The following is a 112,637-nucleotide window of genomic DNA, read 5'->3' on the forward strand; positions in this document are numbered from 1 at the left end:
GGACCACTGGCCGTTCATCGCCGTCGAGCGCAGCCAGGGCATCACGCTGAAGGAATGGCTGGCGCTGCACCCGAACCCGAAGCCGGCCGAGGTCGTTGGCTGGGTCACCGACCTGTTGCACGGCCTGGCGTTCGCGCACGACGCGGGCGTGGCGCACCTCGACCTGCAACTGCACAGCCTGTTGATCGACGAACGCGGCGGGGTCAGCCTGATGGGGCTGGGCGTGGCTGGCGACGCCGCCCGCATGGCGCAGGAGGCCGCGCGCGGCCGCTCGATCGAACGCACGATGGCGATGGACCCCGGCGAACTGCGCGCGCGGCGCGCCGCCGCCGCGCGCGACCTGCTCGCCGCCGGCATCCTGCTGCAGCACCTGCTCACCGGCCAGCCGGTGCTCGACCAGCCCGACACCGCGCTCGTGATCGGCCGGATCGCGCCGCTCGGGCGCGAGCTGGTGCGCCTGCCGTGGAGCACGCCGCTGCCGATCCCGGAGGCGCTGCGCGCGATCGCCAACCGCTGCACGTCCGGCCAGGAGCGGCTGCGCTACCAGAACACCCGCACCTTCCTCGGTGCGCTGACCGGCTGGCTGGACAGCCAGTCGGAAGAGGGCGGAGGGCCGATCGGCCTGCTGATCGACCGGCTCCACAGCGTCGGCCACCTGCCGGCGCTGCCCGGCCTGGCCGCGCGGGTCGCCCGCGTGACCAACCTCGAAAGCCAGCGCACCGACGAGATCGCCGACCAGGTGCTGGACGACATGGCGCTCAGCTTCGAATTGCTGCGCACGCTCAACTCCGCGCAGGTACAGGGGACGCAGGTGCAGGGCAACGGCCCGGTGCTGACGCTGCGGCGGATCATCTCGCTGATTGGCGTCAACGGCGTGCGCCTGGCCGCGAACACGCTGCGCCCCTGGCCCGGCCCGCTGAACGAGACCCAGGCCGCCGCGCTGCAGGTCACGCTCGACCACGTGCGCCTGGCCGGCCAGACCGCGCAGGCGCTGCGACCCAAGGGTTACGACGCGCAGGTCGTCTACCTGATCGCGCTGCTGCAGAACCTGGGCCGGCTGATGCTGCGCTACCACTTCGCCGACGAGGCCGAGCAGATCGAGCAGCTGATGAAACCCGCGCTCGCGAACCGCGATGCACACGTTGCCGAGCAGCCCGGCCTGAGCGAGGAAGCCGCGTCCTGCGCGGTGATCGGGGTCGAGATCGAGGCGCTCGGCACCGCCGTGGGCCGCCACTGGGGTCTCGGCGACGACGTGATGCACATGGTGCGGCGCCTGCCGCGCGAGGCGCCGGTGCGTCGGCCGGATTCCGATGCCGAGGTGCTGCGCCTGACCGCCAGCGCCGCCAACGACGTGGTCGATGCCGTCGCGGCCGCCGGGAGCCCGACCGGGCCGCGCGCGCTCGCGGCGATCGGCCAGGTGGCGCAACGTTACGGGCGTGCGCTCGGCATCAACGCCCGCGATGTCGGCGACGCCTTGCAGGCCGCGCGCGAGGCGCTGCGCAAGGGCGTTCCGCTTCCCACGCCGCGCCGCGGCGACCTCGCCGCGGTGAAGGCCGACGCTGACGCGCCGGGCGCGACGGCCGGCGCTGCCGAGCCGGGCGCCGCGGCATGATCGTCGGGCGGTTCGAACTCAAGCGTGTCCTCGGCGAGGGCGCGCAGGCGAGCGTGTGGCTCGGCTTCGACCGCCGCCTCGAGCGCGAGGTCGCCGTCAAGCTGATGCATCCGGAGGCCGCCGCCGATGCGCTGGCTGTCGGCGAGTGGCTGCGCGAAGCGCGCAGCGTCAGCCGGCTGACGCACCCGAACATCGTGCCGGTGTTCGAGGCGGACCTGCACGGCACCCAACCGTACCTCGTGTTCGAGTACGTGCCGGGCCCGACGCTGGCGCAGCACCTGAAGGCGCGAGGTGCGCTGCCGGCCACCGAGGCCTGCTCGATGATGATGGGCGTGCTCGACGCGCTGCAGGCCGCGCACCTCGCCGGCATCGTGCACCGCGACCTGAAGCCCTCGAACATCCTGGTCGATGCGAGCGGCCGGGCGCGCGTGATGGACTTCGGCATCGCGGCCCGGCTCGACGATCCCGGCGCGCTCGACCAGATCGTCGGCACGCCGGGCTACATGTCGCCCGAGGCCACGCGCGGCGGCGCGCCGACCGCGGCGATGGACGTGTTCTCGGCCGGGCTGGTGCTGGTCGAGATGCTCAGCGGCGCCAAGCTCGTCGACGAGCGCGACCCGTACCGCGCGATGCGCCGCATCGCGAACGAAGACCTTCGCCTGCCGGGCGACTTGTCGGAAGCCGACGACGCGCTGCGTGCGCTGCTGCGCCGCGCGCTCGAGCGCGATCCGGCGCGACGCTGGCCCAGCGCACAGGCGCTGCGCGACGCGCTGCAGGGCTGGCTCGCGCCGGCGCCGGCCTCGCCCGACGCCGTCCAGCCGGCGCCGGGACAGAACGGCACGCTCGACTTCCTGTTGCGTCGCATGCGCCACAAGAGCGACTTTCCGGCGCTGTCGGATTCGGTGACGCGCATCCAGCGGGTCGCGAATTCCGAGAACGAAAGCCTGGCGAGCCTGTCGAGCGAGATCCTGAAGGACGTGGCGCTGACCAACAAGCTGCTGCGCCTGGTCAACACCGCCACCTACTCGAACGCCGGCGGCAGCATCAGCACCGTGTCGCGCGCGGTCGCGCTGGTCGGCTTCGCCGGCATCCGCAATCTGGCGATGAGCCTGGTGCTGCTCGAGCACATGCACGACAAGGGCCACGCCAACCTGCTGAAGGAGGAGTTCCTGCGTTCGCTGATGGCCGGCATGCTGGCGAGCGAACTCGGCGGGCTGACGCGCTCCGGCGAGGAGGCCTTCATCGGCGCGATGTTCCAGAACCTCGGCCGGCTGCTGACCGAGTACTACTTTCCGGACGAGGCGCGCCAGGTGCGCGGCATCGTCGCCGCCGGCGGGCAGGGCACGGCGCCGGTCGTCGGCGAGGAGTCGGCCGCGGTCAGCGTGCTGGGCCTGAGCTTCGAGGCGCTCGGGCTGGGCGTGGCGCAGGCCTGGGGCCTGCCGGCCGCGCTGCAGGGCTGCATGCGCAAGCCGACCGGCGAGCCCCCGACGCGCGCGCCGCAGGATGCGATCGAGCGGCTGCGCTGGCTGACCTTCACCGCGAACCAGATCACCGACGCGATCCTGCGCTGCGAGCCCGAACAGGCCAAGGCCAAGGTGGCCGACGTCGCGAAGCGCTATGCGCGCTCGCTCGGCATCGGCGCCGACGCCATCCAGGCGGCGGCCGAGACCGCACAGCAGCGCCTGGTCAGCATGGCGCAGGCGATGAATCTGCATGTCGGCGCCAAATCGCCCGCGCGGCGCCTGTTCGCGACGCCCGACGGCCACGAGGCCACCCTCGCGGTGCCGCGGGACGATTCGCTGGTGCCCCACGCGCTGCAGGCCACCGTCACGCTCGAGCAGCAGCCGCCGCGCACGCCGCTGGACAACGCCGCCGAGGTGCTGGCCGCGGGCATCCAGGACATCACCAACACGATGGTCGAGAACTTCCAGCTCAACGATGTGCTGCGGATGATCCTCGAGACGATGTACCGGGCGCTCGGGTTCCGCCGCGTGGTGTTCTGTCTTCGCGACCCGCGCACCGAATCGCTGACCGGCCGGTTCGGCCTGGGCGAAGGCGCCGAGGCGGTCGCCAAGGGCTTCAAGGTGCCGCTGAAGGCGGGCGGCGACCTGTTCGCGGCCGTCTGCATCAAGGGCGCGGACACCTTGATCGCCGACGCGACCGTAGCCCACATCGGCGCGAGGCTGCCGGCGTGGTACCGGTCCAGTGTCAACGCGCCGGCCTTCCTGCTGCTGCCGATGCAGATCAAGGGGGCGCCCTTCGCGCTGATCTATGCCGACAAGGCACAGCCCGGCGGCATCGCGCTCGGCGAGAAGGAGCTGTCGCTGCTGCGCACGCTGCGCAACCAGGCGGTGATGGCGTTCAAGCAGATCAGCTGAGCGTCGCGAAACCGCAAACCTCCATTCGCAGGGGTTCCAATCGGGCAACAATTGGTTAAATTTCCGCCTGACCGCTCGCCCCCTGCCGGCAGCGGCACCGAGGAGCCCCGATGCTGACTGCCGTTCTGTTGCTCGCCGCCGTGTTCGCCGCCTGGATCGGCGTCGACTGGTGGTTGACCCGCCGCGACGAACGACTCGAACGCGGCCGCGCCCAGTGGTCCGCCGCCGGCCCGAACCGCAGCTTCCACTCGACGGCGTGGGAAGACACCGTGCCGCCGCTGGAGGTGCAGGAGCCGCCGCGCGCCGGAGCCGCGGCACCGCACGACCGCCGCCGCGCGACGGTCTGACGCAGGCACCCGGCGGGGCGACGCGCTGCGAGAATCGGGCCGATGTGCACCCGCTATGTCTCGCCCGATGCCGCCGCGATCGAACGGCACTGGCGCATCGACCGCCGCAACCCCTGGCGCGGCGGCGAGATCTTCCCGCAGCGGCCCGGTGCGTTCCTGCGCGCCGCGCGCGATTCGACCGAGTTCCAGCGCGAACTCGTCGTCGGGCAGTGGGGCCTGATCCCGTGGTTCGCGAAGACGCCGAGGCTGACCTATTCGACCTGCAACGCGCGCTCGGAAGAGCTGGCGTCGAAGGCCACCTTCAAGCAGCCCTGGGCGCGCGCGCAGCGCTGCATCATCCCGGCCGCCTCGTTCGACGAGCCGAACTGGGAGAGCGGCAAGAACGTCTGGTGGCGCTTTCGTCGCTCCGACGGCGCGCTGTGGGGCCTGGCCGGGCTGTGGAACGTCTGGACCGACCTCGCGACCGGCGAGATCCACGAGAGCTACACGATGCTCACCCTCAACGCCGACGCGCACCCGCTGATGCGCCGAATGCACAAGCCCGACCCGAAGCTCGCGTCCGACCGGCAGGACAAGCGCAGCGTGATCCCGATCGCGCCCGAGGACACCGACCTCTGGCTCGCCGGCCCGCCCGAGCAGGCGGCCGGGCTGATCACGCTGACCGATGCGAGTGAATTCGACGCCGGGCCGGTCCATCCCATGGGGGTGCCGGCGCAGGGCGAACTGGGAGCGTCCTAGCCAGAGGCTTGCGCGCGGCCTGGGTCAGGCGGTGCGCCGTTGTGGCCGCTCCTAACTGACAGGCACTTGTTCGCAGAACAGGTCACAGGTACGCGTCAGGTCGGCGGCTTCGAGCTCGAAGCATCGCATCCGAGACGCGGTTCGCAGAGCGACATCTAGACCCTGATCAGGGTGGGCCAGCGCGTTCAGCGTCGCTGTGTACAGACGTGCACCCGCCTCTGCCGAACTCAGCCTTCGCAACGTCGGCGACGCGCGCAGACGGTCGTGGCGGACGAACACGAGGGAATCGATAGGGCAGAGCAGCATTCCTGATACGGGGATGGCTTCCGCGCCGATGCGCACTGTGTCTTTCAAATGGCGTACACCCGCGGCAGGTAGCGGATGCGAGGTCGGAGGCAAGCTCTTCAGACTCAATGCACGCGGATAGGGATGCACGCACAACGTGTCCACATCAATGGGGCTCAATTCATCGCTGAGATAATTGAAACCGCGATGCAAGAGACCCCAGGCAGTTGTTGACTTGCCGTCTCCCGACGCTCCCGCGAGCAAGTGGGCCCGCCCGGAACGTTCAAGGGCGGCCGCATGAATGAACAAGAGTTCGGGTCGCTTGAGTTGCAGTGATACGGTCAGGTCGTGCTCAAGTGCGTAGAGGACGTCGTCCCAGCCTTCGCATTCGACGCTGCGTTGCACCGGGCAAATCAGCTCTATCCGCCCGAAAGGATTCCGTCGCACCAGATAGGTTAGAGGCGGCGTGGAACCAGTTTCACCGCCCCCACCACTGTCCCGAATGGCGGAGAAACAGAAGGCCAGCAATTCTGCTGCTTCGGCGTCGTCACATCGAATCGAAACATGCTGTCCGAGCGTCCTGAACGACAGCTCGCGAGCCACAGAAACGGAAGCCGCAACCAACCGCACCAAACGCTAAGCGCTCGGAAGTTGTGACGACAGCGGTGCGTCAGTGATCGAACTCGTGTTGTCCATTGCTGACTTCCCGTGGCCCTTGCCGTCCTTGGGTCTTTTGTCCGGCTTCTCCGACCCTGACTTGGCGTACGAAGGAGCAGCCTGAAGCGTCAAGATGGCCGGCGCGACATAAGCTGCCTTCTTGAAGAAATCCCGGCGGTTTTTTGAGGTTCGATCCATGGAGGCCTCCCGTGATCGCACAACGATGAACACCTTGGTTCTAGCACTCGGCGCTTGGTTCCGGGAGCAGCCCAATGGCCCGGAGCTGTGTAACAGTCGTTACTACATCTCTCACTGCGGCTTCGAGGTCGACCTCATAAGCAGTCGTCAGACATTCCGCAATCTCCGGCTCGGACAGGCCGCTATTTTTGAACTTCCAAATCAGGCTCGCGGTTGCGTTCAGTTGGTGCACCTGGCATTCAAGGGTGTCTAGTGCGACAACCTCACGGCCAAGCTCGCGGATCATGATTCCCTCCCGGTTGCCGAGGGGGGGTGGCTTTGCCATGTACTTCTCCGGCTCGCTGATCCGGCATTATTTCAGGAGGGCAAAGCCCACTGTGCAGACCCCGCGTATACAGATGAAAGAGCGGAAAGAACCATTTCCTCTGGTTTCGCAGTTGCTCAGCCACGCGGCCGGCGTGTGGCCGATGCTCCGGTTCGATCTGCTGACCGACGCTGAGCGTCAGCTTCGGTGGGTGCTCGCGGGTGGACTGGGTCCGCTGCTGTGGCACGCTTCGCAGACCACGGGCGCTTCGGTTCCGGCCGATTGGCAATCTGGTTTGCTGGCGGCCGACTTGACCGCGCAGGTGAATCATCAATGCTTGGTCGAAACGGCCCTGGATGTGCTGCGCGCGGGCCGCGCTACAGGCGTACCCGTCACGCTTCTGAAGGGCATCTCGGTCGCGGAGCAGTTGTACCCAAAACCCCACCTGCGCCCCATGGGCGATGTTGATGTGCTCGTGCCGCGCGCTGACTATGCGCGCATCGAAGCGGCACTCCTGTCCAGCGCTTACCGGCGGTTGGACTTTCCGGAAGTTCAGGGCCTGCAGCATGGTCCACCGTTGCGGAACGATGCATTGCGTACGCTGGTCGAACTACATACGGAGTTATTTAGCGCGGATTCCCCACTGCGACTCCATGGCGATGCATTGATCGCCGCAACAGTTCAGCAGGTGGGGGTTGTGCCGAGCCTCTTTCGCGGTCGGCCAGTGAATCGTCTGTCTGCCGAGTTTCAGTTGCTCTACATCGCTGCGTCATGGTTCAACGATCTGACGCACTATCCTCCGCATCCCAGCTTTCTTGCGTCGTTGTTCGACGCTGTCTACCTGACAAGGCGTTATCCGGAGTTGCTGGACGACGACAGAACGTTGGCCGAAGTTGACAATCCGTTCGCTCGTGCCTCGCTCTACGCGTTGCTGACCTATCTGCCGCGCTTTGGCGTCCAAAGCGCGTCGCCGAGACGACTGGCGGCGATGCGCCGGGGCCTTTCATTGGTTGGCCCGTTGGAATTGCGGATGATCCACGGCATGCTGGATCGCTGCATGGTGGGTGCCCGATATTGGACTTCGTTCCTGCCGATTCCCGTGCCGGGGCGATACAGCGTTCGGCATCAACTGATCAAACGGTCCAAGTCGCTTTTCAGCTGGTGAATGCCGATCAACCATCCGAGCAGCGCCTCGGGTCGTCGACCGTTCAAGCGTGAGCCTTGGGAATTGAAGGTGACGAGCCTGACCCCGGCACTGGTCGCAACGGTTGGGGCTGCTTCGTTCCCGACCTGACCCGGTTGGCCGCGCTTCCATGCGGGGAGGCCCGTCGCTTCGTATTCTAGGCGACGCGCACGAAGTCCCTCGGTCTACAGCTGGCTTTCGGGCACCAGAAGGGACAGCAACATCAGACGCACGCGCTGCCACAGGCTCGTGTCGGGATCGACGTCGAGCTCCTCGGGCCGGTCGGCATCGATCGCGACCCAGCGCACGCCCATGCCGTGCGGGCGCAGCTTGACCTGGTAGACGCCGGCCAACTGGTCGACCTTGAAGGCGGCCAGCACCATCTCGGCCAGCTTCGGGTTGTCGACGCGTACGCCGATCTCGGTGTTGATGCTGGACGAGCGCGGGTCGAGGTTCATCGAGCCGACCAGCATCATGCGGCGGTCGATGAAGCCGAGCTTCGCGTGCAGCCGCCCGGTCGAGGTGCCGAGCAGGCCCTTCATCGTGCGGTCGAGCTTGAGGCGGTTGGAACTGAGCTCGTACAGGTCGACGCCCATCTTCAGCAGCGCCAGCTGATGGCGCTCGAGCCCGACGCTGACCAGCGGTTCGTCGCTGACCGCCAGCGAGTTGGTGACCACGCGCACCGGCACGTCGCGTGCGCGCAGACGACCGATGCGCGCCAGCGCCTCGCGGCCGGGAATGAAATACGGCGAGAACAGCATGACCTCGTTCTGCGCCTCGTCCAGCTGCAGCAGGAAGCGGTGGGTCAGCGTGTCGTCGACCGCGATGCTGAAGTTCGCCGGGTCGATCTTGTCGGGCGAATCGGCGAAGGCGTCGGCGCGGGCCGGCAGGAACGACAGGCTGCGCTGAGCGAGCCCGGTGCTGAAGGCCGGGCCGCCGAAGAAGTCGGGTGCCATCGGCACGTCGGGGCGCGGATCGTCCCGGGTGGCCTCGTCGAACACGGCGCGGGCGACCGCGGGCTCGTCGGGCGCCACGCCGGCCGCGCGCGTCACGTCCTGCACCGGATAGACCCGGGTGCTGTTCCAGTACAGGTCGAACCAGCGGCCGAGCTGGGGCACCGCGGCGCCGGTCAGCGTGAGGTCGAAGTCGATGAAGTTGCCCTGCGTGCCGCGCAGGAAGTACTCGTCGGCGAGGTTGCGCCCGCCGACCACCGCGATCACGCCGTCGGCGATGAACAGCTTGTTGTGCATCCGGTGGTTCAGGCGCTTGAAATCGAGTGCCAGTGCCAGCAGCCGGCGCGACGACGAACGCCGCTCGGTGATGAACGGGTTGAACAGCCGGACCTCGATGTTCGGCGTGGCGGCCAGCCCGAGCAGCAGGCGGTCCATGTCGGCGGTGTAGAGGTCGTCGACCAGCAGGCGCACTCGCACGCCGCGCGCGGCGGCGTCGCGCAGCGCGCGCAGGATCGGGCGGCCGGTCGAGTCGTCGCCAATCAGGTAGTACTGCAGGTCGAGCGAGGTGGTCGCGTTCTCGATCATCGCCAGCCGCGCATCCAGTGCGTAGCTGGCCTGGAGCAACGGCCAGACGCCCGATTCGCCGGGCGGGGTGCCGGCGTCCTGCGCCACCTGCGCCAGCGGCGCGTCGGCCGGTGCGGTCAGCATCGTCGACGGTGTGCGCTCGACCCGCGGCAGCACGCCGGCGCAGCCGCTCAGCAGCGCCGCGAGCAACGCGACCCACACCAACCGCATCGGCCTAGCGCAGTTGCAGGTCGTCGGTGCCGAAGCGGATGCCGAGCGGTTCGATCAGCAGTTCCTTCGGTCCCGCCTCGACCTGGCCGGCGACGAGCGCCTCGATGCCCTGCGCGCGCGCCACGTCGACGGTGCGCTGCGCGTCGGCCGCGGCCACGAAGATCGCGAAGCCCGCGCCCATGTTGAGCGTGCTGTAGGCCTCGCGGTCGTCCTGACCCGCGTGCCGCTGGATGAACTTCAGCACCGGCGTGACCGCCGGCACGCTGTGGATGCGGTAGCGGTGCTCGGCGGGGTGGCGCAGCAGCTTGCGCCAGCCGTGGCCGGTGATGTTCGCGCAGTAGTGCGGCGTGATGCCGGCGGCGTAGAGCGCCTCGGTGACGGGCGAGTAGAGCACCGTCGGCGCGAGCAGCGCGTCGCCATACGTCAGGCCCGGCGCCACCTCGGTGAGGTAGCCCTGCGGCAGGCGCTCGACCAGCTTGCGCGCCAGGCTCAGGCCGTTGGCGTGGATGCCGCTGGACGCGAGCAGCACGATCGCGTCGCCGGGTGCCAGCTGGTCACCGACCGACAGTCGCGTCTTCGGGTTGATCAGCCCGGTGCAGGAGGCCGCCAGGTCGATGCGCCCCGCCTCGACGATGCCGGCCAGCGCCGGCGTCTCGCCGCCGCCCCACGCGACACGGCAGACATCGCAGGCGCGCTTCCAGCCGGCCACCAGCGCCTGCGAACGCTGGGCGTCCGCGAACCACTCTGAGCCCCCGGCGGCCCAGTAGGCCTGCACGACCAGCGGCGTGGCGCCGACGGTGATCAGATCGTTGATCGCCATCGCGATCGTGTCCTGCGCGATGCCGTCGTAGTAGCTCTTGCCGGTCAGCGCGTGCATCTCGTCGGCGACCAGCGCCTTCGAGCCCAGGCACTCGACGATGCTGGCCAGGTAGAACGGGCCCACGTCGACCACGTAGGCCGATTCGCCGCGCGACGCCGCCACCTCGGTGAAGCCGTGCGCCGCGAGGTGCCCGGCCGTGGCCGCGGCGGCGCGCTGCGCCGTGACCTTCAGCGGGTCGATCAGGTCGTAGTTGACGCCGGCTTGTTCGTAGCTGAGCGTGGCGGGCGTGGAGGTCGGGTTCATCGGGGCAGGGCGTGAAGCGAAGCGAGGATTATCGGCCACGGTCAGTGCTGCGCGGGCCCGGCGCCGGGCCGCTCCCAAGCGGGACCGCATCCCCCGGGGGATCGGCCGGCGTACCCGTCGGCCGAGGGGCATCATTCATCCGGCCTCGTAGAATGCCTCGATGTCCTATGTCGTCCTCGCCCGCAAGTACCGGCCGCCCAATTTCGATGCGCTGGTGGGGCAGGAACACGTCGTCCAGGCGCTCGCCAACGCGCTGACCCAGCAGCGGCTGCACCACGCCTACCTGTTCACCGGCACGCGCGGCGTCGGCAAGACGACGATCTCGCGCATCCTCGCCAAGTCGCTCAACTGCACCGGCGCCGACGGCCAGGGCGGCATCACCGCGCGACCGTGCGGCGTGTGCGACGCCTGCCGCGACATCGACTCGGGGCGCTTCATCGACTACGTCGAGCTCGACGCCGCCTCGAACCGCGGCGTCGACGAGATCTCGCAGCTGCTCGACCAGGCGGTCTACAAGCCGGTCGTCGGCCGCTTCAAGGTCTACATGATCGACGAAGTGCACATGCTGTCGACCACCGCGTTCAACGCGATGTTGAAGACGTTGGAGGAGCCGCCCGAGTACCTGAAGTTCGTGCTGGCGACGACCGATCCGCAGAAGGTGCCGCCGACCGTGCTGTCGCGCTGCCTGCAGTTCAACCTGCGGCCGATGGCGCCGCAGACCGTGCAGGCGCACCTGGCCGACGTGCTCGCGAGGGAGCGGATCGAGGCCGACGCTGGTGCACTGCGCCTGCTCTCGCGCGCGGCCCGCGGGTCGATGCGCGACGCGCTCTCGCTGACCGACCAGGCGATCGCGTTCGGGGCGGGCGCGTTGAACGAGGCGGGCGTGCGCCAGATGCTCGGTGCGGTCGACCGCGGGCATGCGGTGCGCATCGTCGAGGCCGTCGCCGCCTCCGACGGTGCGGCGCTGGTGGCCGCCGCCGACGCGCTGCGCGGGCTCGGCCTGTCCGCCGCCGGCACGCTCGAGGAACTGGCCACGCTGCTGCAGCAGATGGCCGTGTTGCAGGCGGTGCCCGATGCGCTCGACGCGACCGACCCCGACGCGCCCGAGGCGCAGCGCCTGGCCGCATCGATCGCGGCCGACGAGACCCAGCTGCTCTACAGCATCGCGCTGCACGGCCGCGCCGAGCTCGGCCTCGCGCCCGACGAATACAGCGGCCTGGTGATGGTCTTGCTGCGCATGCTGGCGTTCCGCCCGAAGGGGCAGGGCGCGGTGCCGCGGGCGCCCGCTGCGTCGACTCCGGCCTCGGCCGCAGCGGCGCGGCCGACCGCGACCGCGACCGCCGCCCGGCCGCCGGTCGCGCCCGTGGCCACCGTCGCCTCGGCGCCGGCCCGGGTCGCACCCGCGCCTGCGCCCGCCGCGGCGCAGCCGGCCGTGGTCGCACCGGCGCCTGCGTTGCGGGTGGTCGCGCGCGAGAGCGAGCCGCCGCCCTGGATGGACGAGGCCCCGTTCGAGGGCGAGGAGCTCGCCGTGGCGCGTGCGCCTGCGCCGCCGCCTGTCGCGCGGCCCCCGACGGTCGAATTCACCCCGACCGCGCTCGGTGCGCGCTGGGCCGAGGTGGTCCGCGGCCTGATCGACGCCGGCAGCATCAGCGCCTTCACACGCGAGCTGGCGATGCAGGCCCAGTGCATCGCGCTCGACGAACGGGCCACGCCGATCGTGTGCCGCCTGCGGGTCGAGCGCGAGACGCTGCGCGCGGCGGCGCCGTGCGAGAAGCTGCAGGCCGCGCTGGCGGAGTCGCTGCAGCGCGCGGTGCGCCTCGAGGTCGAGCCCGGCCCGGCCGAGGATTCACCGGCCAAGCGCGACGCCGCCGAGCGCGCGCGCCGTCAGGCGCACGCCGAACAGATCATCCACGACGACCCGCTGGTGCAGGCGCTGATGGCGCAGTACAAGACCGCGCGCATCGTGCCCGGGTCGGTCAAACCGCACTGAACTTTTTGGAGCACACACCATGATGAAGAACCAGTTGGCCGGGCTGATGAAGCAGGCCCAGGCGATGCAGGACAACCTCAAGAAGGCGCAGGAAGAGCTCGCGCACATCGAGGTCGAGGGGCAATCCGGCGCGGGCCTCGTGAAGGTCGTGATGACCTGCAAGCACGACGTCAAGCGCATCACGATCGACCCGAGCCTGCTCGCCGACGACAAGGACATGCTCGAGGACCTGGTCGCCGCCGCGTTCAACGACGGCGTGCGCCGCGCCGAGGAAGTCAGCCAGGAAAAGATGGGCAAGCTGACCGCGGGCATGCCGATGCCCCCGGGCATGAAGTTCCCGTTCTAGGCCCGGGCCGAGCTGCATGGCCGAACCGTCGGTAGACGCGCTGGTCGAGGCGCTGCGGCGCCTGCCCGGCGTCGGTGTGAAATCGGCGCAGCGGATGGCGTTCCACTTGCTGCAGCATGACCGCGAGGGCGCGCGCCGGATCGCGTTCGCGCTCGAATCGGCGGTCGTCAACGTGCGGCACTGCGAGCGCTGCCACACCTTCACCGAGGCGGCGGTCTGCAGCGTGTGCCTGGACGGCACGCGCGATGCGCGCCAGCTCTGCGTCGTCGAGACCCCGGCCGACCAGGCCGCGCTCGAGCGCACCGGCAGCTACCGGGGGCTGTATTTCGTGCTGATGGGGCGGTTGAGCCCGCTCGACGGCGTCGGCACCGACGACATCGGCGCGCGCGAGCTGATCGAGCGCGCGACCGACGGCCACACCGAAGAAGTGATCATCGCGACCAACTTCACCGCCGAAGGCGAGGCCACCGCGCACGTGCTGGCCGAGGCCTTGAAGGCGCGTGGCCTGCGCGTGACGCGGCTGGCGCGCGGCGTGCCGATCGGCAGCGAACTCGAATACGTGGATCTGGGCACGATCGCCCACGCGTTGAGCGACCGCCGCTGACGCAGCGCTTCAGTTGCCGCCGGCGGTGCGCGATGCGCCCTTGCGCCGCGCCTCGGCGACGCGGGTCGACGGGGGGCCGGACGGCTTGCGCGTCGTCGCCGCGGTGCGAGTCGACTTGCCGTGGGCCGCCGTGCGGGTCGCCTTGCCGTTCGACGCGGTGCGCGTCGGGTTCGCGTGGGCCGGTTTGCCGCTCTTGGCGGCCACGAACACGACGATGGTCTGGCCGGGCTTGAAGCTCGCGCCGGCGCCGACACTGTTCCACTGCGCGACCTGCGTCGGGCTGACCCGGTAGCGCTTCGCGACGCTGGCGACGCTGTCGCGGCGGCCGGCCTTCAGCGACATCTTGCGCAGCGGCGGCACGTCGGGGGCGAGCGCCATCATCGCGTTGTCGGCGATCGCGCTCGACACGTCGGCCTGGCGCTGCTCGCCGCGCGGCACCAGCAGCGTCGAGCCGGCCTTGACCAGCATGCGCGGCGGAATGCGGTTGATCTCGCGCAGCTGCGCCTCGCTCATGCCGACCTGCTTGGCCGCCTCGGCCGGCCGCAGCGTCTTCGGTGCGACCCAGGCCGTCCAGCTGGCCAGCGGGCCGCGGTGCTGCGGCAGCCGGCGCACGAACTGGTTGGCGTTGTCGTACGGCAGCAGCACCTGCGGCGTGCCGGCCGCCAGGATCACCGGCTTGTTCATCTGCGGGTTGAGGAACTGGAACTCCTCGAGCGGCATGCCGGCCAGCTTGACCGCGACGGCCACGTCCATGTCGCGCTCGATCGGCACGCTCAGGAAGTACGGGTGGTTCTTCAGCGGCGGCAGCGTCAGGTTGAAGTCCGACGGGCGCGCGATGATGTTCTTCACCGCCTGCAGCTTGGGCACGTAGTACTGCGTCTCGTTCGGCATCTTCAGCGACAGGTAGTCGGTGGGCAGGCCGAGCTTCTGGTTCTTCGCGATCGCGCGCTGCACGCTGCCTTCGCCCCAGTTGTAGGCGGCCAGCGCGAGGTGCCAGTCGCCGAACATCGCGTAGAGCTTCTGCATGTAGTCGAGCGCGGCGCGGGTCGACTGCAGCACGTCGCGGCGGTCGTCGCGGAAGATGTTCTGCTTGAGCGCGTAGTCCTTGCCGGTGCCGGGGATGAACTGCCACATGCCCGAGGCCCGCGCGGTCGACATCGCCTGCGGGTTGTACGCGCTCTCGATGAACGGCAGCAGCGCGAGCTCGGTCGGCATGCCGCGCTTGTCGAGCTCCTCGACGATGTAGAACATGTAGCGGCCGCCGCGCTCGGTCATGCGCTGCACGTAATCGGGCCGGGTCGCGTACCACTGCTCGCGGTTGCGCACCAGGTCGGTGTCGAGGTCCGGCATCGTGAAGCCGCGGCGCACGCGCTCCCACAGGTCGGTCTGTGCGGCGCGGTCGTCCATGTCGAGACGGACTTCCGGCCGCAGCGGGTCGACCGGCACCGGCGCGGCGGCCGCGGTCTCGACCGGCGCCGGCGCGCTGGCCGCTGACGCGGCGGGTGCGGCCGCGGCGACGGCGGGAGTCTCGGGTTGTGCCGCGACGGGCGGCGGCGCGGGTTTGTCGGTCGGGGAACCGCCGGGCGTGGCGCAGGCGGCGAGCAGCAGGGGCAGCATCAGCAGCGCGAACCGGCGGTACAGGGAGGGGGCCGACGGGCCGTGCGTGATGGGGTGCGTCATCGGAAATCGTTCTTCCATTGTCGAAGCGCGGCCAGGACCGCGACAGGTTCGTCGGATTCGCCGCCATGGGCGATGGCGCTGCGGGCGACGGTGGGGTCGTTGCAGCGCAGGAAGGGGTTGATGCGGGTCTCGCGTGCGATCGAGGACGGCAGGGTGGGCCGGCCTCGCGCGCGTTCGGCAAGACACCAATCGGTGTGCGCGGCGATGTCGGCGTTGGCCGGCTCGACCGCATGCGCGAACTTCAGGTTCGACAGCGTGTACTCGTGCGCGCAGCAGACGCGCGTCTCGCCCGGCAGCGCGGCGAGCCGCGACAGCGAGCGATGCATCTGTGCCGGCGTGCCTTCGAACAGGCGCCCGCAACCGGCAGAGAACAGCGTGTCGCCGCAGAACAGGACCGGCGCGCCGTCGTTGCCGCCGCCGGCCGGCAGGTAGTAGGCGATGTGGCCGCTGGTGTGGCCCGGCACGTCGATCACCTCGAACTGCAGACCCAGCGTCTCGATGCGGTCGCCGTCGACCAGCGGGCGATACGGTTCGGGAATGCGTTCGCGCTTCGGCCCGAACACCGGTCCCTGCAGGCGCGAGCGCAACGCATCGACGCCGCCGACATGATCGCCATGGTGGTGGGTCACTAGAATCGCCGCCAGGGCCAGCTGCCGTGACTCGAGGGCGTCGATCACTGGTGCAGACTCACCCGGATCGACCACGATGGCGCGCTGGCCATCGTCGAGCATCCAGATGTAGTTGTCGGTGAAGGCGGGCAGGGCAATCAGGTTCATGGCGGAACGCGCGATTATAGGTTTGACCGATTGGCTCAAGACCCCGGCAGGCGCTTACGTTCTGCATTGGGAACAAGCCCATCTGGACGTCGCGGTGGCCGATCTGTTCGGCTTCCATGCCCTGCAGCTCGGCCTGCCTGAACTGGAGGCCCTGCGGGCCAACCGCATGCCGCATCGATGGACCGCCACGGAGCATGCCGAAGCCGGCGCACCACCGCAAGCGCACGACGGCGCGACCGCGGAAACTTTACAAGGCGAAGCGACCGTGCCGGTTCGCGCTGCCGTCGCGCTCCATTGCGATTTCGATGCCTTGCCCTTCGACAGCAACAGCCTCGATCTGGTGGTGCTGCCGCACGCGCTCGAACTCGCCCGCGACCCGCATCTGGCATTGCGCGAGGTCGAGCGCGTGCTCGTGCCCGAGGGCCGCGTGGTGATCGTCGGGTTCAATCCGACCAGCCTGTGGGGGCTGCGTCAGCACCTCGGTCGCTGGCGCCGCCAGCTGTGGCCACGCAGTGCGCGCGGCCTGTTCCTGCCGAGCGCCGGGGAATTCCTGCGCTACCGTCGCCTGCGCGACTGGCTGCGGCTGCTCAGCTTTGAGGTCGAGGACGGTCGCTTCGGCTGCTACCGCCTGCCTGTCGCATCGCTGAAGTGGCTGGAGCGCTCGTCCTGGATGGAACGGGTCGGCGAGCGCTGGTGGCCGGTGTTCGGCGCGGTCTATTTCGTCGTCGCGGTCAAGCGCGTGCGCGGCATGCGGCTGGTGGGCATGGTGCGCGCGCAGCGTGCCGTGCCCAACTCCGCGCCGGCTCCGGTGGTCGCGACCCATCATCATCATCAGAATTCGAACGATCCTCCGCCATGACGACCAGCACAGAGACTCTCCCCGACGCCGCCGCCATCCAGCGCCCGCATGTCGTGATCTACACCGACGGCGCCTGCAAGGGCAACCCGGGCCGCGGCGGCTGGGGCGCCTGGCTGCGCACCGGCGAGCATCAGAAGGAGTTGTTCGGCGGCGAGATGCTGACGACCAACAACCGCATGGAGCTGACGGCCGTGATCGAGGCGCTCAATTCGCTCAAGCGCACCTGCGATGTCACCGTGCACACCGACAGCGAGTACGTGCGCAAGGGCATCACCGAGTGGATCCACGGCTGGAAGCTGCGCGGCTGGAAGACGGCCGACAAGAAGCCGGTGAAGAACGCCGAGCTCTGGCAGCGCCTGGACGCGCTGCGCAACCTGCACCATGTCGAGTGGCGCTGGGTCAAGGGCCACTCGGGCGACCCTGGCAACGAGCGCGCCGACGCGTTGGCGAACAAGGGGGTCGAGGCCGCGCGCTGAGCGCGCAGGCTTCGCAAGCACCGGCTCAGGCGAGCTGACGCTCGACTTCCATCATCTGGAAGCGCGCGAGCGCCAGGTTGGTATGGCGCTTGTTGAACAGCGCAAGCAGGAACAGCTCGGGGTGATGCGCGAGGCCGCGAATCACTTGCTGGCGCGCACCGGCGCTGGTGATGACCTCGTCGACCGGCTCGACCAGCCCCATGCTCCGCGCCGCCTGCCGATGCGCGCGCAGGACTTGCGCCGCGCACGCCGCGGCCAGGTCGAGGTCGAGCGGCGGCTTGTCGCGGGATTCGCGCGCCAGCACCAGGCCGCTGCCGGCATCCACCGCGGCGCAACCGAGCAGCCCGTCGAGCGCGAGCATGCCGGCGAGCGCGTGCCGCGCCCGGTTCGCATCGAGTGATACTGGCGTCACCGGTGTCACCGGCGTCGACGGCCGCGCCACGCCTGGCGCCTCGGCCGCCGGCGCGCTCACCAGTCGACCGGCGTGAAGCGCGTCGCCGGCGCCGCCAGAAGGCGCTTCCCAGCCGGGCTGCGCGCGGACCTGGTTCCAAATGCCGAGCATCGCGTTCCAGACCGACGACGCGCCGGTCAGGGTTTCGCTCAGCACGTGCACATGCAGCCGGGTCGGCCAGGCGATCGCGTCGATCTTGTTGGCGATCCAGACCGCGGCGGGCGGCAGCATGAACAGCAGGTGGGGGCAGCGCCAGGTCGGCAGCAACGCGGCGTTGTGAAGCGCGGCCAGCAGTGCGTCGATCGCGTGGGGCTGCAGCGGGCCGATGATCACGGTGGTCATCTGGCTGCGCTCCATCAGCGCGACCGGGATCTCGGCGTTCTCGCTGCCAGGCGCGCGTACATCGGCGTGGTAGATGCGCAGCGTGTCGTCCTGGCGCCGCACGAGCGTGGTGCGCTCGATGGTGGCGAGGGTGCGCAGCGTCGTGTGTTCGCGCAGGTGCAGCCGCTCGATCGGCCGTCCGCCGGCGTCGGACAGCGCCTTGATCACCGCCGCAGCCCACACGCCGGTCGGGTCGAGCAGCGTGATCAGCGAGGTGGCAGTGTCCAGGTCGGCGCGGGTATCGGCGAAATGCTCGCGGATGGCCTGGGCCGGGGAGCCGGTGACGACCAGGTCGTGCGAATGGCGGTCGACGATCTGGCCACGCGCGTTGACCTCGGTCGCGACCGATTCCATGATCGACGTGGCCGCGAAACCGGGTGCGGGCTCGATCGTCTTGCCGAGGGGGTCGCGCGCCGCGCCCAGGTCGCCGAACAGTGAGGTGAGCAAGGGATCTCCCGGGGGTTGCGGTCGGTGCATCGGGCGGTCACGAGCCCACGCATCAGGGAAGTCTAGGGGCGAGCCCGCAGCGCGCCAATCCCCACAGGCGTCGGATGCCGCGCGCAGGCTGTAGCAAGTCGTGACCGGCCCTGATCAGGACGCCAGGAACCGGCTCGGCGGGGCGCCGACCGAGCGCCGCACCATGGCGCTGAACGCGCTCGGGCTCGCGTAGCCCAGTTCGGTCGCGATGCGCGCCATCGGCCACTTGCGTGCTGCCAGTGTCACGGCACGGGCCAGCAGCACCTGCTGGCGCCATTGCAGGAACGAGGTGCCCAGTTCGCTGCGGAACAGCCGCGCGACCGTGCGCGAACTGGCGCCGCAGGCGCGCGCCCAGTCGTCGAGCGTGGCGTGGCGGGCCGGGTCGTCCAGCACCGCTTCGCACAGCGAGCGCAGGCGCTTGTCGGCCGGCAGGTCGACGCCCAGCGGCACCGGACGGGCGCGGCGCAATTCGTCCAGCACCAGCGCGCTGAGGCGGGCCTCGCGCCGCAACGCGTCGGCCTCCGGGGCGGCGGCGCCGCCGTCGGGGGTCGCGTCCAGTTCGAGCACCAGCGCACGCAGCAGGTCGGAGACTTCGAGCACTCGGCACTGACGCCACGCCGCTTCCTCCGCCCGGGCGACCTGCGGCCCGCAGCGCCCGCGCGGCTGGTGCATGTACAGCGTCAACAGGTCGGCGTCCTCGACCACCGACACCGCATGCTCGACGCCCGGCGGGATCCACAGCGCGCGCGATGGCGGCACGATGTAGGTGCCGTGCGCGACGGTGAGGCGCACCACGCCCGTGGCCGAGACCGCGAGCTGGGCCCACGGATGGCTGTGCGGCACCACGCGGGTGTCGGTGTTCAGGCGCTGGCGCTTGGCGCGCACCGGACGGGCCGCGTCGGGCATGTACAGGTGCGGCGTCAGCGGTCCGACGGGAGGCGGGATGCGGGTGGCGGCCATTGGCGGGATCTCGACAGAACTTGACGAGCTATCGTAAACCAGCCGCCCTGTCACTGCTTAAGATCGGTGCATGAGTTCTCTTGCCGCCCCCACTCCGCCGCTGCGCCCGGCCCGCCAGGACGCCCAACTGATCGGCTTGGTCGGCATGGCCCACCTGATCAGCCATTTCAGCCAGCTCCTGCTGGCGCCGCTGTTCCCATGGCTGAAGGACGCGTTCACGGTCAGCTATGCCGAGCTCGGGCTGCTGATGACCATCTTCTTCGTCGTCTCGTGCATCGTGCAGGCCGCGTCGGGTTTCGTCGTCGATCGGTTCGGGCCGCGGCCGGTGCTGTTCGCGGGCCTGGCGCTGCTGGGCCTGGCGGCGTGGGGCTTCGCGGCCAGCCACAGCTACTGGACGCTGGCGCTGTTCGCGGTCGTCGCCGGCGTCGGCAACGGCGTGTTCCACCCGGTCGACTACACGCTGCTGAACCGCAAGGTGCATCCATCGCGCCTCGGCCATGCATTCAGCGTCCACGGGATCACCGGCAGCCTCGGCTGGGCGCTCGCCCCGGCGATGCTGGTGCCGCTGACGCTGGCCTACGGCTGGCGAGTCGCACTGTTCTGCGCCGGGGCGCTCGCGTTCGTCGTGCTGGCGGTGCTGTGGCTGAACCGGGCGCAGCTCGCGCTCGACCTGGCCCCGGCCCCCAAGACCAGCGCGACCGGGCCGGCCGAGCACAGCTTCGCGTTCATGAAGCTGCCGGCGGTGTGGATGTGTTTCGGCTTCTTCTTCTTCTATGCCGCGGCGCTGAGTGGCGTGCAGCTGTTCGCCCCCGAGGCCGCGCGGCTGCTGCACGCGGTGCCGGTCGACTGGGCCGCGATGTGCCTGACGATCTACATGGTCTGCAGCGCGGGCGGCATGGTCGCCGGCGGCTTCCTCGCGTCCGACCCGGCCCGCTGCGAGCGGATCATCGGCGCCGGCTTCGGCGCGGCGGCGACGATCGCGATCGTGATCGGCTTTGCCGACATCCCGGCCGCCGCGGTGCCGGTGCTGTTCGGCCTGATGGGCTTCGGCGCCGGCATCGCGGGGCCATCGCGCGACCTGATCGTCAAGCGTGCCTCGCCGCCGAACGCGACCGGCCGGGTCTATGGCGTCGTCTACTCCGGGCTGGACATCGGCCAGGCAATCGCGCCGCTGGTGTTCGGCACGCTGATGGACCTGCACCATCCGAGCCTGGTCTGGCTCGGCATCGCGATCGTGCAGGGCGTGCTGATCGTCAACGCGTTCAACGTGCGCGGTGCGCGCCGCACGCCGCGCTCCGCGCCGCAGTCGGCGGCGGCCGCGTAAGCTCAGACCGCGCTGCGGTGGCGCGCGACGCAGGTGTCCAGCACCTCGCCGCCGTCGCGCGTCCACCAGTCCTCGGCCGAGAAGATCTCGACCTCACTGTAGCCCGCGAACCCGGCCGCCTCGACCCAGCCGCGGATGCGCGGGATGTCGATCACGCCGTCGCCCATCATCCCGCGGTCGTTCAGCAGGTCGCGGGTCGGCAGCAGCCAGTCGCAAACGTGGAACGCGAGCAGCCGTTCGCGGCCGGCGCGCTCGATCTGCGCCTGCAGCTTCGGGTCCCACCAGACGTGGTAGACATCGACGGCCACGCCGAGCGCGCCCGATCGATCCGGATCGAGCGCATCGCACAGGTCGAGTGCCTGTTCCAGCGTGTTGACGCAGGCACGGTCCGCCGCGTACATCGGGTGCAGCGGCTCGATCGCGAGCGGCATGCCGACGCTGCGGGCGTACTCGAGCGTCGCGGCGATGCCGTCGTGCACCTGCGCGCGCGAACGCGTCAGGTCCTTGTGCACGGCGCGACCCGCCAGCGCGCCGGGCAGGGCGCCGACAACCAGCACCAGGCACGCGGCGTTCAGCGTCTTCGCCTCGTCTACCGCGCGGCGGTTGTCGTCGAGCGCAACCTGCAACCCCGCGGCATCGGCCGCCGGGAACATGCCGCCACGGCAGTAGCCCGAGAGTTCGAGGCCGTGCTCGCGCACCGCCTTCGCGATCTTGTCGAGGCCGACGGCCGCGACCTGGTCGCGCCACGGCGAGATCGCGCGGATGCCGCGACGCGCGCACTCGTCGACGATGCGGTCGAGTGGCCATTGCGCGCGCACCGTCGCGGTGTTGACCGAGAGCCAGCGGTGGTCGGTGGAGAAATCACGCATGCGATGTCGTCGTCCGTTCAGGCCTCGACGCCGTGCAGCGCCAACAGGTGCGCCATGCGCCTGACCGCCAGTTCGGGCTGCTCGACCAGCCCGGCCGCATCGGCGAGGCGGAACAACTCGGCCAAATGCACCAGCGAGCGCGTGCTTTGCTGCCCGCCGACCATCGTGAAGTGGCTCTGGTGCCCGTTCAGCCAGGCCATGAACACGACCCCGGTTTTGTAGAAGCGGGTCGGCGCCGCAAAGATGTGGCGGGACAGCGGGACGGTCGGCGCCAGGATCGCGTGGAGGCGTGCGGTGTCGCCCGCGGCGAGTGCGGCCAGCGCCGCGTTCGCGGCCGGCGCGATCGCGTCGAAGATGCCCAGCAGCGCGTCGCTCCGGCCGTGCGTCGGCAGCGTGCCGGCGCCGTCGCCGGCGATCAGCTCGGCGTAGTTGAAGTCGTCGCCGGTGTACATCCGCACGCCGGCCGGCAGGCGGCGGCGCATCGCGATCTCCTTGTCCTTGTCGAGCAGCGAGATCTTGATGCCGTCGACCTTCGCGGCGTTGGCGTCGATCACCGCCAGCGCGGTGTTCATCGCCGCGTCCGCGTCGGCATGACCCCAGTAGCCCTTCAGCGCCGGATCGAACATGTCGCCGAGCCAGTGCAGGATCACCGGCTGCTTCGCCTGCCGCAGAACACGGTCGTAGACGCGCTCGTAGTCGGCGGGGCTGGTCGCGACCTTGGCGAGCGCACGGCTGGCCATCACGATCAGCGTGCCGCCGAGCTTCTCGATCGCCTCCATCTGTTCTTCGTAGGCGCGGATCACGTCGTCGACGGTGGTCACCGCCGCCGGATCGAGGTGGTCGGTGCCGCAGCCGGAGGCGATCAGCGCGCCCGGCACGTCGCGCGCGGCGTCGAGCGAGCGGCGGATCAGCTCGAGCGAAGTCGGCCAATCGAGCCCCATGCCGCGCTGCGCGGTGTCCATCGCCTCGGCGACGCCGAGGCCGAGCGACCACAGACGGCGCCGGTACGCGATCGTGGCGTCCCAGTCGACGGCGCATTGCAGCCACGGGTCGATCGCGGCGCGCGGGTCGGCGACGACATGCGCGGCCGAGTAGGCGATCCGGTTGAAGCGCGTGCCCGGCGGCGCGGTCGCGATCGGCGCGGCGTCGCGCAGCGTGTGGCGTTGCACGCGACCATCGGCGGTCGGCAGGTTCAGGGTCAAGCTCATCGCGCGCCCCGTCAGACCTGCAGCGCCGGCACGTCGATCCAGCGCCGTTCCTTCCAGCTCTGCAGCGCGGCCTCGACCAGCTGCACGCCCTTCGCGCCCTCGGGCAGCGTCCACTTGTACGGCTCGTTCTCGACGACGTGGCGGATGAAGTGCTCCCACTGGATCTTGAAGCCGTTGTCGTAGACCATCGAATCGGGCACCTCCTGCCACTGGTCGAAGAAGTTCATCGTCTGCTTGACGTCGGGGTTCCAGACCGGCCGCGGCGTCGTGACCCGCGACTGCGCACGACACGACGACAGGCCCGCGACCGCCGAGCCGTGCGTGCCGTCGACATGGAAGGTCACCAGGTCGTCGCGCCGCACCCGTGTGACCCAGCTCATGTTGATCTGCGCGACGACCGGCTCGCCGTTGTGGCCCTTCAATTGCACGGTCGCGTAAGCGGCGTCGTCGGCGGTGGCGTCGTAAGGCCGGCCGGCCTCGTCCCAGCGGGTCGGGATGTGCGTGGCGCCGAGGCACGAGACCGACTGCACCTCGCCGAACAGGTTGTCCAGCACGTAGCGCCAGTGGCACATCATGTCGAGGATCATGCCGCCGCCGTCTTCCTTGCGGTAGTTCCAGCTCGGCCGCTGGATCGGTTGCAGGTCGCCCTCGAACACCCAGTAGCCGAACTCGAGTCGCACGCTCAGCATGCGGCCGAAGAAGCCGGCACGGCGCAGCATGTCGAGCTTGCGCAGGCCGGGCAGGAACAGTTTGTCCTGCACCGCGCCGTGCTTGAGGCCCGATGCCTGCGCGAGCCGAGCGATCTCGACCGCTTCGTTCAGGTTGGTGGCGATCGGCTTCTCGCAGTAGACGTGCTTGCCGGCGCGGATCGCGTTGGCCAGCAGGGTGGGGCGCATCTGCGTGGTGCCGGCGTCGAAGAAGACGGCGTCGTCCGGGTTGGCCAGCGCCTCGTCGAGGTTGGTGCCCCAGCGTTCGATGCCATGCGCCCTGGCGAGCGCCTCGATCTTCTCGGCGTTGCGGCCGATCAGGATCGGGTCCGGCATCACGCGGTCGCCGTTCGAGAAGAGCACGCCGCCTTCCTTGCGGATCGCGACGATGGAGCGAATCAGGTGCTGGTTCATTCCCATGCGGCCGGTGACGCCGTGCATGATGAGTCCGAGTCGTTGGGTGGCCATGGTGGGGGTTCCTGTGGTCAGAGAGGTTCGGTCGCGGCCCAGTCGGGCGTCGCGCCGTGGGCGAAGCCGGGGCGGAACAGCGAGTCGATCGCGAGTTCGCCGCGGTCGATTCGCAGCCGGGCCGCGTCGTCGTGGCGTTCGTAGAGGTCCGGGTGCGCTTGCGCGAAGGCCTGCTGCTCGGCGGCAGGCGCGGCGCCGAAGCCGAGGCCGTAGTGATGCCCGTTGCGCTCGCTGTGCGTGATGCCGAGCAGCGCGACCAGCGCCAGGTCCTGCTGCACCGCGAGGCCGGCCTGGCAGGTCAGGTCCTCGGCAGACATGAAGTAGCGCGCCGTGCCGCCACCGTCCTCGAGGTTCCAGCGGTCGCAGCGCGCGCGGTTGATCAGCGATTTGTACAGGCCCTTGCAGGTCTTGCTCGACACGCCGGTCCAGCCCAGCGCGCGGCCCTGCGGAAAGGCGTCGAGCGTGCCGTCGGCCTCGTCGAGCAGCAGCGGGACGGGCCCGTCCGCCGGCAGCGCGGTCGACAGGCTGAGTTCGCGCGGCAGCGGCTGCTCGATGTACAGCGGTGCCGGCAGGCCACGCAGCCCCGCGAGCAGTTCCTTCAAGGCATCGAGGCTCGCGTACTGTTCGTTGCCGTCGACGGTGTAGCGGTAGTCGCCGACGGTCCGGTCGAGCACGCCCAGCACGGCGCGCAGTCGCTGCAGGTCGCTGGCCGGCTCGCCGCCGAGCTTGATCTTGAAGCTGCGGTGACCGTAGCGTTCGATCACGGCGCGCAGGCTGATCGGCAGGCCATCGTCACCGAAGCGCACGGCCTCGAGTTCGTCGAGGAGGCCGACGGTGTGGCGCGCCTCGATGCGGCGCAGCGGCTGCAGCGTGGGCAGCCAGGCGGACCAGTCCCAGCCGGTCATGTCGGCCGCGACGGGGACGTCGACCAGGCCGAGCGCGTTGCGATGCGCGGCCTCGAAGAAGGACACATCGAGCGCACGGCACAACGCGTCGAGCACGGCCTTGTCGATCACCGCCTGGCCGAACGCGGACGACAGCGCCGTGCGGCCCGCCGCGTGGCCTTGCGCCATCAGCGCGTCGTAGTGGCGCGCGAACAGCCCGAACGAGGTCGCGGGCGTGTCGTTGGTGTACGCCGCTGCGGCATCGCGGGTCGCCTGCGCGAGGTCGGCGATGTTGGCGTCGGCGCTGAGGCCGGCACGCTTGTCGAACCACTTCGGCACCATCATCTCGGCCGCGACACCGTGCCCGCTGCAGTGGCCCGGCACGTCCACCTCGACCCGCACGAACAGCTGCGGGCACGCCGTCAGGGTGCTGGCGCCGAAGCGGAAAGGCAGGCGCAGCTGGACCGGCCGGACCCGCAGGTCGACCGCGCGCACGACGACGTTGACGCCGGTGGTCATGAGGCGGCGCGGCGCATCAATGCGCGTCGAGATGGCCTTGCGCGTAGAAGTGCGCGCGCAGCAGGCGCGCGTAATGCGCGAAAGCCTCGGTGCCCATCACGTCGAGCGGGCGCGGGCGCGGCAGGTCGATGTCGTAGACCTCGACGATGCGCCCGGGCCGCTCGCTCATCACGAACACGCGGTCGGACAGGAAGATCGCCTCGGGGATGCTGTGAGTGATCAGCAGCACCGTCTTCATCGACGTCATCCAGATGCGCTGCAGCTCGAGGTTCATGCGCTCGCGGGTCATCGCGTCGAGCGCGCCGAACGGCTCGTCCATCAGCAGCACCGACGGGTCGTGCAGCAGCGCGCGCAGGATCGCCACCCGCTGCTGCATGCCGCCCGAGAGCTGCCAGGGGTACTTCTGCTCGAAGCCCTTCAGGCCGGCCATCTCGATCAGCGCCGCGGCGCGCTCGCGCGCGGCGGCCATCGGCAGGTTGCGGATCTCCGCCTGCAGGAGGATGTTGTCGATCACGCGCCGCCACGGCAGCAGCAACGCGCTCTGGAACACGATGCCCACGTCCGTCTGCGGCCCGCGCACCGGCTTGCCGGCCAGCGCGAGCTCGCCGCCGCTGATCGGCAGCAGCCCGGCGACCATCTTCATCAGCGTGCTCTTGCCGCAGCCCGACGGCCCGACCACCGACACGAACTCGCCGGCGCGGATGCTGAAGTCCAGCGGCTTCAGCGTCTCGGTGTCGCCCTCGCGGGTGCGGTAGGTCTTGCGGACGCCGCGGCCCTCGATCAGCACCGGCGCGGTCGAAGCGGCCGTGGCCGCACCGCGCGCGAGCGGGTCGAGCGCGACGACGTTGCTCGCGCCTGCGGTCATTTCGGCAGGAAGTCGTTGGTGACCCAGTCCTCGGCCTTGCCGCGCGCGGCGGGGTCGAGGCCGCCGTACTGCACCAGCAGGTCGAGCGAGTCGTTGATGTCCTTCATCGACGCGCGCAGCGGGCGCTGGCCCTTGGTCTCGGCCGAGTGGTAGAGCGGCGTGGTCAGCTTGATGCCGACGATCAGCGTGTCGCGCTGGCCGGCCTTGGCATTGGCCTTCAGCATCGCGTCGATCGACGCTTCGGGGTTCTTCTCGGTCTCCTCGAACGCGCGGGTTGTCGCGCGCATGAAGCGGCGCACCATGTCGGCCTTGTTCGCGAGCGTGTCCTTGTGGGCGATCACGCCGGAGCTGACCATCGTGATGCCGTAGTCGGCGAAGCGGATCACCTCGACCGGCTTCTTGGTCGCGTCCTGGATCTTGATGTTCTGGTCCATCACGTAGCCGAGCAGCAGGTCGGCCTGGCCGTTGATCACCGCGTTCAGCTTGGTCTGGCCGTCGCCGGAGACGACCTTGTACTGGCCCTCCTGCAGGCCGGTCTTCTTCAGGAACAGCGGCCAGATCTGGCTCATCGAATCCCCCGGCGTCATCGCGACGGTCTTGCCGACGATGTCCTTCGGCGACTTGATGTTCTTCTCGGCCAGGCCCATTACCGCCATCGGGCTGAGCTGCAGCGCGACGCCGACCGCCTTGACCGGCGCGCCCTTGGTCGCGGCGCGGATCATCGTCGGCACGTCGACGTAGCCGAAGGTTGCCGAGTTGGCGGACACGGCCTGGATCGAGACCGCGGAGCCGCGGCCCTCCTGGATGTCGAGGTCGATGCCCTCGGCTTCATAGAAGCCCTTCTCCTTGCCGAGGAAGAACGGCGCGTGCTCGCTGTAGACGTACCAGTTGAGCAGCAGCGTGACCTTCTCGCGTGTCTGCGCGACCGCGCCCGACACCAGCGCGCCGGCCAGCGCCCCCGCGCATGCGACCCGGATCAGATGGCGACGTTTCATGGTTTGTCTCCTGTTGACGTTGTGGATGAACGGGGAAGCGAACGAATCTCAGGCGGTGGCGTTCATGTCGTGGCGCTGCGAGGCGTGCCACGGCATCAGCCAGCGCTCGACCAGCTCGACGACGAGGAACAGCAGCACCCCCAGCGTCGACAGCACGACCAGCGCCGCGAACATCAGCGGCAGGTCGAAGGTGCCGGTCGCGCGCTGCAGCACGAAGCCGATGCCCGAGTTGGAACCGACGAACTCGCCGACGACCGCGCCGACCACGGCCAGCGTGACCGAGACCTTCAGCCCGCTGAAGATCGACGGCAGCGCCTGCGGCAGGCGGAACTTCAGGAAGATCTTCAGCGGGTTGGCGCCCATCGAGCGCGCCAGGTCGATCACGTCGGGCTCGACCGACTTGAAGCCCTGCACCGTCGACACGACGACCGGGAAGAAGCCGAGCAGGAACGCCGCGATCACCTTCGGCACGATGCCGAAGCCGAACCACACGACGAACAACGGCGCGATCGCGACCTTGGGCACCGACTGCGAGAACACCAGCAGCGGGTAGACGAAGCTCTCGACCGTGCGCGAGTACGAGATCCACATCGCGATCGGCACGCCGATCAGCGCCGAGGCCGCGAAGCCGCCGAGCGTCGCGTACAGCGTCGGCAGGCTTTGCGACAGCAGCATCGGCCACTCGGCGATCAGCTGCTTGACGACGGCCAGCGGCGGCGGCACCAGGTACGGCGGGATCTTGAAGAGCCGCACGACCAGGTCCCACAGCACGAGCAGCATCACGATCAGCCAGAACGGCCGCGTGGCGGGGTGCAGCAGCCAACGCATTTCAGGACACCCGGAACTTCAGCGAGTGGTCGTACGGCAGCGCCGGCGACGCGAACTCGTTGTCGTTCGAGACGAAGTGCAGCGCGCAGGCGCGGCGCCATTGGTCGCTGTGGTTGGGGCCCGATGCGTGGAAGGTGTTGCCGTGGTGGAAGCTCACGCCGCCCTTGCGCACCGGCGCCGGTGACATGGGCTGCTTGTCGAGGATCGCCGGTGGCAGCTGCAGGTTGTAGGGCTCGGCCTCGGGTGCGAAGTGCTTGTAGACCGGGCCGAGGTTGGTGCCGTCGCCGAAGTAGAGGCAGCCGTTCTCGAGCGTCGCGTCGTCGAGCGCGATCCACGCAGTGACCATCCCCTCCGGGTCGGTCGGGCCGAAGTAGAAGTTGTCCTGGTGCGCCGGCTTCGGGCCACCGCCCTCGGGCGGCTTGAAGAAGATCTGGCTGAAGTACACCGACACGCCGGGACCGATCAACGCTTCCACGTGGTCGAGCAAGCGGCGGTCGCGGGCCAGCGCCTGCACCGCGTCGCGCTGCGCGTGCGGGTTGTCGAGCTTTCGCAGCACCGTGCGTGCGCTGACGCCGCCGTCCACGTACCAGGCGCGCTGCGACTCCGGCAGCGCGGCGAGGAAGCTCGTGCCCCACTGCTCGATGTCGCGGACGACCGCGTCCATCTCGGCGGAGGTGAACACGCCGTTGACGGTGAGGTGGCCCTGGCGGCGGTAGAAGGCGATGTCGAACGGGTCCATCGTGTCGTCCTCAATTAACCGTTTGGTGACTAGTGACGCGTGGCGCTACTTTCGCAGTACATAGCCGAGGATCACTTCGGTCATGTGCGACAGGCGCTCCGCCAGCGCGGCCGGCGCGCGCAGGTCGCGACCGAAGATCGTCGACAGCGTGGCGTTGTTGGAGAGGTAGAAGTAGCAGAGGCTGGCGATCGAGATGTAGAGCTGCACGGGATCGACGCCGCCGCGGAACAGGTTGGCGCGCTGGCCGCGCTGCAGCACGTCGTCGAGCAATTGCACGAGCGGTGAATTGAGTTCGCGGATGCGCGAAGAGCGGTTCAGGTGCACCGCCTTGTGCAGGTTCTCGCTGTTCAGCAGCGTCAGGAAATGCGGGTTGGCGAGGTAGTAATCCCAGGTGAACTCGACCAGCCGGCGGATCGCGGTGACGGGCTCGAGGTTCTCGAGGCGCAGCGCCTTCTCGGCCTCCCGGATGTCGGCGTAGGTCTGCTCGAGCACGGCGAGGAACAGGTCGTCCTTGCTGCCGAAGTAGTAGTACAGCAGGCGCTTGTTGACGCCGGCGCGCTCGGCGATGCGCTCGACCCGCGCGCCGCCCAGGCCGGCGTCGGAGAACTCCGCGACGGCGGCGCTCAGGATCGCTTGCTGCGTGCGGTCGGCATCGCGGGTGCGGATTTCGGGCAGCGCCACGCTCTCGGTCGTCATGGACGAATAATTCACCATTCAGTGAATTGCGCAAATCGGTGTGAACCCGCATCGCCGCGGTGCACACTGGCGGCTTCGCGATTGCTGCCCACGATTTCCATGACCGATTCCATCCCCGCCCGCCCCGCCGGGCATGTCCTCGTCGAAGCGCTGATCGAGCAGGGTGTCGACACCGTGTTCGGGGTCCCCGGCGAGAGCTACCTCGCGGTGCTGGACGGCCTGTACGAGCACCGCGAGCGCATCCGCTTCATCGCGTGCCGGCAGGAGGGCGGGGCGGCGTTCATGGCCGAGGCGCAGGGCAAGCTGAGCGGTCGGCCGGGCATCTGCTTCGTGACGCGCGGGCCCGGTGCCACCAACGCCAGCATCGGGCTGCACACCGCGTTCCAGGACAGCACGCCGATGATCCTGTTCATCGGCCAGGTCGCGAGCGACCAGCGTGATCGCGAGGCCTTCCAAGAGGTCGACTACCGCCAGATGTTCGGCCCCGGCACGCTCGGGTTCGCCAAGTGGGTCGCCGAGATCCACGATCCCGCGCGCTTGCCGGAGTACGTGGCGCGCGCCTTCCATGTCGCGATGCAGGGCCGGCCCGGCCCGGTCGTGCTGGTGCTGCCGGAGGACATGCTGACGGGTCTGACCGATGTGCCGGTGCTGCCGCGCGTCGAGCCCGCGCTGGCGTGGCCGGCGCCGGGCGCGCTGCGCGAGGTTCGCACGATGCTGCTGGCGGCGCAGCGGCCGCTGGTGATCGTCGGCGGCAGCGGCTGGGACGCCGCGGCCTGCGATGCGATGCAGCGCTTCGCCGAAGGCTGGAACCTGCCGGTGGGTTGCGCATTCCGCTTCCAGGACCTGTTCGACAACCGGCATCGGAACTACGCCGGCGACGTCGGCATCGGCATCAATCCGAAGCTCGCGAAGCGGGTCGCGGAGGCCGACCTGATCCTGGCCGTCGGCGCGCGCCTGGGCGAGATGACGACCGGTGGCTACACGCTGCTGAAGGCCCCGCGGCCGAAGCAGAAGCTGATCCACATCCACGCCGGACCGGAGGAACTGGGCAAGGTCTACGCCGCCGACCTGATGCTGCAGGCGGCGATGGCCTGCGCCGCCAAGGCACTCGAGACCCTGGCGCCGCCGCCCGAGCTGCCGTGGGCCGAGTGGACCGCCGCCGCCCACGCCGACTACGAAGCCAACCTGGTGCCGGCGCCGGTCGAGCCGCTCGACATGGCCGAGGTCGTCAAGACGATCCAGCGCCTTGCACCGGCCGACAGCGTGCTGACCAACGGCGCGGGCAATTACAGCGGCTGGCTGCACCGCTACTACCGCTATCCGGCGCTGCAGCAGGGCGGTCGCACGCAACTGGCGCCGACCTCGGGCGCGATGGGCTACGGCGTACCGGCCGCGGTGGCCGCGGCGCTGCTGTACCCGGACCGCACGGCCATCAACATCGCCGGCGACGGCGACTTCCTGATGACCGGCCAGGAACTGGCGACCGCCACCGGCTATGGCGCCGGCCGGGGTGCCGGCAAGCTGATCGTCATCGTGGTCGACAACGGCACCTACGGCACGATCCGGATGCACCAGGAGCGCGAGTACCCGGGGCGGGTCAGCGGCAGCGATCTGTTCAACCCCGACTTCGCCGCCCTGGCGCGCGCGCACGGCTGGGCGGCGGGCCGCGTGACGACGACGGCGGAGTTCGAACCCGCGTTCGCCGCTGCGCTGGCCGCGGGCCAGCCGACCTTGCTCCACCTGAAGCTCGATGCCGACGTGAGCACCTCGCGCACCACCCTGACCGCGATCCGGCGACAGGCCGACGCGCGGCGCTGATCGAGCAGCCCGAAAGCGACGCGACGATGGACAGCTCCCCGAACGCCGGACACCCGGCTGCCACCAGCCCGGCCACGGCGGAACAGGAACTCGAGCACGCGTTGAACTTCCTGGGCCATGACGCGCGTTCCGGCCACTCGTCGACCCTGGCATTGCTCGACCTGCACCGCATCCAGCCCGACCCGATGAGCTTGTCGCATTTGCTCGAGCGGATCGAGGCGAACGCGCGCCGCTCGCTCGACGCGATCGATGACTTCGCGGACCTGATCCGCGCGCGTCGGCAGGGCCTGCATGACGACGAGTTCGACTGCACCGACCTGCTGGTCGAGGTCGTTGCCGATGCCTGGACGGCGGCCCATCAGAACGGCGTGCGGATCCAGGTGGCCCCCGGCTCCGCGTCGATCGTCGTGCGCGGCGATCGGGCCCTGCTGGCCGCGGCGCTGGCCAAGCTGCTGCGCGACGCGGTCGTCGCGGCCGCGCCCGGATCGGAGGTGCACTGCAACGTGGCCGCCGAAGGTACCGCCGGCGTATTCGAGATCGCCGAACCCGTTGCACCGCCCGCGCGCCCGGCGTCGGCGCCGACGCCGCGGGCGTCCCGAAAGGTGGCCTCCAGCTTGCTATTTGCGCGGGGCGTGGCCGAGCGTCATGGCGGGCAGGCCGTGCAGTCCACCGGCGAAAACGGACGCCGCACCCGCCTCGTCCTGCCGAATACAGGCGTGCCGGATTTGTCGGCGGCGTAGCCCCCTCCCCACAGCCCACACGGTGTTGGCGCCGCTGTTGACAGTGGTTAACGCTACAACGACAGTGCGGTGTCATTTCGGCCGTCAATCTGCCTACAGTCCCCCAATGACGTGCCGACAAAAATCCGTGCGCGAGTGACGTCACGTCAGGAAACACAAAACCGGGGAGAGATGGAATGCGTGTAGCGGCTCTGGATGACGAATCCGATCAGTTGGACCTGATCCGGCAAACCCTGGCCTCGATGGGTCACGATTGCCACGGCTTCACCGACAGCAAGACCTACTTGCGCGCGCTGCGGCGCGAGACCTTCGACCTGCTGATCCTCGACTGGCAGGTGCCCGACATCAGCGGCCTCGAGGTGCTGCGCTGGGCGCGCGAGAACCTGCAGGAGCGGGTGCCGGTGCTGTTCGTCACCAACCGCAACACCGAGGCGGACGTGATCGAAGGCCTCAACGCCGGCGCCGACGATTTCATGATCAAGCCGATGCGCGTCGGCGAACTGATGGCGCGCGTCAAGGCGCTGCTGCGCCGCGCGTACCACCAGCAGCCGCCGAACGAAGTGTCGTTCGGACGCTATCGCTTCGACGTGGCCGGCGCACAGATCACCGTCGACGGCGTGCCGGTCACGTTGAAACAGAAGGAATTCGACCTGGCGCTGTTCCTGTTCCAGAACATGGGCCGGTTGCTGTCACGCAAGCACCTCCTCGAGGCGGTGTGGGCGATCGAGGCCGAGGTCTCTTCGCGCTCGCTCGACACCCATGTGTCGCGGTTGCGGACGAAGCTGGGCCTGCACCCGGAGAACGGCTACCGCCTCGCGGCCATCTACAGCGTCGGTTACCGCCTCGAAGCGATTGCGCCGCCGGCTTCCGGACACGCCGGCGCCGATGCGACCGAGACCGCGCACCACGAAGTCGCGCAAGCCACCGAGGCACCGACCGGGGGCTGATCTCCGCGGGACGTTCCCGGCGCGCGTCGCCGAGGACGCCGCACGATTGTTTGCATTTGCCTGTCGGAAGAGTGCCCGCTGCGGCCGGACTTGAAGGCAAGCTTGCGCCATGGACTCGGCGGTTCTGACCTGGCAAGCCCCCACCGGATGGTCAGCACCGCTGCCGGCCGCGCTGGACTCGACGGCCACCCTGGTGCTCGTGTTCGGCCCGCCCGCGCTGGACGAGCTGAGCGTGCTGGTCGACGAGATCCGCCGCGCATTTCCGCGGGCACTGCTGGCCGGCGCCTCGAGCGACACCGTGATCGAGGACGGCCGGATCGGCGATGCGCGGGTGGCCGTGTCGATCACCCGCTTCGACCACTCGCAATTGGCGCTCGTGAGCGCCTTCAACGACGGGCACGACTTCGACGGAGGTCGGCGCATGGCGCACGACCTGGCAACGCGCCGCGGGCTGGTGGCGGTTCTGGCGCTGGCGGACGGCTTGCTCGTGGACGGGTCGGAGCTGGTGCGCGGGCTGCTCGACGGCTTGCCCGCGGGCGTGCTGCTCACCGGCGGCATGGCTGCCGACGGCACGCGCTTCGACCGCACCTGGGTGATCGCCGAGGGTGTGCCGTCTCGCGGCGCCGCGGTCGCCATCGGCTTCTACGGTGAACGCTTGCAGGTCCACAGTGTCAGCCGCGGCGGCAGCGTCGGCTTCGGGCCGCGGCGCCGGGTCACGCATGCGCAGGGCAACGTGGTGTACGAGCTCGACGGTCGGCCGGCCCTCGAACTCTACGAACAGTACCTCGGCCGGTACGCGAGCGCCCTGCCGGCATCGGCCGCGCATTTTCCGCTGTGCGTGTACCGCGGCGCACAGGGCGAGCCGCCGCTGATCCGCTACGTGCTGGGCATCGACCGGGTCAGGCAGTCGATCACGTTCGCGGGCGACGTGCCGCGCGGCAGTCTGGTGCAGCTGTCGCGCGCGGCGCGTGGCGAGTTGTTGCGCGCGGCCGATCAGGCGGCGCACGAACTCGGCGCGTGGTGCACGCCGGCGACGGCGGACCGGCCGCTGCTGAACATCGTCGTCAGCTGCATCGGTCGCCGTGTCGTGCTCGGCGAACAGACCGACGCCGAGGTGGAACTGGTCGCGCAGTTGCTCCCGTCGGGCGCCAGCCAGATCGGCTTCTACTCGTACGGCGAGATCGCCAGCGGACAACGCGCGACGTGCGACATGCACAACATGACCTTGACGCTCACCACCATCGGCGAAGCATGAACGCGCCGCTGGCATCGCCGCTCCACGCCACGTTGCAGCGGCAGCTGCGGCGTCTGCGCCTGGACCCGACGCAGCCGCCGGCCAGTGCGGCGCAGTGGCGGGAGTTGTTGTCCGGTATCGACCGCGCCTACCGCGAGGCCGATGAGCTGGTCTACCTGGTCACGCATTCGGAACGGATCGTCACCGACGAGCTGGAACGCAGCCGACAGGCCCTGTCCTTGGCGCAACGGCTCGCCGGCCTGGGCAGCTGGAGCCATGACGTCGGCAGCGGCGCGACGATGATCTCCGACGAGCTGGCCGACCTGCTCGAGCTCGAGGTCGGTCGGCGACAAATGCCGTTCGAGGCCCTGATCGAGTTCGTCGCGCCGGACGACCGCGCCGGCGTGCGCGCGATGCTCGCGAAGGTCGTCGCGGCGCCGACGCAGCGCGCGGGCGAGGTGCGCTTCGTCGCGCGCGGCGGCCGCGAACGCTGGTGCCTGTGCCGGATGGGTTCCCACGCCGACGAGACCGGACGCGTCCATCGGGTCGACGGCACGGTGCTCGACATCTCCGACCGTCACGCGATCGAGGAACGCACCCGCGAGCTGGCGCGCACCGATCCGTTGACGGGGCTGGCGAACCGCTCCCACTTCATCCACCTGCTGCGCGACGCGATCGAGGTCGCGCGCGCCGGCGGTTCCGGCGTGGCGGTCGTGTTCATCGACCTCGACGGGTTCAAGACCGTCAACGACACCTGCGGGCATCACGTCGGCGACGCGCTGCTCGAAAGTGTCGCCCGGCGCCTGTGCGCCTGCCTGCGCAGCAGCGACGTCGTCGGCCGCTTCGGCGGAGACGAGTTCGTCGTGCTGCTGCCGGGGCTGAGCATGCCGGGCGAAGTGTCCGCGGTGACCGACAAGGTGCTCCGCGCCTGTGCCGCCGCGGTGCCGCACGGCACCGACAGGGTCGAGGTGTCGGCGAGCGTCGGTGTCGCGATCTTTCCGGAAGACGGCGGCGGCGCCGAGCAGCTGCTCAAGCATGCCGACGCCGCGATGTACGTCGCCAAGGAGAGCGGTCGCAACACCACCCGGTTCTTCGGCGCCGAACTGCGCGCGCGGCGTCAGGCCGATCGCTCGCTGGTGACCGCGCTGCGCACGGCGATCTCGCGCGACCAGATCCAGGTCGCCTACCAGCCGATCGTCGACGGCGGGACCCGTCGCATCCTCGGCATGGAGGCGCTGGCGCGCTGGACGCACCCGCACTACGGGCCGGTCGCGCCGTGCGACTTCGTCGCGCTGGCCGAGGAGAGCGGACTCATCGGACCGCTGTGCCAGCGCGTCTCGGTGGCCGCGTGCCGCGAGCTGATGGCGTTGCCCGAAGGCCTGCGCAACACGCGCTATGTGTCGATCAACGTCTCGCCGGTCCAGTTGCGCACGCCGGAGTTCGTGCGCTACGCCGAGCGCATGCTCGCCCGGACCGGCATCGATCCCCATCTGCTCGCGATCGAGATCACCGAGACCGCGGTGATGCACGACGTGGAACTCGCGATCCGGATGCTGAAGCAGATCAAGGCGCTCGGCGTGTCGATCTGGCTCGACGACTTCGGCACCGGGCATTCGTCGCTGACCTACCTGCGCCAGCTGCCGGTCGACTGCATCAAGATCGATCGCTCGTTCGTGGCCGAGATCGAAGGCGCCCGCGTCGGGCCACTGCTGCACGGCATCGTCTCGATGGCCCGCTCGGTCGGCTGCGAAGTGCTGGCCGAAGGCGTCGAAACCGAGTCGCAACGCGAGGCCTTGCTGAACGCCGGCTGTCCGCTGATGCAAGGGCTGCTGTTCGGCGCGCCCGATTCGTTCGCGCGCTGGGCACCGGTCGAGGCGGCCACGACGCCTACGCCCTGCGCCGCCACATCAGCAGCAATACGCCCGCCAGTACCACGCTGACGGCGGCCCACTCGAAGCCGGTCACGTGTTCGCCGGCAAACGCCACCCCGAGCAGCATCGCGATCACCGGATTGACGAAGGTGTAGCTCGACGCCAACCCGGCCGAGGCCCGGGCGAGCAGCAGCATGTAGGCGTTGAACGCGATCAGCGAGCCGAACACGACGAGGTAGAGCCACGCTGCGACGGCGAGCGGCTGCGGCGGCCACGCCAGCGTCTCGCCGTGCAGTGCCGACAGCAACATCAGAACCGCGCCGCCGCACAGCATCTCGCTGGCGAAGCCGGTGGCGCCCGGCGCGAGCGGCAGGGCACGCTGGCTGAGCACGCTGCCGAGCGACCAGGTGGCGCAGGCGATCGCGATGGCCGCGAGGCCGGCCGGCGACGCCTGGAAGCCCGCGCCCTGCGTGAGCATCAGCACGCCGACCAGTCCGAGCGCGATGCCGGCGACTTCGACACGCCCCGGCCGCACGCCCCAGCACAGGTTCAAAGCCGCGATGAGCAGCGGCACGACGGCGATGAACGCGACCACCAGCCCGGAGCCCACCGAGACTTCCGCGAACGCCGTCCCGCCCATGCCGCCGCCGAGCATCAGCGTGCCGACGATCAGCGCGTTGCGCCACTGTCGGCGGTTCGGCCACGCCGCACCGCGCCAGCGCATCCACGCCATCAGCAGCCCGCCGGCGAGGAGGAAGCGCGTGCCCATCTGCAGGAATGGCGGGAACATGGGCAGCGCCAGCTTGATGGCAAGGTAGGTCGAGCCCCAGATCAGCCAGGTCGCGGCGAGACAAAGGAGCAGGAGGGGCGGCAGGCCGAGGAATCCAGGCGGCGAAGAGCGCGACGTCGAGGCCGAGACAAGCGTGTTCATGCGGACGATGATACGAAGGCTGGCGTCTCGTCTCCATGGTCCGATGCAGGTTGATCGATCACAATGCCGTCGATTCAAAGGAGTTTGATGACTTCGACCTTGAACGTGGATCTGGACGCGCACGACACCCGCATCCTCGCCGAGCTTCAGGCCGATGCGCGGCTGACGATGGCCGAGCTCGGCCGGCGTGTGCACCTGAGCCAGCCGGCGGTGACCGAACGGGTGCGCAAGCTGGAGGCGGCGGGCGTGATCAGCGGCTACCGGGCGACCGTGAACCTGGCGAAGCTGGGCTATGGCATCCGGGCGATCATTCGCGTCGGCCGGGCGGACTACGCGCGCGTGGTCAAGCTGATCCAGAGCACGCCTGAATGCATCAATGCCTACAACGTCACCGGCGACGACAGCTGGGTGCTCGAGATCGCGGTGATCGACGTCAGCCATCTCGACGCGGTCGTCACCAAGTTCTGCCTGTTGACCGAGACCGCCACCTCGATCATCCTCAACCCGGCCCGCGAGCACCAGCCGATGCTGCCGCCGCTCGCCGGCGACGTGAAACCGCCGATTCGGAAAGTGACCAACGCATGAGCAAGTCCTCCAACCTCGTGACCGGCGACCTGTGTGACGCGCACAAGGCCAACGCGGACGGCAGCTTCCGAGTGCTGCCGCCGCTCTACCGTGACTTCGGCCGGCGCAAGCGCTTCGCCGGCACCATCGCGACCGTCAAGTGCTACGAGGACAACTCGTTCGTCAAGGCCGCGCTCGAGGAGCCGGGCCACGGCCGCGTGCTCGTCGTCGACGGCGGCGGCTCGCTGCGGCGTGCGCTGGTCGGCGGCAACATCGCCGCGGCGGCCGCGAAGAACGGCTGGGCCGGGGTCGTCGTCGACGGCTGCGTGCGCGACAGCGCCGAGCTGATCGAATGCGACATGGGCATTCGCGCGTTGGCGCTGATCCCGATGCCGACCGAGCGTCGCCAGCAGGGCGAGCGCGACGTGGCGCTGCATATCCACGGCGTCTGGGTGCTCCCCGGCGAGTGGCTGGTGGCCGACGAGGATGGCATCGTCGTGATGCCGGCGGCGGACTGACCGCGCCTCGCCACGCCGTCGGCGCGGCGGAGCGCTGCGCCGATCACGCGCCGAAGACCTCGAGCGCGCGGTCCATGCCGCCGCTCGTGATCGACAGCATCGCCTGTTGCAGCACCGCCGGCTTCGGGTGGTAGGCGATGCTCAGGCCGACGGCGCCCATCATCGGCAGGTCGTTCGCGCCGTCGCCGACCGCGATCGCCTGCGCCGGCGCGATGCCCATCAGTTCGCAGACCTCGAGCACGACGCGCTTCTTCTCGGCGCCGTCGACGATGTCGCCCCAGGGCCGGTCGATCAGGCGGCCGGTCAACGCGCCGTCCTCGACCTCCAGCATGTTGGCGCGCGCGAAGTCCAGGCCGAGCCGGCCGCGCACCCGCTCGCTGAAGAAGGTGAAGCCGCCGGAGACCAGCAGCGTCTTCAGCCCGGCCGCCTGGCAGGCTCGAACGAAGTGCTCGACGCCGGGGTTCAGTTGCAGGTGGTTGGCGTAGACCTCGTGCAGCGCCGCCTCGGGCACACCGCGCAGCAGCGCGAGGCGGCGGCGCAGGCTCTCCTTGTAGTCGGCGATCTCGCCACGCATCGCGGCCTCGGTGATCGCGGCGACCTCGGCCTTGCGGCCGGCCGCGGCGGCGATCTCGTCGACGCATTCGATGTTGATCAGCGTCGAATCCATGTCGAACGCGACCAGCTTGTAGTCGGCCAGGCGCAGCGGCGGCGCGAAGCCGCGAACGAACAGGCCGGGGGCGAACTCGTGAGCCATCGTCGATGTCATGCGGGTTGAGGTTGCTTCGGCGTGCCGAGCGCGCGCAGCACGTCGCGGATCAATTGCGCGCGGTCCTTGGGTTCGGGCGTGTCGCGCTCGATGCGCAGCTTGTCGTTGCCGGCCAGCTTGATGTGGCGGTTCTTCTGCACCAGCTCGATGATCTTCAGCGCGTCGACCGGCGGGTTGGGGCGGAAGCTGATCACCATCAGCTTGGTGCCGGCATCGATCTTGGTCACGCCGAAGGGCTTGGCGAGCACGCGCAGGCGGTGGACGTCGAACAGCGTCTGGCCTTGCGGCGGCAGCTTGCCGAAGCGGTCGGTGACCTCCTCAAGCAGCGCGTCGATCTGCGCTGCCGCGTTCGCCGACGCGAGCCGCTTGTACAACGACAGCCGGGTGTGCACGTCGCCGCAATACGAATCAGGCAGCAGCGCGGGGGCGTGCAGGTTGATCTCGGTGGTCGCGGACAGCGGCGAGAGCAGGTCGGGCTCGACGCCGGCCTTCAGCGAGCGCACCGCCTCGGCCAGCATCTCGTTGTAGAGCTGGAAGCCGACTTCCATCATGTTGCCGCTCTGGTTGTCGCCCAGCACCTCGCCGGCGCCGCGGATCTCGAGGTCGTGCATCGCGAGGTAGAAGCCGGAGCCGAGCTCCTCCATGCTCTGGATCGCTTCCAGCCGCATCGACGCGGCCTTGGTCAGGCCCTCGACGTCCGGCACCATCAGGTACGCATAAGCCTGGTGGTGCGATCGGCCGACGCGGCCCCGCAACTGGTGCAGTTGCGCGAGGCCGAACTTGTCGGCGCGCGACATCACGATCGTGTTCGCGCTCGGCACGTCGATGCCGGTCTCGATGATGGTCGAGCACAGCAGCACGTTGTGGCGCTGGGCGACGAAGTCGCGCATCACGCGCTCCAGCTCGCGCTCGGGCATCTGGCCGTGCGCGATCGCGATGCGCGCCTCGGGCACGAGCTCGGCCAGCTTGTCGTGGCGCGCCTGGATGGTCTCGACCTCGTTGTGCAGGAAGTAGACCTGCCCGCCGCGCTTCAGCTCGCGCAGGATCGCCTCGCGGATCGTGCCACTGGTCTCGGTGCGGACGAAGGTCTTGATCGCCAGGCGCCGCTGCGGTGCGGTCGCGATCACGCTCAGGTCGCGCAGGCCTTCCAATGCCATGCCCAATGTTCTCGGGATCGGCGTGGCCGTGAGCGTCAGCACGTCGACCTCGGCGCGCATCGCCTTGATCGCCTCCTTGTGGCGCACGCCGAAACGATGCTCCTCGTCGATCACCAGCAGCCCGAGCCGCTTGAACTTGACCTTGTCGCCGATCAGCGCGTGGGTGCCGACGACGATGTCGACCGTGCCGTCGGCCAGGCCTTCGAGCGTCGCCTTCACTTCCTTGCTGGAGCGGAAGCGCGAGATCTCGGCCACCTTGACCGGCCACTTGCCGAACCGGTCGGCGATGTTCTGGTAGTGCTGCTCGGCCAGCAGCGTGGTCGGCGCGAGGATCGCGACCTGCTTGCCGCCGGTCACCGCGATGAACGCGGCGCGCAGCGCGACCTCCGTCTTGCCGAAGCCGACGTCGCCGCACACGAGGCGGTCCATCGGCTGCGGCGAGACCATGTCCTGGATGACGGCGTGGATCGCGGCCTGCTGGTCGGGCGTCTCCTCGAAACCGAAGCTCGCGGCGAAGGCCTCGTAGTCGTGCGGCTGGAAGCGGAATGCGAAGCCCTCGCGCGCGGCCCGGCGGGCGTAGAGGTTCAGCAGCTCGGCCGCGGTGTCACGCACCTGCTCGGCGGCCTTGCGCTTGGCCTTGTCCCATTGCGGCGAGCCGAGGCGGTGCAGCGGCGCCTCGTCGGCGGCCACGCCGGTGTAGCGCGCGATCAGGTGCAGCTGCGCGACCGGCACGTACAGCGTCGCCTTGTCGGCGTATTCGAGGTGCAGGAACTCGCTGCTGCCATCGCCCAGGTCGATGTTGCGCAGACCGACGTAGCGGCCGATGCCGTGGTTGGCGTGCACGACGGGATCGCCGACCTTCAGCTCCGACAGGTCCTTGATCAGCGAGTTGACGTCGCTGACCTGCTCCTGCTTGCGGCGCCGCCGCGCGGTTGGCGAGGTCGCAAACAGCTCGGTCTCGGTGACGAACTGGATCGTGACTTCGTCGTCGGGCTCGAACCAGAAGAAGCCCTGCGCCAGCGGTGCCACCGCGATCGCGAAGTGCTGCTCGCCGGCGCGGAAGTCCGCCAGCGTCGCCACGCTAGGCGGCTCGATCTGGCTGTCGCGCAGCAGCTCGAGCAGGCTCTCGCGCCGGCCCTCGGTCTCGGCGACGATCAGCACGCGGTGGCTCGTGCCGGCGACGTGATGCTTCAGGCGCGTCAGCGGCTCGGGCGCACCGCGGTCGACGCTCAGGTCGGGCAGCGGGCGCGCCCACGCCACCTCGTCGCGGCCGCGCAGCGCGAGCTGGGCGTGCCGGTTGCACAGCGCGAAGAAATCCTCGGCCTTCAGGAAGAGGTCCTCGGGCGGCAGGATCGGCCGTTCGCGGTCGGCGGCGAGGAAGCGATGGCGCTCGCGGGTGTCGGTCCAGAACTTCGCCAGCGCGTTGTCGATCTCGCCGTGCAGCACCAGCGTGGCCGGGGATTCGTCACCGCGGCCGAGGTAATCGAAGATCGTCGCGGTCTCGTCGAAGAACAGCGGCAGGTAGTACTCGATGCCGCCACTCGCCAGGCCGGTGCCGATGTCCTTGTACAACCGCACCTTGGTCGGGTCGCCCTCGAGCTTCTCGCGCCAGCGGGCGCGGAAGCGGGCGCGCGCGTCCTCGTCCATCGGGAACTCGCGGCCCGGCAGCAGCCGCACCTCGGGCACCGGGAACAGGCTGCGCTGGGTGTCCGGGTCGAAGGTGCGGATCGAGTCGACCTCGTCGCCGAACAGGTCGACGCGATAGGGCACCAGCGAGCCCATCGGGAACAGGTCGATCAGCCCGCCGCGCACCGCGTATTCGCCGGGCGAGACGACCTGGCTGACGTGCGTGTAGCCGGCCAGCGTCAGCTGCGCCTTCAGGGCCGCCTCGTTCAGCTTCTCCTTCTGCTTGAAGTGGAACGTGTAGCCGGCCATGAAGCTCGGCGGTGCCAGGCGGACGAGCGCGGTCGAGGCGGGCAGCAGCACGACGTCGACCTCGCCCTGGCGGATGCGCCACAGCGTGGCCAGGCGCTCGGAGATCAGGTCCTGGTGCGGCGAGAAGGTGTCGTAGGGCAACGTTTCCCAGTCCGGGAACACGGCGATCCGCAGCCCGGGCGCGAAGAACGGCAGCTCGGCTTCCAGCCGCTGGGTGTCCGCGGGTTCGGCGGTGATGATCGCGGTGATCTGCTGTTGCGCCGCCCGGGCCTGCGCGAAGCGCGCCAGCAACAGGGCATCGGCCGAACCGGTGGGGCGGGGCAGCGTGAAGCGTTTTCCGGATGCGATCTCGGGGAGTTGCATGAAACCTTGGGCGCAAAAAGCAAAGCGCCCCGGCGGGGCCTTCAGACGTGGCATTCCCCGGGGCGAGCGATGGGGTCGATTATAGAATTCGCGCGCCGATGACGCCGACCTCCATCCCGGAAGCCCCGCCCCGCCTGTACGCCCTCGTTCCCAGCGCCGGTGTGGGCGAGCGCGCCGCGGCGGGCGGTCCCAAGCAGTACGCGACGCTGGCCGGCCGCAGCCTGCTCGGCCACACGCTCGCGGCGCTTCAGCAGGTCGAACGGCTGGCGGCGGTGCTGGTGGTCGTGAACCCCGTTGATGCGCAGCACGCCGCACACCTGGCCGGCACCGGCGCGACCGCCGCGGCGGTCGGCGGCGCGACCCGCGCGCAGACCGTGCGCAACGGCCTGGACGCGCTGCTGGCCCGCGGCGCACGCGCGACCGACTGGGTGCTGGTGCACGACGCCGCGCGCTGCCTCGTCCGCCCCGAGTGGATCGATGCGCTGATCGACGCCTGCATCGACGACCCGGTCGGCGGCCTGCTCGCGCTGCCGATCGCCGACACGTTGAAGTCGGAGCAGGAGGGCCGCGTCAGCGCGACGATCGACCGCCGCGGCAAATGGCAGGCGCAGACCCCGCAGATGTTCCGCATCGGCCTGCTGCGCGACGCGCTCGACCACGCCGGCGCCAACGTCACCGACGAGGCCAGCGCGATCGAGGCGCTGGGCCACGCGCCGAAGCTGGTCGCGTGCTCGGTCGAGAACTTCAAGATCACCTGGCCGGCCGACTTCGCGCTGGCCGAACGACTGCTGAGAACACGCCCATGAACGGACCCCGCATCAGACCACCCCTGTGGCGCATTGGCGAGGGCTGGGACACGCATGCGCTGGTCGAGGGCCGGCGCCTCGTGCTCGGCGGCGTCGAGATCCCGCACACCCACGGGCTGATGGGGCACTCGGATGCCGACGCGCTGTGCCACGCCGTCACCGACGCCCTGTTCGGCGCGGCGGCGATGGGCGACATCGGCTTCCACTTCCCCGACACCGACTCGCAGTACAAGGGCGCCGACTCGCTCGCGCTGCTGGCGGAGGCGGCGCGCCGCGTGCGGGGCGCCGGCTGGCTGATCGGCAACGTCGACAGCACGATCATCGCGCAGGCACCGAAGATGGCGCCGCACATCCTCGGCATGCGCCAGCGCGTCGCGCAGGCGATCGGCGTCGCGGTCGATCAGGTCAGCGTGAAGGCCAAGACCGCCGAAAAGATGGGCCCTGTCGGGCTCGGCCAGGCGATCGAAGCGCGCGCGATCTGCATGCTCTGGAAGGGCTGAACCGGCCGGAGCAGGGCGGTCAAGGCGCCTTCTTGAGTCGGATGTGCGCCATCAACCCGCCGTCCGGTGCATTGGCGAGTTCGAACGTGCCGCCCATGCGCTGCACCGCCTTGTCGACGATCGCCAGCCCCAGGCCGGCGCCGGTCGCGGCGGTGCGCGCCGCGTCGCCGCGGAAGAACGGGGTGGTCAGTTGCGCCAGCTTCTTCGGGTCGGCGCCCTGGCCGAAATCGCGCACCGTCAGGATCACCCACGGCCCGGTGCGGGCGTAGCTGACCTGCACGCGGGCGATGCCGGTATCGGTCGAGCGGCCGTAGCGGCGTGCGTTCTCGAACAGGTTCTGCAGCACGCGGCCGAGCTCGATGTCGTCGGCCATCACCTTGGTGTCGATCGCCACGCGCGAGCTGATGCGGATCTGCGCCGGGTCGCGGAACGCCGCCATCTCCCGGTCCACGACGCTGCTGAGGTGCACCGGCATCATCACCGAGTCGCCGGGTCGCGCGTAGTCCATGAACTTGTCGATGATCGCGTCGAGCTGGTCGATGTCGAGCGCCATGTTCTGCTTGGCCTCTTCGTCGTGCACGCTCATTTCGGCTTCTAGCCGCAGCCGGGCCAGCGGCGTGCGCAGGTCGTGCGAGATGCCGGCGAGCATCACCGCCCGGTCCTGTTCGACCTTCGCCAACTCGCGCGCCATCCGGTTGAAGCCCATGTTGACCTGGCGGATCTCGCTGGTCAGCGTGTTCTCGTCGAGCCGCGAGTCGAACTCGCCCTCGCGGATGCGGCTGGCGGCGAAGCTCAGTTCCTTCAATGGCTGGTTGATCAGGCGCGCGATCGCGGCCGAACCCAGCACCGTGGCGAGCAGAGCCATGCTGACCCACAGCGTCAACGTGTTCCACAGGATCGGGCCGGCGCGGCTCGGGTCGGCCTGCAGCCAGAACGGGTCCTTCTCGATCGAGAAGCCGACCCACAGGCCGGGCGAACCGTTGACCGAGCTGGCGACCACGGTGTCCGGGCCGAGTTCGCGACGCAGCTCCTGGCCGATCGCGCGCGTGACGCGGTCGGTCTCGTACGGCTCCCACTTGTCGCCCGGCTCACGCGGCGCGAGGCGCAGCGACTCCTGGTTCGAGATGCCCTTGATCAGCGCGACACGGTTGATGCCGTCGCTCGATTGCAGCGCGGCGCGCGCCAGCTTGACCAGGCCCGCGATCTGCTGCCCCTGCTGGGTCGCGCGCGGCTCGATCTCGAGCGCACGGAAGGTCTGGGTCCAGGCGAAGACGCCGCCGACGAGCAGCAGCGCGATCAGGAAGAAGGTTCGCCAGAACAGGCTGAGCGCGACTTTTTTGGGCTTCATCGGGGTTTCAGGCTACCAGACAGGACAACGGCTCCCGAGGGAGCCGTTGGTCAGTTCGCGGACTCGCTCACGCCGCGCCGTCCGGAACGAACACGTAGCCCACGCCCCAGACGGTCTGGATGTAGCGCGGCTGTGCCGGGTCGGGCTCGATCATCTTGCGCAGGCGCGAGATCTGCACGTCCAGGCTGCGGTCGAACGGCTCGAATTCGCGACCACGCGCCAGCTGGGCGAGCTTGTCGCGCGACAGCGGCTGGCGCGGGTGGCGCACCAGCGCCTTCAGCATCGAGAACTCGCCGGTCGTCAGCGCGATCTGCTCGCCCTCCTTGCTCAGGCGGCGCAGCGCCAGATCGAACTCGAACGGGCCGAAGCTGACCGTCTGGGCTTCGAGCGCCGGCGCGCCCGGCGCCTCGAGCGTCGGGCGGCGGCGCAGCACCGCGTGGATGCGGGCCAGCAGCTCGCGTGGGTTGAAGGGCTTGGGCAGGTAGTCGTCGGCGCCGACTTCCAGGCCGACGATGCGGTCCACGTCCTCGACCTTGGCGGTCAGCATGATGATCGGGGTCAGGTCGTTCGCGGCACGCAGGCGGCGGCAGATCGAGAGGCCGTCCTCGCCGGGCAGCATCAGGTCGAGAACGATCAGGTGCACCGTCTCGCGGGTCAGCAGGCGGTTCAGTGCCTTCGCGTCTTCGGCGAGCAGCACCTCGAAACCTTCCTGCGTCAGATAGCGGCGCAGCAGGTCGCGGATGCGGGCGTCGTCATCGACGACGACCACTCGGTCGGGGCGCGGGTTGGCAACAGCGGTCATGCATTCAGCTCCAAATTTGTAACAGAGCCGATTTTGGACACGAAACCAAGCCGATTCTGCCCGGTTTGACCACCTGTTACAAATGCTTTGGCCCCGGGATTTCACCCCGTCGACCGGGGCTGAACGTATAAGCCTGCATCGTCAAACGGAGGTTTTCGCCATGTCATTGCATTCCCTTCATCGCCGCGCGGCGCTGCTGCTCGCGCTCGTCGCGCCGTTCGCCTGGTCGGCGGAGGCGCCCCCGCCGCAGGGCGTCGTCAGCCTGTCGAGCAGCGCGAGCCTGGAAGTCGTGCGCGACCTGCTGAGCATCACGTTCAACACCACACGCGAAGGTCCCGACGCGGCGGCAGTCCAGGCGCAGCTGAAGCAGGCGCTCGACGCCGCGCTGACCGAGGCGAAGAAGGCGGCGCGGCCCGGGCAGGTCGAGGTGCAGACCGGCAACTTCTCGCTCTCGCCACGCTACACGTCGAAGGGCGCCGCCAATGGCTGGCAGGGCAGCGCCGAGTTGATCGTGGAGGGCCGCGACATGCAGGCGATCGGCCAGCTCACCGGCAGGATCACGACGTTGACCATCAACCGTGTCGGCTATGCGCTGTCGCGCGAGCTGCGCGAGAAGTCCGAGGGCGAGGTCGCCGCGCAGGCGATCGCGCGCTACCGCGCCAGGGCCGCCGAGTACGCGCGGCAGTTCGGCTATGCCGGCTACACGATCCGCGAGGTCAACGTGTCGAGCAACGAGCAGCAGCCGATGCCGCGCGTGCTGGCGATGTCGGCGCGCGCCGCACCGGCACCGGCCGACGAGGCCCTGCCGGTCGAGCCGGGCAAGGGCGTGGTGATGGTCAACGTCAACGGCACGGTGCAGATGACGAAGTAGGGCACCGCGTCGGTCGCCGCTGCGGTGCGCGAGCAGGGCTTACGATCGTCGGCATGAACGAAGCCGACCGCCGCGCCGCCGACGAACCCCGCCTCAATCACGTCCAGTGCCTGGGGGCGCGCGGGCTGCACCGTATGGCCTACTGGGAGTGGGGCGACGCCGCGAACCCGAAGGTGCTGGTGTGCGTGCACGGCGTCGGCCGCCAGGCGCGCGACTTCGACACGCTGGCCCGCGCGCTGCGCGACGAGTACCGCGTGGTCTGCCCCGACGTGGTCGGCCGCGGCCAGTCCGACTGGCTGGCCGACCCGGCCGGCTACGCGATCCCGGCGTACGTGGCGGACATGGTCACGCTGCAGGCCCGGCTGAATGCGCAGACGGTGCATTGGGTCGGCACTTCGATGGGCGGGCTGATCGGCATGGGCCTCGCGTCGCTGCCGAAGACGCCGATCGCCAGACTGGTGCTGAACGACGTCGGCCCGGCGATCCGCTTCGAGGCGCTGAGCCGCATCAGCGGCTACCTCGGCCAGCCGCTGCGCTGGGCCAGCGTCGACGAGGCCGCCGACTACCTGCAGACGATCTCCGCGACTTTCGGCCCGCACACGCGCGAGCAATGGCTCGCGCTGTCGCGGCCGATGCTGAGGGCCGATGGCGACGGCTTCAAGCTCCACTACGACCCCGCAATCGCGGTGCCGATCCGGGCGATGACGCCCGAGATCGCCGCTGCCGGCGAGAGGATGACCTGGGCGGCCTACGACGCCGTGCGCTGCCCGACACTGTTGCTGCGCGGCGCCGAATCCGACCTGCTGGCGCGCGAGACCGCCCAGGCCATGACCGAACGCGGGCCGCGTGCGCGGCTGATCGAATTCGCCGGCGTGGGCCACGCGCCGACCCTCGTCGCGGCAGAGCAGGTCGACGCCGTGCGCCGCTTCCTGCTGGAGCCCGACCCCACCGCATGAAGACCGGCGTGCTGGACGCGCGCAGCGATGCCGCGCCCATCGTTCACCTGATCGACGACCACCCCGACGCCGCCGCGGAAGCAGCGCAGCTGGTGCGCGCCCGCGCGTTCGCCGAGCCGCTGCTCTACGGGCGCCTGCTCGACACCGGCGAGGACGCGCTCGCGCATGCCGACGCGGTCGCGGCGATCCTGCAGGGCATCGGCGCCGCGCCGGCGATGCGCGCCGCCGCCTACCTCGTGTACGCCGGCGACTACCTGACCAAGCCGGACGAGGTGATCGCCAAGGCGTTCGGTCCGTCGCACGCCAGCCTCGTCGTCAACACCCGCAAGCTGGTTCAATTGCAGCGCGCCGCGCGCGAGGCGCAACTCGGCACCGAGGCACGCGCGCAGCAGACCGAGCGGGTGCGCAAGATGCTGCTCGCGTTCTCGCGGGACCTGCGGGTGGTGCTGCTGCGGCTGGCATCGCGGCTGCAGACCCTGCGCTTCTTCGCGGCGACGAAGACGCCGTGCACGCCGGCGCTGGCGGCCGAGTCGCTGCAGGTCTTCGCGCCGCTCGCGAACCGGCTCGGCATCTGGCAGATCAAGTGGGAGCTGGAAGACCTGTCGTTCCGCGTCCTCGAGCCTGAGCGCTACCAGCAGGTCGCGCGCCTGCTCGACGAGCGCCGCGTGGAACGCGAGCAGCGGGTCGAACGCTTCCGCCTGCGACTGGCCGACGATCTGCGTGCGCACGGCCTGCCGGCCGAGGTCCAGGGCCGGCCCAAGCACCTCTACAGCATCTGGAAGAAGATGCAGGGCAAGGGCCTCGATTTCACCCAGGTGCTGGACGTGCGCGCGGTGCGCGTGATCGTGCCCGACGTGCCGCGCTGCTACGCGGTGCTCGGGCGCGTCCACGAGCTGTTCCGCCCGGTGACCGGCGAATTCGACGACTACATCGAGCGGCCCAAGCCGAACGGCTACCAGTCGCTGCACACCGTGGTGCTCGACGACGACGGCCGCGCGGTCGAGGTGCAGATCCGCACGCAGGCGATGCACGAGCACGCCGAGCACGGCGTCGCCGCGCACTGGGCCTACAAGGATGCGGGCGCGAAGGGCTATGCCGGCGTCGTCGCCGATGCGGACCAGCAGGCGCGCATCGCCGAAGCCCGCAAGGCCGTGCTGCGCCAGCTGCTGGCCTGGGAGCGGGACACCGCGGCGCCGGAGCACCCTGCCGGCTCGGTTGCCGGTGGAGCGGCCGAGGACCGCATCTACGTGTTCACGCCCGCCGCCGCGGTCGTCGAGCTGCCGGCCGGCGCGACGCCGGTCGATTTCGCGTACACCCTGCACACCGACCTCGGCCACCGCTGCCGCGGCGCGCGGGTCGACGGCGCGATGGTGCCGCTGAACACGGCGCTGCGCAGCGGCCAGACGGTGGACGTGATCGTCGCGAAGGAGGGCGGCCCGTCGCTCGACTGGCTCAACGCCGAGCTCGGCTACCTGAAGAGCCACCGCGCCCGCGCCAAGGTGCGCGCCTGGTTCAACCTGCAGGCGCAGAAGGAGACCATCGCGCGCGGCCGCGAGTCGGTCGAGAAACTGTTGCAGCGCGAGGGCAAGACCGCGATCAAGCTCGACGACCTGGCCGCGCAGCTGGGCTTCCGCAACGCCGATGCGCTGTTCGAGGTCGTCGGCAAGGACGAGTATTCGCTGCGCAACATCGAGACGCTGCTGCGCCCGGTCGAGGCGCTGCCGACACCGGATGACCTGATCGCGTTGCGCCGACCGTCGACCACGGCGCCCAAGAGCGGCGTGCTGGTGGTCGGCGTCGAGTCGCTGATGACGAGCCTGGCGCGCTGCTGCCGCCCGGCGCCGCCAGACGCGATCGGCGGCTACGTGACGCGGGGCAAGGGTGTCGCGGTGCACCGGGCGAGCTGCACCAACTTCCGGCAGATGGCGGCGCACTCGCCCGAGCGCGTGATCGCGGTGCAGTGGGGGGCGCCGCGCGGCGACAAGGCGGCGCTCTACCCGGTCGACGTGATGGTCGAGGCAGCGGACCGCCAGGGGTTGCTGCGCGACATCACCGAACTGTTCGCCAAGGAGAAGATGAACGTGACCGGCGTGAAGACCCAGTCGGTCAAGGACTCGGGCGGCGGTACCGCGTGGATGACGTTCACGATCGAGGTGGCCGACGCCGCGCGTCTCACGCACGTGCTCGGCCTGGTTCAGCACATTGCTGGTGTGCGTTCGGTGCGGCGCAAATAGCCTGTGCTATAGTGGAGGGCTAGGGCGATTAGCTCAGTGGTAGAGCGCCTCTTTGACGTGGAGGATGTCGGGAGTTCGACCCTCTCATCGCCCACCAAAAACGTCGCAAGTCTGATCAGAGCCTGCCCCGCAAGGGACAGGCTCTTTTTCTTTCAGGGCCCCCCAATGGACATGACGCCGCGCCGCCAGCAACTGATCGACGGCCATGTGGCCGACACGCGCCGCGAGATGCTCGATCTCGCGTTCGAGCTGAACGATCTGGTGCGCTTCGCACTGGCCGCCGCGAAGGACAAGACGCACAAGCGCTACTACCCGTTCGATCCGGTCGACGAAGGCATTCGCAACTGGGCCGAAATGCGCCGCAAGCTCGGCAAGTTGAGCCAGCAGGTGGAGCGCGCGAACGGACGTCTCGGCGTGCGTCCGTTCGATCCCGAGTCACCGGCCGAGGAGGACCCGCCCCCAGCCGGAGCCTGAAACGACAAGGGCACCTTGCGGTGCCCTTCGTGCGGGGTGGTGGCGAACGCGTCTGCGCGAGTCAGCGTTCGAGCAGCTGCGGGCCGCGACCGGCGGCGGCGGCCATCGCGGCGTCGAAGCCGCCATCGACCCAGCGCCGGCCGTGCGCGAAGGCCTGGTGGGCGGCGACGGTCGGGTTCGTGAACGGCGGGGTCGGCACGTCGAGCGGGATCTCGAGGGTCACTGCTTCCGATGCATCGTAGATCACCAGCCGTGGCGCGAAGGCGTTGTCGCCCAGTCGCTCGGGGGAGCACTGAAACTCGAAGCCGCGGTACTGTGCGAAATAGGTCGGTTCCATCCGTGGGCTCGCTGGAGTGAAGATGCGCTGCAGGTCTGGGTAGGATCGTAATGCAGTGTCAACCAACCGCTCTCGGGCCAACACCCCGCAGCTCGGGGGTCGGCAACAAGGGGCGGCCGAGGGACATCTGCACTCCATTGTCGTATCTGTGCCGAACGGGCGCGGCATGGTTGGAAACGACGCAACAGGCCGGTGACTTAATGGCGCGAACTGCGTCACGGTTCCTTGTGACTGTCGCGAACTTCACGTTAGGCTGCGGGCCTCTTGAAGCCATCCCTCCCGTTTGCGCGGTTAGACAGCGTGCCCGCCGCCAGCCCGCCGAACGGGCAGGTCGACACCCCGGTCGCGCAACTGGACAAGGCTGAACGCTTCGTCGCGCGCCATGGTCCGCACATGGTCTGGCGGATCGCCCCGGTCGCCCAACGACTGGCCGTCGCGCTGCGCGGTACCGCGTGGCACGCGCGCGCGCTGACGCTGACGCTCGACGCGCTTCACGGCGCACGCCGCGGGCATGATTTGCCGCCGTTCGTGGACGAGGCGATCGGGCTCGATCCCCCGCCGGGCAGCCCGTTGGCCATCAGCATCGCATTCGCGCGTTGCACGGTGCTGTCGAACGAGGGCCTGTACGCCGCCGCGATGGATGCGCTGGACGCGATCGACGCCGCCGGGCCGGTCTCGCGCGAGGTCCGACTGGCGCTGCTGCGCCAGCGTGCGCTCGTCACCGGTCTGGAAGGTGATGCGCAGCGCGCCGCCGACCTGTCGCTGTCGCTGCTGCGCGCGCTGACCGGCGATTCGAGCCCGTCGGCCGCGGCATGGCGAAGCGATGTCCACGGGATGCTGTCCCATTGCGCCGCACGCGGCGTGGGCGGGATCGGCAGCCTCGAGTCGAACGCCCGCATCGCGATCCGCATCGGCCGGCACAGCGGCTGCCTGCCGGCGATCCTGTCCCCGGTGCGCAACCTGCTCGCCGCGCTCGACGTGCGGCGCGCGCCGGTGCACGAAATGCGCGCCGTGTTCGGCGCGGCGCTGACGTCGGTGCGGGCGCGTCGGCTCGAGAACGCGACGGTCGCGTCGATGTTGTCCAACTTCGCCTGGCTGATGGCCTCGGCCGGCGAGCCCGCGGAGGCCGCGCGCGTCGGTCGCGAGGCCTGGGACATGTTCGAGCGCCTCGCGTTCCCGGCGACGACGCTGATCTTCGTCCAGCAGCTCGAGACGGTCTTTCGTGCCGCCCACGATCCCGCCCGGGCCGCCGCGGTCCATGCGCAGCGCCAGCGCATGGAAATGCGTGGGCGCGGTCTGCGCGACACCGGCCACATCCTGGACATCCCCGGCGGGCCGGAATGGGCCGGGCAGCAGACGGCCGAACGCGCGACGATCCGGCGCGAGGCCGGCGCCGCGCTGGCCGACGACGCACTGACAGGCCTGCCGACACGCCACCAGCTGCCCGGCATGCTCGCTGCGGTGCTCGCGCGCGAGGGCGGCGCGGTTGTCGCCGTCGTGGCCGACATCGACGATTTCCGCCGTGTCAACGATCGCCTCGGTCACGCGATCGGCGACCGGCTGCTGCGCGTCATCGCCGAACGCCTGCAGGGTCTGGGCACCCGGGGCTGCGCCCGCGCCGGGCCGGACAGCTTCGTCGTGTGGGATCTCGCCGAGGCGCACCTCGACGCCGCCCGCGCCGCGGCCCGGGCACTCGCCGAGCGCGTGCAGACCACCGTGGCGCTGCCGCTGGGCCTGTACGCACCCGGGCTGCGCCTCAGTGCCTGCATCGGGCAGGGTGCGTTCGCGCCGCCGCCGCGCCCGGATGCCTTGCTCGCGATGGTGGAAGCGGCGCTGGAGCAGGCGCGCGCGATCGGGCCTGGCTGCGTCRTCGAGACGGCCGACGCTGCAGTGCCGGGGTCGACCGTGCCGTCGTCCGAGCCCACGCCGGCGCGCTGGGGCGTGCATCGGGGGGCGCCGCTCGCGCGCTCGCGCCACCTCGTCGGTTACGAGGCGCTGCTCGATCGGTCCGATGCGGGCCTGCGCAATGCGAGCGACCGCTGGTCCGTGCCGGGCTTGAACGACCCGCGGATCACCGCCGAGGAGGCCGACCTGCTGATGGGCGACGCGGTCTGGGGTGACGCGCTGGTGCCATGCCGGTTCAGCGTCGCCATCGGGCCGCGCCTGACGGAAGCCGCGCTGGCCCGGCTGCGCCGTCAGGCGCAGGCGCTGCACGTGCTCGAAGGCATCGCGGGCGTACCGCGCGTGCTGCACCACGATGCCGCCTCGGGCCTGCTGATCGTCTCGCGCCCGGCGGGCGAGCGGCTCGATGCCCGGGCAGCGGTCGCCGCGTCGACACCGGCGGCGGTCGGGCAGATCGTTCGCCTCGGCATCGCGCTGGCCCGGACGCTCGACAGCGTGCATCGGGCCGGCGTGGTGCACGGCCGCCTGAACCCGTCTGCCGTGGTCGTCGACGCCCCGATCGAGACGCTCACACTGCTCGGCCTCGAAGACGCGGGCTTCCGCGCCGCGCGCGAAGCACTGCTGCCGTTCAGTGCGCCGGAACAGACCGGTCGGCTGGGCGAGACGATCGATGCGCAGGCCGACTGGTACGCCTTCGGCGCGCTGCTGCACTGGCTGCTCAGCGGCGCGCCGCCGTTCCTGGCAACGGACCCGCTCGCACTGCACCACGCCGTGCTCACGGCCGAGCCACCGCGGCTCGGGCCACCGGTCCCGGACGCGCTGGCCGACGTGGTGCTCAAGCTGCTCGCCAAGAGCCCGCAGCAGCGCTACGCCTGCGCGGCACACCTGTTACCCGACCTGGAGTTCGTTCTTGCGGTGCTGCGCGGCGAACGCGTGGCGGCGGACTTCGTCCCGGGCGCGCGCGGCCATCGGACGGCCCCGGCGCCCGCGCTGCATGTCCATGGGCGCGGCGCCGAACAGGCGCGACTGGAGGCGCTGGTGGACGGCCTGTTCGATCCAGGCGCGCCGGACACATCGCGGGTCGTGGCGGTGCGCGGCTTCGGCGGGGTCGGCAAGACGACGCTGGTGCGCAGCCTGTTGCCGAGCGTGGTGCAGCGCGGCGGCATCTTCGCCGCCGGCGGTCACGATCAGTTCCAGCCGCGTGGCGCGTTCGACGCGGTCACGGCAGCGCTCGCCGACGTGGCCCAGTACTGGTTGTCGGAATCGCCCCGGCGCGTCAAGACGACGCGCGCGGCGCTGCGGTCCCGGCTGGGCGCGCAGGCCGGTTTCCTCCAACGCATGGTGCCGGCGTTCGCACCGCTGCTGGGTGGGGACGCGGCACCGGTCGACGCGGACGACGGCACGCCGTTCTCGATCCGCGCACGCCGTGCCATCGGCGGTGTGCTCGACGTCGTGCGCCTGTCCGGCGTGGCGCTGCTGCTGTTCATCGACGACTTGCAATGGGCCGATGCCGGCGCGCTCGAACTGCTGGAGGCGGTGGCCAATGACCACAGCCGCGGCAGCGTGCTGATCGTCGCCGCATGGCGCGACGCCGACGTCGATGCCGGCCATCCGCTGCGCCACGCGCTCGCCCGGCTGCGCGTCGCCGGCACCCGCGTGACCGCGATCCACCTCGACGGGCTCCGCCCCGCACCCCTCGCCGACCTGCTCGGCGATGTCCTGGATGCGCCGCCCGCCGCGCTGGCGCCGCTGGCGGAAGCGTTGCATCGGAAGACCCGCGGCAATCCGTTCTTCACGCTGCAATGCGTTCGCCAGTTGTTCGATGCCCGGCAGTTGCAGCGAACGGGAGATTCGTGGACGTGGGACGCCGCGGCGGTGCGCGCGCTGCCGAGCTCCGAGAACCTGCTGGACGGCCTTCTGCAGGAGCTCAAGCGCTTGCCGCACGACGCACAAGCGTTGGCCGGCGGGTGTGCCTGCCTGGGCGGCGACATCGACGTGGCGCTGCTCGCCGCGTCGCTCGACGTGCCGGTGCAGCGGGTCGACGAACTGCTGCAGCCGCTGCTCCAGCGCGGCCTGCTGATCTCCGTCGCGGCGCCGCACGGGGCCGCCGCGCTGCGCTTCAGCCACCACCGCATGCAGCAGGCCGCGGATGCACTGCTCGACCCGCCCGCGCGTGCGCGCTGGCATCTCGCGTTCGCCCGCGCGCTGGGAGCGCGCGTCCCGCCGGTCGATCCGGCGGCCGTGGCCAAGCACGACCTGGGGGCGCTCGCACTGCTCGAAGGGCCGGAGACGGACGCCGACGAGCGCGAACGGATCGTCGAGCGCCTGGTCTGCGGCGGACGCGCCGCGCTGCAGCAGGGCGATCCCGCGCGGGCGTTGCGCAGCGTCGAGGGCGCCCGCGCGCTCGCCGCCCGTGCGCGCCCGGATGCCGCCCGCTGGTACCGCATCCACGAGTTGAGGCACGCCTTGCTGTGCCGGCTCCAGCGCTACGACGAGGCCGACGCGGTCTACGCGCGGCTGGAGGCCGGGCTCGACGACGGCGCGGCGCCGACCCCGCTGCAGCTCGCACCCGCCACCTTGCAGCAGCTCGGTGCGCTCTCGCGGCGCGGCCACGATCCGGCCGCGGTCATCCTCGGGCTCGGCACGGTCCGCGCGCTCGGCCTGCGGCTCCCCGCGGCCGCCGGCTGGTCGACCGCGCGCGAGGCCGAGGCGCGCGCCTTGCGCGCGCTGATCGGCACGCACGGCATCGAACGCTTCGATCACCTGGAGCCGATGGCCGATCCGGCGCAGGCGCACATCGGCGCCGTGCTCATCGCCGCCCAGCTCGCCGCCTCCGCCACCCAGGCCGAGATCGCGGCCTGGGCGCGGCTGCGCGCCGTGCGCCTGGGCTTCGAGCTCGGCTGGTTCCCGACCTTGCCGCTGGCCATGCTCGAGTGCATCCCGTTGGGCGACGCTCCGGAGGACTTCGTGCTCGGCCGCGCGATCGCGCAGGCCGGCTTGCGCCTGTTCGCGCGGCATCCTTCGCCCTGGCTCGCGCCGGGCGTCCACCACCGCAAGGCGCTGCTGCTGGGCCACTGGCTCGAACCGCTCGAGCGCTGCGGCAGCTACGCGCGCCAGGCGAACGAGCTCGCGCGTGAGGCCGGCCAGCCCGAGCTCGAGGCCGCGACGCAGGTCACGCTCGGCGCGGTGGCGCTGGAGTGCGCGCTGAACCTTGCCGATGTCACGCAGAGCCTGCGCAGCGTCGCGCGCGGCGTGCGCGCCCGCGGGCCGCTCGGCTGCCGCGTCGCCTACCGGCAGTTCGTCGCCTGCATGGCGGACCAGACGCGCGTCGCCGGGCGCTTCGATGCGGTGGAGACCGGGCCGACGGAACAGGCGACCCGGGCCTATCTCGCGACCTGGCAGGCCGTGGCCGCGACGCTGTTCGGCGACTGGGATCTCGCGCTGCGCGAGGCGCGCAGCGCCGCCGGGCTGCTCGACAGCGTGGCCGGCCACTACGTGGGCTACCTGCAGCGCTGGGTGCATGCGCTGGCGTTGTGCACCGCGCTGCGCACGGCCGACGAGGATCGGGACCGCCTGCTCGCCGAGCTCCGGCCGCTGCTCGACTGGCTGGCGCGGCGTGCCGCCGAATCGCCCGTCAACTTCGGTCACACCCACGACCTGGTGTGGGCGCTGCACGCGTGGGCGCAAGGCGACGTGGCCGGCGCCACCGCCGCCTTCGAGCGCGCGATCGAGCGCTCGCTCCAGCACCAGCGTCCGTACCACCACGCGCTGGCCTGCGAGCTTGCCGGCGGGTTCCATGCGGACCACGGCGCGTCGCGCGCGGCCGCCGCGTACCGCGCCGATGCCTTGCAGGCCTACGAGGCCTGGGGCGCGACCGGCAAGACCCGGCAGCTGCTCGGTGCCGGCGTGCTGCTCCCGGTGCCGGCGCGTCCTGCCGCAAGCGGCGGGCTGCTCGACCTGCAGATCGTCACGCAGGCCAGCCAGGTGCTCGCGCAGGAGCGTGATCCGGCCGGGCTGACTCGGGTGTTGCTGGAGCAGATCAGGCGCTACGCCGCCGCCGACCGTGGCGTGCTGTTCTGGCGCGACGATGCGGACTGGCGCGCGCGTGCCGGCTTCGGCGCCGACGGTCTGTGGTTCGAGGACGACGCGCCGCGTGGCGAGGACCGTCACGTGGCGCTGACGGTCTACCACTACCTGACCCAGAGCCTGAATCCGCTGCTGCTGCGCGACGTGCAGCACCATCCGCGCTTCGGACACGATCCGAAGGTCCGCGCGGACGGCATCCGCTCGATCGCCGGCCTGCCGATCCGCCACCGCGGACAGGCGCGTGGTCTGCTGTACCTCGAGAACCGCCAGGCCCACACGACGCTCGATCCGCAGCAGCTCGACACCCTCGGGCTGATCTGCCTGCAGTTCGCGGTGGCCTACGAGAACGCGCATGCGAACCAGCGGCTGGAGCAACTGGTGGCGCGACGCACCGAGGAGCTGCGCGAGGAGAACCTCGAGCGCCGCCGCGCCGAGCAGGAGGCGGCCGATGCGAACCGCGCCAAGAGCGTGTTCCTCGCCCACATGAGCCACGAGATCCGCACGCCGATGAACGCGATCCTCGGCATGAGCCACCTCGCGCTGCGCAGCGGCCTGAACCCGCAGCAGCACAACTACGTGCAGAAGGTCGAGCGCTCGGCGGAGTCGCTGCTCGGGCTGTTGAACGATATCCTCGACTTCTCGAAGATCGAGGCCGGCAAGGTCATCATGGAGAGTGTCCCGTTCGCGCTCACGGAAGTGCTGGACCACGTCGCCAATGTCGTCGGGCTGAAGGCCACCGACAAGGGGTTGCAGCTGCGCTTCGCTGCAGCGACGGGTCTGCCGGCCGTGGTCGTCGGCGACCCGCTGCGCCTCGGACAGGTGCTGGTGAACCTGACCAACAACGCCGTCAAGTTCACCGACCGCGGCAGCGTCGAGGTCGGCGTCGAGTTGACCGAACGTGCGGGCACCGAGGCCCACCTGCGCTTCACGGTGCGCGACACCGGCGTCGGCATGACACCCGAGCAGCTCGTGCGCGTGTTCGAGCCCTTCGAGCAGGGCGATGCGTCGACGGCGCGGCACCGCGGCGGCACGGGCCTTGGCCTGGCGATCAGTCGGCAGCTGGTCGAGTTGATGAAAGGCCGGCTGTGGGCCGAGAGCCAGGTCGGCCGCGGCAGCGCGTTTCACGTCGAGGCGGTGTTCGGGGTGGCGACCCAGACGCCGGGCGCCGACGCCAGCGCCGACATCGACGAGATCGCGCGGCGCTTCGGCCTGGAGATCAACGCCGGGCCGACGGGTGAAGCGCCGCTGGCGGAGCCCAGCGTCGCGGGCGGGTTGCGTGCGCACCAGCGGGCGTCGCTGCGCGACCACCGCGGGCAGCTGGCCGGCGCCCGCATCCTGCTGGCCGACGACAACGAGATCAACCAGGAACTCGTGACCGAATTGCTGGCCGATGCGGGCGTGCACGTCAGCGTTGCGGAAGACGGCGAGGCGGCGCTGCAGCTGCTGAACGAGCAGATGTTCGACGGTGTGCTGATGGACTGCCAGATGCCGGTGCTCGATGGCTACGACGCGACCCGCGCGATCCGTCGCGATCCGCGCTTCGCCGGCTTGCCGATCATTGCGCTGACGGCCAGCACGATGACCGGCGACCTGGACAAGGCGCGGGCCGCAGGCATGGACGACCACCTGGCCAAGCCGATCGACGTGCAGGCGCTGCTCGACACCCTGGCGCGCTGGGTGCGGGTCTCCGGCGCGGCGGTGCCGGCCGATGCGGTCGCGGCGCCGATGGCCATGACGCCGCCGGCCCCGACGGATGCGTCGGCGTGCCTCGATGCGGACGCGGGTCGCGCCGCCGTTGGCGGCAACGACAAGCTCTACCAGCGGCTGCTGGCCAACTTCTGCGGCCAGCACGGCGATTTCGCGACCCGGTTCGCGATCGCCCGAAACCGGCGCGATGCGGCCGGCGCGGCCGCCTCCGCGCAGCAGCTGGCCCAGGCCGCGTCCGGCCTCGGGGCCGTGGGGGTGCAACGGGCGGCGCAGGCGCTCGCCGACGGCTGCGCCGCCGATGCCGATCCGGCCGCGATCGACGCGTGCGTCGCGCGGGTCGTGCATGAACTGCGCGTGCTGGCCGACGCGCTGCGCGACATCGCCTGACCCGTTCGCCCGGCACGTGTCGTAGGCCGTTTCCGACAGTCGAAACCGGCCGACACGACTGGGGATGGCGGATCGGGCTGCGTAGCATCGTTGCCATGAACACACCTGCCAAATTCCTGTTGCTGCTGGACGACGCGCCACGAGCGCTGCTGTTCGACAGCCGCAGTCACCTGCTCGGCGAAGTCATCGAGGAAGACGGTTTCATCGTCGACAGCCTGCTGCGCAGTGCCACCCCTTGCCCGACGCCGATCGACGGCATGCTCCAGGCGATCGTGCCGCCGCCGTCGCCGCAGCAGGCGATGCGCTGCTACGAGCTGCGCTGAGCGCACGCGCGAGATGGCCACCGGCTCGCGCATCCTCTGGAAGGGCGCCATCGCGTTCGGGCTCGTCCACATCCCGGTCAGTCTGCACACCGCGACTGCCGATCACGGCGTCGACTTCGACTGGCTCGACAAGCGCAGCATGGACCCGGTCGGATACAAGCGGATCAACAAGAAGACCGGCAAGGAGATCGACAAGACGCACATCGTCAAGGGCGTCGAGGTCGAGGACGGCCAGTACGTCGTGGTCAGCGACGAGGAGATCGCGGCGGCGTATCCCCGGTCCACCCAGTCGATCGACATCGAGGCGTTCGTCGGCGCCGCCGAGATCCCGTTCGTCTTCCTGGACCGACCCTACTATCTGGCGCCGACCGGCAAGGGCGCCAAGGTCTATGCGTTGCTGCGCGAGACGCTCGCGAAGACGCAGCGCATCGGCGTGGCCCGCGTGGTGATCCAGACCAAGCAGCACCTGGCCGCGCTGGTGCCGGTCGGGCCGGCGCTGGTGCTGAACCTGCTGCGCTGGGGCGCGGACATCAAGCCGTGGACCGAGCTGAACCTGCCTGCGGCGGGCAGCAAGGGGGCCGGCCTGACCGAGGCGGAGCTGAAGATGGCCACGCAGCTGGTCGAGGACATGACCAGGCCGTTCAAGGCGGACGACTACCGCGACTCCTTCACCGACGAGGTGATGGCGCTGGTCAAGCGCAAGGTCGCATCCGGCGACACCGAGACGGTCGTCCCGCAAGCGCCCGTCGAGGCGGGCGGCAAGACGGCCGACATCATCGACCTGACCGAGTCGCTCAAGCGCAGCCTGGAGGGCAAGGCGGGGGGCGCCGCGGCACCCGCGACGGCACGCAAGACAGCGCGAGCCGCGCGCCCGAAGAGCGCGCCCGCGAAGAAGCGACGCACCGGGTAGCGCCACGATGGCCACCCGCCAGCCGATCCCCATCACCCACGCCGAGCGCGTGATCGACGCGGCGAGCGGCGTCACCAAGGGCGAGCTGGTCGACTACTACGAGCGCGTCGCACCATCGATGCTCCCGCACCTGAAGGCGCGGCCGGTCGCGCTGGTGCGCGCGCCGGAGGGCGTGGGCGGCGAACTGTTCTTCCAGAAGCACGCCGCTGCCGCCGCGATGGACGGCATCGACCTGCTCGATCCGGCCCTCGATCCGGGTCACGAACCGCTGCTGGTGGTCTCCGCGCCGCGCGGCTTGCGATCCGCGGCGCAGATGAACGTCGTCGAGTTCCACACCTGGAACATGACGACGAGAACCATCCCGCGCGCCGACCGGATGGTGTTCGACCTCGACCCCGGCGAAGGCGTCGCCTGGCCGGAGGTGCGCGAGGCCGCCACGCTCGTCCACGCGTTCCTCGGAGAGCTGAAGCTGCAGAGCTGGGTCAAGACCAGCGGGGGCAAGGGCCTGCACGTGGTCGTGCCGCTGGCGCCGCGGCACGATTGGCAGGCGGTGCGGCAGGTTGCGCGCGCCGTCGTGGTCCGCATGGCCGCGGTCGTGCCGCAGCGGTTCGTCGCGAAGAGCGGACCGCGCAACCGGGTCGGCAGGATCTTCATCGACTATCTGCGCAACGGCTGGGGCTCGACCACCGCTGCTGCCTGGTCGGCGCGCGCGCGACCCGGGTTGGGCGTGTCGGTGCCGATCGACTGGAGCGAGCTGGCGCAGGTGGAGAGCGGTGCGCACTGGACCGTGCGCAACGTCGAGCCGCGCCTGCGCCCGGGTCAGACGGCATGGGACGGCTTCACCGCGTCGCGCCAGACACTGACGCGGGCGATGAAGGCCCTCGATTTCGAACCGACGGAGACGACCTGATGATCCACTTCGACCACACCGAACCCCTGACCCCGTCGGACGTGCCGAACCGGCCGCCGACGCAACCCCCCGTGCCCGGCCCGGACGTGGTGCCGGTCGAGGATCCGCAGCCCACCGAACATCCCGATCCCGTCCGCGAGCCACCGGACAACAGGCCGCCGGTGGCCGTCCGCCCTCAACGTGCCTGCGAAAGGAAGCACCATGCCGCGCAACATCTGGAGCGCCAAGCGCGAGCGCCAGTACGAGCACATCAAGGACAGCCTGCACGATCGCGGCAAGAGCGACAAGGTCGCCGAGGAGATCGCGGCCCGCACCGTCAACAAGGAGCGGGCGCAGCACGGCGAATCGAAGACCGCCAGCGCCACGTCGGTGAACGACATGCCGGCCAGCCGGCGCGGCGGGCAGCGCTCGCATTCGGGCGCAGGAGGACGCACGCTGGCCCAGCTGCGCAACGAAGCGAGCGAACGCGGCGTCAAGGGCCGCTCGCGGATGAACAAGGCCGAGTTGTCCAAGGCGCTCGAACGGTGAGGGCGTCGGCCGGCCTGCCGTGGCCGTAGCGGCCCAGGCGCTGCCGGCCGCGCCGCGCGGACTGGTCTACGTCAGCGACGACACGCCGGGCATCCGCCGCGTCAAGCGCGGCACCGGCTTCGGCTACGTGATGCCGGACGGCCGGCCGCTGCGCGATGCCGAGCAGCTGCTGCGGATCCGCAAGCTGGCGATCCCGCCGGCCTACACGAAGGTCTGGATCTGCCCGCTGCCGCACGGCCACCTGCAGGCAACCGGGCGCGACGCGCGCGGCCGCAAGCAGTACCGCTACCACGCCGACTGGCGCAGCGCGCGCGACGACAGCAAGTTCGACCGCCTGGCCGAGTTCGGCGGCGCCTTGCCGCGCATCCGCGCCCGCGTGCAACGCGACCTGTCGGCGCCGGTCGGCCAGCAGGTGCTGCGCGACACCGTGATCGCCGCGATCGTGCGCCTGCTCGACACGACATTGATGCGGGTCGGCAACGACGAGTACGCGCGCAGCAACGGATCTTATGGCCTGACCACGCTGCGCAATCGCCACGCGCAGGTCAGAGGCGAGGCGCTGACGCTGCGCTTTCGCGGCAAGAGCGGGGTGGAGCACCAGGTCCGCCTGGGCGACCGGCGGGTCGCGCGCGTCGTGCGGCGGTGCCAGGCGCTGCCGGGGCAGGAACTGTTCCAGTACCTCGACGATCAGGGCGTACCGCATGTCGTCGGCTCGTCCGACGTCAACGACTACCTGCGCACGGCCAGCGACGGCGAGTTCACCGCGAAGGACTTCCGCACCTGGCACGGCAGCGTGCTGGCGCTGCAGTTGTGGTGCGCGCTCGATCCGGCCGAGGCCGCCAAGCCGACGCTGGCCGGCGCCAAGCGCTTGCTGAGCGACGTGGCGGCCCGGCTCGGCAACACGGTGGCGGTGTGCCGCAAGGCCTACGTGCATCCGCGCGTGCTGGGCCTGCTGACGGGTGAGGGCAACGCCGTCGCGCCGCTGTCCCCGGTGCGCCGCGCGGGCCTGTCGGCGCCCGAGCGCGGCCTGCTCGCGCTGCTGCGGCATCCGCGGGTAAGCCCTCGGTCGCGCGGCCGCTCGACCGACCGCAAACCGAACTAAACTTTACTGACCGGTCGGTCGAGTATGTTGACGCGCGTCGCGTTGCGAGTGCGCACTCGGTCCGCCGCTGGAGACCCACGATGTCCGACGATTCCCTGGTGCTGAGCGCGCGGTCCGGCGCGGTGTGCACGATCACGCTGAACCGGCCGAAGGCGCTGAACAGTTTCACGTCGCAGATGCACGAGGAACTGGCCGCTGCGTTGTCCGCCGTCGAAGGCGACCGGTCGGTCCGATGTCTGGTGCTCACCGGCGCCGGACGCGGCTTCTGCGCCGGGCAGGATCTGGCCGACCCGGCCGTCGCGCCGGACCTCACACCGGGGGCGAGGCCGACCGACGTCGGCAACGTGATCGAACGCTTCTACAAGCCGCTGGCGTTGCGCCTGCGGGCGATGCCGGTGCCGGTGATCGCCGCGGTGAACGGCGTGGCCGCCGGCGCGGGTGCCAGCATCGCGCTCGGCTGCGACCTGGTGATTGCCACCCGCTCGGCCAGCTTCATCCAGGCGTTCTCGAAGATCGGCCTCGTGCCCGATGCCGGTGGCACCTGGTTGCTGCCGCGACTGGTCGGCCGCGCGAATGCCCTGGCGCTGGCGATGACGGGCGACAAGCTGCCGGCCGAGGAGGCCCAGCGCATCGGCCTGATCTGGAAGTGCGTCGACGACACGGCGTTCGCCGCCGAGGTGAGCGCCACCGCCGAGCGCCTGGCCGCGATGCCGGTCGCCGCCCTGGCGGCGACGCGCGCGGCGCTCGACCAGGCCATGCACCTGGGCTACGCCGAAGCGCTCGACAACGAAGGCCGCTGGCAGAGCCGCCTGAGCGCGTCGCACGACTACCTCGAAGGCGTGGCCGCGTTCATCGCGAAGCGCCCGGCGACCTTCACGGACCGCTGAGCGCTCCCCGCCGATGCCCCGCGGTCGCGCCCCCGGCTACGACACGCAGCGCGAGGAGATCCTCGCGCGCGCGGCGGACCTGTTCGCGCGGCAGGGCTACACCGCGACCTCCATGAACCAGGTTGCGCTCGCCTGCGGCGTGTCCAAGCCCTCGCTCTACCACTACGTGCGCGACAAGTACCAACTGCTGGTCGAGATCGCCGAGGACCACGTCGGCCGCCTGAAGGAACTGGTCGCACAGGCGCAGCAGCAGCCGCTCGATCCGCAGGCGCGCGTGCGGGCGCTGATCGCGAGCTTTCTCGAGGTCTATGCGCACGCGCAGGCGGCCCACCGCGTGCTGACCGAGGACGTCAAGTTCCTCGAGCCGGCCGACCGCGAGCGCGTGCTGGACGGCCAGCGCGAGGTCGTCAATGCGTTCGCCGAGGCGATCGCCGAGAGCCGCCCCGATCTGCGCGCCACCGAACTGCACAAGCCCGTGACGATGCTGCTGTTCGGCATGATGAACTGGATGTTCACGTGGCTGCAGCCCGGCGGCAAGCTCACCCACGCGGCGATGGCGCCGATCGTCGCGGATCTTTTCTTCGGCGGGTTGAACTCGGTGCAGGTCGCCGGGTCGCAGCCTCGCCCGCAACCGGCCAGCGCCAAGCGCGTCGCACGGCGTGCCTGAGACACCCTTTCCCCTTCTGAACACCGGAGACATTGCATGAAGCTGAAGAAGACCCTGATCGCCCTGGCCGCCACCTTCGCGGCGGCCACGCTGGCCCACGCCGACGTCAACGTCGGTGTCACCGTCTCGGCCACCGGCCCGGCCGCGTCGCTCGGCATCCCGCAGAAGAACACGGTCGCGCTGATGCCGCAGACCATCGGCGGGCAGAAGATCAACTACATCGTGCTCGATGACGCGTCCGACACCACGATGGCGGTGAGCAACACCCGCAAGCTGATCACCGAGAACAAGGTCGACGTGATCCTCGGCTCGACCGTCACGCCGAACTCGCTGGCGATGATCGACGTGGTCGCCGAGAACCAGACGCCGATGATCTCGATGGCCGCGTCGGCCCGCATCGTCGAGCCGGTCGACGCGAAGAAGCGCTGGGTCTTCAAGACGCCGCAGAACGACATCATGATGTCGCTGGCGATCGCCGCCAGCATGGCCGACAACGGCGTCAAGACGGTCGGTTTCATCGGCTTCGCCGACGCGTACGGCGAGGGCTGGTACGCCGAGTTCGCGAAGGCCGCCGCGCTGAAGGGGCTGACCATCGTCGCCAACGAGCGCTACGCCCGCACCGACACGTCCGTGACCGGCCAGGTGTTGAAGATCGTCGCCGCCAAGCCGGACGCCGTGCTGGTGGCCGGCTCGGGCACGCCGGCGGTGCTGCCGCAGCGCGCGCTGAAGGAGCGCGGCTACGCCGGCAAGTACTACCAGACCCACGGCGTCGCGAACAACGACTTCCTGCGCGTCGGCGGCAAGGACGTCGAGGGCACGCTGCTGCCGTCCGGCCCGGTGCTGGTGGCCGCGCAGCTGCCGGCGAGCAACCCGGTGAAGAAGTCGGCGCTCGACTATGTCGCGAAGTACGAGGCGGCCTACGGCAAGGGCTCGGTCTCGACTTTCGGCGGCCACATGTGGGACGTGGGCCTGCTGATGCAGGTGGCGGTGGCCGACGCGCTGAAGAAGGCGAAGCCGGGCACGGTCGAGTTCCGCACCGCGCTGCGCGACGCGCTCGAGAACACCAAGGAGGTGCACGGCGCGCACGGCATCTTCAACATGTCCAAGACCGACCACCTCGGCCTCGACCAGCGCGCCCGCGTGATGGTCAAGATCGAGAACGGCGCCTGGAAGTACCAACCCTGAACGCGGCGCGCGCATCGAGCGGGAAAACCCTCCGGAGCCGGGCCGGGGGGCCCTCCTAGAATCATTGTGCAGTTGCACAACGACCCAGGAGACGCCGAATGGCCCAGTCCCGCCGCGCAGTGAAGTCGGTCGCGAGCGCCGAGCCTGACGCTCCCGCCGATGCGGCCCCGGTCCCCACCGGCGGCCCGCGCGTCCTCAAGAAGTACCCGAACCGGCGGCTCTACGACACCCAGCTCAGCAGCTACATCACGCTCGCCGACGTGAAGGCGATGGTGCTGTCGGCCGAGAGCTTCGAGGTGCGCGATGCCAAGACCGGCGAGGACCTGACCCGCAGCATCCTGCTGCAGATCATCCTCGAGGAAGAGAGCGGCGGCGTGCCGATGTTCTCGGCGCCGATGCTGGCGCAGATCATCCGCTTCTACGGCCACTCGATGCAGGGGATGATGGGCTCCTACCTCGAGAAGAACCTGCAGACCTTCACCGAGATCCAGGCCCGCCTGGCCGAGCAGTCCAAGGGCCTGCTCGACCCGACCGCGCAGACGCCCGAGATGTGGTCCCAGTTCCTCAACGGCCAGGCCCCGGTCGTGCAGAACCTGATGGGCAACTACATGGAACAGTCGCGCAAGATGTTCTCGCAGATGCAGGAGCAGATGGCCAAGCAGGCCGGCGCCCTGTTCCCGGGCATGCCGGGGTTCAAGCCACCGAAGCGCTGAAGCGCACCGTCCTACCCCCACCACTGACCAGGAGCCTGTCCATGTCGCGTTACGCCCAGACTTCTCTTGCCGCCATCCTGTGCGCCGCTGCCGCGCTCGCGCAGGCAGCGCCAGCCACCATCGACGTGCGGCTCACGGTGCCGACGCCGGTGCTGCGCGGCGATGTCGACGTCAACGTGACGGTCACCGTCACCAACACGGCGCGCCACCCGGTCAACCTGCTGAAGTGGCAGCTGCCGGGCGACGAGCTCGAAGGCCCGCTGTTCAAGGTCACGCGCGACGACCAGACCGTCGACTACCTCGGCCCGCTGGTCAAGCGCGCCGCGCCGGGCGCGAACGACAAGGTCAAGCTGCAGCCCGGCGAGTCGATCAGCTTCCAGGCCGAACTGACCGGCGCCTACGATTTGTCGCAGAGCGGGCGCTACGCGATCGAGTACGTGAGCCGCGGCAAGCACGACGACGAAGCGACGCTGAAGACGTCGGCGCCGCTGTACGTGTGGCTCGAGGGGCGCAGCGGGAAGGTGGCGGCGAAGCCGCCGGCACCGTCGGCAACTGGGTCGTCGATCTCGTACACCGGCAACTGTTCGGCGTCACAGCAGAATCTGCTGGTCCAGGCCGTGGCCGCCGCAACCAATTACGCGACGTCGGCCAACACCTACCTGAGCGCCACGCCGTCGGCCACGGCGCGCTACACCACCTGGTTCGGTGCGTTCAGCACTGCCGGGTGGAATACCGCGAAATCGCATTTCGCGGCCGAACAGGGCGCGTTCACGTCGCAGGCGCTGGTGCTCGACTGCAAGTGCAAGAAGCCCAGCGTGTACGCCTACGTTTACCCGACGCAGCCGTACAAGATCTACCTCTGCGGAGCCTTCTGGAACGCGCCGATGACCGGCACCGATTCGAAGGGCGGCACGCTCGTCCACGAGATGTCGCACTTCAATGTCGTCGCCAGCACCGATGACTGGGCCTACGGGCAGTCGGCGGCCAAGTCGCTGGCGATCAGCGATCCGGCCAAGGCGCTCGACAACGCCGACAGCCACGAATACTTTGCGGAAAACACGCCGGCACAGAATTGAGCCCGGCGGCGCGCAACCTGATCGTCGCGTCGGCGATCGCGTCGGCATCGCAGGTCGTGTCGGCCGCGGAGCTCGTCTGCAAGCTGTCGGCCCCCGCCCGCGTCGAAGCGGGGCAGCCGGTGCCGATGCGCTTCACGCTCACCAACCGCGGCCAGGGCGCGGTGCGTGTGCTGAACTGGGCCACGCCCTTCGAGGGCTGGTTCGGTCCCTACGTCCAGGTCATGCGCAACGGCAGCTTGCTGCGCTACACCGGCCCGATGGTCAAGCGCGGCGATCCGGGCCCTGATGACCACGTGGCCATCGCCGCTGGCCGCAGCCGGCACGCGACGGTCGACCTCGCGCAGCCCTTCGATTTCACCGCGCCGGGCCGCTACCGGGTCACGCCACGCATCACGCTGTTCGACGTGTCCACGGGTCCGCCGCGCCAGCGCGATGCGATGGTGCCCGTGAAGCTCGATTGCCCCGCGCTGGAGATCCAGGTCCTGCCCGCGCGCTGATCGGCGAAAATGGCGGGATGACCGACCCCACGCTCGCCTCCCGTCCCGCCACCACCCCCGCCCCGAAGATCGGTTTCGTCTCGCTCGGCTGCCCGAAGGCGCTGACCGATTCGGAACTGATCCTGACCCAGCTGCGCGCCGAGGGCTACGACACCTCGAAGACCTTCGCCGGCGCCGACCTGGTGATCGTCAACACCTGCGGCTTCATCGACGACGCGGTCAAGGAAAGCCTCGACACGATCGGCGAGGCGCTGGCCGAAAACGGCAAGGTCATCGTCACCGGCTGCCTCGGTGCCAAGGCCGGCGAGGCCGGCGGCAACCTGGTGCGCCAGATGCACCCCAGCGTGCTGGCCGTCACCGGCCCGCACGCGACGAACGAGGTGATGGACGCGGTCCACCTCCACAGCCCGAAGCCGCACGACCCGTTCATCGACCTCGTCCCGGCGCAGGGCGTCAAGCTCACGCCGCGCCACTACGCCTACCTGAAGATCAGCGAGGGCTGCAACCACCGCTGCTCGTTCTGCATCATCCCGAGCATGCGGGGCGACCTGGTCTCGCGCCCGATCGGCGACGTGCTCGGCGAGGCGCAGCGCCTGTTCGAGGCCGGCGTCAAGGAGCTGCTGGTCATCAGCCAGGACACCAGCGCCTACGGGGTCGACGTCAAGTTCCGCACCGGCTTCTGGGACGGCCGGCCGGTCAAGACCCACATGACCGATCTGTGCGAGAGGCTCGCCGAACTCGCCGCGAAGCACGGCGCGTGGGTGCGGCTGCACTACGTCTATCCGTACCCGCACGTCGACGCGATCCTGCCGTTGATGGCGAGCGGCGCGATCCTGCCTTACCTCGACGTGCCGTTCCAGCACTCGCATCCCGACGTGCTCAAGCGCATGAAGCGTCCCGCCAACGGCGAGAAGAACCTCGAGCGCCTGCAGCGCTGGCGCGAGACCTGCCCCGAGATCGTGATCCGCAGCACCTTCATCGCCGGCTTCCCGGGCGAGACCGAGGCCGAGTTCGAGCACCTGCTGGATTTCATGCGCGAGGCGCAGATCGACCGCGCCGGCGCGTTCGCGTATTCGGCGGTCAATGGCGCGACCGCGAACGACCTGCCGGGCATGCTGCCGATCGAACTGCGCGAGGAGCGCCGCGCGCGCTTCATGGCGGTGGCCGAGGCCGTGTCGGCCGCCAAGCTCGCCAAGCGCGTCGGCGCGACGATGCAGGTGCTGGTCGACTCGGCGCCGGCCATGGGCCGCAAGGGCGGCGTGGGCCGCTCGTACGCGGATGCGCCGGAGATCGACGGCAGCGTGAAGCTGCTGCCGCCCGAGAAGGCGTCCAAGACACTGAAAGTCGGCGAGTTCACGCGCGTGAAGATCGTCGGCACGCAGGGGCACGACCTGGTCGGCGTGCCGATCTGAGGCGCGCGCAGTAGAGTCCACGGCTTCCACTGCGGGAGCCGCGATGAACCAGGAATTCGACGCGATCGTCATCGGTGCCGGCCAGGCCGGGCCCTCGCTGGCGGCACGCTTCGCGCAGCGCGGCCAGCGCGTGGCATTGATCGAGCGCAAGCACCTCGGCGGCACCTGCGTCAACGATGGCTGCATCCCGACCAAGACGCTGGTCGCCAGCGCACGCGCCGCGCATGTGGCGCGCACGGCGGCGCGCTACGGCGTGTCGATCGGCGGCGAGGTTGCGGTCGACATGCGGGCGGTCAAGGCGCGCAAGGACGCGGTCGTCGCCGAGTCGATCACCGGGCTGACGACCTGGCTAGGCGGCCTGCCGACGCTGCAGGTCATCCGCGGCGAAGCGCGTTTCACCGGGCCGAACACGGTGCGTGTCGGTGCCGACGACTTGAGCGCGCCGAAGATCTTCGTCAACACCGGCGGTCGGCCCAGCGTGCCCGACTGGCCCGGGCTGCGCGATGTGCCGTACTTGACCAACACCTCGATGATGGCCATCGACTTCCTGCCCGATCACCTGGTGATCGTCGGCGGCAGCTACATCGGGCTCGAGTTCGCGCAGATGTACCGCCGCTTCGGCAGCCGCGTCACGGTGATCGAGGCCGGCCCGCGGCTGATCGGCCGCGAGGACGCCGAAGTGAGCGCCGCGGTGCGTGCGTTGCTGGAAGGCGAGGGGATCGACGTGCACGTCGGTGCGGCCAACCTGTCGATGGCGCGGCAGGGATCGGGCGTGCGCGTCGCGTTCGATGCTGCGGCCAGTGCGCAGGCGATCGACGGCAGCCACCTGCTGCTCGCCGTGGGCCGCGTGCCGAACACCGCGGATCTCGGTCTCGCCGCGGCCGGCATCGCCACCGACGCGCGCGGCTTCATCACCGTCGACGACGAGCTGCGCACCAGCGCGCCGGGCGTCTGGGCGCTCGGCGACGTGAACGGCAAGGGCGCGTTCACGCACACCTCGTACAACGACCACGAGATCGTCGCGGCCAACCTGCTCGACGGCGGCACGCGTCGCGTCTCGGACCGCATCAGCGCCTACGCGCTCTACACCGACCCCCCGCTCGGCCGCATCGGCATGAGCGAAGCAGAGGTGCGCCAGAGCGGCCGTGCGGCGAAGGTGGCGACCTTCCCGATGGCACGCGTCGGCCGCGCGCGCGAGCGCGGCGAGACGACCGGCTTCATGAAGGTACTGGTCGACGCGCAGACCGAGCGCATCCTCGGCGCTGCCCTGTTCGGGATCGAGGCCGACGAGGTCGTGCAGTTGCTGCTGCTCGCGATGGCCGCCGACCTCCCGTACACCCGGATCACGCAGACGATGTTCATCCACCCCACCGTGAGCGAGCTGCTCCCCAGCCTGTTCGCAGCGCTCGAACCGCTGACTTGAATCCGCTCGAATAGACTGACCGCCTGTCCCCTGACGAGAACCCGATGACCGAGCGCGCCCCCGAACCGTCGATCGAGACGACCCTGATCCACCACCCGTACCAGCCGCCCGCGGGCTTCAGCGCACCGCAGCCCGGCGTGTTCAAGGCCTCGACGGTGATCTTCTCGAACGTCGCCGCGATGCGCGCGCGCAACTGGAAAGAGAAGGTGGGCTACACCTACGGCCTGCACGGCACGCCGACCACCTTCACGCTCGAGGAGCGGATCGCGACGCTCGAAGGCGGCGCACACACCGTGCTGGTCCCCAGCGGCCTGGCTGCGATCGCGCTGACCGACGTGGCGCTGCTGCGCGCCGGCGACGAGGTGCTGATCCCCGACAACGCCTACAACCCGAACAAGGAGCTGGCGCGGCACGAGCTCGCCGGCTGGGGCATCGCGCATCGCTTCTACGACCCGATGGACGCGAACGCGCTCGCCGCCAGCGTCACGCCGCAGACGAAGCTGGTCTGGATCGAGCCGCCCGGCTCGGTGACGATGGAATTCCCCGACGTGCCGAACCTGGTGCGCGCCGCGCGCTCGAAGGGCGCGCTGGTCGCGCTCGACAACACCTGGGGCGCGGGGCTCGCCTTCAACCCGTTCAAGCTGGAAGGCGGCCTGGGCGTCGACGTCTCGGCCCACGCGCTGACCAAGTACCCCTCCGGCGGCGGCGACGTGCTGATGGGTTCGGTGACGACCCGCGATCCCGCCCTGCACCTGAGGCTGAACGCCGCGCATATGCGGATGGGCTGGGGTGTCGGCGCCAACGATGTCGAGGCGCTGCTGCGCGCGCTGCCGAGCCTGCCGCTGCGCTATGCCGCGGCCGACCGCGCCGGCCGCACGCTCGCGCAGTGGTGGGCGACGCGGCCCGAGGTCGCGCAGGTGCTGCATCCGGCGCTGAGCGGCTCGCCCGGGCACGAGCACTGGGCGCGGCTGTGCACACAGTCGGCCGGCCTGTTCTCGGTGGTGTTCGACGAGCGCTACACGGCGCGGCAGGTCGATGCCTTCGTCGACGCGCTGCGGCTGTTCAAGATCGGCTTCTCGTGGGCCGGACCGGTCAGCCTGGTCGTGCCGTACGACCTGTCGATGATGCGCAAGCAGCCGCGCTGGCGCGGCACGCTGGTCCGCTTCTCGCTCGGCCTGGAGGCGGTCGACGACCTGATCGCCGACTCGAGGCAGGCGCTGGCCGCGCTGGACGGTTGAAGCTCAGTCGGTGCGGGCGCGCAGCCGCATCCGCAGGCCGACCGGCATCATCGTGAACGACAGGAGTTCCTCGGCCTCGCCGCCGTCGGGCGTCGTCACGGCGTCGATGTCGAAGTGGTTCAGCAGCATCGCCATCGCCATCTTGATCTCGAGCAGCGCAAGGTAGCGGCCGGGGCAGACGCGCGGGCCGGCGCCGAACGGCATCGATACGCGCTTGGCCGAACTGGCCGAACCGGCGCCGCCTTCCGGCAGCCAGCGTTCGGGCCTGAATGCCAGCGGGTCGGGGAAGTGGCGCTCGCTCAGGCTGTCGCCGCGCATCACGCACCAGACGCTGGTGCCCTTGGGGATGCGGATGCCGGCGATCGCGGTGTCGCGCAGCGCCTCGATCACCTGGAACGGGCCGACCGGCTTCAGCCGCATCGTCTCGTGCGCGCAGGCTTCGAGGTAATCGAGCGCGGCCAGGTGGTCGGGCGTGAACGCGGCGGCGTCGAGCCCCAGATCACGCACCTCGCGCTGGGCGCGCTGCAGCGTCTCGGGATGGCGGTGCAGCAGGTAGATCAGCCAGGCGAGCGTGTTGGCGGTGGTGTCCTCGCCGGCGAGCAGCATCGTCAGCACGTTGCCGGCGACCTCGCGGTCGCTGATCGTCTCGGCGCCATCGCGCGCGCCGGCGTCGGCCGCGACGATCATCGCTTCCAGCAGGTTCGGCGGCAGCGCGCGCCGCGCTGCATCGGCCGCCAGCCGCTCCCGTGCCTGCGCGATGAAGCCGGCGATCGCCTGGTTGACCGCGGCCATGCTGCGCTCGAGTTCGCGGTCGGCCGCGCGCCGGAACCAGCGCCACCACGGCACGAGCGCGAACACGCGCTTGAACAGCGCCGGGAAGATCTTGTCGAGGTGGCGCTGGATGACCTCGTCGTCCGACTCCAGCGTGTTGACGTCGGCGCCGAACGCGAGGCCGGCGATCGCGTCGACCGTGAAGCGCATCAGTTCGGGCTGCAGCTCGATCGCCGCGCCCCCGGCCGCCGCGCGCGTCCAGCGCTGGCGCAGCCGCTGAGTGACCTTCAGCAACGAGGGGAAGTAGGCCCGCACGTGGGTCGGGTCGAAGCCGGCCATCACCATGCGGCGCTGGCGCTTCCAGGTGTCGCCGTTGGCCGAGAACACGCCGGGCGTCATGCCCATCTCGAGCCCGATGGTCTCGAGGTGCTTGGTGCGGCGGAAGCCGTCCGGCCGATCGCGCAGCGCCGCGCTCAGCGCTTCATGGTCGGCGATGCCCAGCAGCGTGCGCGGGCCGAGCTTGAAGCGGAAGAACGGCCCGTACTCGCGGCTCCAGGCCTCGACGTTCTGGTGCAGGCGCGCGCGTTCGATCTGGAACGCGTTGCCGACGATCGGCCAGCCGCGCGGGCCGGGCAGGTCGGCGATCTCGCGCAACGGGGCGACGGCGGCGGCGGCGGAATCAGTCACGGCTGGGTTTGGACGACACCTTGTGGCGCATCAGGCGGCCCTTCTCGCGCTCCCAGTCCTTCTTCTTCTCGGTGTTGCGCTTGTCGTGCTCGGCCTTGCCCTTGGCGAGCGCGATCTCGGCCTTCACGTGGCTGCCCTTGAAATGCAGGTTCAGCGGCACCAGCGTGAAGCCCTTCTGCTCGACCTTGCCGATCAGCCGCTTGATCTCCTCCTTGCGCATCAACAGCTTCTTGGTGCGGTCGGCCTCCGGGCTGATGTGGGTGGAGGCGCTGCGCAGCGCGTTGATCCGGCAGCCGATCAGGTAGAGCTCGCCGTCTCGGATCACCACGTAGCCGTCAGTCAGCTGCACCTGGCCGGCGCGGATCGCCTTGATCTCCCAGCCTTGCAGCACCATCCCGGCCTCGTGCCGTTCCTCGAGGTGGTAATCGAAATGGGCGCGGCGGTTTTCGGCGATGGACATGGGCACTCAGGTGGGGCCGGATGTGCCCAATACAATTTCGCCATTGTATGAAGCATGTGAAGAAGTCAGTCCTGCTCTGGTACTCGCCGCGCGAGATGTACGCGCTCGTCACCGCGGTGGCCGACTACCCGAAGTTCCTGCCCTGGTGCGAGAAGGCGGAAGTGCTGGAGACCCATGCCGACGGCGTGACCGCGCGGCTGCACCTGTCCTACCTCGGCGTGCGCCAGGCCTTCACGACCCGCAACGTGCAGGCCGCCGACGAGCGCGTGACGCTGAAGCTGGTCGACGGCCCGTTCTCGCTGCTCGACGGCACCTGGCGCTTCGTGCCGGTGCCGAGCAACGGCGGGGCGACCGCCAAGGCCTGCAAGATCGAGTTCGAGTTGCGCTACAGCTTCGCCAACGCCGCGCTCGACGCGCTGATCAGCCCGGTGTTCGACCGCATCGCCAACACCTTCGTCGATTCGTTCGTCAAGCGGGCGGAGCAGGTCTATGGCGAGCGCTGAGGCCGCCGCGCCGGGCCTGAGCATCAGCGTGGCCTACAGCCCGCGCGCGGGCGAGGTCGACCAGGTCGAACTGCGGCTCCCGGCAGGCGCCACGGTGGCCGATGCCGTCCAGGCCAGCGGTCTGCAGGCGCGCCACCCGCAGGCCGCGCTGGAGGCGCTGCCGGTCGGCATCTGGGGCGCGTTCTGTACGCGCGACGCAGTGCTGCGGGACCGCGACCGGGTCGAGCTGTACCGGCCGCTTCGGGTCGATCCGAAGGAGGCGCGGCGGCGGCGCCAGCGCGCGCAGGTCACGCCGCGGCGCTGAGCGCGGCGTCCTACTTGCAGTCGCTCGCGACCGCGGACTGGGCGCGCTTGGTTTCCGCGGCGCGGGCGGCGTCGTCGAGGACGATGCGCTCGCCCTTCTCGTTCACGCGCGCCATGCGGATGCCGCTGTCAAGCGTGCGGAGTGCCTCCTTCGCGCGGCCGCAGTTCTCGGCGCGCGCGGCGGCGATGCGGTCTTCCTCGGCCTTCTTCTTGTCCGCGATCTCCTGCTCGGCCTTCTTGCGGCGGGCTTCGAGCTCCGGGTCGGAGGCGCGGGCGGCGGGCGGCAGGGCGGCCGATGCCGCGGAGGCGGGTGCGGGCGCCGCCATCGGCGCACGCGGGGCGGCGGCCGTGCTGCCGCCGCGTGGGCGCTGCAGGATGTCGCTCTCGGGCGTGCCCGGTGGCGGGGGCAGGTCGCTGTACTGGGTGTGACCTGCCTTGTCGCGCCACTTCCACTGCGCCGACGCGGGGCCGGCGAGGGTCAGGCCGAGCAGCGCAGCGAGCAGGACGATGTTCCAACGAGCCATGGCGTTCATTCGTGAACTGTAATGAGCGCGAGTGTATGCGGCGGCCCGCCGACCGACCAAGCCGCGGGTTGCCAAGCGTGGCTTAGTGCGCGCATCGGCTGTCCGTATAATTCGCTTTTGCGTCAGGAGCTTTTCCCATGCGCCTTCTTGGCAAAGCGCTCACCTTCGACGATGTGTTGTTGGTGCCAGCGTTCTCCCGGGTGTTGCCTCGCGACACCGATCTGTCGACCCCCCTGTCCCGCAACATCCGCCTGAACCTGCCGCTGGTCTCCGCGGCGATGGACACGGTGACGGAAGCCCGCCTCGCGATCGCGCTGGCGCAGGAGGGCGGCATCGGCATCGTGCACAAGAACCTGACGCCCAAGCAGCAGGCTGCCGAGGTCGCGCGCGTCAAGCGCTACGAATCCGGCGTGCTGCGCGACCCTATCACGGTGACGCCGGACACCCCCGTGCGGGCCGTGATGGAGCTCTCCCGCCAGCATGGCGTCTCGGGCTTCCCGGTGCTGCAGGGCAAGACGGTGGTCGGCATCGTCACGAACCGCGACCTGCGCTTCGAATCGCGCTTCGACGCGCCCGTCAGCGAGATCATGACGCCGCGTGAACGCCTCGTCACGGTGCCGGAGTCGGCAACGATCGAGGATGGCAAGGCGCTGATGCACAAGCACAAGCTCGAGCGCGTGCTGGTCGTCAGCCCCGAGTTCGAGTTGCGCGGCCTGATGACGGTGAAGGACATCACCAAGCAGACCAGCTTCCCGAACGCCGCCCGCGACGCGATGGGCAAGCTGCGGGTCGGCGCGGCAGTGGGCGTGGGCGACGGCACCGAGGAGCGGGTCGAGCTACTGGTGCGCGCCGGGGTCGACGCGATCGTCGTCGACACCGCGCACGGCCACAGCGCCGGCGTGATCGAGCGCGTGCGCTGGGTCAAGAAGAACTTTCCGAACGTCGACGTGATCGGCGGCAACATCGCCACCGGCGCGGCCGCGCTGGCGCTGGTCGAGGCCGGGGCCGACGCGGTCAAGGTCGGCATCGGCCCGGGCTCGATCTGCACCACGCGCATCGTCACCGGCGTCGGCGTGCCGCAGATCTTCGCGATCGAGCAGGTCTCGAAGGCGCTCAAGGGCAGCGGCGTGCCGCTGATCGGCGACGGTGGCGTGCGCTACTCGGGCGACCTGGCCAAGGCGATCGCCGCCGGCGCGGACACCGTGATGATGGGCGGCGCGTTCGCCGGCACCGAAGAGGCGCCCGGCGAGACCATCCTGTACCAGGGCCGCACCTACAAGAGCTACCGCGGCATGGGCTCGATCGGCGCGATGCAGCAGGGCTCGGCCGACCGCTACTTCCAGGATGCGTCGGGCAGCAACAACCCGAACACCACCAAGCTCGTGCCGGAAGGCATCGAGGGCCAGGTCCCGTACAAGGGCTCGGTCGTGGCCGTGATCTTCCAGATGGCCGGCGGGCTGCGCGCCTCGATGCACTATTGCGGCTGCGCCAGCATCGCCGAGATGCACGACAAGGCCGAGTTCGTCGAGATCTCGTCGGCCGGCATGCGCGAGAGCCATGTGCACGACGTGCAGATCACCAAGGAAGCGCCAAACTACAGAATGGAATAGGGGCTGCGCATGAAGCAAGCCCGCGCGGGCCGCCAGGCGGCCATGCCCTTCATCATGGCGACCGTGCTGATCGACATGATCGCGGTCGGCCTGATCATCCCGGTGCTGCCGCCGCTGGTCGGCACGTTCACGACCTCGCAGGCCGAGCAGGCGTTCTGGTACGGCGCCGTGACGATCGCGTTCGGCATCGCCAACTTCTTCGCGTCGCCGATCCTCGGGCGCCTGTCGGACCGGTACGGCCGGCGGCCGGTGCTGCTGATCGGCTTCAGCGGCTTCGCGCTGAGCTTCTTCATCACCGGCCTGGCGACCGCGCTTTGGATGCTGCTGGTGGTGCGCCTGTTCAGCGGCGCGATGCAGGCGAACATCGCCGTGGCCAATGCCTACGTGGCCGACATCACCGCGCCGGAGCAGCGCGCCCAGGCCTTCGGCAAGCTCGGGGCGATGCTCGGCATGGGCTTCATCCTCGGGCCGGTGCTCGGCGGCATCCTGGGGGGCATCAACCTGCACCTGCCGTTCTTCGTCGCCGGTGGTCTGGCCTGCCTCAACTGGCTGTACGGCTACTTCGTGCTGCCGGAATCGCTGCCGGTCGAGCGGCGCCAGCCATTCGTGCTGCGCGAGGCCAACCCGATCACGTCGCTGCGCGGTTTGCGTGAACTGAAGGGCGTGGGCTCGCTAGTGTTCGTGATCGCGCTCAGCGGCCTGGTGCAGTTCATGACCCACACCTCCTGGGTGCTTTACACCACCTTCAAGTTCGGCTGGGGGCCGACGCAGAACGGCTGGTCGCTGTTCGCGATCGGCCTGACGTCGGTGCTGGTGCAGGGCGTGCTGCTCGGCCGGCTGCTCAAGCGCTTCTCGCCGCAGCGCCTGGCGATCATGGGGCTCGTGTCGTCGATCGTCTTCTACCTCGCGTGCGGGGCCGCCACGGAAGGCTGGATGCTGATCGCGGCGATCCTGGTCAACGTGCTCGGCTTCGCGTCCACCGCGGCGATGCAGAGCATCATCTCCAACGCCGCCGACCCGCAGACGCAGGGCCGCACCGCCGGCGCCGTGGCATCGCTGAACAGCATGATGGCGGTGATCGCGCCGGCCATCGGTGCACCGCTGCTGGCGACGGTCTCGCACCTGCCGCGGGGCGACTGGAAGATCGGCGCGCCGTTCTACTTCTGCGCCGCACTGCAGGCGGCGTCGATGCTGATCGCGCTGCGTCACTTCCGCGGCGAGCGCCGCAAGCGGCAGGCGCTCGCCGCCGCGTGATCCCTGAGTCGAAACCTCACACCACCACCTCATGCACGACAAGATCCTGATCCTCGATTTCGGCTCCCAGGTCACCCAGCTGATCGCGCGCCGCGTGCGCGAGGCGCACGTGTTCTGCGAGATCCACCCGAACGACGTCAGCGACGCGTTCATCCGCGAGTTCGCCCCGAAGGGCATCATCCTGTCCGGCAGCCACGCCTCGACCTACGAGGACCACGAACTGCGCGCGCCGCAGGCGGTGTGGGACCTGGGCGTGCCGGTGCTCGGCATCTGCTACGGCATGTTCGCGATGGCGGTGCAGCAGGGCGGGCAGGTCGAGGCCGCCGACCACCGCGAGTTCGGCTACGCCGAGGTGCGCGCGCACGGCCACACGAAGCTGCTCCAGGGCATCGAGGATTTCTCGACCGCCGAAGGCCACGGCATGCTCAAGGTCTGGATGAGCCACGGCGACAAGGTCACCGCGCTGCCGCCGGGCTTCAAGCTGATGGCCAGCACGCCGAGCTGCCCGATCGCCGGCATGGCCGACGAGGCGCGCGGCTACTACGGCGTGCAGTTCCACCCCGAGGTGACGCACACCGTGCAGGGCCGCGAGCTGCTGAAGCGCTTCGTGCTCGAGATCGCGAAGGCCAAGCCCGACTGGGTGATGGGCAGCTATGTCGACGAGGCGGTCGCACGCATCCGCGCGCAGGTCGGCGACGAGGAGGTGATCCTCGGGCTGTCCGGCGGTGTCGATTCGAGCGTCGCTGCGGCGCTGATCCACCGCGCCATCGGTGACCAGCTGACCTGCGTGTTCGTCGACCACGGCCTGCTGCGCCTGAACGAAGGCAAGATGGTGATGGAGATGTTCGCGGGCAAGCTGCACGCGAAGGTGATCCATGTCGATGCCAGCGCGCAGTTCCTCGGCCACCTGGCCGGCGTGACCGACCCGGAAGCCAAGCGCAAGATCATCGGCCGCGAGTTCGTGGAAGTCTTCAAGGCCGAGGCGGCGAAGCTCAAAGGCGAGGGCGCCAAGGGTGCGAAGTGGCTGGCGCAGGGCACGATCTACCCGGACGTGGTCGAGTCCGGCGGCGCCAAGACCAAGAAGGCGACCTCGATCAAGAGCCACCACAACGTCGGCGGCCTGCCCGAGCAACTCGGCCTGAAGCTGCTCGAGCCGCTGCGCGAACTGTTCAAGGACGAGGTGCGCGAACTCGGCGTCGCGCTCGGCCTGCCGCACGACATGGTCTACCGCCATCCGTTCCCCGGCCCGGGGCTGGGCGTGCGCATCCTCGGCGAAGTGAAGCCGCAGTTCGCCGACCTGCTGCGCCGCGCCGATGCGATCTTCATTGAGGAACTGCGCAACACGATCGACCCCGCGAGCGGCCAGAGCTGGTACGCGCTGACCAGCCAGGCCTTCGCCGTGTTCCTGCCGGTCAAGAGCGTCGGCGTGATGGGCGACGGCCGCACCTACGACTACGTGGTCGCGCTGCGCGCCGTGCAGACCAGCGATTTCATGACCGCCGACTGGGCCGAGCTGCCGTACGCCTTGCTCAAGAAGGTCTCCGGCCGCATCATCAACGAAGTGCGCGGCATCAACCGCGTCACCTACGATGTCTCGAGCAAGCCCCCCGCCACCATCGAATGGGAGTGACGCATGCGGATGATCTTCGGAGTCTTGTCGCTGCTGATCGTGCTGGCGATCGTCGGCACGGTCGGCAAGAAGCAGCTGCAGGCCATCAGCAGCAGCGGCGTCTCGACGCGCATCAACCAGGCCGCCGGCACGGCCGGAGTCACGGGCACGGGTGACCGCGACGGCGCGACGCTGGCCATCCCCGGCGGCATGCCCGGCGGCGTGGCCGCCGACACGACCGGCCTGACCGTGCCGCAGCAGGCGCAGAACATCCAGCAGCAGTTCAAGCAGAGCGCCGAACGGGCACTGCAGCAGGGCGCCGACCGCGGCGCGCGCGCCGCGCCCTGATCGTGACGGAGCCGAATCCCGCCGCCGACGAGCACGCGATGCGCATCGCGCTCGACCAGGCCCACAACGCATGGCTGGTCGGCGAGGTGCCGGTCGGCGCGGTGATCATGCGCGCGGGGCAGGTGATCGCCACCGGCTACAACCGACCCATCACCGAGCACGATCCGACCGCGCATGCCGAGATCGTCGCGCTGCGCCACGCCGCGCAGCTGGTCTCGAACTACCGCCTGCCCGAGTGCGAGCTGTACGTGACGCTCGAGCCCTGTGCGATGTGCGCGATGGCGCTGATGCACGCCCGCTTCAAGCGCGTGGTCTTCGGGGCGCGCGACCCGAAGACCGGCGCGGCCGGCTCGGTCGTCGATCTGTTCGCGCAGCCGCAGCTCAACCATCACACGGCGGTCGAAGGCGGCGTGCTGGCCGACGAATGCGGCGCCGTGCTGCGCGACTTCTTCGCGGAGCGCCGCGAGCAGTACCGGCAGCGCCGTGCCAACCCGCTCGACGCGCCGCTGCCGGCCGCCGAAGCGCCCGATATCCCGGCCGGCGAGGCCACCGAACTCGCCAGCGAGCCGCCTTCGCCGTGACCGAACCGATGACCTTGTTGACCTTGTTCTCGCCTGCGGGCGTGCTGGTGCGCTCCGCGCCGCTCACCCTGGCCGCGAAGCGCCTGAAGGCACTCGGGTTCGACGTCCAGATCGACGCCGCCGCGCGGGCGCGCCACCAGCGCTTCGCCGGCGACGACGACATGCGGCTCGACGCGCTGCACCGCATCGCCGCCGCGGCGCCGAGCATCGCGATGGCCACGCGCGGCGGCTACGGCTTCACGCGGCTGCTCGACCGGATCGACTGGAAGGCGATCGCGCACAGCATCGCGCACGGCACGCGCTGGGTCGGCCACAGCGACATGACGACGCTGCAGCTCGGCCTGCTCGCCCAGCCCAAGCTCGGCGCCGACGCGATCACCTGGGCCGGCCCGCTGGCCGCCGACGATTTCGGCCGCAGCGAGGACGCCGGCGGCGTCGACGAGATCACCCGCGACTGCTTCCTCGAGGCGATGAGCGGCGCGCTCGAAGCGGTCGGCTTCCGCACCGAGCCCGGCTTCGACGGGCTGGAGGCGCGCGGTACCTTGTGGGGCGGCAACCTGTGCATGGTCAACTCGATGCTCGGCACGCGGTATTTCCCTCGCATCAAGGGTGGCGTGCTGTTTCTCGAGGACGTGAACGAGCACCCGTACCGCGTCGAACGCAATCTGCTGCAGCTGCACCAGGCCGGCGTGCTGGACGCGCAGAAGGCCATCGTGCTCGGCGAGTTCAGCGCCTGGCGCAAGGCGCCGCACGACCGCGGGTTCTCGATGAAGACCGTCGTCGCGCACCTGCGCACGCTGACGAAGACGCCGATCCTCACCGGCCTGCCGTTCGGCCACGTGCCGACCAAGGTGACGATGCCGGTCGGTGCGCGCGTGACGCTGCTGGTCGACGGCCGCAACGTGCTGATCGGCTGGGAGCACCGCCACGCCGGCGGGCCCGCGCACGACCACGTGCACGCTCACGCGGCACACGCATGAACCGAACGGCGCGCGCTGCGCTGGGCGCGTTCGCGATCGCCATCGCGGGGCTGACGGCCGGATGCGACAACAGCCCGAACCCGAAGGGCAGCGAGTCGACCAACACGCTGTTCATCGCGTTCCAGGAGCGCTCGCCGCGCCACCTCGACCCGACCGCGTCCTATGCGGTCAACGAGGTGCCGTACATGTACTCGATCTACGAGGCACCGTACGCATACCACTACCTAAAGCGTCCCTACGTGGTGGTGCCGAAGGCCGCCGAGGCGCTGGCCGAGCCGCGCTACCTCGACAAGGACGGCAAGCCGCTGCCCGCCAATGCACCCGGCGAACGGGTCGCCGAGAGCGTCTACGACATCCACATCAAGCACGGCATGCGTTACGCGCCGCACCCGGCCTTTGCGACCGACGCGACCGGTGCCTACCTGTATCACGCGATGACGGCAGCGCAGGTGCGCGACAAGCATTCGCCGCTGGACTTCGACAAGACCGGCACACGTGAGGTCGTCGCCGACGACTTCGTCTACGCCCTCAAGCGCCACGCGACGCCGCGCATCGAGACGCCGATCTTCGGCATCTTCTCGGAGTACGTGATCGGCCTGAAGGACTATGGCGAGCTGATCCGGGCCGAGGACAAGAAGCTGCGCCAGGGTGGCGATCCGGCGGCCCTCGACAAGCCGTTCCTCGACTTCCGCCAGTACCCGCTCGCCGGCGCGGTGGCGCTCGACAAGTACACCTACCGCATCCGCATCAAAGGCAAGTACCCGCAGTGGAAGTACTGGATGACGATGACCTTCACCGCGCCGGTGCCGTGGGAGGCGGACAAGTTCTACGCCCAGCCCGGCATGGCGAAGAACAGCCTGACGCTCGACGTCTGGCCGGTCGGCAGCGGCCCGTTCATGGCCGTCGAGTACGACCCCGACCGGCGCCACGTGCTGGTGCGCAACCCGAACTACCACGGCGCCACCTACCCGTGCGAGGGCATGCCCGGCGACAAGGAGCTCGGCCTGCTCGACGACTGCGGCAAGCGCTTGCCGTTCCTCGACAAGCTCGTCTTCAACACCGAGAAGGACAAGACGCCGCTGCGCGCGAAGTTCACGCAAGGCTTCCTCGACGTCCCGGAAATCGAGCGCAACGACTGGGGCCCGGACTTCCTCGCCGATGCCAACGATTCGGACGAGGTGAAGCAGCGCTTCGAGGAGCGCGGAATGCGCTTTCCAAAGAGCGTCGAACCGCAGAACTGGTACCTCGGCTTCAACTGGCTCGACCCGGTCGTCGGCAAGGGCGACACACCGGAGCAACAGGAGAAGAACCGCAAACTGCGCCACGCGCTCAGCATCGCGATCGACTGGGAGGAGGGCTACGGCCGCGTCTTCACCCAGAAGGCCGGCGAGGCCGCCATGGGGCCGCTGCCGGGCGGGACGTTCGGCTCGCGCCACGGCACGCCGGGCGACATCAACCCGGTCACCCACAGGATGGTCGACGGCAAGCCGGTGCGCCGCTCGATCGCCGAGGCGAAGCACCTGCTCGCCGAGGCCGGCTACCCGGACGGGCGCGACGCGAAGACCGGCAAGCCGTTGGTGCTGAACTACGACTACCAGCGCGTGCCGACGCCCGAGTACCGTGCCGAGCTCGACTGGATGGTCAAGCAGTTCGCCAAGGTCGGCGTGCAGCTCGAGATCCGTGCGACCGACTACAACCAGTTCCAGGAGAAGATGCTCAAGGGCAAGCAGCAGATCTTCTGGTGGGGTTGGTTCGCGGACTACCCGGACGCCGAGAACTTCCTGTTCCTGTTCTACGGCCCGAACTCCAAGGCCAAGGTGGAGGGCGAGAACACCGCGAACTACGAGAACCCCGAGTTCGACCGGCGCTACAAGCAGCTCGCGCTTCTCGACGACGGGCCGGCCAAGCAGAAGCTGGTCGACGAAATGGTCGACATCCTGCGCCGCGACGCGCCGTGGGCGTTCGGCTACTTCCCCTACTCGGCCGGCGCGTACCAGAAATGGGTCGGCGATGCGAAATACGGCCTGTTCACGAACGACCGCGCGCTGTACTACAAGGTCGACGCACCGATGCGCTCACGTCTGCAGGCGGAATGGAACCGGCCGAAGGTCTGGCCGCTGGGGCTGATGGCGCTCGGCGTGCTGCTGCTCGCCTGGATCGCGCGCCGCGCGTTCCGTGCGCGCGAGCGCATGACGGCCCGTGGCCTGCGCGCCGCCGAGGCGAAGGCCTGACATGCTGAACTACCTCGTGCGGCGCTGCCTGTACGGCGTGCTGGTGCTGATCGGCGTGAACCTCGTGACCTTCATGCTGTTCTTCACCGTCAACACGCCGGACGACATGGCGCGGTTGAACATCGGCGGCAAGCGCGTCACCCACGAGCAGATCGAGAAGTGGAAGGTCGAGCGCGGCTACGACAAGCCGCTGTACTGGAACGCTCAAGCGCAGGGCACGCGCCAGGCGACAGACACGGTGTTCTGGGACCGGTCGGTGTCCTTGCTGGCGCTGGACTTCGGCCGCTCCGATTCGAAGAGCGCGACCGACATCGGCCACGAGATCGCGACCCGCATGCTGATCAGCCTGCAGCTCGCGGTGCCGCTGTTCCTGCTGCAGATCGTCGCGAGCGTCGGCTTCGCGCTGCTGCTGGTGTTCTTCAGGCACTCGGCGATCGACTTCTGGGGCGTGGTGACCTGCGTGCTGATGCTGTCGATCAGCGCGCTGTTCTACATCATCGTCGGGCAGTTCCTGTTCTCGCGGGTGTTCCATCTGGTCCCGATCTCGGGCTTCGAGTCCGGCTGGGACGCGGCCCGGTTCCTCGTGCTGCCCGTGATGCTCTCGCTGCTCTCGCGGCTGGGCAGTGAAGGGCGGTTGTACCGCGCGATGTTCCTCGAGGAACTGGGACGCGACTACGTGCGCACCGCTCGCGCCAAGGGCCTGGCGGAACCGAGGGTGCTGTTCGGTCACGTGCTGCGCAACGCGTTGATCCCGATCCTGACGAGTGCCGGGAGCTACCTGCCGTACGTCTTCCTCGGCAGCCTGGTGTTCGAGAGCTTCTTCGGCATCCCGGGGCTGGGCTCCTACGTGATCGAGGCGATCACCGGGCAGGATTTCGCGATCGTGCGCTCGATGGTGTTCGTCGGCTCGCTGATCTACATCGCGAGCTACATCGTCATCGACGTGGCCTACACGCTGGTCGACCCGCGGGTGAGGCTGGCCTGATGCTGCTGCCGAAGATCGTCGTCCTGTGGTCGGACGTGGTGGTGATCGCCAGCTTGCTCGGGCTGGTGCTGTACGGGCTGCGCATCGCTCGCAGCGACAACCTGAAAGCCACCTGGCTCAAGGTGCTGCGCGACCGTGCCGCCATGTGCTCCGGCGTCGTATTGGTGCTGTTCTTCGCGGTGGCGGTGATCGACAGCGTTCATTTCCGGCGCGCACTGGCCCAGGCGCCGGGCGCCGGCGCAATGCAGCAGCAGGCGTACGGAACACGCACCGAATCGTTGCTCGACGTGCTGCTCGCGCGCCAGATCGACGGGCGGGAGACGTCCTACTCGGCGCCGCTGGCAATGCGCGGGTTCACCAAGGATTCGATCGCCGTCAACGGCGAGATCCAGCGCACTTATCCACGTCTGCTGCACGGCGGCGAACGCTTGCGCGACGAAACGGAATGGCTGCAGGATGTGCTGCTCCGGGGAGGCGTCGGTCTCGCGTTCGGCGCGATGCTTGCCGGCATCGCCGCGCTGGGTGTGTCTGCCGTGGTCGCGCGGGTGCATCGAACCGACCTCCGCCGAGGCTGGCGCGACGTGATGCAGGGCCACACCGATCTGCCGTGGCGTGCCGTGCTGGTCACGGTGCTGCTGCTGTGCACGGTCTTCGGCCCGCTCGCGGCGCTGGCGCAGCACTACCACGTGTTCGGCACCGACCGCACCGGCAATGACGTCTTCTACCAGGCGCTGAAGAGCATCCGCACGGCGTTCGTGATCGGCACGCTGTCGACCATCGCGACACTGCCGCTCGCGGTCGGGCTGGGCATCGTGTCGGGCTACCTGCGCGGCTGGGTCGACGAGGTGGTGCAGTACCTCTACACGTTGCTGTCCTCGATCCCGAACGTGCTGCTGATCGCCGCCTGCGTGCTGATGATGCAGGTCTTCATCGACACCCATCCCGACCTGTTCGAGACCGGCGCCGAGCGCGCCGACGTGCGCCTGTTCATGCTGTGCGTGATCCTCGGCCTGACAGGCTGGGCGACGCTGTGCCGCCTGCTGCGCGCCGAGACGATGAAGCTCGCGCAGCTCGAGTACGTGCAGGCGGCGACCGCATTCGGCGTGCGCCCGCTGCGCATCATGGCGAGGCACGTGTACCCGAACGTGGTGCACCTGATCATTATCACGACGGTGCTCGACTTCTCGGCGCTGATCCTGTACGAGGCCGTGCTGTCGTACGTGGGCGTGGGCGTCGACCCGTCGATGAACAGCTTCGGCGGCATGATCAACCTGGCCCGCACCGAGATGAGCCGTGACCCATTGGTGTGGTGGTCGTTCGCCGCGGCGTTCGGTTTCATGGTGACGCTGGTGCTCGCGGCCAATTTGTTCGCCGATGGCGTGCGCGACGCGTTCGATCCGCGGTCGCGGGCGTTCCGGCCGAAGTGGCGCAAGGCGGTCGACGCATGAGGGCTGCCCGATGCTGAACGTTCGCGATCTGGCGGTCGAACTCGACGCCGAGGCCGGGCTGGTCAAGGCGATCGACGGGCTGAGCCTGGCGATCGAACGCGGCGAGACCTTCGCGCTGGTCGGCGAATCGGGCTGCGGCAAGAGCATGACGGCGCTCGCGCTGATGCGGCTGCTGCCCGAGAACGGCCGGGTCGCGCGCGGCGAGGTCGCGCTGGCCGGCGCCGACCTGCTGGCGCTGCCCGAGTCCGGCATGCGGGCGGTGCGCGGCGGACGCATCGGCATGATCTTCCAGGAGCCGTCGACCAGCCTGAATCCGGTGATGCGGATCGGTGACCAGATCGTCGAGGCGATCCAGGCCCACACGGCGCTGCGCGGTGCCGCGGCGCGCGCGAAGGCGATCGACTGGCTGGGCAAGGTCGGCATCCCGCAGCCCGAGCGACGCATCGACGACTACCCGTTCCGGATGTCCGGCGGGCAGAAGCAGCGGGTGATGATCGCGATGACGCTGGCGTCCGAGCCCGACTTCCTGATCGCCGACGAACCCACCACGGCGCTGGACGTGACGATCCAGGCGCAGATCCTGGACCTGCTGAAGCGGCTGCAGAAAGAGCAGGGCATGGGCCTGCTGCTGATCACGCACGACCTGGCGGTGGTGGCCGGCATGGCGCATCGGGTCGCGCTGATGTACGCGGGGCAGATCATCGAAGTCGGCGAGGCCGATGCGTTCTTCGCGGCGCCGAAGCACCCGTACGCGCGCCTGCTGCTGCGTGCGCTGCCCGACAGCGCCAGGCGCGGCGATGCGCTGGCGGCGATTCCCGGCATGGTGCCGCCGCTGTGGCAGACATTCGAAGGGTGCCGATTCGCACCGCGCTGCGATCGTGCGGTCGAAGCGTGTCGCAACACGCCGCCGCCGCTGATCGATCTGGAGGATCGGCAGGTGCGGTGCCTGCTGTACTCGGACGGCGCGACCGCAGCGGCGGCGATCGACCGCAGCGACCCGTCCCCGCTGCGCTTCGAGGCGCCATCGCGCGCACCGGCGAGCGCTGCCGCCCCGCTGCTCGACGTTCGCAACCTCCACGTGAGTTTCCCGATACGCCGCGGCTTGCTCCAGCGCGCGAGTGGTGCCTTCCTTGCGGTCGATGACGTGTCGTTCACGATCGCTCCGGGGCAGACCCTGGCGCTCGTCGGCGAATCCGGTTGCGGCAAGACGACGACCGGCAAGGCGATCGTGCAGTTGCTGCGCGGCCAGGCCACGATCGCCGGGCAGGCCGTCTTCGACGGTGCCGACCTGTTTGCACTGGAGGGCGAGGCCCTGCGCGCGGCCCGGCGGCAGATCCAGATCATCTTCCAGGATCCGTTTGCCTCGTTGAACCCGCGCATGCGGGTGCTCGAGATCCTCGGCGAAGGCCTGCAGGCGTTGCGCCCGGACATGACCGCCGCCGCTCGACGCGCCAGCGTCGAGCGCCTGGTCGATCAGGTCGGACTGCGCCGCGATGCGCTGCAGCGCTACCCGCACGAGTTCTCTGGCGGCCAGCGCCAGCGGATCGCGATCGCGCGAGCCCTGGCGATCGCGCCGAAGCTGATCGTTTGCGACGAGCCCACCTCGGCGCTCGACGTTTCAGTCCAGGCGCAGATCCTCAACCTGCTGCGGGACCTGCAGCGCGAGCTTGGTGTGTCGTACCTGCTGATCACCCACAACATCGGCGTGGTGGAGTACGTCGCGGACGAGATCGCCGTCATGCAGCGGGGACGGGTGGAAGAGGCGGGACCGGTGGATCGGGTGCTTGCGAATCCCGACCGCGCGTACACGCGGACGTTGTTGGGCGCTGTACCACGCCTGGGCCTGGCGGCCGACCAAGGTCAGGTGCAGGTTGTTGCGGGTATCCAACGAGAAACGTAAAGACCTTCATTCGGTGTGGCCGCGGCCAGCGCACCGCAAGCGCGTCGACGAGACGCGCCAAAGACCCGGCATCCGCCTGCAGACCGCATCACTGAAGGCTTTTCGGTCGCGACCAGCGGCCGGGAGTGCATGGCGCGGCACCGTTGAACCGCGCATTAGAGGAATACCCTGACATCGATGGTCGGAAGAGCTCTGTGACAATTCCTTTACACGTCTTCGCAGACACGCCATGACCGGTTCACAAAGCTGGTACGGGGCTTGCTCGAGGGCTTGGGTTCATCTCAACCTGTGCTGACTTTTCAGGAGATCCTATGTTCAGAAAGACACTCTTGGTGCGAGCTCTCGCCGCTTCCTTCGGAGCGGTGGCCGTGTCAATGGCAGTCGCGCCTTCCGCTTTTGCGCAGCAAAGCACAGGCTCGATCAACGGCCGCGCGGCGAAGGGTGACGTTGTCACCGTGGAAAACAAGACGATCGGTATCACCCGCACTCCGCAGGTGGACGCGAACGGCGCGTATGTCGTGTCGCAATTGCCGGCAGGGACCTACACGGTCACCGCGAAGAAGGCCGATGGCACGACGTCGACTCGCACGGTCGAAGTGTTGCCGGGCCAAGGCACGTCGGCTGACTTCCTCGAGCTGGCCCGCGTGGTCGTGGTCGGATCGTCCTCGACGATCGACACCAAATCGACGGAGTCGGCCACGCTGATCACCAAGGCTGAACTGGATCGAATCCCGGTCGCGCACGACACGACTTCCATCACGTTGCTTGCACCGGGCGCGACGCTCGGCGATGGCCGCATCGGGCAGACCAGCTCGCGCGGCGGCAACGTTGCATCGCTCGGTGGCGCTTCGCCTGCCGAGAATGCGTACTACATCAACGGCTTCAACGTCACGAACATCGTGAACGGTGTGGCCTTCAATTCCATTCCGTACGAAGGTATCGCTTCCCAGCAAGTGAAGACGGGTGGATATGGCGCCGAATACGGCCGCTCCCTGGGCGGCGTGATCAGCGTCAACACGAAACGCGGCACTGACGAGTGGCATGGCGGCGCGAATGTGATCTACACGCCGAAGAGCCTGCGCGGCTCGTCCGTTTATGCCGCACCGGATGGCAATGGCGGCTGGGATCTGGTCAATCGTCCTGGTGGCACGACGAACCTGACCTCGAACGTCTGGGCCGGCGGCCCGCTGATCAAGGACACGCTGTACGGCTTTGCGTTGGTCCAGGGTGCCAGTGTCAAGACGAACACCTACGGGAACACGCAGCAGACCGAACTCAAGAACGATACGCCTCAGTACCTGGTCAAGCTGGACTGGAACCTGAACAAGAACAACCTGATCGAGTTCACCGCTTTTAGCGACAAATCGAAAGACAAGATCCACACGTGGAACAGCACGGGTGCCTACGAGACGGGCCGTGCGAGCGACCTCGGGATCGACACGTTCACGGCCGGCGGCGAGACGTACATCGGCAAGTGGACCAGCGTCATCACCGACAACTTCACGGTGTCCGGCCTCTACGGCGTCGGCAAGTACGACCGCAGCTCGGTGGTCCCCTCGTCGGATTGCCCGATCGTTCAGGACCGGCGTACGGCCCCGACGCAAGCGCTCGGCTGCTCCACGGCGACGACCATTTCCATTCCGAACGCGAACGACAAGCGTGAAGCTTGGCGTCTGGATGCCGAGTGGACCCTCGGGAAGCACACGATCCGTGGCGGCCTCGACAGCGAAAAGTACACCACGGTCGACGGCACGGTCTATTCGGGCGGCGAGTACTTCTTCCTGCGTCGGTTGAATGCCGGCAGCCGCTTGGCCAACGGGTACGTGAACACGACGGGTTCTGCGTTCGACTACATCGAGAACCGCCATTACAGCAACGGGGGCAAGTTCTTGACCGAGAACTCCGCCTGGTACCTGGAAGACAACTTCCAGGTGACGCCGAACGTGTTGCTGAACATCGGGCTGCGCAACGAGTCCTTCACCAACAAGAACGCGGAAGGTACGCCTTTCGTCAAGGTGAAGAACACGTGGGCTCCTCGCCTCGGTGCCTCTTGGGATGTGTCGGGCAATTCGGACCTGAAGGTTTATTCCAACTACGGTCGTTACTACATTCCCGTTTACGCGAACACCAACGTTCGCCTGTCCGGTCTGCAGACCGACTATCGTGAATACTTCCAGTTCGACGGCACGTTCACGCCCGACCAGTACGTGATTCCCGGCAAGGGCGCGCAACTCGGCGGCCGCGTGACGAACTCGGACGGCACGGCTCCCGATCCGCGCACTGTCGTCGATCCGAATCTGAAGCCGATGTACCAGGACGAGTTCATCCTCGGGTTCCAGAAGGCCATTCAGGACAAGTGGACCTTCGGCATGAAGTACACGCACCGCAATCTCAAGAGTGCAATGGACGACATTTGCTATGGCGACGGTGCTGCCGCTTGGGCGGCCGCCAATGGCTACAGCGCGTCCCAGGCAACCAACATCGGCGCGTCCATCGATCACTGCTTCCTGGCAAATCCCGGGCGAGACCTGACGGCCAACGTTGACCTCGACGACACCGGCGTTCTGACGGCGGTGACGGTTCCGGCGTCGGCGCTCAAGTTCGAGAAGCCGAAGCGCACGTACGATGCGCTGGAGTTCACCCTCGAGCGTGCCTGGGACAAGAAGTGGAGCTTCTACATGTCCTACGTGCTGGCCTTCAGCAAGGGCAACACCGAAGGCTACGTGAAGTCGGACATCGGACAGGATGATGCCGGTATCAGCCAGGACTGGGACTACCCTGGCCTGATGGAAGGCGCAAGCGGCTACCTGCCCAACGATCGTCGTCACACGATCAAGGCGTTCGGCTCGTTCGCGGCCACGCCGGAATGGCGCCTGGGTGCCAGCATCCTGGTGCAGAGCGGTCGTCCGAAGAATTGCTTCGGTGTCTACGACGGCGCCACCGACCAGGTGTCCGCGTTGTACGGGGCGGCTTCCTTCTACTGCGGCGGCGTCCTCGGATCCCGCGGCGACCGTGGCCGCCTCGGGTGGATCACGGACGTCAATGTCCAGGCGACCTACACGCCGACATGGCTGAAGGGGGCGACCTTCTCGGTGGACGTCCTGAACGTGTTCAATCGCCGCGGCGTTCGCGTGATCAACGAGGCCGGCGAGCAGGCAGTCGGATCTCCCGATCCGACCTATGGTCAACCTGTCTTGAACTCGTTGCAGGCGGCGCGCAGCGTTCGACTGCTGGCTCAATACGAGTTCTGAGCGGGATGATGGCTTCCTAGAACGATAGGGGGCCTGCGCGTTGAACTGCGGCAGCTTCGGCTGCCGCTCTTCGTTTGCGCATGCAGTCGATCGTCGGGGCGTTGCGGGAAGGAACTCAGTCCACCCGCGCGCGACAAGATGGACTGCCCAAGAGTCTCGCTAGAATGCCAACCGGCGCACGGGCGCACCTCCCGATGTTCGCCTACACGGCCACAAGCCTGTGGATGCTAAGGTTCGCTTCTCTCCGTTTCACGCCCATAAATCTGGAGATCCCAGAACATGAATTTCTCGCAGCGACAAGCGGACCCTCGCCGCCACCTGGTGGGGCTTTCGGTTGTCATCCTGTTTCACGCGTTGCTGGTCTACGCGCTGGTCACGGGGTTGGCCAAGAAGGTCGTCGACGTCGTCCGCGCGCCGATCGAGACCAAGGTGATCGAAGAGATCAAGAAGCCGCCGCCGCCACCCGAAGTGGTTCTGCCGCCGCCGCCGAAGCTCGAAGCGCCCCCGCCGCCGTACATTCCGCCGCCTGAAGTCCAGATCGCCACGCCACCGCCGCCTCAGCCGACCATTTCGGTGGCGCCGTCGCCCACGCCGCCTGCTCCCGTGGACATCAAGCCACAGGCCCCGGCCCCCGCGCCAGCGCCCGCCCCGGCACCCGCGCCGGCCGTGATGTCCATCGGCGTCGTCTGCCCGCAGATGGTTCCGCCGCGGACGCCGCCTAAAGCGGCTCGCGAGGGCATCACCGGCACCGTGCGCGCGCAAGCGACGATTCGCGGCGGCAAGGTGGTCGCGGTCGACATCCTTTCAGCCACGCCGCGCGGCGTGTACGAATCAGCGGTTCGGACCGCGATGATGCAGTACGGGTGCACCACCACCGGTGACACCGAAGTCAAGGCCATTCAGGACTTCGACTTCAAGCTCGAGTAAGACGTCCGGTGCATGTGGCCGTCGGAGTCGACGGCGTGCATCGTCATTCCCAAAACAATTCGATTGCCTTCAGATTTTTGTCAGGAGTCTCCAAGATGACCTCGTTTACTTTCTTTAAGCGGCCGCAGTCCATCCTCGCCGCGCTGGCGCTCGTCGCCGGCGTCTTCCTGAGCGGTCCGACCTTCGCGCAAGCGCCCGCCTCGGGCGCCTCGGCGGCGGCCGTGGCCGCCCCGGCCTCCGAAGTCGCACCGGCGCCCGCTGCCGCACCGGCCCCGGTCGCCGATGCCACGACCACCAAGGAAACCGTCGACAACCCGTACGGCCTGGGCGCGCTGTGGGCGCAGGGCGATTTCGTGTCGCGCTTCGTGCTGATCCTGCTCGTGCTGATGAGCCTGGGCAGCTGGTACATCCTGCTGACCAAGCTGTTCGAGAGCTTCAAGCTGTCGAAGGAAGCGAAGTCGGTGCGCAATACCTTCTTCAAGTCGGTCAGCCTGAACGAAGGCGTCAAGACGCTGAAGCCGAACGGCGCGTTCCGCTTCATCGCCGAAAGCGGCATCCAGGCCGGTGACCACCACGAAGGCTCGCTGACCGACAACATCGACCGCAACACGTGGGTCACGATGGGCGTGCAGCGCAGCGTCGATGACGTGCGCAATCGTTTGCAGGACGGCCTGGGCTTCCTGGCGACCGTCGGTTCGACCGCGCCGTTTGTCGGCCTGTTCGGTACGGTCTGGGGCATCTACCACGCGCTGACGGCCATCGGCATCGCTGGCCAGGCGTCGATCGACAAGGTCGCCGGCCCGGTCGGTGAAGCGCTGATCATGACCGCCATCGGTCTGGCAGTGGCGGTCCCGGCTGTGCTCGGCTACAACTGGCTGGTCAGCCGCAACAAGGTGACGATGGAAGCGGTGCGCGGCTTCGGCGCCGACCTGCACGGCATCCTGATGGGCGCGAAGATCGGCGCGCGCCGCTGATCGCGGCGAAGCGAACAAGGAGCTCGCCATGGCGATGAACATAGGGTCCAGCGACGGGGACGAAGACGAAGTCGTCTCCGCGATCAACACGACGCCGCTGGTCGACGTGATGCTCGTGCTGCTGATCATCTTCCTGATCACGATCCCGGTGGTCACCCAGACGGTGCCGATGACGCTCCCCAAGGAGACGAACATCGCGCGCCAGACCAAGCCGGAGAACATCGAGATCTCGGTCAACAAGGACGGCGACGTGTTCTGGAACGCGCGCCTCGTGCCCGACAACGAGACGCTGTTCCAGAAGCTCAAGACGGTTGCGGTACTGAACCCGCAGCCGGAAGTGCACATCCGCGGCGACGAAAAGGCGCGGTACGAGTCGATCGGCCGGGTGGTGTTCGCATGTCAGCGCGCGGCGATCTCGAAGATCAGCTTCGTCACCGAACCGCCGCCCAAGGGCTAGGAGAACGCGATGGGAATGAACGTAGGTTCGGGCAGCAGCTCGGGCGAGCCGGAAGCGATGATGGACATCAACACCACGCCGTTGATCGACGTGATGCTGGTGCTGATCATCATGCTGATCATCACGATCCCGGTGCAACTGCACTCGGTCAACCTGAACATGCCGGCCGGCAACCCGCCGCCGCCGACCAAGGAGCCGGTGGTCGTGACGATCGACGTCGACTTCGACGGAACGATCCTGTGGAACGGCGAGACGGTACCGAGCCGCAACGCGCTCGAGGTGAAGCTGCGAGACGCAGCGGCGCAGCCCGATCAGCCCGAGGTCCACGTGCGGCCCAACAAACTCGTCGAGTACAAGTACGTCGCCGAGGTGCTGGCCGAATCGCAGCGCCTGGGCGTGACCAAGCTCGGCATGGTCGGCAACGAACAGTTCGTCAAGTAATCGAGGACGAGAAGCGAGCGTATGAACAGACAGTTCCAGCGATTGATCGTCGCGGCCGCCGCCGCGCTCGTGTTCGGTGCGGCGCACGGCCAGTCCGGCATGCGGCCCGAGGTCGGCAAGCCCTTGCAGGCTGCCGAAGCCCTGATCAAAGGTGGCAAGTTCCGCGAGGCGCTTGCCAAGGTCCGTGAGGCCGACGCAGTGGGCGGCAAGAGCGCGAGCGAGAACCTGATGGTCGAGCGCATGCGTTTGGCCGCCGCGTCGGGTGCGGGCGATGCCGACACGGCCGCGAAAGCCTTCGAGACCGTGGGCGCGAGCGCCGGCGGTGCCGACAAGCTGCGGATGATCGAGTCGATCGCCGGAAGCTACTACCGCGCCAAGGAGTACGCGAAAGCACAGCAGTGGTATGCGCGGTACTTCCGCGAAGGCGGCACCAACAGCGCGAACCGCACGCTGATGATCCAGACGCAATACCTGTCCGGGGATCTGGCCGGGGCGTCGAAGGAACTGATGGCCGAAATACAAGCGGCCGAGCGCAACGGCGCCACGCCGGCCGAGGACCGCATCAATCTGCTGATGAACGCCGCCGTCCGCCAGAAGGATGTGGCGAGCGAGGCCTTCGCGCTCGAGCGTCTGGTCATGTACTACCCGAAGAAGGAGTACTGGGTCAGTCTGTTGAGCCGTCTGCAACGCAAGCCGAACTTCTCCGATCGCCTGTCGCTCGACACCTACCGGCTCTCGCTCGCCACCGGCAGCATGACCGCCGCGAACGACTATTCCGAAATGGCCCAGCTCGCGCTGCAAGCCGGTTCGGGTGCCGAAGCGAAGCAGGTGATCGATAAGGGCTTCGCGGCCGGTGTACTCGGCACCGGTCCGGAGGCCGAGCGTCACAAGCGCCTGCGCGATCTCGTCAACAAGCGCATCGAGGAAGCGAAGAAGACGGCCGCCGAAGACGAGAAGCAGGCGCTGGCCGCGAAAGACGGGAACGACCTGGTCACGATCGGCATGAACCAGGTCTACGAGGGCAAGAAGGCCCAGGGTCTTCAGCTGATGCAGCAGGGCATCGCAAAGGGCGGCCTGAAGCGGCCGGAGGATGCGAAGCTGCATCTGGCGATCGCGCAGCTCGTCGCCGGCGAGAACGGCAAGGCACAGGCCACGCTCAAGACCGTGTCGGGCGCGGACGGCACGAGCGATCTGGCGCGCCTGTGGGCGCTTTACGCACGGCGTGCCAAGGCGTCCTGATCGGGCTCGCAGGGCGCCGACACGAAGAAAAGCGGCCTCGGGGCCGCTTTTTCATGGGCGGGTCGGAGCGGTCACTTCGGTGCGAGGCGGATCGCGCCGTCGAGGCGGATGACTTCGCCGTTCAACATCTCGTTGGTGACGATCTGGTGCACGAGCTTCGCGTAGTCTGCCGGGGTGCCCAGGCGGCTCGGGAACGGCACGCTCGCGGCCAGTGCGTCCTGCACCTCCTGCGGCATCGTGAACAGCATCGGCGTGCCGAAGATGCCCGGCGCGATCGTCATGTTGCGAATGCCGTTGCGTGCCAGGTCGCGGGCGATCGGCAAGGTCATGCCGACGACGCCGCCCTTCGACGCCGAGTACGCCGCCTGACCGATCTGGCCGTCATAGGCCGCCACGCTCGCGGTCGAGATCAGCACGCCGCGCTCGCCGGTGCTCTCCGGCGTGTTCTTGCTCATCGCTTCGGCGGCGAGGCGGATCATGTTGAAGCTGCCCACCAGGTTGACGGTGACGACCTTGGCGAACGTCCCCAGCGCATGGGCACCGTCCTTGCCGACGGTCTTTGCGGCCGGCGCAATGCCCGCGCAATTCACCAGGCCCATCAGCTTGCCCAGGCTCACCGCCTTGGCGACGACCGCCTGGCCGTCGGCCTCCTGGCTCACGTCGCAACGGACGAACGCACCGCCGAGTTCCTTCGCCAGCGCTTCCCCCTTGTCCGCCTGCAGATCGGCGATGACGACGGTCGCGCCGTTCGCGGCCAGCATCCGTGCCGTCCCTTCGCCGAGACCGGACGCGCCGCCCGTGACGATGAACACCTTGCCTTGAATCTCCATGGTCCCGTTCCTCGTTCAGGCCAGCGCGGCGAGCGCGCGTGCGGTGATCTCGTCGACGCTGCCGGTGCCGCTGATCTTGCGGTAGCGCGGTGCGCCGGCTTCGCCGCTGGCGGACCAGTTCGAGTAGTAGTCGACCAGCGGCCGGGTCTGCTTCTTGTAGACCTCGAGGCGGTTGCGCACGGTGGCCTCTTCGTCATCGGCGCGCTGGATCAGGTCTTCGCCGGTGACATCGTCCTTGCCCGCCACGCGCGGCGGGTTGAACTTCAAGTGGTAGGTGCGGCCCGAGGGCTGGTGCACGCGGCGGCCGCTCATGCGCTCGATGATGGCTTCGTCGGGCACGTCGATCTCGAGCACGAGGTCGAGCTTGACGCCGGCCTGCTTCATCGCATCGGCCTGCACGATCGTGCGCGGGAAGCCGTCGAACAGGAAGCCGTTGGCGCAGTCCGGTTGGGCGATGCGTTCCTTGACCAGCCCGATGATGATGTCGTCGCTAACCAGGCCGCCCGCGTCCATCACCTTCTTCGCTTCCAGACCCATCTCGCTGCCGGCCTTGACGGCAGCGCGCAGCATGTCACCGGTCGAGATCTGCGGGATGCCGTATTTCTTGCAGATGAAGGTCGCCTGGGTTCCTTTGCCCGCACCGGGGGCGCCCAGCAGAATCAGTCTCATGGGTTGTGGCCTCGTTCTCGTGTCTCGTGTGCGCACCGCAAGCGCGTGCGGCACGGGCGGGGCATGTTTCGCGTCGAGAATAACATGCGCTCCCCCGCACGAAACTGACGCGCGGCCGCGGGAAAACACGTGCGCGCGGGGCGTCGACCGGGCGTCGCGCTACCCGAAAAGCGCGCGCACGCGCGCCAGATCCTCGGGGGTGTCGACGCCGGGTCCGGGGCGTGATTCGCTCACATGCACGACGATGCGCTCGCCGTGCCACAGCACGCGCAACTGCTCGAGCGCCTCGATCTGCTCGAGCGGGCTGACGGACAGTTGCGGAAAGCGCCGCAGAAAGCCGGCCTGGTACGCGTAGAGCCCGATGTGGCGCAGCGGTGCATAGGCAGGCAGCGCCGGAAGACCGGCGGCACGGGCATCGCGCCACCACGGGATCGGCGCGCGCGAGAAGTAAAGCGCGCGTCCCGTCGCGTCGAGCACGACCTTCACGACGTTCGGGTTGTCGAGCTCGTCGGTGCTGTCGATCGCGTGGGCCGCGGTGCTCATCACGCAGTCGGGATGCTGCGCGAGCAGCGCGACGCAGGCGTCGACCATCGACGGTTCGAGCAGCGGCTCGTCGCCCTGGACGTTGACGACCAGGTCGGCCCCGTCGAGGCCCAGCAGCTCGCATGCTTCGGCGAGCCGGTCGCTGCCGGTCGCGTGGTCGTCCCGCGTCAGCAGCGCTTCGACCCCGCGCGCGGTGCACGCCGCGACGATGCGGGCGTCGTCGGCCGCGACAACGACGCGCTGCGCCGCGGACCGGGCTGCGTTGCGCGCAACCCGCACGATCATCGGCTCGCCGCCGATGTCGGCCAGCGGCTTGCCAGGCAGGCGCGTGGACGCCATCCGCGCCGGCACGAGTATCGTGAACCTCATGCGGCCGGCGGGGTGGGGACGGGGGCCGGCGGCGTCGGTGCCGCGTCGAGCGAGCGGGCCTCGGCTTCCAGCATCACCGGAATGCCGTCGCGCACCGGAAAGGCGAGTCCGTCGGCATGACACACCAATTCGACGCTGGCCTGCTGCGGCGGGCGCAGGTGCTCGAGCGGTCCCTTGCAGATCGGGCAGACGAGCAGATTAAGCAGGCGAGTTTCCATGGCGGGGTACGGGTGGTGGCAGCAGGGCGGTCAGGGCGTCGACGAAGGGCGCGTCGAGGTCGAAGTCTAGCGGCGCGACCCAGACCCGCGTCGCGCCGAGCCGGCTCGGGTCGAGCTTGATGGCGTCCTTTTCGGTGACGATCACATCGGCAGTGTCACTACTCGGCCAGGGCAGAGCGGCAAAGTCGTGGTGATCGGGCAGCGGCAGGGGTGTGATCGTCAACCCTCGCTCGCGCAGCATGGCAAAGAAGCGCTCGGGGCGCGCAAGGCCGGCGGCGGCGATCAGCGGGCGCCCGCGCAGGCCCGTCCAGGATTCGGTCGACGCAGGTTCGCCACGCCACCAGCTGTCGAGCGGCAGGGCGCCGGTGAGCGAACGCCGTGCGCGTGCGCCGGGCAGCGGGGTCGACGCATGTGCGGCGTTGTAGAGCACCAGGCTGCGCGCCGGAACCGCCGTCGGGATGGGTTCGCGAAGCGGGCCGGCGGGCAGAAGCCAGCCGTTGCCTGCACCTCGGTCGTCGAACACGAGCACCTGCGCGTCGCGCCCGAGGCGCAGGTGCTGCAGGCCGTCGTCGCTGATGATCAGATCGACGTCGGGATGCCGTCGAAGCAGCCACGCAGCGGCGGCGACCCGATCACGCCCGACCACCAGCGGGGCGCCCGTGCGCAGGTGCATGAGCAGGGGCTCGTCACCGGATTGCGTCGCAGCCGATGCGCGCGTCACCTCCGTGGGGCCGGTGGCGCTGCCGCCGTAGCCGCGGGAGATGATCCCGGGGGTGTAGCCGCGGCGTCGCAGTTGGGCCACGAGCTCGATGACGGTCGGCGTCTTGCCCGCGCCGCCGGCAATCAGGTTGCCCACGACGACCAGCGGAACGGACAGGCGATGCGTCTTCAGCAAGCCGCTGCGATAGAGCGCACGACGCAGCGCGGTGACTGCGCCGAAGAGCAACGACAGCGGCCACAGCGCGCAGGCAAGTGGCCCTCGGGTGAGCCACGCACGCGCGAGGCGCTCGGGCCAGCTCGGCGCGGGATGGGCGCTCACCGCTGCGCCGCGTCAGCGCGCGTCGCCGCCCGACGAGTTCTGGGTCGCGAAGGTCAGGCGCGGCAGGTTCGCGCGCCGCGCCGCGTCCATCACGTTGATCACGCTCTGGTGCGCTGCAGTCGCATCGGCCGAGACGATCACGACCATGTCGCTCGCGCCGGCGGCCGCGGCCGTGAGCGCGGCGGTCAGCGCTTCGACGCTGCGGCCTTCGACCGGGCTGCGATTGATGCTGTAGCGCCCGTCGGCCGAAACCGCCACGATGATTTCGCGCTGCCGCTCGCGCAGCTTGTCGGCATCCGCCACCGGCAGCGTGATCTGCAGCTCGGTGAACTTGGAGTAGGTCGTCGAAAGCATCAGGAAGATCAGGACGACCAGCAGCACGTCGATGAACGGGATCAGGTTGATCTCCGGCTCCTCGGGCCGCGCCTTGCGGAAGTTCATCGGCATTGGCGCACCTTCACCCTGCCGGCGGTTGCCGGCGATCGACCACGAAGCGCATCAGGTGCGGCACCAGGCGGTCGGCGGCCTGTTCCATGTCGAGCGTGTAGGTGTCGACCAGGCCGCGGAAGTAGCGGTAGAACATCAGCGACGGGATCGCGATCATCAGGCCGAAGGCCGTGTTGTAGAGGGCGATCGAGATGCCGTGCGCGAGCAGGGCCGGGTTGTTGCCGGTCGGTGACTGCGAGCCGAAGATCTCGATCATGCCGATCACCGTGCCCATGAGCCCCAGCAGCGGGGCGGCCGAGGCGATCGACCCAAGCGTGTTCAGGTAGCGCTCCAGCCGATGCACCGCGGCGCGGCCGGCCGATTCGAACGTGCCGCGCAACGCGGCCTCGCTGGTGCGCGGCTCCGCAATCACCGCGCGCAGCCCGGTGGCCAGCACGGCACCCAGCACCGAGTTGTCGGCGAGCTTGTTGACCACGTCCGCAGCCGGCAGGTGCGCCCGTGTGACGGAGATCACCTCGTCGAGCAAGCGTGGCGGTACGACGCGTGACGCCCGCAGGCTGGAAAGACGCTCCAGGACCAGCGCGACGGCCGCAATGGAGCACAGGAGCAAGGGCCAGATCGGCCAGCCAGCGGCTTGTATGATCGAAAACAATCGCGCCCTTTCGGTGACGAGGGGGTTTTCAGGACGCGCGATTATGGCCCGAAGCTCCCCCCGCGACGCGGGCGCGCCGGCAGCGTTGCAGCGACGCACTGACCCGTTTGGCTTCGCACGAAAAGTGCCGCTCAGACATCCACTGCAACTGTGGATAACTTTGTGGGCAACCGGGCTGCATCGTGCGCCAAGGCCCGCACTGACGTGGCCCGGGACAGATTGCTCAAAGTTTAGGCAGAGAAAATTTGTTGAAAATCAACGACTTGCGTAATTGTGACTGGCTTGTGACACCTTCTTCGGTGCGCCAGCCCGCGTCCAGTCGACTTGTGGAGTTCTCGACCCGCGCCGGCATTGGGTTTGCCGGTGATTGACGGCTTCGCGACACCCGCTGCGCGAGCGCCGTGGAGTGTCGCAGCGCTCGTGCGCGAGGTCGGCGACTGGCTGGCGGGACGCTTCAGCGTCTGCAGCGTCCGTGGCGAGATCTCCGGCTTCACGCGCGCCGCCAGCGGCCACTGCTACTTCAACCTCAAGGATGCCGAGGGCGGCGGCGCGCTGCTGCGTTGCGCGATGTTTCGCCGGGCGGCGTCGCTGCTGGCGTTCGCGCCGCGCGAAGGGCAATTGGTCGAGGTGCGCGGACGGTTGGGCGTTTACGAGGCGCGCGGCGAACTGCAGATCGTCGTGGAGGCGATGCAGGCCGCCGGGGCGGGCGCGCTCTACGAACAATTCCTGCGGATCAAGGCGCGGCTCGAGGCGCAAGGCTTGTTCGATCCGGCGCGCAAGCGCGACCTGGCGTCTTACCCGCGGGCGGTCGGCGTGGTCACTTCGCTCGGCGCCGCCGCGCTGCAGGACGTGCTGACCGCACTCGCGCGTCGTGCGCCGCATCTGCCGATCGTGATCTATCCGAGCGCCGTGCAGGGCCCCGGCGCGCCAGCGGCGCTGGTGGAGGCGATCGGACTGGCGTCGCGCCGCGCCGAGGTCGATACGTTGATCGTGTGCCGCGGTGGCGGCTCGCTCGAAGATCTGTGGGCCTTCAACGACGAGCAGGTGGTCCGCGCGATCGCTGCCGCTTCGATGCCGGTCGTCTGCGGTGTCGGACACGAGACCGACGTCACCCTGGCCGATTTCGCCGCCGATTTGCGCGCGCCCACGCCGACAGCCGCTGCCGAACTGGCGGCGCCGACGCGGGAGGCGTTGTCGAACCGGCTCGCCGTTTACGAAGGCATCGTGCAACGGCGCGTTCACGCGGCGCTCGACGAGCAGGCCCAGCGGCTCGACCGCATCGCCGTGCGACTGGCTCGACCGGGCCAGGTCGTGCGTGCGCAGCGCGAGCAGCTGACCGTCCTGGCGCATCGGCTCGACGCACTGCCGCTGCGGGTCGCGCAGCAGCAGCGCCAGCATCTGGTGCAGCTCCAAGCGGCCCTGCGGCGCGGTGTCGAGCGCGAACTCGACAGGCGAACCCAGCGCCTCGCCCATGTCGAGGCGCGGCTGCGCGCACTCGATCGGAAACAGGTGCTGACGCGTGGTTACGCCTGGCTGAGCGACTCCGAGGGCAGCCCGATCGGTTCGGTCCACGAATTGACACAGGGCGACTCGCTGCAGGCCGTACTGCACGACGGCACCGCGGGTGTGATCGTCACGGAGCTGCCTGGTCGGACAAGCGCCTGAGCGCGTGTCGGCCGGCATCGCCGCGTCCGGCGACGCCGCGCCAAGCTGCCTACAATGTTCCGACGCTGCGACTCTGCGCACCGATACCGCCACTTACCGAAGAGGTCCACGATGGAACACACCCTGCCGCCCCTGCCGTATGCCCACGATGCGCTCGCTCCTGCGATGAGCAAGGAAACGCTCGAGTACCACCACGACAAGCACCACAACGCCTACGTCGTGAACCTGAACAACCTCCAGAAGGGCACCGAGTTCGAGTCGATGACCCTCGAGGAAATCATCAAGAAGTCCAGTGGCGGCGTCTACAACAACGCGGCCCAGATCTGGAACCACACGTTCTTCTGGAACTGCATGAAGCCGCAGGGCGGCGGTGAGCCCACCGGCGCGCTGGCCGAGGCAATCAACGCCAAATGGGGCAGCTACGCGGCCTTCAAGGAAGCGTTCACCAAGAGCGCCGTGGGCAATTTCGGCTCGGCCTGGACCTGGCTGGTCAAGAAGGCCGACGGCAGCGTCGACATCGTCAACATGGGCGCCGCCGGTACCCCGCTGACCACGGCGGACAAGGCGCTGCTGACGATCGACGTGTGGGAACACGCGTACTACATCGACTACCGCAACCTGCGCCCGAAGTTCGTCGAGACCTTCCTGAACTCGCTGGTGAACTGGGATTTCGCCGCGAAGAACTTCGCGTAAGTTTGCGCGCCTGACACGACAGGGGTCGGCGCAACCGACCCCTTTTTCGTGGTGAAGTCAGTGCTTGAAGGGGGCGCCTTGCAGCTTCATGCCGGGCTTGATGCCGCGCTTGGCGAACCAGCCCTCGTTCATCTCGAGCACGTAGCGCACTTCCTTGGTGGAGCAGTGGCTGTCCAGCGTCTGCGGCTTCATCGCCTCGATGTTGGTGATGCTGCCATCGTCCGCCACGAACGCGACCGACAGCGGCAGCAGCGTGTTCTTCATCCAGAAGCATTGCTGCCCCGGCCGGTCGAAGATGAACAGCATCCCGTCGTTGGTCGGCATCGAGGTGCGGAACATCAGGCCGATGCTGTGTTCCTCGGGCGTCTGCGCCACCTCGGCCCGGATCACGTGCATGCCGGCGCTGAGCTTGATCGCCTGGAGTTTCTGCGGGCCGGTCTGCGCCGCCGCGACGGTCGCGGCAAACGCCATCAGCAGGGCGAACAGGCTGCGGAACAGGGGCGTGCGAATCATGGTGGGAGGGCTTGGAAGTGGCTCGGCTCATTATCAACGCGGCTGCCCCGCAGGTCGGCCGACGGCGGCGCTGACATAGAATTGAAAATCAAGTGTCGACTACCACCGAGCGGAGCCTCATCCCCATGTACCAGCACATCAAGGTGCCCGAAAACGGGCACAAGATCAGCGTCAACGCCGATTTCTCGCTCAACGTGCCCGATCAGCCCATCATCCCGTTCATCGAGGGCGATGGCACCGGCGCCGACATCACCCCGGTGATGATCAAGGTGGTCGACGCGGCCGTGGCCAAGGCCTACGGCGGCAAGAAGAAGATTCACTGGATGGAGGTCTACGCCGGCGAGAAGTCGACCAAGGTCTACGGTCCGGACGTGTGGCTGCCGCCCGAGACGCTCTCGGCCGTGAAGGACTACGTTGTCTCGATCAAGGGCCCGCTGACCACCCCTGTCGGTGGGGGCATCCGCTCGCTGAACGTCGCGCTTCGCCAGGAACTCGACTTGTACGTCTGCCTGCGCCCGATCCAGTACTTCGCTGGCGTGCCATCGCCGGTCAAGTCGCCGGAGAAGACCCACATGGTCATCTTCCGCGAGAACTCCGAAGACATCTACGCCGGCATCGAATTCGAGTCGGGCAGCGACAAGGCGAAGAAGCTGATCAAGTTCCTGCAGGAGGAAATGGGCGTCAAGAAGATCCGCTTCCCGAACACGTCCGGCATCGGCATCAAGCCGGTCTCGAGCGAGGGCACGGAGCGCCTGGTGCGCAAGGCCATCCAGTACGCGATCGACAACGACAAGCCCTCGGTCACGATCGTGCACAAGGGCAACATCATGAAGTTCACCGAAGGCGGCTTCCGCGACTGGGCGTATGCGCTGGCGCAGAAGGAATTCGGCGCCGAACTGATCGACGGCGGCCCGTGGATGAAATTCAAGAACCCGAAGACGGGCAAGGAAATCGTCATCAAGGACTCGATCGCCGATGCCTTCCTGCAGCAGATCCTGTTGCGCCCGGCCGAATACTCGGTGATTGCCACGCTGAACCTGAACGGCGACTACGTCTCCGACGCGCTGGCGGCCCAGGTCGGCGGCATCGGCATCGCGCCGGGTGCGAACCTGTCCGACTCGATCGCGATGTTCGAGGCCACCCACGGCACCGCGCCGAAGTACGCCGGCAAGGACTACGTCAATCCCGGCTCCGAGATCCTGTCGGCCGAGATGATGCTGCGCCACATGGGATGGTTCGAGGCGGCCGATCTGATCATCAGTTCGATGGAGAAGTCGATCGCATCCAAGAAGGTCACCTACGACTTCGCGCGCCTGATGGACGGAGCCACCCAGGTCTCGTGCTCGGGCTTCGGTCAGGTGATGATCGATCACATGTGAGTCATTTCAGCGCCGTCCGCTGAGGCGGTCCCAAGCAACCCCTGATTTCGTCGGAAACTTCAGGGGTTTCTTTTTTTGCGCGTTTCGCCTTCAGGAGATGTCATGCGTTCCACCGAAAACGAAACGGACCCGGATGCCGGCCGACCCCTGCGCATGCGCTGCACCTGTCTGGTGATCCAGGCGCCTGACGACCTGCGCGTCGTCGAGCAGGACGTCGCCGAACTCGGCCCGGGCGAGGTGCTGGTGCAGGTCGGCTACGGCGGCATCTGCGGGTCGGACCTTCATTATTTCCACGCCGGGGGTTTCGGCACGGTGCGCATCAAGCGGCCGATGATCCTCGGCCACGAAGTGGCCGGCACGGTCGCGGCCGTGGCGGCGGACGTCACGCGCGTCAAGCCGGGCGACAAGGTCGCGGTCAACCCGAGCCGCCCGTGCTCACGCTGCAAGTACTGCCTGGAAGGTCTGCCGAACCAGTGCCTCGACATGCGCTTCTACGGCAGCGCGATGCGCGACCCGCATGTCGAAGGCGCGTTCCGCAACCTGCTTCTTTGCGATGCGGTGCAGTGCGAGGCGGTGGCGGCGCACGTGCCGCTGCAGCACGCCGCGCTGGCCGAACCGTTCTCGGTGGCGCTGCATGGCGTGCAGCGGGCCGGTGCGCTGCTGGGCAAGCGGGTGCTGGTCTCCGGATGTGGCCCGATCGGCTCGTTGGCCGTCGCGGCCGCGCGCATCCACGGCGCCGCCGAGATCACCGCGGTCGACCTGACCGACGAGACGCTGGCGGTCGCGCGCGCGATGGGGGCGGACGTTACCGTGAATGTCGCGCAGACGCCGGCCTGGGTCGAGCGCTACAGCGCCGACAAGGGCACGTTCGACGTGATGTTCGAGTGCAGCGGCAACGAGCGGGCGTTGCGCGCCGGCCTCGAGGCGATGCGCCCGCGCGGCGTGGTGGTGCAACTCGGCCTGGGCGGCGACGTGTCGGTGCCCCAGAACATGATCGTCGCGAAGGAACTGAGCCTGTGCGGCAGCTTCCGCTTCCACGCCGAGTTCGCGCTGGCCGTGCGCTTGATCAACGAAGGTCGGGTGGACATGCGGCCGATGATCAGCGGTGCGTTTCCGCTGTCGCGCGCCCGCGAGGCCTTCGAACTGGCCGGCGACCGCAAGCGTGCGATGAAGGTGTTGCTCGACTTTGCGGCCGAGACGGCCTGACCGCCGTGTTCAGCGCTGGCGGATGGCCGCCAGCGCGTCGAGCAGTTGGCGCGTCGCCGGTTCGGGCTGACCGGCTCGCCAGGCCACCCCCAGAGGTCGCCACAGCCGCGGCGCGAGCGGGGCGATGAGCATGCGGTCATCGACGTCCGCTGCGCCCTCCTCGCGTGGCAGAAGCGCCGCGCCATAGCCGGCCGATACGAGGCTCTTGATCGCGTCGTTGAAGTTGAGTTCGATCCGCGCCTTCGGCTGCTCGCCGGCGGCGGCGAACCAGTCCATGGTCATGCGGTGCAGCCGGGTGCTGGCGTCGTTGACGATCAGCGGCCGCGCGGCGAGCCAGCCCGGCGTGATCGTCCGTGGCGCGGCCCAACCCCGTGGGAGGAAGGCCAGCACCGGATCGCGGCGCCACGGCACGATCTGCACGCCGACCACATCGGCCTGGGGCAGAGCGACCAGGCCGATGTCGAGCGTGCCCTCCTGAACCCCCGACAGCGCTTTGCGTGAGGTCAGCACCGCGACCTGCACGTCGATGCCGGCGTGCTGGCGCCCCATCGTTTCGAGCACCTTGGGCAGCAGCCAGGCCAGCGCGCCGGTCGACGCGCCCAGCCGCACGCGGCCGGCACGCCCGTCGACCTGTCGGGCGACATCGTCGACCGCCGCATCGGCGTCGGCCAGCAGGCGCCGGGCGCGTTCGATCAAGCCTTGTCCGATCCCGGTGGGCACCACACGCTGGCGTTGACGCAAGAGCAACGCGGCGTTCAGACGCGATTCGAGTTCGGCGACGTGCAGGCTCACCGTCGGCGCGGCGAGATGCAGCGTGCGGGCGGCGGCCGCGAACGATCCGAGGTCCGCGATCGTCACGAGAGTGCGCAGTTGATCGAGATTGAGGTGTCGCACGTGGATTCAGCCGTTATGAATGTCAACGTCAGAACATTCAACTTTACCAATCTTCTGCGCGGCCGCAATCTTGCGGCATCGACCCAGGAGCCTCCCATGACGCTACGCGTTTTCATCGACGGCAACCAAGGCACCACCGGCCTGCAGATCGTGGCCCGACTGGCCGGGCGCAACGACATCGAACTCGTCACCCTCCCGGACGAGAAGCGCAAGGATCCGCTGTCGCGTGCCGCGGCGCTCGACGATTGCGATGTCGCCGTGCTGTGCCTGCCCGACGAGGCCGCGCGTCAGGCCGTGGCCAGCATCCGCAATCCGCGCGTGCGGGTCATCGACGCCTCGTCGGCACACCGCGTCGACCCGGGCTGGACCTACGGCCTGCCGGAACTGTCGGCCATGCAGGCCGAGCAGATCGCGCAAGCGCGCCGCGTCAGCAATCCCGGCTGCTACCCCACCGGGGCGATCGCGCTGCTTCGGCCGCTGGTCGACGCCGGCGCGCTGCGCTGCGACGCGCCGCTGGCGATCCACGCGGTCTCGGGATACTCCGGGCGCGGGCGCGAGGGCATCGAGGCGCATGAGGGCCGGGCGGGCGAGCGGCCGCCGGCGTTCCAGACCTACGCGCTGGCGTTGCGGCACAAGCATGTGCCGGAGATCCGGCTCCACGCCGGCCTCGCGCGCCGACCGATCTTCGTGCCGTCCTATGGCAGCTTCCGTCAGGGCATCGCGCTGACGATCGGGCTGCACGCGGACATGCTGCAGGGGGCGTCGACGCCGCAGGCACTGCGGGACCTGTTGGCCGAGCGCTATCGCGAACACCCCGAGGTACGCGTCCTGGATGCCGAGGCAACCGACTCGCTGACGACGCTCGACCCGCAGGCGCTCAACGGCACCGACGCGCTGCAGCTGGCCGTGTTCGGCGACGACGCACAGGGCCAGCTCCTGCTGAGCGCGGTCTTCGACAACCTGGGCAAGGGCGCGGCGGGGGCTGCGGTGCAGAACCTCGGCTTGATGCTCGGCCTCGACGAGGTTCGCGCGTGCATCGAACCGAACATCCAGGGCTGTGCCGCATGAAGCGCGCGTTCGACCCATCGCACCTGATGGACATCACGCCGCGCCCCGACCTGGTCTTCGTGCGCGGCGACGCCAGCTGGGTGTGGGACCAGAAAGGCCGTCGCTACCTCGATTTCGTCCAGGGCTGGGCCGTGAACACGCTCGGTCATGCGCCCGCGTGCGTGCGGGACGCGCTGGCGCAGCAGTCCGCGTTGCTGGTCACGCCCAGCCCGGCCTTCCACAACGAGCCCGCCATCGCGCTGTCGGAGCTGCTGTGCCGGCACAGCGACTTCGACCAGGTCTTCTTCACCAACAGCGGGGCCGAAGCGAACGAGGGCGCGATCAAGCTGGCGCGCAAGTGGGGGCGCCTGCACCGCGGCGGCGCCTACGAAATCATCACGTTCGCCGACGCCTTCCATGGCCGCACGCTGGCGACCATGTCGGCGTCGGGCAAGCCGGGCTGGGACCGGATGTTCTCGCCCCAGGTCGACGGTTTCCCGAAGGCCCGGCTCAACGATCTGCCATCGGTGCAGGCGCTGATCGGCCGGCAGACGGTCGCGATCATGCTGGAGCCGGTGCAGGGCGAGAGCGGGGTGCAGGAGGCGACGCCGGAGTTCCTGCACGGCCTGCGTGCGCTGTGTGACCGGCACGGGCTGCTGCTGATCTTCGACGAAGTCCAGACCGGCGTCGGCCGCCTGGGCCGCCTGTTCGGCTACCAGCATTTCGGCGTGGTGCCGGACGTGATCACGCTGGCCAAGGGGCTCGGCGGCGGCGTCCCGATCGGCGCACTGCTGGCGCGGCGCGACGCCTGCGTGTTCGCTCATGGGGACCAGGGCGAAACCTTCAACGGCAACCCCCTGATGTGCGCGGTCGGTTTGGCGGTGCTGCACGAGGTGCTGGCGGATGGTTTCCTGGACCGGGTGCGGACGACCGGAGAGCACCTCGGCGTGCGGCTGCGGGAGTTGTCGGATCGTTGCGGTGCTGGATCGGCGCGTGGCGTCGGGCTGCTGCGCGCGCTCGACCTCGGTCAACCGCTGGCGGCGGCCGTCGTGGCCCACGCTCGCGAACACCTCGCGCTGGAGGGCACCGCCGATGGCGCCGGGCTGTTGCTCAATGCGCCGCGCCCGTCGGTGCTGCGCTTCATGCCGGCACTCACCGTCACCCCCGACGAAGTCGACCTGATGGTCGATGGCCTGACCGCAGCGGTCAGCGCGGCGGGTTCGGCCGTGTAAGGATCAGGCGGCGTCCGGCAACGGGGACGGGGCGGCCGGCGCGGCCTGGGCGTCATCGGCGGAGTCGATCGGCGAGATGTTCTGGGCCAGCTGCCCCTTCGGGCCCTGCACGATCTCGAACCGGACGCGGCCGCCCTGTTTCAGGGTTCGGAACCCCTCCATCTGGATCGCGGAGAAGTGGGCGAAGATGTCTTCCCCCCCAGCCTCGGGTTCGATGAAACCGAACCCTTTGGCGTCGTTGAACCACTTGACGGTGCCTGTGGCCATGTCGTCCCCTCCCGCGCGGCAGCGTTCGTGACGCGCGTCACAATTTTCCGGCCGTGCCAAATCGCCTGTCAAGAATGGAAACACTCCCGGGCGCCTCATCCGTGACGCTGTTCGGCCCTTGCAGAAGGCCGTGTCAGTGCAATATGGAAAGGCTGAAGCGCTCCAGCGTCAACTCGATAGAATGAATCCATGCCCGACGAACCGACCCCACCCGCTGCGCCTCCGGTGGCGCCACCCAAGCCCGACGACGGGCAAGGGGCGGTCGTCGTCGAGCGCAAGGTTGCAAAGACGGAACCACCCCGCATGTACCAGGTGGTCCTGCTCAATGACGACTACACGCCGATGGAGTTCGTCGTGATGGTGCTGCAGGAGTATTTCAAACGCGACCTCGAAACCGCGACCCAGATCATGTTGAAGATTCATCATGACGGGCGTGGCGTGTGCGGCGTCTATACCAAGGACGTCGCCGCGACCAAGGTTGAATTGGTGCTGGCTGCCGCACGCCGCGGTGGTCACCCGTTGCAATGCATTATGGAGGCCGCATGATTGCCCAAGAACTTGAAGTCAGCCTGCACATGGCGTTCGTCGAGGCGCGCCAGCAGCGCCACGAGTTCATCACGGTCGAACACCTGCTCATGGCACTGCTCGACAACCCGTCCGCCGCGGAGGTTCTGCGTGCGTGCTCGGCCAACGCCGACGACCTGCGCAAGAGCCTGACCGGCTTCATCAAGGAGAACACGCCCACCGTCGGCGGCACCGACGAGGTCGACACGCAGCCGACGCTGGGGTTCCAGCGCGTGATCCAGCGCGCGATCATGCATGTGCAGTCGACCGGCTCGGGCAAGAAGGAAGTCACCGGCGCGAACGTGCTGGTCGCGATCTTCGGCGAGAAGGACTCGCACGCCGTCTACTACCTGCACCAGCAGGGCGTGACACGTCTGGACGTCGTCAACTTCATCGCGCACGGCATCCGCAAGAGCGATCCGCCGGAGCCGGCCAAGCCGAACGAGGGCGGCGGCACCGGCGCCAACGAGACCGAGAAGGAAGAGGGCGAAGGCAAGGGTTCACCGCTCGACCAGTTCACGCAGAACCTGAACCAGATGGCCCGCGACGGCAAGATCGATCCCCTGATCGGCCGCGAGCATGAGGTCGAGCGCGTGATCCAGATCCTGTGCCGGCGGCGCAAGAACAACCCGCTGCTGGTCGGCGAGGCCGGCGTGGGCAAGACCGCAATCGCCGAAGGCCTGGCCTGGCGCATCACCCAGAAGGACGTGCCCGAGGTGCTGGCCGAGTCGAACGTGTATTCGCTCGACATGGGCGCGCTGCTGGCCGGCACCAAGTACCGCGGCGACTTCGAGCAGCGCCTGAAGGGCGTGCTCAAGCAGCTGAAGGACCAGCCGAATGCGATCCTGTTCATCGACGAGATCCACACGCTGATCGGCGCCGGCGCGGCCTCGGGCGGCACGCTGGACGCGAGCAACCTCCTCAAGCCCGCGCTGAGCTCGGGCGCGATGAAGTGCATCGGCGCGACCACCTTCACCGAGTACCGCGGCATCTTCGAAAAGGACGCGGCGTTGTCGCGGCGCTTCCAGAAGGTCGACGTGGTCGAGCCGTCGGTCGAGCAGACGGTCGAGATCCTGAAGGGGCTGAAGTCGCGCTTCGAGGAACACCACAGCGTCAAGTACGCGGTCGGCGCGTTGCAGGCCGCGGCCGAGCTGTCGGCCAAGTTCATCAACGACCGCCACCTGCCCGACAAGGCGATCGACGTGATCGACGAAGCCGGTGCGGCGCAGCGCATCCTGCCCAAGAGCAAGCAGAAGAAGACCATCACCCGGGCCGAGGTCGAGGACATCGTCGCGAAGATCGCGCGCATTCCGCCTGCGGCCGTGTCGAACGACGACCGCTCGAAGCTCAAGACGCTCGATCGCGACCTGAACAGCGTCGTGTTCGGCCAGGAGCCTGCCGTCGAGGCGATCTCCGCCGCGATCAAGATGGCGCGTTCGGGTCTGGGCCGCCCGGACAAGCCGATCGGCTCGTTCCTGTTCAGCGGCCCGACCGGCGTCGGCAAGACCGAAGTCGCGAAGCAGCTCGCCTACATCCTGGGCGTCGAACTGATCCGCTTCGACATGAGCGAGTACATGGAGCGCCACGCGGTGAGCCGGCTGATCGGCGCGCCCCCGGGCTACGTCGGCTTCGACCAGGGCGGGCTGCTGACCGAAGCGATCTCGAAGAAGCCGCACGCCGTGTTGCTGCTCGACGAGATCGAGAAGGCGCACCCGGATGTCTTCAACGTGCTGCTGCAGGTCATGGACCACGGCACGTTGACCGACAACAACGGGCGCAAGGCCGACTTCCGCAGCGTCATCATCATCATGACGACCAACGCGGGTGCCGAGACGATGAACAAGGCGGTGATCGGCTTCACCAACTCGCGCGAGCAGGGCGACGAGATGGCCGACATCAAGAAGCTGTTCACGCCCGAGTTCCGCAACCGTCTCGACGCGATCGTCAGTTTCAAGGCGCTCGACGAGGAGATCATCCTGCGCGTGGTGGACAAGTTCCTGCTGCAGCTCGAGAGCCAGCTCGGCGAGAAGAAGGTCGAGGTCACCTTCACCGACGCATTGCGCAAGCAGCTGGCCAAAAAGGGCTTCGATCCGCTGATGGGCGCGCGGCCGATGCAGCGCCTGATCCAGGACACGATCCGCCGCGCGCTGGCCGACGAACTGCTGTTCGGCCGCCTGGTCGATGGCGGTCGCCTGACGGTCGACGTGGACGCCGACGGCAAGCCGGTCCTCGACATCCAGCCGGTCAAGAAGATCGACAAGCCGAAGGCCGAGCCGGCGACGGCTTGACGCGGCGCGGCGTTCGACACCAGGGGCCCTCGGGCCCCTTTTTCATGGCCAGGCGTCAGGCGTGGGCCGCCGGGTCCTGGCCGAAGAAGCCGCGCAGCAGCTCGTAGAAGCGCGGGTGCTCGGCGCGCAAGTCATGCGGCGCGACGAAAAATGCCTCGGAGGCGACCGCGAAGAATTCCTCCGGCGCCTCGGCGGCGTAGGGGTCGAGCAGCGTGTCTTCTCTCGCGTCGACCCGCTGGCAGAACCCGTCGTACTCCAAATCCAGCAGCGCGATCCAGGCATCCTGGCTCGCGCGGTCGGGCAGCGGCGGGACGCCGTCGGCGGCCCCGTCGCGCATGTCCAGCACGTGGACGAACTCATGCACCACGACGTTGTAGCCGTCGTCAGCGGATTCGCCAGCCTCGTCGACATCGCGCCAGGCCAGCATGACCGGGCCGCCATGCATGGCTTCCCCGGTCAGCTCTTCCTCGTACTGGTGAACGACGCCGGCGTCGTCGACGTGCTCGCGCTGCGCGACCACCGCATCGGCGTGCACGACGATGCCCTTGAAGCCGTCGAACCAGTGCAAGCCGAGACGCAGCACCGGAAGACACGCTTGCGCCGCGATCGCGACCGCCATCTCGTCGTCGACTTCGAGGCCATGCGCGCCGGTGAACTCCTTGTCCGCGAGGAACAGCGTGGTCATCTCGCGCAGCGTCGCGAGGTCGTTCGCGTCGCGCCAGGTCAGAAAATGGAAGCGCGCGAGCGTCAGCGCCCACAGCGCGTCGGGAATCGCGCGCCGCTCGAGCGTGCGCGCCCTGCGCCAGCGCGTCAGCCAGTCGCGCATGCGGACCTCAACG

Annotated in this window: 103 protein-coding genes, 1 tRNA gene and 1 other RNA gene (2 of these 105 cut by a window edge); 66 read left to right on the forward strand and 39 right to left on the reverse strand. The window is 69.2% G+C overall.

All coding sequences use genetic code 11. From position 1 onward, the window contains the following. From ASC76_RS16745 to ASC76_RS16760, 4 genes are all read left to right on the forward strand, one after another. A protein-coding gene (locus ASC76_RS16745) for an HDOD domain-containing protein (RefSeq protein WP_056468810.1) crosses the window boundary here: on the forward strand, positions 1-1,612 show its 3' portion. Its footprint begins 293 nt before the window's first position; only the last 1,612 of its 1,905 coding nucleotides appear in the window; its start codon lies off the left edge, out of view; it ends in the stop codon at positions 1,610-1,612. Further along, a complete protein-coding gene (locus tag ASC76_RS16750) occupies positions 1,609-3,990 on the forward strand; it encodes a serine/threonine protein kinase (RefSeq protein WP_056468813.1) in 2,382 nt (793 codons plus the stop codon). Before ASC76_RS16745 ends, ASC76_RS16750 begins: the two co-directional genes overlap by 4 nt. A gap of 110 nt (positions 3,991-4,100) precedes the next feature. Beyond that, on the forward strand, positions 4,101-4,337 hold the full coding sequence (locus ASC76_RS16755; RefSeq protein WP_056468817.1) for a hypothetical protein: 237 nt from the start codon (positions 4,101-4,103) through the stop codon (positions 4,335-4,337). Positions 4,338-4,379: 42 nt separating this feature from the next. Further along, positions 4,380-5,075, forward strand: a complete 696-nt coding sequence (locus tag ASC76_RS16760) for an SOS response-associated peptidase (protein ID WP_056468820.1) — start codon at positions 4,380-4,382, stop codon at positions 5,073-5,075. Between the two features lie 51 nt (positions 5,076-5,126). Here ASC76_RS16760 and ASC76_RS25445 read toward each other — a convergent pair whose 3' ends face one another. Next, complete coding sequence (locus tag ASC76_RS25445; protein ID WP_157615765.1) at positions 5,127-5,963, reverse strand: hypothetical protein; 837 nt, start codon at positions 5,961-5,963, stop codon at positions 5,127-5,129. A 292-nt stretch (positions 5,964-6,255) separates the two neighbouring features. Beyond that, positions 6,256-6,540, reverse strand: a complete 285-nt coding sequence (locus tag ASC76_RS24785) for a PqqD family protein (RefSeq protein ID WP_082549229.1) — start codon at positions 6,538-6,540, stop codon at positions 6,256-6,258. Between ASC76_RS24785 and ASC76_RS16765 the strand changes: the two genes are divergently transcribed. Continuing rightward, positions 6,539-7,684 (forward strand): nucleotidyltransferase family protein, encoded by a 1,146-nt coding sequence (locus tag ASC76_RS16765; protein WP_056468824.1) that lies wholly within the window; start codon positions 6,539-6,541, stop codon positions 7,682-7,684. The genes ASC76_RS24785 and ASC76_RS16765 overlap by 2 nt on opposite strands. Positions 7,685-7,752: 68 nt before the next feature. Here ASC76_RS16765 and ffs read toward each other — a convergent pair. The 3 genes from ffs to ASC76_RS16775 all read right to left on the reverse strand — a co-directional run bounded on the left by ffs (position 7,753) and on the right by ASC76_RS16775 (position 10,573). Beyond that, positions 7,753-7,849, reverse strand: an RNA gene (ffs, locus tag ASC76_RS24790) — signal recognition particle sRNA small type. A 38-nt stretch (positions 7,850-7,887) separates the two neighbouring features. Next, positions 7,888-9,450, reverse strand: a complete 1,563-nt coding sequence (locus ASC76_RS16770; RefSeq protein WP_056468827.1) for a phospholipase D family protein — start codon at positions 9,448-9,450, stop codon at positions 7,888-7,890. A 4-nt stretch (positions 9,451-9,454) separates the two neighbouring features. Continuing rightward, the gene (locus ASC76_RS16775; protein ID WP_056468830.1) at positions 9,455-10,573 is read right to left on the reverse strand and encodes an AIR synthase-related protein; all 1,119 of its coding nucleotides are present in this window, start codon (positions 10,571-10,573) and stop codon (positions 9,455-9,457) included. Positions 10,574-10,733: 160 nt separating this feature from the next. Between ASC76_RS16775 and dnaX the strand changes: the two genes are divergently transcribed. From dnaX to recR, 3 genes are read left to right on the forward strand one after another with little or no spacing between them, the layout of a single operon-like run. Further along, the gene (dnaX, locus tag ASC76_RS16780) at positions 10,734-12,563 is read left to right on the forward strand and encodes a DNA polymerase III subunit gamma/tau (RefSeq protein ID WP_056468833.1); all 1,830 of its coding nucleotides are present in this window, start codon (positions 10,734-10,736) and stop codon (positions 12,561-12,563) included. Positions 12,564-12,582: 19 nt separating this feature from the next. Further along, positions 12,583-12,909, forward strand: a complete 327-nt coding sequence (locus ASC76_RS16785; protein WP_056468836.1) for a YbaB/EbfC family nucleoid-associated protein — start codon at positions 12,583-12,585, stop codon at positions 12,907-12,909. 16 nt (positions 12,910-12,925) lie between these two features. Further along, complete coding sequence (recR, locus tag ASC76_RS16790; protein WP_056468838.1) at positions 12,926-13,513, forward strand: recombination mediator RecR; 588 nt, start codon at positions 12,926-12,928, stop codon at positions 13,511-13,513. A gap of 9 nt (positions 13,514-13,522) precedes the next feature. On the opposite strand, the gene ASC76_RS16795 is transcribed toward recR, so the two are convergent. Both ASC76_RS16795 and gloB read right to left on the reverse strand, forming a co-directional pair. Continuing rightward, positions 13,523-15,193 (reverse strand): transglycosylase SLT domain-containing protein, encoded by a 1,671-nt coding sequence (locus ASC76_RS16795; protein ID WP_056468842.1) that lies wholly within the window; start codon positions 15,191-15,193, stop codon positions 13,523-13,525. Continuing rightward, positions 15,190-15,969: a hydroxyacylglutathione hydrolase gene (gloB, locus tag ASC76_RS16800; RefSeq protein ID WP_056468845.1), complete on the reverse strand. Its 780-nt coding sequence runs from the start codon at positions 15,967-15,969 to the stop codon at positions 15,190-15,192. Before gloB ends, ASC76_RS16795 begins: the two co-directional genes overlap by 4 nt. Between gloB and ASC76_RS16805 the strand changes: the two genes are divergently transcribed. Then, a complete protein-coding gene (locus ASC76_RS16805) occupies positions 15,968-16,828 on the forward strand; it encodes a class I SAM-dependent methyltransferase (RefSeq protein WP_056468848.1) in 861 nt (286 codons plus the stop codon). The two genes, gloB and ASC76_RS16805, sit on opposite strands and share 2 nt — an antisense overlap. After that, entirely contained in the window at positions 16,825-17,304 is a 480-nt protein-coding gene (rnhA, locus tag ASC76_RS16810; RefSeq protein ID WP_056468850.1) for a ribonuclease HI, read from the forward strand. Before ASC76_RS16805 ends, rnhA begins: the two co-directional genes overlap by 4 nt. Positions 17,305-17,329: 25 nt before the next feature. Here rnhA and ASC76_RS16815 read toward each other — a convergent pair whose 3' ends face one another. After that, positions 17,330-18,583 (reverse strand): hypothetical protein, encoded by a 1,254-nt coding sequence (locus tag ASC76_RS16815; protein WP_056468853.1) that lies wholly within the window; start codon positions 18,581-18,583, stop codon positions 17,330-17,332. 144 nt (positions 18,584-18,727) lie between these two features. Then, entirely contained in the window at positions 18,728-19,573 is an 846-nt protein-coding gene (locus ASC76_RS16820; protein ID WP_082549231.1) for a helix-turn-helix domain-containing protein, read from the reverse strand. A gap of 70 nt (positions 19,574-19,643) precedes the next feature. On the opposite strand from ASC76_RS16820, the gene ASC76_RS16825 reads away from it, so the two are divergent. Further along, positions 19,644-20,897: an MFS transporter gene (locus ASC76_RS16825; protein WP_056468856.1), complete on the forward strand. Its 1,254-nt coding sequence runs from the start codon at positions 19,644-19,646 to the stop codon at positions 20,895-20,897. Between the two features lie 2 nt (positions 20,898-20,899). Here ASC76_RS16825 and ASC76_RS16830 read toward each other — a convergent pair whose 3' ends face one another. The 9 genes from ASC76_RS16830 to ASC76_RS16870 are packed head-to-tail and all read right to left on the reverse strand — an operon-like array spanning position 20,900 to position 29,675. Continuing rightward, on the reverse strand, positions 20,900-21,766 hold the full coding sequence (locus ASC76_RS16830; RefSeq protein WP_056468861.1) for a sugar phosphate isomerase/epimerase: 867 nt from the start codon (positions 21,764-21,766) through the stop codon (positions 20,900-20,902). A gap of 17 nt (positions 21,767-21,783) precedes the next feature. Further along, positions 21,784-22,974, reverse strand: coding sequence for a dihydrodipicolinate synthase family protein (locus tag ASC76_RS16835; protein WP_056468865.1), 1,191 nt, complete (start codon positions 22,972-22,974; stop codon positions 21,784-21,786). Between the two features lie 11 nt (positions 22,975-22,985). Further along, positions 22,986-24,149 carry a Gfo/Idh/MocA family protein gene (locus tag ASC76_RS16840; protein ID WP_056468868.1) on the reverse strand — a complete coding sequence of 388 codons (1,164 nt, stop codon included), beginning with the start codon at positions 24,147-24,149 and terminating at the stop codon, positions 22,986-22,988. A gap of 17 nt (positions 24,150-24,166) precedes the next feature. After that, positions 24,167-25,552 (reverse strand): enolase C-terminal domain-like protein, encoded by a 1,386-nt coding sequence (locus ASC76_RS16845; RefSeq protein ID WP_056468871.1) that lies wholly within the window; start codon positions 25,550-25,552, stop codon positions 24,167-24,169. Between the two features lie 16 nt (positions 25,553-25,568). Further along, positions 25,569-26,417, reverse strand: a complete 849-nt coding sequence (locus tag ASC76_RS16850) for an ABC transporter ATP-binding protein (RefSeq protein WP_082549232.1) — start codon at positions 26,415-26,417, stop codon at positions 25,569-25,571. Then, positions 26,414-27,412: an ABC transporter substrate-binding protein gene (locus ASC76_RS16855; protein ID WP_056468873.1), complete on the reverse strand. Its 999-nt coding sequence runs from the start codon at positions 27,410-27,412 to the stop codon at positions 26,414-26,416. The genes ASC76_RS16850 and ASC76_RS16855 overlap by 4 nt, the downstream gene beginning before the upstream one ends. Before the next feature lie 48 nt (positions 27,413-27,460). Then, positions 27,461-28,240: an ABC transporter permease gene (locus tag ASC76_RS16860; RefSeq protein ID WP_056468876.1), complete on the reverse strand. Its 780-nt coding sequence runs from the start codon at positions 28,238-28,240 to the stop codon at positions 27,461-27,463. Position 28,241: 1 nt separating this feature from the next. Next, positions 28,242-28,979 (reverse strand): phytanoyl-CoA dioxygenase family protein, encoded by a 738-nt coding sequence (locus ASC76_RS16865; RefSeq protein WP_056468878.1) that lies wholly within the window; start codon positions 28,977-28,979, stop codon positions 28,242-28,244. Positions 28,980-29,024: 45 nt separating this feature from the next. Further along, complete coding sequence (locus ASC76_RS16870; RefSeq protein WP_056470998.1) at positions 29,025-29,675, reverse strand: TetR/AcrR family transcriptional regulator; 651 nt, start codon at positions 29,673-29,675, stop codon at positions 29,025-29,027. 99 nt (positions 29,676-29,774) lie between these two features. On the opposite strand from ASC76_RS16870, the gene ASC76_RS16875 reads away from it, so the two are divergent. The 5 genes from ASC76_RS16875 to ASC76_RS16895 all read left to right on the forward strand — a co-directional run bounded on the left by ASC76_RS16875 (position 29,775) and on the right by ASC76_RS16895 (position 36,354). Then, entirely contained in the window at positions 29,775-31,493 is a 1,719-nt protein-coding gene (locus tag ASC76_RS16875) for a thiamine pyrophosphate-binding protein (protein ID WP_056468881.1), read from the forward strand. A 26-nt stretch (positions 31,494-31,519) separates the two neighbouring features. After that, positions 31,520-32,233 (forward strand): HAMP domain-containing histidine kinase, encoded by a 714-nt coding sequence (locus tag ASC76_RS16880; protein ID WP_056468884.1) that lies wholly within the window; start codon positions 31,520-31,522, stop codon positions 32,231-32,233. 176 nt (positions 32,234-32,409) lie between these two features. Then, complete coding sequence (locus ASC76_RS16885) at positions 32,410-33,180, forward strand: response regulator transcription factor (protein ID WP_082549233.1); 771 nt, start codon at positions 32,410-32,412, stop codon at positions 33,178-33,180. A gap of 109 nt (positions 33,181-33,289) precedes the next feature. Further along, positions 33,290-34,435 carry an FIST signal transduction protein gene (locus tag ASC76_RS16890; RefSeq protein ID WP_056468886.1) on the forward strand — a complete coding sequence of 382 codons (1,146 nt, stop codon included), beginning with the start codon at positions 33,290-33,292 and terminating at the stop codon, positions 34,433-34,435. After that, positions 34,432-36,354, forward strand: a complete 1,923-nt coding sequence (locus ASC76_RS16895) for a bifunctional diguanylate cyclase/phosphodiesterase (protein WP_056468890.1) — start codon at positions 34,432-34,434, stop codon at positions 36,352-36,354. Before ASC76_RS16890 ends, ASC76_RS16895 begins: the two co-directional genes overlap by 4 nt. Here the strand turns inward: ASC76_RS16895 and yedA are convergent. Further along, positions 36,302-37,216: a drug/metabolite exporter YedA gene (gene yedA / locus ASC76_RS16900; protein ID WP_056468893.1), complete on the reverse strand. Its 915-nt coding sequence runs from the start codon at positions 37,214-37,216 to the stop codon at positions 36,302-36,304. The genes ASC76_RS16895 and yedA overlap by 53 nt on opposite strands. A gap of 87 nt (positions 37,217-37,303) precedes the next feature. Here yedA and ASC76_RS16905 point away from each other — a divergent pair, with 87 nt between their 5' ends. Together ASC76_RS16905 and rraA are read left to right on the forward strand one after the other, a co-directional pair. Beyond that, positions 37,304-37,801: an Lrp/AsnC family transcriptional regulator gene (locus ASC76_RS16905; RefSeq protein WP_056468896.1), complete on the forward strand. Its 498-nt coding sequence runs from the start codon at positions 37,304-37,306 to the stop codon at positions 37,799-37,801. Next, positions 37,798-38,298, forward strand: a complete 501-nt coding sequence (gene rraA, locus ASC76_RS16910) for a ribonuclease E activity regulator RraA (RefSeq protein ID WP_056468897.1) — start codon at positions 37,798-37,800, stop codon at positions 38,296-38,298. Before ASC76_RS16905 ends, rraA begins: the two co-directional genes overlap by 4 nt. A gap of 43 nt (positions 38,299-38,341) precedes the next feature. Here the strand turns inward: rraA and serB are convergent, their stop codons facing one another. Then, positions 38,342-39,052 carry a phosphoserine phosphatase SerB gene (serB, locus tag ASC76_RS16915; protein ID WP_056468900.1) on the reverse strand — a complete coding sequence of 237 codons (711 nt, stop codon included), beginning with the start codon at positions 39,050-39,052 and terminating at the stop codon, positions 38,342-38,344. 8 nt (positions 39,053-39,060) lie between these two features. Then, positions 39,061-42,519 carry a transcription-repair coupling factor gene (mfd, locus tag ASC76_RS16920; RefSeq protein WP_056468903.1) on the reverse strand — a complete coding sequence of 1,153 codons (3,459 nt, stop codon included), beginning with the start codon at positions 42,517-42,519 and terminating at the stop codon, positions 39,061-39,063. 98 nt (positions 42,520-42,617) lie between these two features. Between mfd and ispD the strand changes: the two genes are divergently transcribed. Beyond that, positions 42,618-43,325 carry a 2-C-methyl-D-erythritol 4-phosphate cytidylyltransferase gene (gene ispD, locus ASC76_RS16925; RefSeq protein WP_056468906.1) on the forward strand — a complete coding sequence of 236 codons (708 nt, stop codon included), beginning with the start codon at positions 42,618-42,620 and terminating at the stop codon, positions 43,323-43,325. Beyond that, the gene (gene ispF, locus ASC76_RS16930; RefSeq protein ID WP_056468909.1) at positions 43,322-43,825 is read left to right on the forward strand and encodes a 2-C-methyl-D-erythritol 2,4-cyclodiphosphate synthase; all 504 of its coding nucleotides are present in this window, start codon (positions 43,322-43,324) and stop codon (positions 43,823-43,825) included. Before ispD ends, ispF begins: the two co-directional genes overlap by 4 nt. Before the next feature lie 19 nt (positions 43,826-43,844). Here the strand turns inward: ispF and ASC76_RS16935 are convergent, their stop codons facing one another. Together ASC76_RS16935 and ompR are read right to left on the reverse strand one after the other, a co-directional pair. Beyond that, positions 43,845-45,173 carry an ATP-binding protein gene (locus tag ASC76_RS16935; RefSeq protein ID WP_056468912.1) on the reverse strand — a complete coding sequence of 443 codons (1,329 nt, stop codon included), beginning with the start codon at positions 45,171-45,173 and terminating at the stop codon, positions 43,845-43,847. 67 nt (positions 45,174-45,240) lie between these two features. Then, positions 45,241-45,975, reverse strand: a complete 735-nt coding sequence (gene ompR, locus ASC76_RS16940) for a two-component system response regulator OmpR (protein ID WP_056468915.1) — start codon at positions 45,973-45,975, stop codon at positions 45,241-45,243. Positions 45,976-46,135: 160 nt separating this feature from the next. On the opposite strand from ompR, the gene ASC76_RS16945 reads away from it, so the two are divergent. The 5 genes from ASC76_RS16945 (at position 46,136) to ASC76_RS16965 (ending at position 50,510) form a co-directional block, all read left to right on the forward strand. Then, positions 46,136-46,846: an SIMPL domain-containing protein gene (locus ASC76_RS16945; RefSeq protein ID WP_056468918.1), complete on the forward strand. Its 711-nt coding sequence runs from the start codon at positions 46,136-46,138 to the stop codon at positions 46,844-46,846. A gap of 53 nt (positions 46,847-46,899) precedes the next feature. Continuing rightward, positions 46,900-47,802, forward strand: a complete 903-nt coding sequence (locus ASC76_RS16950) for an alpha/beta fold hydrolase (protein WP_056468920.1) — start codon at positions 46,900-46,902, stop codon at positions 47,800-47,802. Next, entirely contained in the window at positions 47,799-50,036 is a 2,238-nt protein-coding gene (locus ASC76_RS16955; RefSeq protein ID WP_056468923.1) for a bifunctional (p)ppGpp synthetase/guanosine-3',5'-bis(diphosphate) 3'-pyrophosphohydrolase, read from the forward strand. Before ASC76_RS16950 ends, ASC76_RS16955 begins: the two co-directional genes overlap by 4 nt. Before the next feature lie 22 nt (positions 50,037-50,058). Further along, a tRNA-Val gene (locus ASC76_RS16960) sits at positions 50,059-50,133 on the forward strand. Positions 50,134-50,207: 74 nt separating this feature from the next. Continuing rightward, complete coding sequence (locus ASC76_RS16965) at positions 50,208-50,510, forward strand: hypothetical protein (RefSeq protein ID WP_162247133.1); 303 nt, start codon at positions 50,208-50,210, stop codon at positions 50,508-50,510. A 61-nt stretch (positions 50,511-50,571) separates the two neighbouring features. Here ASC76_RS16965 and ASC76_RS16970 read toward each other — a convergent pair whose 3' ends face one another. Then, on the reverse strand, positions 50,572-50,847 hold the full coding sequence (locus tag ASC76_RS16970) for a hypothetical protein (RefSeq protein ID WP_056468928.1): 276 nt from the start codon (positions 50,845-50,847) through the stop codon (positions 50,572-50,574). 300 nt (positions 50,848-51,147) lie between these two features. On the opposite strand from ASC76_RS16970, the gene ASC76_RS16975 reads away from it, so the two are divergent. The 15 genes from ASC76_RS16975 (at position 51,148) to ASC76_RS17045 (ending at position 71,800) form a co-directional block, all read left to right on the forward strand. Then, a complete protein-coding gene (locus ASC76_RS16975) occupies positions 51,148-58,929 on the forward strand; it encodes an ATP-binding protein (RefSeq protein WP_056468930.1) in 7,782 nt (2,593 codons plus the stop codon). Positions 58,930-59,024: 95 nt separating this feature from the next. Further along, positions 59,025-59,252, forward strand: coding sequence for a hypothetical protein (locus ASC76_RS16980; RefSeq protein ID WP_056468931.1), 228 nt, complete (start codon positions 59,025-59,027; stop codon positions 59,250-59,252). 13 nt (positions 59,253-59,265) lie between these two features. Continuing rightward, a complete protein-coding gene (locus tag ASC76_RS16985) occupies positions 59,266-60,162 on the forward strand; it encodes a Ku protein (RefSeq protein ID WP_056468934.1) in 897 nt (298 codons plus the stop codon). A 7-nt stretch (positions 60,163-60,169) separates the two neighbouring features. Next, positions 60,170-61,072: a non-homologous end-joining DNA ligase gene (gene ligD, locus ASC76_RS16990; protein ID WP_056468937.1), complete on the forward strand. Its 903-nt coding sequence runs from the start codon at positions 60,170-60,172 to the stop codon at positions 61,070-61,072. A 201-nt stretch (positions 61,073-61,273) separates the two neighbouring features. Beyond that, entirely contained in the window at positions 61,274-61,600 is a 327-nt protein-coding gene (locus tag ASC76_RS16995) for a Rho termination factor N-terminal domain-containing protein (RefSeq protein ID WP_056468940.1), read from the forward strand. Between the two features lie 19 nt (positions 61,601-61,619). Next, positions 61,620-62,702 (forward strand): DNA topoisomerase IB, encoded by a 1,083-nt coding sequence (locus ASC76_RS17000; RefSeq protein ID WP_056468944.1) that lies wholly within the window; start codon positions 61,620-61,622, stop codon positions 62,700-62,702. A gap of 80 nt (positions 62,703-62,782) precedes the next feature. Continuing rightward, positions 62,783-63,589 carry an enoyl-CoA hydratase-related protein gene (locus ASC76_RS17005; RefSeq protein WP_056468947.1) on the forward strand — a complete coding sequence of 269 codons (807 nt, stop codon included), beginning with the start codon at positions 62,783-62,785 and terminating at the stop codon, positions 63,587-63,589. Positions 63,590-63,602: 13 nt separating this feature from the next. Next, positions 63,603-64,256, forward strand: a complete 654-nt coding sequence (locus ASC76_RS17010; protein WP_056468950.1) for a TetR/AcrR family transcriptional regulator — start codon at positions 63,603-63,605, stop codon at positions 64,254-64,256. Between the two features lie 36 nt (positions 64,257-64,292). Beyond that, positions 64,293-65,441, forward strand: coding sequence for an ABC transporter substrate-binding protein (locus tag ASC76_RS17015; RefSeq protein ID WP_056468953.1), 1,149 nt, complete (start codon positions 64,293-64,295; stop codon positions 65,439-65,441). Positions 65,442-65,539: 98 nt separating this feature from the next. Further along, on the forward strand, positions 65,540-66,154 hold the full coding sequence (phaR, locus tag ASC76_RS17020; RefSeq protein WP_056468956.1) for a polyhydroxyalkanoate synthesis repressor PhaR: 615 nt from the start codon (positions 65,540-65,542) through the stop codon (positions 66,152-66,154). Positions 66,155-66,195: 41 nt separating this feature from the next. After that, a complete protein-coding gene (locus ASC76_RS17025; RefSeq protein WP_082549235.1) occupies positions 66,196-67,230 on the forward strand; it encodes a M35 family metallo-endopeptidase in 1,035 nt (344 codons plus the stop codon). Continuing rightward, entirely contained in the window at positions 67,227-67,727 is a 501-nt protein-coding gene (locus ASC76_RS17030) for a hypothetical protein (RefSeq protein WP_056468958.1), read from the forward strand. The genes ASC76_RS17025 and ASC76_RS17030 overlap by 4 nt, the downstream gene beginning before the upstream one ends. A gap of 17 nt (positions 67,728-67,744) precedes the next feature. Then, on the forward strand, positions 67,745-69,139 hold the full coding sequence (gene rimO / locus ASC76_RS17035; protein ID WP_056468963.1) for a 30S ribosomal protein S12 methylthiotransferase RimO: 1,395 nt from the start codon (positions 67,745-67,747) through the stop codon (positions 69,137-69,139). 43 nt (positions 69,140-69,182) lie between these two features. After that, positions 69,183-70,562 carry an FAD-containing oxidoreductase gene (locus ASC76_RS17040; RefSeq protein WP_056468966.1) on the forward strand — a complete coding sequence of 460 codons (1,380 nt, stop codon included), beginning with the start codon at positions 69,183-69,185 and terminating at the stop codon, positions 70,560-70,562. 44 nt (positions 70,563-70,606) lie between these two features. Further along, on the forward strand, positions 70,607-71,800 hold the full coding sequence (locus tag ASC76_RS17045) for a PLP-dependent transferase (RefSeq protein WP_056468970.1): 1,194 nt from the start codon (positions 70,607-70,609) through the stop codon (positions 71,798-71,800). Between the two features lie 3 nt (positions 71,801-71,803). Here the strand turns inward: ASC76_RS17045 and ASC76_RS17050 are convergent, their stop codons facing one another. Both ASC76_RS17050 and smpB read right to left on the reverse strand, forming a co-directional pair. Continuing rightward, positions 71,804-73,258 carry a cytochrome P450 gene (locus ASC76_RS17050; protein WP_056468973.1) on the reverse strand — a complete coding sequence of 485 codons (1,455 nt, stop codon included), beginning with the start codon at positions 73,256-73,258 and terminating at the stop codon, positions 71,804-71,806. After that, positions 73,251-73,718 carry an SsrA-binding protein SmpB gene (smpB, locus tag ASC76_RS17055; RefSeq protein ID WP_056468977.1) on the reverse strand — a complete coding sequence of 156 codons (468 nt, stop codon included), beginning with the start codon at positions 73,716-73,718 and terminating at the stop codon, positions 73,251-73,253. Before smpB ends, ASC76_RS17050 begins: the two co-directional genes overlap by 8 nt. A 47-nt stretch (positions 73,719-73,765) precedes the next feature. Between smpB and ASC76_RS17060 the strand changes: the two genes are divergently transcribed. Together ASC76_RS17060 and ASC76_RS17065 are read left to right on the forward strand one after the other, a co-directional pair. Then, positions 73,766-74,221 carry a type II toxin-antitoxin system RatA family toxin gene (locus ASC76_RS17060; RefSeq protein WP_056468979.1) on the forward strand — a complete coding sequence of 152 codons (456 nt, stop codon included), beginning with the start codon at positions 73,766-73,768 and terminating at the stop codon, positions 74,219-74,221. Beyond that, on the forward strand, positions 74,208-74,525 hold the full coding sequence (locus ASC76_RS17065) for an RnfH family protein (protein WP_056468982.1): 318 nt from the start codon (positions 74,208-74,210) through the stop codon (positions 74,523-74,525). Before ASC76_RS17060 ends, ASC76_RS17065 begins: the two co-directional genes overlap by 14 nt. A 10-nt stretch (positions 74,526-74,535) precedes the next feature. Here ASC76_RS17065 and ASC76_RS17070 read toward each other — a convergent pair whose 3' ends face one another. Next, complete coding sequence (locus ASC76_RS17070; protein WP_371262143.1) at positions 74,536-75,057, reverse strand: DUF4124 domain-containing protein; 522 nt, start codon at positions 75,055-75,057, stop codon at positions 74,536-74,538. Positions 75,058-75,185: 128 nt separating this feature from the next. Here ASC76_RS17070 and guaB point away from each other — a divergent pair, with 128 nt between their 5' ends. From guaB to ASC76_RS17150, 16 genes are all read left to right on the forward strand, one after another. Beyond that, complete coding sequence (guaB, locus tag ASC76_RS17075) at positions 75,186-76,658, forward strand: IMP dehydrogenase (RefSeq protein WP_056468986.1); 1,473 nt, start codon at positions 75,186-75,188, stop codon at positions 76,656-76,658. A gap of 9 nt (positions 76,659-76,667) precedes the next feature. Then, positions 76,668-77,912 (forward strand): MFS transporter, encoded by a 1,245-nt coding sequence (locus ASC76_RS17080; RefSeq protein WP_235580492.1) that lies wholly within the window; start codon positions 76,668-76,670, stop codon positions 77,910-77,912. 31 nt (positions 77,913-77,943) lie between these two features. Beyond that, positions 77,944-79,542, forward strand: coding sequence for a glutamine-hydrolyzing GMP synthase (gene guaA, locus ASC76_RS17085; RefSeq protein ID WP_056468989.1), 1,599 nt, complete (start codon positions 77,944-77,946; stop codon positions 79,540-79,542). A 3-nt stretch (positions 79,543-79,545) separates the two neighbouring features. Beyond that, positions 79,546-79,869 (forward strand): hypothetical protein, encoded by a 324-nt coding sequence (locus ASC76_RS17090; protein ID WP_056468991.1) that lies wholly within the window; start codon positions 79,546-79,548, stop codon positions 79,867-79,869. A gap of 38 nt (positions 79,870-79,907) precedes the next feature. Next, on the forward strand, positions 79,908-80,450 hold the full coding sequence (gene tadA / locus ASC76_RS17095) for a tRNA adenosine(34) deaminase TadA (protein WP_056468994.1): 543 nt from the start codon (positions 79,908-79,910) through the stop codon (positions 80,448-80,450). A gap of 8 nt (positions 80,451-80,458) precedes the next feature. Continuing rightward, positions 80,459-81,430, forward strand: coding sequence for an LD-carboxypeptidase (locus ASC76_RS17100; RefSeq protein ID WP_056471009.1), 972 nt, complete (start codon positions 80,459-80,461; stop codon positions 81,428-81,430). Next, positions 81,427-83,661 (forward strand): ABC transporter substrate-binding protein, encoded by a 2,235-nt coding sequence (locus ASC76_RS17105; protein ID WP_056468996.1) that lies wholly within the window; start codon positions 81,427-81,429, stop codon positions 83,659-83,661. The genes ASC76_RS17100 and ASC76_RS17105 overlap by 4 nt, the downstream gene beginning before the upstream one ends. A gap of 1 nt (position 83,662) precedes the next feature. After that, a complete protein-coding gene (locus tag ASC76_RS17110; RefSeq protein WP_056468999.1) occupies positions 83,663-84,646 on the forward strand; it encodes an ABC transporter permease in 984 nt (327 codons plus the stop codon). A 5-nt stretch (positions 84,647-84,651) separates the two neighbouring features. Further along, positions 84,652-86,094, forward strand: coding sequence for an ABC transporter permease (locus ASC76_RS17115; RefSeq protein ID WP_157615910.1), 1,443 nt, complete (start codon positions 84,652-84,654; stop codon positions 86,092-86,094). Between the two features lie 10 nt (positions 86,095-86,104). Next, the gene (locus tag ASC76_RS17120; RefSeq protein ID WP_056469003.1) at positions 86,105-87,994 is read left to right on the forward strand and encodes an ABC transporter ATP-binding protein; all 1,890 of its coding nucleotides are present in this window, start codon (positions 86,105-86,107) and stop codon (positions 87,992-87,994) included. A 311-nt stretch (positions 87,995-88,305) separates the two neighbouring features. Further along, on the forward strand, positions 88,306-91,245 hold the full coding sequence (locus tag ASC76_RS17125) for a TonB-dependent receptor (protein WP_082549237.1): 2,940 nt from the start codon (positions 88,306-88,308) through the stop codon (positions 91,243-91,245). A 279-nt stretch (positions 91,246-91,524) separates the two neighbouring features. Continuing rightward, entirely contained in the window at positions 91,525-92,172 is a 648-nt protein-coding gene (locus tag ASC76_RS26455) for an energy transducer TonB (protein ID WP_056469009.1), read from the forward strand. A 95-nt stretch (positions 92,173-92,267) separates the two neighbouring features. After that, entirely contained in the window at positions 92,268-93,146 is an 879-nt protein-coding gene (locus tag ASC76_RS17135; protein WP_056469011.1) for a MotA/TolQ/ExbB proton channel family protein, read from the forward strand. 28 nt (positions 93,147-93,174) lie between these two features. Beyond that, the gene (locus tag ASC76_RS17140; RefSeq protein WP_056469014.1) at positions 93,175-93,603 is read left to right on the forward strand and encodes a biopolymer transporter ExbD; all 429 of its coding nucleotides are present in this window, start codon (positions 93,175-93,177) and stop codon (positions 93,601-93,603) included. A 9-nt stretch (positions 93,604-93,612) separates the two neighbouring features. Next, complete coding sequence (locus ASC76_RS17145; RefSeq protein WP_200947171.1) at positions 93,613-94,044, forward strand: biopolymer transporter ExbD; 432 nt, start codon at positions 93,613-93,615, stop codon at positions 94,042-94,044. A 21-nt stretch (positions 94,045-94,065) separates the two neighbouring features. Next, on the forward strand, positions 94,066-95,283 hold the full coding sequence (locus ASC76_RS17150) for a hypothetical protein (RefSeq protein ID WP_056469017.1): 1,218 nt from the start codon (positions 94,066-94,068) through the stop codon (positions 95,281-95,283). 71 nt (positions 95,284-95,354) lie between these two features. Here the strand turns inward: ASC76_RS17150 and ASC76_RS17155 are convergent, their stop codons facing one another. From ASC76_RS17155 to ASC76_RS17185, 7 genes are all read right to left on the reverse strand, one after another. Further along, the gene (locus ASC76_RS17155; protein WP_056469020.1) at positions 95,355-96,113 is read right to left on the reverse strand and encodes a 3-hydroxyacyl-CoA dehydrogenase; all 759 of its coding nucleotides are present in this window, start codon (positions 96,111-96,113) and stop codon (positions 95,355-95,357) included. Between the two features lie 15 nt (positions 96,114-96,128). Beyond that, positions 96,129-96,782 carry an adenylate kinase gene (gene adk / locus ASC76_RS17160; protein ID WP_056469023.1) on the reverse strand — a complete coding sequence of 218 codons (654 nt, stop codon included), beginning with the start codon at positions 96,780-96,782 and terminating at the stop codon, positions 96,129-96,131. A 159-nt stretch (positions 96,783-96,941) separates the two neighbouring features. Then, on the reverse strand, positions 96,942-97,694 hold the full coding sequence (gene kdsB, locus ASC76_RS17165) for a 3-deoxy-manno-octulosonate cytidylyltransferase (protein WP_056469026.1): 753 nt from the start codon (positions 97,692-97,694) through the stop codon (positions 96,942-96,944). Beyond that, entirely contained in the window at positions 97,691-97,912 is a 222-nt protein-coding gene (locus tag ASC76_RS17170; RefSeq protein WP_056469029.1) for a Trm112 family protein, read from the reverse strand. Before ASC76_RS17170 ends, kdsB begins: the two co-directional genes overlap by 4 nt. Then, positions 97,893-98,951: a tetraacyldisaccharide 4'-kinase gene (gene lpxK / locus ASC76_RS17175; protein ID WP_056469032.1), complete on the reverse strand. Its 1,059-nt coding sequence runs from the start codon at positions 98,949-98,951 to the stop codon at positions 97,893-97,895. Before lpxK ends, ASC76_RS17170 begins: the two co-directional genes overlap by 20 nt. A gap of 12 nt (positions 98,952-98,963) precedes the next feature. Next, positions 98,964-99,392, reverse strand: coding sequence for a biopolymer transporter ExbD (locus tag ASC76_RS17180; protein ID WP_056471018.1), 429 nt, complete (start codon positions 99,390-99,392; stop codon positions 98,964-98,966). A gap of 16 nt (positions 99,393-99,408) precedes the next feature. Continuing rightward, positions 99,409-100,050 carry a MotA/TolQ/ExbB proton channel family protein gene (locus ASC76_RS17185; protein WP_056469035.1) on the reverse strand — a complete coding sequence of 214 codons (642 nt, stop codon included), beginning with the start codon at positions 100,048-100,050 and terminating at the stop codon, positions 99,409-99,411. Positions 100,051-100,413: 363 nt separating this feature from the next. On the opposite strand from ASC76_RS17185, the gene xseA reads away from it, so the two are divergent. Further along, entirely contained in the window at positions 100,414-101,715 is a 1,302-nt protein-coding gene (xseA, locus tag ASC76_RS17190; RefSeq protein WP_235580493.1) for an exodeoxyribonuclease VII large subunit, read from the forward strand. Positions 101,716-101,826: 111 nt separating this feature from the next. After that, positions 101,827-102,408 carry a superoxide dismutase gene (locus ASC76_RS17195; protein ID WP_056469042.1) on the forward strand — a complete coding sequence of 194 codons (582 nt, stop codon included), beginning with the start codon at positions 101,827-101,829 and terminating at the stop codon, positions 102,406-102,408. A gap of 57 nt (positions 102,409-102,465) precedes the next feature. On the opposite strand, the gene ASC76_RS17200 is transcribed toward ASC76_RS17195, so the two are convergent. Further along, on the reverse strand, positions 102,466-102,921 hold the full coding sequence (locus ASC76_RS17200; RefSeq protein WP_056469045.1) for a DUF192 domain-containing protein: 456 nt from the start codon (positions 102,919-102,921) through the stop codon (positions 102,466-102,468). Between the two features lie 119 nt (positions 102,922-103,040). Between ASC76_RS17200 and icd the strand changes: the two genes are divergently transcribed. Both icd and ASC76_RS17210 read left to right on the forward strand, forming a co-directional pair. Further along, the gene (gene icd, locus ASC76_RS17205) at positions 103,041-104,300 is read left to right on the forward strand and encodes an NADP-dependent isocitrate dehydrogenase (protein WP_157615912.1); all 1,260 of its coding nucleotides are present in this window, start codon (positions 103,041-103,043) and stop codon (positions 104,298-104,300) included. A 147-nt stretch (positions 104,301-104,447) separates the two neighbouring features. After that, positions 104,448-105,506, forward strand: coding sequence for an L-idonate 5-dehydrogenase (locus tag ASC76_RS17210; protein WP_056471021.1), 1,059 nt, complete (start codon positions 104,448-104,450; stop codon positions 105,504-105,506). A gap of 9 nt (positions 105,507-105,515) precedes the next feature. Here the strand turns inward: ASC76_RS17210 and ASC76_RS17215 are convergent, their stop codons facing one another. After that, complete coding sequence (locus ASC76_RS17215; RefSeq protein ID WP_056469050.1) at positions 105,516-106,400, reverse strand: LysR family transcriptional regulator; 885 nt, start codon at positions 106,398-106,400, stop codon at positions 105,516-105,518. A 96-nt stretch (positions 106,401-106,496) separates the two neighbouring features. On the opposite strand from ASC76_RS17215, the gene argC reads away from it, so the two are divergent. Together argC and ASC76_RS17225 are read left to right on the forward strand one after the other, a co-directional pair. Continuing rightward, positions 106,497-107,468 carry an N-acetyl-gamma-glutamyl-phosphate reductase gene (gene argC / locus ASC76_RS17220; protein WP_056469055.1) on the forward strand — a complete coding sequence of 324 codons (972 nt, stop codon included), beginning with the start codon at positions 106,497-106,499 and terminating at the stop codon, positions 107,466-107,468. Continuing rightward, positions 107,465-108,679, forward strand: coding sequence for an acetylornithine transaminase (locus ASC76_RS17225; RefSeq protein ID WP_056469057.1), 1,215 nt, complete (start codon positions 107,465-107,467; stop codon positions 108,677-108,679). Before argC ends, ASC76_RS17225 begins: the two co-directional genes overlap by 4 nt. 3 nt (positions 108,680-108,682) lie before the next feature. Here the strand turns inward: ASC76_RS17225 and ASC76_RS17230 are convergent, their stop codons facing one another. Next, a complete protein-coding gene (locus ASC76_RS17230; protein WP_056469059.1) occupies positions 108,683-108,946 on the reverse strand; it encodes a cold-shock protein in 264 nt (87 codons plus the stop codon). A gap of 189 nt (positions 108,947-109,135) precedes the next feature. On the opposite strand from ASC76_RS17230, the gene clpS reads away from it, so the two are divergent. Next, entirely contained in the window at positions 109,136-109,492 is a 357-nt protein-coding gene (clpS, locus tag ASC76_RS17235) for an ATP-dependent Clp protease adapter ClpS (RefSeq protein WP_056469063.1), read from the forward strand. Further along, entirely contained in the window at positions 109,489-111,798 is a 2,310-nt protein-coding gene (gene clpA, locus ASC76_RS17240; RefSeq protein WP_056469065.1) for an ATP-dependent Clp protease ATP-binding subunit ClpA, read from the forward strand. The genes clpS and clpA overlap by 4 nt, the downstream gene beginning before the upstream one ends. 55 nt (positions 111,799-111,853) lie before the next feature. Here the strand turns inward: clpA and ASC76_RS17245 are convergent, their stop codons facing one another. Together ASC76_RS17245 and ASC76_RS17250 are read right to left on the reverse strand one after the other, a co-directional pair. Next, positions 111,854-112,624 (reverse strand): zinc-dependent peptidase, encoded by a 771-nt coding sequence (locus ASC76_RS17245; protein ID WP_056469067.1) that lies wholly within the window; start codon positions 112,622-112,624, stop codon positions 111,854-111,856. A 7-nt stretch (positions 112,625-112,631) separates the two neighbouring features. Beyond that, positions 112,632-112,637, reverse strand: partial view of a UDP-2,3-diacylglucosamine diphosphatase gene (locus tag ASC76_RS17250; RefSeq protein ID WP_056469070.1) — the end only. Its footprint extends 795 nt past the window's final position; only the last 6 of its 801 coding nucleotides appear in the window; its start codon lies off the right edge, out of view; its stop codon occupies positions 112,632-112,634.

Source organism: Rhizobacter sp. Root404 (assembly GCF_001425865.1).
Taxonomy (GTDB): Bacteria; Pseudomonadota; Gammaproteobacteria; order Burkholderiales; family Burkholderiaceae_C; genus LMDS01.

What these genes read in the sequence shown, in the direction of transcription:
- ASC76_RS16750 (WP_056468813.1), top strand. Translation starts at nt 1,609, where the DNA reads ATGATCGTCGGGCGGTTCGAACTCAAGCGTGTCCTCGGCGAGGGCGCG.
- ASC76_RS16755 (WP_056468817.1), top strand. Translation starts at nt 4,101, where the DNA reads ATGCTGACTGCCGTTCTGTTGCTCGCCGCCGTGTTCGCCGCCTGGATC.
- ASC76_RS16760 (WP_056468820.1), top strand. Translation starts at nt 4,380, where the DNA reads ATGTGCACCCGCTATGTCTCGCCCGATGCCGCCGCGATCGAACGGCAC.
- ASC76_RS16765 (WP_056468824.1), top strand. Translation starts at nt 6,539, where the DNA reads ATGTACTTCTCCGGCTCGCTGATCCGGCATTATTTCAGGAGGGCAAAG.
- ASC76_RS24785 (WP_082549229.1), bottom strand. Translation starts at nt 6,540, where the DNA reads ATGGCAAAGCCACCCCCCCTCGGCAACCGGGAGGGAATCATGATCCGC.
- ASC76_RS16770 (WP_056468827.1), bottom strand. Translation starts at nt 9,450, where the DNA reads ATGCGGTTGGTGTGGGTCGCGTTGCTCGCGGCGCTGCTGAGCGGCTGC.
- ASC76_RS16775 (WP_056468830.1), bottom strand. Translation starts at nt 10,573, where the DNA reads ATGAACCCGACCTCCACGCCCGCCACGCTCAGCTACGAACAAGCCGGC.
- dnaX (WP_056468833.1), top strand. Translation starts at nt 10,734, where the DNA reads ATGTCCTATGTCGTCCTCGCCCGCAAGTACCGGCCGCCCAATTTCGAT.
- ASC76_RS16785 (WP_056468836.1), top strand. Translation starts at nt 12,583, where the DNA reads ATGATGAAGAACCAGTTGGCCGGGCTGATGAAGCAGGCCCAGGCGATG.
- recR (WP_056468838.1), top strand. Translation starts at nt 12,926, where the DNA reads ATGGCCGAACCGTCGGTAGACGCGCTGGTCGAGGCGCTGCGGCGCCTG.
- ASC76_RS16795 (WP_056468842.1), bottom strand. Translation starts at nt 15,193, where the DNA reads ATGACGCACCCCATCACGCACGGCCCGTCGGCCCCCTCCCTGTACCGC.
- ASC76_RS16805 (WP_056468848.1), top strand. Translation starts at nt 15,968, where the DNA reads ATGGCGGAACGCGCGATTATAGGTTTGACCGATTGGCTCAAGACCCCG.
- gloB (WP_056468845.1), bottom strand. Translation starts at nt 15,969, where the DNA reads ATGAACCTGATTGCCCTGCCCGCCTTCACCGACAACTACATCTGGATG.
- rnhA (WP_056468850.1), top strand. Translation starts at nt 16,825, where the DNA reads ATGACGACCAGCACAGAGACTCTCCCCGACGCCGCCGCCATCCAGCGC.
- ASC76_RS16820 (WP_082549231.1), bottom strand. Translation starts at nt 19,573, where the DNA reads ATGGCCGCCACCCGCATCCCGCCTCCCGTCGGACCGCTGACGCCGCAC.
- ASC76_RS16825 (WP_056468856.1), top strand. Translation starts at nt 19,644, where the DNA reads ATGAGTTCTCTTGCCGCCCCCACTCCGCCGCTGCGCCCGGCCCGCCAG.
- ASC76_RS16830 (WP_056468861.1), bottom strand. Translation starts at nt 21,766, where the DNA reads ATGCGTGATTTCTCCACCGACCACCGCTGGCTCTCGGTCAACACCGCG.
- ASC76_RS16835 (WP_056468865.1), bottom strand. Translation starts at nt 22,974, where the DNA reads ATGAGCTTGACCCTGAACCTGCCGACCGCCGATGGTCGCGTGCAACGC.
- ASC76_RS16840 (WP_056468868.1), bottom strand. Translation starts at nt 24,149, where the DNA reads ATGGCCACCCAACGACTCGGACTCATCATGCACGGCGTCACCGGCCGC.
- ASC76_RS16845 (WP_056468871.1), bottom strand. Translation starts at nt 25,552, where the DNA reads ATGACCACCGGCGTCAACGTCGTCGTGCGCGCGGTCGACCTGCGGGTC.
- ASC76_RS16850 (WP_082549232.1), bottom strand. Translation starts at nt 26,417, where the DNA reads ATGACCGCAGGCGCGAGCAACGTCGTCGCGCTCGACCCGCTCGCGCGC.
- ASC76_RS16855 (WP_056468873.1), bottom strand. Translation starts at nt 27,412, where the DNA reads ATGAAACGTCGCCATCTGATCCGGGTCGCATGCGCGGGGGCGCTGGCC.
- ASC76_RS16860 (WP_056468876.1), bottom strand. Translation starts at nt 28,240, where the DNA reads ATGCGTTGGCTGCTGCACCCCGCCACGCGGCCGTTCTGGCTGATCGTG.
- ASC76_RS16865 (WP_056468878.1), bottom strand. Translation starts at nt 28,979, where the DNA reads ATGGACCCGTTCGACATCGCCTTCTACCGCCGCCAGGGCCACCTCACC.
- ASC76_RS16870 (WP_056470998.1), bottom strand. Translation starts at nt 29,675, where the DNA reads ATGACGACCGAGAGCGTGGCGCTGCCCGAAATCCGCACCCGCGATGCC.
- ASC76_RS16875 (WP_056468881.1), top strand. Translation starts at nt 29,775, where the DNA reads ATGACCGATTCCATCCCCGCCCGCCCCGCCGGGCATGTCCTCGTCGAA.
- ASC76_RS16880 (WP_056468884.1), top strand. Translation starts at nt 31,520, where the DNA reads ATGGACAGCTCCCCGAACGCCGGACACCCGGCTGCCACCAGCCCGGCC.
- ASC76_RS16885 (WP_082549233.1), top strand. Translation starts at nt 32,410, where the DNA reads ATGCGTGTAGCGGCTCTGGATGACGAATCCGATCAGTTGGACCTGATC.
- ASC76_RS16890 (WP_056468886.1), top strand. Translation starts at nt 33,290, where the DNA reads ATGGACTCGGCGGTTCTGACCTGGCAAGCCCCCACCGGATGGTCAGCA.
- ASC76_RS16895 (WP_056468890.1), top strand. Translation starts at nt 34,432, where the DNA reads ATGAACGCGCCGCTGGCATCGCCGCTCCACGCCACGTTGCAGCGGCAG.
- yedA (WP_056468893.1), bottom strand. Translation starts at nt 37,216, where the DNA reads ATGAACACGCTTGTCTCGGCCTCGACGTCGCGCTCTTCGCCGCCTGGA.
- ASC76_RS16905 (WP_056468896.1), top strand. Translation starts at nt 37,304, where the DNA reads ATGACTTCGACCTTGAACGTGGATCTGGACGCGCACGACACCCGCATC.
- rraA (WP_056468897.1), top strand. Translation starts at nt 37,798, where the DNA reads ATGAGCAAGTCCTCCAACCTCGTGACCGGCGACCTGTGTGACGCGCAC.
- serB (WP_056468900.1), bottom strand. Translation starts at nt 39,052, where the DNA reads ATGGCTCACGAGTTCGCCCCCGGCCTGTTCGTTCGCGGCTTCGCGCCG.
- mfd (WP_056468903.1), bottom strand. Translation starts at nt 42,519, where the DNA reads ATGCAACTCCCCGAGATCGCATCCGGAAAACGCTTCACGCTGCCCCGC.
- ispD (WP_056468906.1), top strand. Translation starts at nt 42,618, where the DNA reads ATGACGCCGACCTCCATCCCGGAAGCCCCGCCCCGCCTGTACGCCCTC.
- ispF (WP_056468909.1), top strand. Translation starts at nt 43,322, where the DNA reads ATGAACGGACCCCGCATCAGACCACCCCTGTGGCGCATTGGCGAGGGC.
- ASC76_RS16935 (WP_056468912.1), bottom strand. Translation starts at nt 45,173, where the DNA reads ATGAAGCCCAAAAAAGTCGCGCTCAGCCTGTTCTGGCGAACCTTCTTC.
- ompR (WP_056468915.1), bottom strand. Translation starts at nt 45,975, where the DNA reads ATGACCGCTGTTGCCAACCCGCGCCCCGACCGAGTGGTCGTCGTCGAT.
- ASC76_RS16945 (WP_056468918.1), top strand. Translation starts at nt 46,136, where the DNA reads ATGTCATTGCATTCCCTTCATCGCCGCGCGGCGCTGCTGCTCGCGCTC.
- ASC76_RS16950 (WP_056468920.1), top strand. Translation starts at nt 46,900, where the DNA reads ATGAACGAAGCCGACCGCCGCGCCGCCGACGAACCCCGCCTCAATCAC.
- ASC76_RS16955 (WP_056468923.1), top strand. Translation starts at nt 47,799, where the DNA reads ATGAAGACCGGCGTGCTGGACGCGCGCAGCGATGCCGCGCCCATCGTT.
- ASC76_RS16965 (WP_162247133.1), top strand. Translation starts at nt 50,208, where the DNA reads ATGACGCCGCGCCGCCAGCAACTGATCGACGGCCATGTGGCCGACACG.
- ASC76_RS16970 (WP_056468928.1), bottom strand. Translation starts at nt 50,847, where the DNA reads ATGGAACCGACCTATTTCGCACAGTACCGCGGCTTCGAGTTTCAGTGC.
- ASC76_RS16980 (WP_056468931.1), top strand. Translation starts at nt 59,025, where the DNA reads ATGAACACACCTGCCAAATTCCTGTTGCTGCTGGACGACGCGCCACGA.
- ASC76_RS16985 (WP_056468934.1), top strand. Translation starts at nt 59,266, where the DNA reads ATGGCCACCGGCTCGCGCATCCTCTGGAAGGGCGCCATCGCGTTCGGG.
- ligD (WP_056468937.1), top strand. Translation starts at nt 60,170, where the DNA reads ATGGCCACCCGCCAGCCGATCCCCATCACCCACGCCGAGCGCGTGATC.
- ASC76_RS16995 (WP_056468940.1), top strand. Translation starts at nt 61,274, where the DNA reads ATGCCGCGCAACATCTGGAGCGCCAAGCGCGAGCGCCAGTACGAGCAC.
- ASC76_RS17005 (WP_056468947.1), top strand. Translation starts at nt 62,783, where the DNA reads ATGTCCGACGATTCCCTGGTGCTGAGCGCGCGGTCCGGCGCGGTGTGC.
- ASC76_RS17010 (WP_056468950.1), top strand. Translation starts at nt 63,603, where the DNA reads ATGCCCCGCGGTCGCGCCCCCGGCTACGACACGCAGCGCGAGGAGATC.
- ASC76_RS17015 (WP_056468953.1), top strand. Translation starts at nt 64,293, where the DNA reads ATGAAGCTGAAGAAGACCCTGATCGCCCTGGCCGCCACCTTCGCGGCG.
- phaR (WP_056468956.1), top strand. Translation starts at nt 65,540, where the DNA reads ATGGCCCAGTCCCGCCGCGCAGTGAAGTCGGTCGCGAGCGCCGAGCCT.
- ASC76_RS17025 (WP_082549235.1), top strand. Translation starts at nt 66,196, where the DNA reads ATGTCGCGTTACGCCCAGACTTCTCTTGCCGCCATCCTGTGCGCCGCT.
- rimO (WP_056468963.1), top strand. Translation starts at nt 67,745, where the DNA reads ATGACCGACCCCACGCTCGCCTCCCGTCCCGCCACCACCCCCGCCCCG.
- ASC76_RS17040 (WP_056468966.1), top strand. Translation starts at nt 69,183, where the DNA reads ATGAACCAGGAATTCGACGCGATCGTCATCGGTGCCGGCCAGGCCGGG.
- ASC76_RS17045 (WP_056468970.1), top strand. Translation starts at nt 70,607, where the DNA reads ATGACCGAGCGCGCCCCCGAACCGTCGATCGAGACGACCCTGATCCAC.
- smpB (WP_056468977.1), bottom strand. Translation starts at nt 73,718, where the DNA reads ATGTCCATCGCCGAAAACCGCCGCGCCCATTTCGATTACCACCTCGAG.
- ASC76_RS17060 (WP_056468979.1), top strand. Translation starts at nt 73,766, where the DNA reads ATGAAGCATGTGAAGAAGTCAGTCCTGCTCTGGTACTCGCCGCGCGAG.
- ASC76_RS17065 (WP_056468982.1), top strand. Translation starts at nt 74,208, where the DNA reads ATGGCGAGCGCTGAGGCCGCCGCGCCGGGCCTGAGCATCAGCGTGGCC.
- ASC76_RS17070 (WP_371262143.1), bottom strand. Translation starts at nt 75,057, where the DNA reads ATGAACGCCATGGCTCGTTGGAACATCGTCCTGCTCGCTGCGCTGCTC.
- guaB (WP_056468986.1), top strand. Translation starts at nt 75,186, where the DNA reads ATGCGCCTTCTTGGCAAAGCGCTCACCTTCGACGATGTGTTGTTGGTG.
- ASC76_RS17080 (WP_235580492.1), top strand. Translation starts at nt 76,668, where the DNA reads ATGAAGCAAGCCCGCGCGGGCCGCCAGGCGGCCATGCCCTTCATCATG.
- guaA (WP_056468989.1), top strand. Translation starts at nt 77,944, where the DNA reads ATGCACGACAAGATCCTGATCCTCGATTTCGGCTCCCAGGTCACCCAG.
- ASC76_RS17090 (WP_056468991.1), top strand. Translation starts at nt 79,546, where the DNA reads ATGCGGATGATCTTCGGAGTCTTGTCGCTGCTGATCGTGCTGGCGATC.
- tadA (WP_056468994.1), top strand. Translation starts at nt 79,908, where the DNA reads ATGCGCATCGCGCTCGACCAGGCCCACAACGCATGGCTGGTCGGCGAG.
- ASC76_RS17100 (WP_056471009.1), top strand. Translation starts at nt 80,459, where the DNA reads ATGACCTTGTTGACCTTGTTCTCGCCTGCGGGCGTGCTGGTGCGCTCC.
- ASC76_RS17105 (WP_056468996.1), top strand. Translation starts at nt 81,427, where the DNA reads ATGAACCGAACGGCGCGCGCTGCGCTGGGCGCGTTCGCGATCGCCATC.
- ASC76_RS17110 (WP_056468999.1), top strand. Translation starts at nt 83,663, where the DNA reads ATGCTGAACTACCTCGTGCGGCGCTGCCTGTACGGCGTGCTGGTGCTG.
- ASC76_RS17120 (WP_056469003.1), top strand. Translation starts at nt 86,105, where the DNA reads ATGCTGAACGTTCGCGATCTGGCGGTCGAACTCGACGCCGAGGCCGGG.
- ASC76_RS17125 (WP_082549237.1), top strand. Translation starts at nt 88,306, where the DNA reads ATGTTCAGAAAGACACTCTTGGTGCGAGCTCTCGCCGCTTCCTTCGGA.
- ASC76_RS26455 (WP_056469009.1), top strand. Translation starts at nt 91,525, where the DNA reads ATGAATTTCTCGCAGCGACAAGCGGACCCTCGCCGCCACCTGGTGGGG.
- ASC76_RS17135 (WP_056469011.1), top strand. Translation starts at nt 92,268, where the DNA reads ATGACCTCGTTTACTTTCTTTAAGCGGCCGCAGTCCATCCTCGCCGCG.
- ASC76_RS17140 (WP_056469014.1), top strand. Translation starts at nt 93,175, where the DNA reads ATGGCGATGAACATAGGGTCCAGCGACGGGGACGAAGACGAAGTCGTC.
- ASC76_RS17145 (WP_200947171.1), top strand. Translation starts at nt 93,613, where the DNA reads ATGGGAATGAACGTAGGTTCGGGCAGCAGCTCGGGCGAGCCGGAAGCG.
- ASC76_RS17150 (WP_056469017.1), top strand. Translation starts at nt 94,066, where the DNA reads ATGAACAGACAGTTCCAGCGATTGATCGTCGCGGCCGCCGCCGCGCTC.
- ASC76_RS17155 (WP_056469020.1), bottom strand. Translation starts at nt 96,113, where the DNA reads ATGGAGATTCAAGGCAAGGTGTTCATCGTCACGGGCGGCGCGTCCGGT.
- adk (WP_056469023.1), bottom strand. Translation starts at nt 96,782, where the DNA reads ATGAGACTGATTCTGCTGGGCGCCCCCGGTGCGGGCAAAGGAACCCAG.
- kdsB (WP_056469026.1), bottom strand. Translation starts at nt 97,694, where the DNA reads ATGAGGTTCACGATACTCGTGCCGGCGCGGATGGCGTCCACGCGCCTG.
- ASC76_RS17170 (WP_056469029.1), bottom strand. Translation starts at nt 97,912, where the DNA reads ATGGAAACTCGCCTGCTTAATCTGCTCGTCTGCCCGATCTGCAAGGGA.
- ASC76_RS17180 (WP_056471018.1), bottom strand. Translation starts at nt 99,392, where the DNA reads ATGAACTTCCGCAAGGCGCGGCCCGAGGAGCCGGAGATCAACCTGATC.
- ASC76_RS17195 (WP_056469042.1), top strand. Translation starts at nt 101,827, where the DNA reads ATGGAACACACCCTGCCGCCCCTGCCGTATGCCCACGATGCGCTCGCT.
- ASC76_RS17200 (WP_056469045.1), bottom strand. Translation starts at nt 102,921, where the DNA reads ATGATTCGCACGCCCCTGTTCCGCAGCCTGTTCGCCCTGCTGATGGCG.
- argC (WP_056469055.1), top strand. Translation starts at nt 106,497, where the DNA reads ATGACGCTACGCGTTTTCATCGACGGCAACCAAGGCACCACCGGCCTG.
- ASC76_RS17225 (WP_056469057.1), top strand. Translation starts at nt 107,465, where the DNA reads ATGAAGCGCGCGTTCGACCCATCGCACCTGATGGACATCACGCCGCGC.
- ASC76_RS17230 (WP_056469059.1), bottom strand. Translation starts at nt 108,946, where the DNA reads ATGGCCACAGGCACCGTCAAGTGGTTCAACGACGCCAAAGGGTTCGGT.
- clpS (WP_056469063.1), top strand. Translation starts at nt 109,136, where the DNA reads ATGCCCGACGAACCGACCCCACCCGCTGCGCCTCCGGTGGCGCCACCC.
- clpA (WP_056469065.1), top strand. Translation starts at nt 109,489, where the DNA reads ATGATTGCCCAAGAACTTGAAGTCAGCCTGCACATGGCGTTCGTCGAG.
- ASC76_RS17245 (WP_056469067.1), bottom strand. Translation starts at nt 112,624, where the DNA reads ATGCGCGACTGGCTGACGCGCTGGCGCAGGGCGCGCACGCTCGAGCGG.